Below are 113,273 nucleotides of genomic sequence, written 5' to 3' on the forward strand. Positions count from 1 at the left end.
GGGCTTCGCGACCTTCTTCGGCGCCCTCGGCCTGCTCTGTGTGCTGCTGGCCTTCATCGCCCCGCTGCGCCGCGTCCTGCGCCCCGTGGTCCGCTTCCTCGACCTCCTCATCGTCCCGGTCAGCGCCAACCTCGCCTACGCCGTCTTCCTCTTCCTGCTGGCCGCCGCGACCGCCGCCCGCAAGAAGATCGCCTGGTGGCTGGTCGTCGTCTACCTCGGCCTGCTCGTCCTGACGGACGTCCTCGGCGTGGTCCTCGGCCTGTACGCCGAGTCCCTCCCGTCCCTGATCGTCTGCGCCCTCCTGCTGGTCCTTCTGATCGTCGCCCGCAGGCAGTTCTACGCCGCCTCCCGCCGCGCGGCCGTACGACGGGCCCTCGCCGTCCTGTTCGCCGGACTCGCCGTCGCGATCCTGGCCGGCTGGGGACTGGTCTCCCTGTTCCCCGGCACGCTCCCCGAGAGCCAGCACCTGGGCTGGGCCGCCGACCGGGTCTGCGGAGGCCTGGTCTCCGGCCGCTCCTTCGACGGCCGTACGCCCCGAGCCGTGTCCTTCCTGCTCGGCCTGTTCGGCGCGCTCGCCCTCCTCAACTCGGCCACCGTCCTCTTCCGCTCCCAACGCCTCGAAGCGGCCCTGCACGGCGACGAGGAGGACCGCATCCGCGCCCTCCTGAAGGCCTACGGCGGTCAGGACTCCCTCGGCTACTTCGCCACCCGGCGCGACAAGGCCGTCGTGTTCTCACCGAGCGGCAAGGCCGCCGTCACCTACCGCGTCGAGGCGGGCGTCTGTCTCGCCAGCGGCGACCCGGTCGGCGACCGCGAGGCCTGGCCGCACGCGATCGCCGCCTGGCTCGACCTGGCCCGCCGCCACGCCTGGGCCCCCGCCGTGATGGGCGCCTCCGAGGACGGGGCAAGGGCCTTCGCCCGGGCCGGACTCGGAGCACTGCAACTCGGCGACGAGGCGATCCTGCACGTCGCCGACTTCGACCTCGCGGGACGTGACATGCGTGTCACCCGCCAGGCCGTGGGCCGCGTCCGGCGCGCCGGTGCCACCTGCCGCATCCGCCGCCACGCCACCCTCACCGACGCGGAGATGGAGGAGGTCGTCGACCGCGCCGACGCCTGGCGCGACACCGAGACCGAGCGTGGCTTCTCCATGGCCCTGGACCGCCTCGGCGACCCGGCCGACGGCGACTGCCTCCTCGTAGAAGCCCTCGGCGAGGACGGCAAGTTGCTCGCGCTGCTCTCCCTCGTCCCCTGGGGCGGCGACGGTGTCTCCCTCGACCTGATGCGCCGCGACCGCACCGCCCCCAACGGCGTCATGGAGTTCATGGTCGCCGAACTCTGCGCCACCGCACCGAAGTTGGGCGTCCACCGGATCTCCCTCAACTTCGCCGTGTTCCGCTCGGCCTTCGAGGAGGGTGCCCGCATCGGCGCGGGCCCGGTGCTCCGCCTGTGGCGCCGGCTCCTGCTGTTCTTCTCCAAGTGGTGGCAACTGGAGGCCCTTTACCGCTCCAACGCCAAGTACCACCCCGAGTGGTACCCCCGTTTCATCTGCTACGGCGAGACCGCCTCCCTGGCCCGGATCAGCCTCGCCTCCGGCATCGCCGAGGGCTTCGTCTCCGTACCGTCGCTGCGACAACTCTGGGGAAAGGGGCACCCGAAGAGCGGACAGCGCCCCGCGACCACCGCGGGGCTGCCGTCCCTGTCGGCGCTCGGCCTCGACGGAGGGGACGAGGCCGGGACCGACGGCCCGGACAGCGGCCTGCCCGAACAGGTCCGCGTCCGGCACCGCACCCTCGACCGCCTGATCGCCACCGGCACCGACCCCTACCCGGTCGGCGTCCCGCAACGCACCCACACCCTCGCCGAGCTCCGCGCGGGGGACCAAGTCACCGTCGCCGGGCGGGTGATGAGGGTGCGCGACCTCGGCGGCATCGTCTTCCTCACCCTGCGCGACTGGTCCGGCGACCACCAACTCGCCCTCACCCGCGCCGAGTCGGGCCCCGACCTCGACCGCTTCACCGCCGACACCGACATCGGCGACCACATCACCGCCACCGGCCGCGCGGGCACCAGCGACAAGGGCGAACCCACCGTCTTCGTCACCTCCTGGCAGCTCACCGGCAAGTGCCTGCGCCCCCTGCCCGACAAACGCCGTGGCCTCACCGACCCCGAGGCCAAGGTCCGCATGCGCTACCTCGACCTGGTCGCCAGCCCCGCCGCCCGCGACGTGGTCCGGGCCCGCTCCACCGCCGTACAGGCCCTGCGCCAGGGCCTGTTGGAGCGCGGCTACCTGGAGGTCGAGACCCCGATGCTCCAGCAGATCCACGGCGGCGCCAACGCCCGCCCCTTCACCACCCACATCAACGCCTACGACCTCGACCTCTATCTGCGCATCGCCCCCGAGCTGTACCTCAAGCGCCTCTGCGTCGGCGGCCTGGAGAAGGTCTTCGAGATGGGCCGCACCTTCCGCAACGAGGGCGTCTCCTACAAGCACAACCCCGAGTTCACGATGCTGGAGGCCTACCAGGCGTACGCCGACTACGACGTGATGCTCGACCTCGCCCGCGAACTCGTCCAGGGCGCGGCCACCGCCGCCTTCGGCTCGCCCGTCGCCCGCAAGGACGGCGAGGAGTACGACATCTCGGGGCGGTGGCCGGTCAAGACCGTCTACGGCGCGATCTCCGAGGCGCTCGGCGAGGAGATCGACGCCGACACCGAACTCGCCCGCCTGCACCTGCTGTGCGACCGCGCGGGCGTGCCGTACGGCGCAGACGACGGCCGCGGGGACGTCGTACTGGAGATGTACGAGCGGCTGGTGGAGGAGCCGACCCGGCTGCCCACCTTCTACAAGGACTTCCCGACCGACGTCTCCCCGCTCACCCGCCAGCACCGCACCGACCCGCGGCTCGCCGAACGCTGGGACCTGGTCGCCTTCGGCACCGAACTCGGCACCGCCTACTCCGAACTCACCGACCCCGTCGAACAGCGCCGCCGCCTCACCGCCCAGTCGCTGCTCGCCGCCGGGGGAGACCCCGAGGCGATGGAGCTCGACGAGGACTTCCTCGACGCCCTCGAATACGCGATGCCGCCCACCGGGGGCCTCGGCATCGGCGTGGACCGACTCGTCATGTTCCTCACGGGGCTGACGATCCGTGAGACGCTGCCGTTCCCCCTCGTCCGGCGCCGCTGAGCGCCCGAACGCTGGGCCGGGCGGGTGTTTTCCTGCCGCCGCACCGGTGTCGACGTGGGGCGGCGGTCTCCTGCCGGGCGACTGATGAGTCATGAAGAAGGATCAGTCGCTCACGCGCCGACGGGCCCTGCTCGCCGGCGCCGCCGCCGTCGGGGCGGCCGGCACCGCCGGTCTGCTGTACTCCGGACTCTCGGACGACGCCCCCGTCCGGGCCGCCGCCCCCGCCGCCGGGCCCCCACCGCGCCTCGCGCGCAAGCCCTCCTCCTACCGCCTCCAGCCCGTGGCAGGCTACGGCGCGCCCCACACCACCCTCGCCCACGTCCCGGTACGGCACGAACCGTTCCTGCGCATGTCCGGACGCGGCAACACCATGGTGCTCACCTTCGACGACGGACCCGACCCCCACTACACCCCGCACATCCTGGACACCCTCGCCGAGTACGACGTCCGCGCCACGTTCTTCGTGTGCGGCGAGATGGCCGACTGGAACCGCGACATCCTGGCCCGGATGGCCGACGAGGGCCACGTCGTCGGCAACCACACCTGGTCGCACCCCCTGCTGACCAAGCTGACCCGCGGTCAGATCCGCTCCGAGATGGAACGCACCAGCGATGTCATCGAGGACGCCTACGGGGAACGCCCCCAGTGGTTCCGCGCGCCCTACGGCGCCTGGAACCGGGCCGCCTTCCAGCTCGGCTCCGAGCTCGGCATGGAACCCCTCGCCTGGACCGTCGACACCCTCGACTGGGACACACCCGGTGTCCGCCACATCGTCGACGCGGTCGAGGACGGCGCCGCCCCCGGCGTCGTGGTGCTCTCGCACGACGCCGGGGGCGACCGTTCCCAGAGTGTGCGGGCGCTGCGCGAGTATCTGCCGCACCTGCTCGACTCCGGCTACCACATGACACTGCCGCGCCGCCGGACCACCTGACGGATTGACGGGCCTTCGCCCGCCCGGCCGGGGAATCGCTCAGCGGACCTCGACCAGGCGGGCGAAGACGACGACATTCCCGTCGTAGCCGTTCTGCTTGGAGAAACCGCCGCCGCACGTGATGACGCGCAGTTCCGGAGTTCCCTTGGAGGCGTAGACGCGGTCGCCGGGGAAGTTGCTCTTCTCGAAGACCTCGATGCCGTAGATCTCGAATACGGCCGTCTTTCCGTCCTTGCGCTCGACCTCGACGCGATTTCCCTTCTTGAGGGCCCCGAGTCCGTAGAACACGGCGGGGCCCATTTTGTTGTCGACATGGCCGACGACCACCGCCGTGCCCTTCTCGCCGGGCGAGACGGCACCGGTGAACCAGCCCGCCAGGTTCGGGTCCTCCGGCGGCGGCGCGCCGACCCATCCGTCCGCGTCCAGGCCCACCGGCATGACCGGGGCGTCGACGCGGATCGCGGGAATCCTGACCCGGTCGGCGACGGAGAACGGGAGCGGGGCCGGGGCCTTTCCGAAGGTGCCGACGCCGGCACGGCTGTCGGCGGCCGCCGCCGAAGCCGGCTGCGGCGGCCCCACATCGAACTCTCCCGAACCATTCCGAATGAGCGCGAGACCGGTCAGCAGAACAAGCGCTATCACTCCCCACGGGGCGCGCTTCTTCTGCCGCTCCTCCTCTTCGGCAAGCTCGGACAGCTCGGACGCAGACATTCGCCATCCCCTCTCGACGCGGCCGTCGCCACGTCAATCGCGCATACGAGAACGCTAAGTCCCGAATGCGGAACCGGCGACGGGGCAGGCGCGAACGGGTGGCCCGGTCATCCTTATGTGCGCCATATGAGGAGAGGGCGGCAGGAATTTTCTGACGGTCCGTGACCTGCGGCAATATCCGATTGTCCGGTTCTCCCTCGGCGTGTCCTCTCACCAGGACGGACCATTCCCGAAATGCGGGCGCGTGCAAGGCATCTGAGGGTGCGTCTGGGAGGCGTTTTCTCGCCGATCGACCGGGGACGGGTCCCGGGGCGCCTTCCGCGGAGGATGACATGCGTACAACTCGTGCCCTGGCTGCCGCCGGTGCCGCGGTGGCCGTCCTGGGGCTCGCCGCCCCGGCGGCCCTCGCGGACGGCATGGGGGAGAGCCCCAGCAACATCGTCGCCCTGCCCAGCGTGATCGCCCGCGGCGGCCAGCTGACCGTCACGGTCGACGGCTGCTTCACCGGCGCCACCGCCAACTCGCCCGGCTTCGAACGCCCCGCGAACCTGTCCTCGCTCGTCGGCGGGGCCGGCCAGACCGCCAGCGGAACGGCGCGGATCAGCCGAAACGCCGGTCCCGGCCCGTACAGCATCACCGTGCGCTGCCGGAACGGCTCCGTGCTGACCCGGGACTCCGCCTACACCGTCATCGGCGGTGTCCGCGGCGGCCTCGGTGGCAGCAGCGCCAACGGGGCGACCCCGACCGACATGGCGATCGGCGGCGGCCTGGTCGCCGCGGCCGTCGTCGGTGGCGGCGTGTTCTGGATGCGCCGCCGCAGCGAGCGCGCCATCTGACCTCCTCCCCCTTCGGAGGTCGAAGCGCACGCAACAGGCCTTCGCCCCGGACCCTTTCGGGTTCCGGGGCGAAGGCCTGTGCGGGTGATGGTGTGTCAGGCGCCGTCCTCCCCGGTACGGCGACGGGAGAAGTGGTACGCCGCTCCGACCGAGCCCGCGATGAGGGCCGCGCCGATACCGAGCTCCTTGAGGTCGAAGCCGGCGATGCTGCCGCCCTCACCGGCCCGTACCCCTCGGGGCATCTGCTGCGCCGGCTGGAGCGGCTGGATGTTGTTGCCGTTGTTGTTCGCGCGGCCGGAGGCGATGGTCAGACCCGTGGAGCCGCTCTCGCCGTTGCACGTGAACGTCACCTGGTACACCGCTCCCGGCCTGGCGTCCCAGTCGACCATCGCGGTCGCCGAGGACTGGCCCGGCGAGATCCTGACGGTGTCGAAGACTCCGGAGGAGACCGTGACGGAGCCCTTGCAGCCGCCGCTGTCGCGGTCGACCTGCAGGGTCACCTGGCCGCCCGCCGCGATCGTCGAGGGCAGGACGCTGAAGCCGAACGGCGTGATGTTGTGGTTGCCGTCGCCCTTCGCGACGGCGGCCGGCGCCGCGAGGGCGAGGGCGCTGATGCCCAGCAGTGCGGCCGAGGCGACGCGTATCGCGCGCATGGTGGTTCCTCCGGGTCCCCGAGGAGCAGCCGCGGACCTTTTCCGCTGGCGCCGTAAATGCACCTCGATGTCCGAAACGCTAGGAACATGTGTGCGCTCCCGCGATCCCAGTCGCGCGAATGGGGCAACCGTGTGGGCCGCACAGGGGATGCCGTTCCTGCGACCGGGGGACAGCCGCGGCGTGGCGGCCGTCCCCCGGCGAGTGACCCGCCGGCCGGTCCCGGTGAGGGGCCGTCAGTCCTTGATGTGCGGGAAGAGGTTCAGGAACGGCTGCGCCGAGGCCGTGATGCCCCGGCTGTAGGGCGCGTCGAAGTCCCAGATCAGGAACAGCAGGAAGGCGATCAGCGCCGAGAACAGCCCGGCGAGGACCAGCTCCCGCGGCGTACGCCGGATCTGCAGCGCGAAGACCATGCCGATGGTGATCACCGCCCCGGCCAGCAGCCCGAACCACACCACCGCCGGCATCGTCGCCCCGGTGGAGTCCGCGCGGGCGCTGCGGGCCAGGTCGGCCGCGGCGACCTGCTCGACGAGCGGCTGGTAGGCCTGCGCCTGGAAGTCCGTCTTCGGCTGGTAGTCCGTGACGTCCGCACGGATTCGCTGGAGGAGGTCGGTGCCGCGCTGGGTGAGCTTCTGGTGGTCCGCCATCGTCTTCCACTCGGTGTTGACGACCTGTGAGACGTAGGCGTCGACATCCGCCCGGATGCGGTCGCGCTCGGCCGGCGGATAGAGCCGGACCCGCTCCGAGATCTCGTGCAGCGCCTGCGCCTCCGCCTGCACATGGTCCTGGGCGGCGCTGCGGGCCTCCCAGACACCGGCGATCGCCAGACCCAGGACGATGGCGTACACCACGCCGATCCACATCGTCATGTACTCGATGACGTCCGGGGTCTCGCTGGGGTCCTCGTCCTCGGACGCCGCGCGTTCGCGCAGGAAGGTGACGATGACGACGACGACACAGGCCGCCGCCATCGCGAGGGCGAGAACAAGCCATTCCGACAAGGGATTCCTCCGGGGATCAGCGCGGACGCAGCGCGGCGATGGCGACCACCGCGGGCAGGGTGATGAGCAGGACGTAGACGACCGGCGGCGTCCGGCCGGTGGCGGGCCGCGGGCGCGGCTGGGCGTGGTACTTCGGATAACTCACCGGGGTCGCCGCGGGATGCGGGGCGGGCCTCGGCTTCGGAGTCGGTTTCGGCGGCGGGGTCGGTGTGGGTGTGGGCGTCGGGGCGGGCCTGGGCAGCGGAGCCGCGGGTGCCGGGCGGGGCGCCGGAGCGGGTGGCGGAGGCGTGGGTTTCGGTGTGGGCCGGGGCTTCGGGGTCGGCGTCGGCCTGGGGGTCGGAGTCGGGGTGGGTGTCGGCTTCGGAGGGGGCGGCGGCGGGGTGGGCGTCGGGGAGGGGCAGGGCGGTGGGGGCGGTTTCGGGGTCGGCTTCTGGCAGGCCGGGGGCGTCGGCCAGGAGCCGCTGCCGGCCACCGCCACCGCCTGCGTGCCGTCCGGCCCGGTGGAGGCGTACGCGCACGCGTCGGCCGCCGCCGGGCCCGCCGGTGCGCCCGTCAGCAGCCAGGTGAGCGTCACCAGGGTCAACACCCTTGCGGCAAGGGCGGTTCGGGTCGGTTCGGGTCCATGCACGACGGAGATCATGAGGCCTCGCGGGGTCGCGCGCGGGGGAGCGCGAGGGGATTGCCCCGAAGGAGTGGAAGGCGCGGTGCGACGGTTTGACGATCCGACTGTCGGAGGTGGCCGGATGCGTACGCACATACGACGCGGCCGCTGTGTCACAGGTGTCGGAAAGAAATTTGTGCGGCCGTTGAACACTTCCGTGGTCCCCACCCGTACCTAGGACCGTGCGGCGGCACAGACGGGCGCTGCAACATCCAGGTGATTATGGGGAGTTGACGATGAAGACCTCCTGGCGGAGCGCCTCACTCGCGGCGACGGCCGTGTCCGTCATGGCGTTGACGGCGGCGTGCGGTTCGGAAAATGTGACCACACCTTCCTCTGCGGCACAGAACGTCGGTGCCACGGCGGCGGCCGGAGGTTATGGCAGCGTGGGGGCCGCCACGTCGAGCCCCAGCGCGGCGAGCAACGGCTACGGAGCCGACGGCCAGCAGGCCGCGGCGGCCGAGCCCGCGGGCCAGCTGACCGTTGCCAACAACCCCGATCTCGGCAAGGTGTTGAGCGACGGAGCGGGTCTCACCCTCTACCGTTTCGACGCCGACACGGCCAATCCCCCCAAGTCGAACTGCGACGGCGACTGCGCCACCACATGGCCGCCGGTTCCCGCCGACGACGCCACCGCCGGCGCCGGTATCGACAAGTCCCTCATCGGCGAGGTGACCCGCTCCGACGGCACCAAGCAGCTGACCATCGGCGGCTGGCCCGCCTACCGTTACGCCAAGGACGTCAACGCCGGTGACGTCAACGGCCAGGGCGTGGGCGGCAAGTGGTACGCGCTCGCCCCCGACGGCAAGAAGGCGACCCTCGCCTCGCTGCCCGGCCTCTCCGTCCGCAAGGACGCCAAGCTCGGCGACATCGTCGTCGACAAGAACGGCCACACGGTCTACCGCTTCCTCAAGGACAAGGCATGGCCCAAGTCCGTCTCGAACTGCGTCGGTGCCTGCGCGGAGAAGTGGCCGGCCGTCGGGATCGTCTCGGCGAACGACACCAAGGGCGTCGAGAAGAAGGGCCTCATGGGCTTCACCCGGTCCGACGGCGCCAAGCAGATGACCGTCGACTGCTGGCCGATCTACACCTTCTCCGGTGACACGGCCGCCGGACAGACCAACGGTCAGGGCGTGGGCGGCACTTGGTACGCCGTCTCCCCTGAAGGAAAAGCGGTCGGCGCGCCCGCGGCGTAGCGAGAACCTCCCCAGGGTTGATCGCCCCCGCCCACTCGGCAACGGATACGCGGAAGGGAGGGACGCGGGCAAGCGACAAGAGTGCCGAACACAGCAGCGCGTACGACCACAGGTCCGCCCCCTCCGCACCGCACGGAGGGGGCGGGCCGCTTTGGCATTTCACCCGCAGCAAATTCCGGCATTCTCCGCGCCTCTCCGCATGTCCCCGCACGTCAATTCGGCACGTGCCGCAGGCAGTGACCGGGAACGGACGGTCAATTTCCGTTTCCGCTCGCTCCTTTGGCGGGCGATCAGTAGCCTCAGCTCGAACACCGGATCGCCTACGCCTTGGAGAGATACATGGAGCGTCCCGCCTGGGCACCACGAAGCATCGACATCTCGGTGCCGAGCGTTTCGCGTATCTACGACTACTACCTGGGCGGTTCGCACAACTTCGAGGTCGACCGGGAGGCGGCCCGCAAGGCCATGGAGTTCCTCCCGGGACTTCCCAAGATCATGCAGGCGAACCGGGCGTTCATGCGTCGCGCCGTACGCTTCGCGGCGGCCGAGGGCATCACCCAGTTCCTCGACATCGGCTCCGGAATTCCCACCTTCGGAAACGTCCACGAGGTGGCCCAGGAGGCCAGCCCGGGCGCCCATGTCATGTACGTCGACCACGACCCGGTGGCGGTCGCCCACAGCCAGGCGGTCCTCGCCGGCAACGCGACCGCGGACGTCGTCGCGGCCGACCTCCGCAAGCCCCAGGAGATCCTGGCGAGCGCCGAGGTTCAGCGCCTGATCGACGTGAATCGGCCAGTGGCCCTCCTTCTCGTTGCCATACTGCACTTCGTGGAAGACGCGGACGACCCGTACGGAGCGGTGGCACAGCTGCGCGACGCACTCGCGCCCGGCAGCCTGCTGATCCTCACGCATGCCTCGTACGAGGGAATCCCGTTGCCACCGGAGCGGGCGGAGGGCGCGGTGGACGTGTACAAGGACATCCGCAATCCGCTGATCATGCGCTCGCGCGAGGAGATCGCGCGGTTCTTCGAGGGGTACGACATGGTGGAACCCGGACTGGTGCCGATGCCGGACTGGCGGCCCGACACCGCACCGGAGGACGAGGATCCGTATTCCTTCTCCGGATTCGCCGGCGTAGGACGCACGGCGTGATCGCGGAGCCGGACGGGCCGGAGGACAGACTGCGCAGGTTCGCGACCATCTGGAGCCGGGCGGTGTTCCCGGCGACCTCGACCTCGCTGACCCGCCCGGAGTTCGAGGAGCGACTCCTGCCGCTGGCACGGCGGTTGAGCGAGGCGCTGGGCGCCAGGAACCTCGACGCCGAGGAGGGCAAGGCGGTCGGCGCCGCCCTCGTCGCCGCGCACTGCACCGACCCGGACGCCCTCAGCCGGACCCTGGAGTGCGTCGACGCCTACCTGGTGCTCTACTGCGGCGGCGACGGCCCCCAGGAGGACCTGCGGATCCGCTCGGCCCGCCTCCAGCACGCGATGGCCGCCGGCTTCGCCCAGGAGCTGCGCGAACGCACCCTCGCCGAGCAGGAGGCCATCTCGGTGGCCGCCCTCCAGGCCCAGGGCGTCGTCGCCCAGGCCCTGCACGCGACGGAGGCCCGCTTCCGCGCGGTCTTCGAGGGCGCGGCCATAGGAATCGGCATGGCCGACCTCGAAGGCAACATCCTCCAGGTCAACGGCGCGCTGCTGCGCATGTTCGGGATCTCCGACCAGACCATGGGCGGACGCAACGTCCGCGAGTGGACCCACCCGGACGACGCGCCCCAGACCTGGACCCTCTACGACGAACTCGTCCGCGGCGAGCGCGAGCACTACCACGTCGAGAAGGCGTTCTACCGGCCTGACGGAACGGTCCTGTGGACCAACCTCACCGTCTCCCTGCTGCGCGACGCCGACGGCAATCCGCAGTACCAGCTCGCCCTCATGGAGGACACCACCGAGCGCCGGCTGCTGAACCTGCGGCTGCGCTACGAGGCGACCCACGACGCCCTCACGGGCCTCCCCAACCGCACCCTGTTCTTCGAACGCCTGGAGAAGGCGCTCGGCGCGGGCGACAACCAGCGGTTCGGGCTGTGCTACCTCGACCTCGACGGCTTCAAGACCATCAACGACAGCCTCGGCCACGCGGCTGGCGACCGGCTGCTCGTCGAGGTCGCCGACCGGCTGCAGTCCTGCGCGACCGCGCCCGGCGAGATGGTCGCCCGGCTCGGCGGCGACGAGTTCGTGGCGCTGACCACCGGCCCCGACACCGAGCGCGAGGTCGACGAACTCGCCGGCCGCATCATGAACGCGCTGATCACCCCGGTCAGCATCGACGGCCGTGACCTCACCGTGCGCGGCTCGATCGGCATCGTCGAGGGCCCGGCCGGCGAACGCGGCCCGGCGGAGGTGCTGCGCAGCGCCGACATCACGATGTACCGGGCCAAGTCGGCGGGCGGCAACCGCTTCGAACTCGCCGACCCGGAGGCCGACGCCCGCGCCATCACGCGCCACGGTCTGACCACGGCACTCCCGGCGGCCCTGGACCGCAACGAGTTCTTCATCGAGTACCAGCCGCTGGTCCACCTCGGCGACGGCAGCGTGCGCGGCGCCGAGGCCCTGGTCCGCTGGCTGCACCCGCAGCACGGCGTGCTCGGCCCCGACCGGTTCATCCCGCTCGCCGAACACACGGGCCTGATCGTGCCGTTGGGCCGCTGGGTCCTCGACCAGTCCGTCCGCCAGGCCAAGCAGTGGCAGGAACGACACGGCGGCAACGACGCCACCGGCCCGCTGCGCATCAACGTCAACCTCTCGCCCTGCCAGCTCAGCCACCCCGGCCTGGTGCAGGACACCGTCGACATCCTGGAACGCGCGGGCGTCAGCCCCGACGCCCTCTGCCTGGAGGTCACCGAGTCCGCGCTCATCGGCGCCGACGACGACCTCCTCAAGCCGCTGCGGCGCCTCGCCGAGATGGGTGTCGACATCGCCCTCGACGACTTCGGCACCGGCTACTCCAACCTCGCCAACCTCCGCCGCCTGCCGGTGAGCATCCTCAAGCTGGACCGCTCCTTCACCCAGGGCATGCAGCAGTTCCCGGCCGACCCCGTCGACCTCAAGATCGTCGAGGGCATCGTCTCCCTCGCCCACAGCCTGAACCTCGCGGTGACGGTCGAGGGCGTCGAAACGGGCGCGCAGGCCGAGCAGTTGCGGATACTCGGCTGCGACACGGCCCAGGGCTGGTACTACGCCCGCCCCGGCCCGCCGGAGCGGCTGCACGAGCTGGCGCTGATGGACGCGACGGGCTGAGCGACCGCTGCCTCAGGGCAGCGGGATCGACCGCAGGCTGCGATGAGTGCCCGCCTGCACGACGACATGGTCCGGGTCCCCGCCCGGCACGGCGAGCCTGGGGTATTCCCCGCCCCTCGCCTGTGAGTACCGCGGGGACAGGTGCGGCGCGGCGTCGCCGGTCCCCTTCGGACCGGCGCGCAGGTCGATCGAGACCACCCGGTCCCTGACGGCGGCGTCGTTGCGGGGGGTGAAGGTGAGGAACCGGTCACCCGCCAACTCCCCCTCCTCCGTGGTGTCGTCGTAGCTCCACAGCCTCTTGGGGTGGACGAGGTCGTACGCGTTCCAGGAACCGGTGCTGGAGTCCTCCGCGTTGGCCTCGTACAGCACGAGCACACCGTCGGACGAGATCACCCCGCGCTCGGGTTTGTCTCCCGTGTCCTCGGCCGTCTTCAGCGGCCGGAGCGTGTCCGGGTCGAGGCGCTGGAGCGGCGGAAAGGTGTCCTCCGCGGAGTACGGGCTGCCGGTGCACACGAGGTAGTGGCCGCCGGTGATGAGGTAGTCGCACTCGACGCCCTGGGGACTGGTCGCCACGGTGTTGCCGGTACGCGCGTCGCGCGCGGTGACCTCGGTGCCGTCGGTGGTGTAGACACGGCCCCCGAAGACGGCCATGTCCCCGTACGGATCCGCCGCGACGCTGTGGTGCCACAGCGATGTGCCGTCGGACGCCCGGAAGGCGACCAGGGTGATGACCTTCGTGCCCGCCGTCGGGGTCTCAAGAACGTAGACGGTCCCGTCCGCCACCCTGATGACCACCGGGAAGGCGGAGCCGTCGGTCAGTGGACGCGTCCAAGCCGCCTTGCCCGTGCGCAGATTCGCCGCGCGCAGCGTCTTGCCGGAACTGGTCACGGCCCGCTCGGTGGCCGAGTCGACGACCAGATCCGCGTCCTTGCCGCGCCCGGCAGGTGGAACGGTCCAGGTGACCTCGCCGGTGCTCCTTGACCGCCCGACCAAACCGCCGGAACCGGTGCGGCACACGACCTGGTGAGCCGTCGCCTCGCAACGGCCCTCCGCCGCGGAGTAGTTGGCGGTCCACGCGTTCCACCCCGTGCCGGCGGCGGTCGGCGAGGCGCTGGGCGTTCCGGATGCCGAGACCGTCGTCCGGTGCGACTCACCGGAAGGCGTGCCTCCCGAACCCGAGCAGCCCGCGAGTATCAGCCCGACCAGCGGCACACCGGCCAGCCATGTTCTTCGCATCTCTGGTTCCCCCCTCGTACGCGAAAGGTTCATCGTACGGACGATCAGTGCTCCAGCAGCATCCGCTGCAACTCCCTGGCCGCCCGCGGCGGCGCCACATCGCTGCGATGCGCGAGCGCGATCGTCCGGTGCAGCCCGGGCCGGGCCAGCGGGGTCACCCGCAGCCCCCGCCCGGACTTCGTCGCGACCATGCGCGGCACCACGGCCACGCCGAGCCCCGCCCGCACGAAGCCGAGGACCGCATCCATCTCGCCGCCCTCCACCGCGAAGTCGGGTTCGAAGCCCTCGGCGCGGCACGCGGCGACGGTCAGTTCGCGCAGGTCGTAGCCGTGCCGGAACATCACCAGGCGCTCACCCTCCAGGTCGGCGATGCGGACGGTACGGCCGCGGCCGGGTACCGGCGCCTCCGGTGACGACACGACGACCAGGTCCTCGCGCAGCAGCTCCACCGTGGTCAGCGCCGGTGACGGGGTGGGCAGCGGCAGGACCACTAGGGCCAAGTCCAGGGCGCCGCGCGCGAGTTCCCGTACGAGGTCGTGCGAACCGCCCTCCTCGATCAGCAGCCGGATGCCCGGATAACGGTCGTGGAAGGCCCGCAGCACGTCCGGCAGCAGCCCCGTGCACAGGCTCGGGGTCGCGCCCAGGCGGACCCGGCCGCTGCGCAGCTGGACCAGTTCGAGGACCTCGTGCCGGGCCGTGTCCGCGTCGGCCAGGATGCGGCGCGCGAGCGGCAGCAGCGCCTCGCCCGCGTCCGTGAGCGTGATATTGCCCCGCGCCCGCAGGAACAGATCCGCGCCCAACTCCCGCTCCAGCGCCTTGATCTGCTGGGACAGCGAGGGCTGCGCGACATGGACGAGATCGGCGGCCCGGGTGAAGTGCCGGGTCTCGGCGACGGCCACGAAGTACTGGAGCTGCTGGAACTGCATGCAGCGATGATAGCCGTAGCCTATGGAATCCAGGCGGATCATGTCTTGGACCGATCGACCTTCCGGGACCTAACGTCCGTAGACATGGCTCTGGCAACGCGGACGGACCGACGGCCGTCGATGGCGCGCACGGTGTGGGACAGCTCCGTCGGCAAGAAGACAGTGATGGCCGTCAGCGGCCTGATCATGCTGCTGTACCTGGTCGTCCACATGATCGGGAACCTGAAGATCTTCTTCGGCGCGGGCGAGTTCAACCACTACGCCCACTGGCTGCGCACCGTCGGCGAGCCCTTCATGCACTACGAGTGGACGCTCTGGCTGATCCGGATCGTCCTGGTGGTCGCCGCCATCGCGCACGCCGTCTCCGCGTACCAGCTCAGCCGCCGCGACATCAGGGCGCGTCCCAGCAAGTACGTGCACAAGAAACCCCGGGCGACCTACGCGACCCGCACCATGCGCTGGGGCGGGATCATCCTCGGCCTGTTCATCGTCTGGCACATCCTCGACCTGACGACCGGCACCGTGCACTCCGGCGGCTTCCAGGAGGGTCACCCGTACCAGAACGTCGTGGACACCTTCTCCACCTGGTACGGCGACACGATCTACATCGTCGCGATGCTCGCCCTCGGCCTGCACGTCCGGCACGGCTTCTGGAGCGCCGCCCAGACCCTCGGCGCCGGCAGCCGCAGCCGCGACCGCGCCCTGAAGACCGTCGCCAATGTCCTCGCGCTGCTGCTCACGGCCGGCTTCATCGCCGTCCCCGTGGGCGTCATGACCGGAGTGGTGAGCTGAAATGACCTCTGAATACGCGGACTTCACGACCGGCGAACCCGTCACCGACACCAAGGCACCCACCGGCCCCATCAACGAGCGCTGGGACACCCGCCGTTTCGAGGCCAAACTCGTCAACCCCGCCAACCGGCGCAAACACACGGTGATCGTCGTCGGCACCGGCCTCGCGGGCGGTTCGGCGGGCGCCACACTCGCCGAACAGGGCTACCACGTCGTCCAGTTCTGCTACCAGGACTCCCCGCGCCGCGCCCACTCCATCGCCGCCCAGGGCGGCATCAACGCGGCGAAGAACTACCGCAACGACGGCGACTCCGTCCACCGCCTCTTCTACGACACCGTCAAGGGCGGCGACTTCAGGGCGCGGGAGTCCAACGTGCACCGCCTGGCGCAGATTTCGGTGGAGATCATCGACCAGTGCGTGGCGCAGGGCGTGCCCTTCGCCCGCGAGTACGGCGGCCTCCTCGACACCCGCTCCTTCGGCGGCGTCCAGGTGTCGCGCACCTTCTACGCCCGAGGCCAGACAGGGCAGCAACTCCTGCTCGGCGCCTACCAGGCGCTGTCCCGGCAGATCGCCGCCGGCAACATCGAGATGCACCCGCGCACCGAGATGCTCGACCTGATCGTCATCGACGGCAAGGCGCGCGGAATCGTGGCGCGCGACCTCATCAGCGGCCGTATCGACACCTACTTCGCGGACGCCGTCGTCCTCGCCAGCGGCGGCTACGGCAACGTCTTCTATCTGTCGACGAACGCCATGAACTCCAACGCCACCGCCGTCTGGCGGGCGCACCGGCGCGGCGCGCTCTTCGCCAACCCGTGCTTCACACAGATCCACCCCACCTGCATCCCGCGCACCGGCGAGCACCAGTCCAAACTCACGCTGATGAGCGAGTCGCTGCGCAACGACGGCCGGATCTGGGTGCCGAAGGCCAAGGGCGACCAGCGTCCGCCCAATCAGATCCCCGAGGACGAGCGCGACTACTACCTGGAGCGCATCTACCCGTCCTTCGGCAACCTCGTGCCGCGCGACATCGCCTCCCGCGCCGCGAAGAACGTGTGCGACGAGGGCAGGGGCGTCGGTCCCGGCGGACAGGGTGTCTACCTCGACTTCGCCGACGCCATCGAGCGGATGGGCCGCAAGGCCGTCGAGGAGAAGTACGGCAACCTCTTCGACATGTACGCCCGGATCACCGCCGAGGACCCGTACACGGTCCCCATGCGGATCTATCCCGCCGTGCACTACACGATGGGCGGTCTCTGGGTCGACTACGACCTCCAGACCACCATCCCGGGCCTGTTCGCGATCGGCGAGGCCAACTTCTCCGACCACGGCGCGAACCGCCTGGGCGCCTCCGCGCTGATGCAGGGCCTCGCCGACGGCTACTTCGTGCTCCCGGCGACCATCAACGACTACCTGGCCCGCCACCCCGGACACGAGGAGATCGGCGTCCAACACCCCGCCGTACAGGAGGTGTTGGCCGAGACCGAGGACCGCATCAACCTGCTCCTGGCAGTGGACGGCGACCGTACCCCGGACTCCTTCCACCGTGAACTCGGCGAACTCATGTGGGAGTTCTGCGGGATGGCCCGCACCGACAGCGGACTGCGCAAGGCGCTGGAACGCATCCCGCAGATCCGCGAGGAGTTCTGGCGGCGGATCAAGGTCCCGGGCACCGGCGAGGAGTTCAACCAGTCGCTGGAGAAGGCGAACCGTGTCGTCGACTACCTCGAACTCGCCGAGCTGATGTGCCTCGACGCGCTCAACCGCGCCGAGTCCTGCGGCGGCCACTTCCGCGAGGAGTCGCAGACCCCGGACGGCGAAGCGGCGCGCAGGGACGAGGAGTTCGGCTACGCGGCCGCCTGGGAGTTCACCGGCACCGGATCGTCTCCCGTGCTGCACAAGGAAGACCTGGTCTTCGAGTACGTCCACCCCACTCAGCGGAGCTACGCATGAAGCTCACCCTGCGCGTCTGGCGGCAACGCAACGCAGACGCCGAAGGCGCCATGTCCACGTACCAAGTGGACGGAATCTCCAGCGACATGTCGTTCCTGGAGATGCTCGACACCCTCAACGAGGAACTCATCCTCAAGGGTGAGGACCCGGTCGCCTTCGACCACGACTGCCGCGAGGGCATCTGCGGCGCGTGCAGCCTGGTCATCAACGGCGACGCGCACGGCCCCGAGCGCACCACCACCTGCCAACTCCACATGCGGTCCTTCCAGGACGGCGACACGATCGACATCGAGCCGTGGCGCGCCTCGGCCTTCCCGGTCGTCAAGGACCTCGTGGTGGACCGCTCGGCCTTCGACCGGATCATCCAGGCGGGCGGCTACATCACCGCGCCGACCGGCGCGGCCCCCGAGGCCCACGCCGCACCGGTGCCGAAGCCGGACGCCGACTTCGCCTTCGAGCACGCGGAGTGCATCGGCTGCGGGGCGTGCGTGGCCGCCTGCCCCAACGGCGCCGCGATGCTGTTCACCTCCGCCAAGGTCAACCACCTCAACGTCCTCCCGCAGGGCGCGCCCGAGCGCGAGACGCGGGTGCTGGACATGGTGGCGCAGATGGACGAGGAAGGCTTCGGCGGCTGCACGCTGGCCGGCGAGTGCGCGACCGCCTGCCCGAAGGGCATCCCGCTGGTGTCCATCACAGGGATGAACAAGGAATGGCTGCGGGCGACGCGCAAGGTGGCCAAGCGCTAGACGTCCCAGCTCACCGAACGTTCGCCGGCAGGGTGCGGACGGGCGGAGCCGGAGTGGTGCTCGCTTCCGGCTCCGCCAAGCACCCCTGGCATTCAACAACCCCACATCGTCTCTCTCTTCGCGGGTCACGCCACGGACAGTCGGCGTCGGCACAACAGGTAAGGCGGCACCGCTCGCCGCCGAGCCGCCCCGGCCCGTGACCAGGAGAGAGCCATGACCGGCGTTTCCACCCTCGACCGTCCCTCGCAGCCCGCCGCGCCGACCCGCTACACCGTCACGCTCGCCCGCGACGAGGACGATGTGCGTGCCGCGCAGCGGCTGCGGCACGACGTCTTCGCCGAGGAGATGGGCGCCCACCTGGCCAGCCCGCAGCCCGGTCTGGACGTCGACGCCTTCGACGCCTACTGCGACCACCTGCTCGTCCGCGACACGGTCACCGGCCAGGTGGTCGGCACCTACCGGCTGCTGCCGCCGGAGCGCGCCGCGGTCGCCGGACGGCTCTACTCGGAGAGCGAGTTCGACCTCGCCCCCCTCGACTCGATCCGCCCGGGCCTCGTCGAGGTCGGCCGCTCCTGCGTCCACCCCGACCACCGCGACGGCACGGTCATCGGCCTCATCTGGGCCGGCATAGCCCGCTACATGGTCGACCGAGGCCACGAATGGCTGGCAGGCTGCTGCTCGATCCCGCTCGCCGACGGCGGCGCCCTCGCCGCCGGCACCTGGGACCGGGTCAGCGCCAAGCACCTCGCCCCCGAGGAGTTCCGGGTCCGCCCGCTGCTCCCCTGGAGCCCGGACGGCGTCACCCGCCCCACCGACCGCGTCGAACTCCCGCCGCTGCTGCGCGGATACGTCCGCCTCGGCGCCTGGGTCTGCGGCGAGCCCGCCCACGACCCGGACTTCGGGGTCGCCGACCTGTACGTGCTGCTGTCGATGCGCCGGGTCAACCCGCGCTATCTGCGGCACTTCCTCTCGCTCGTCCCGGCCTGATGAGCGTCTGGCTGCCCAGCGCGCCCTGCACCCCCAGGACGTGCATCGGGCCGACGGGGTCCGTCACGGCCGTACCGCGCGCCGTGCTGCGATTCGTGGCCGTACTGGTCGTGGTGGCCGCCGGGGCCGCCCTCACCCCCATCGGCGGGCGCATCCCGGCCCGCGCGGTGCGCTGGTGGTGCCGGACGATCGTCCGGGCCGCCGGCATCCGGCTCCGTATCACCGGCAGCACGACGCCCACCGGCGGACTGCTGCTGGTCGCCAACCACATCTCGTGGCTGGACATCCCGCTGATGGCCGCCGTACGCCCGGCCCGCATGCTGGCCAAGGCCGAGATCCGGCACTGGCCCGTCGCGGGGACACTCACTGCGGGCAGCGGCGCCCTGTTCATCGACCGTGACCGGCTGCGGGCCCTGCCCGAGACGGTCGCCGCCATCGCGGGCGCCCTGCGTGCCGGCGGAGCGGTCGCCGTCTTCCCCGAGGGCAGCACCTGGTGCGGCCTGGCCCAGGGGCACTTCCGGCGGGCCGTCTTCCAGGCCGCGCTGGACGCCGGCGTACCCGTCCAGCCGGTCGGCCTGCACTACCTGACCGACGGCGGTACGGCCAGCACCGCGCCCGCCTTCGTCGGCAGCGACTCGCTGCTCACCTCGGTGTGGCGGGTGGTGTCGACCCGCGGACTGGTCGCCGACGTCGAGGTGGGGGCGACCATAGCGCCCGGCAGCCACCCCGACCGCCGTTCCCTCGCCCACGCCGCGCAGACCGGGGTCTCGGGCCGGGCCCACCACCCGGACCACTGCACCTCGGTGGCGCGGACACCCGTGAAAATTCGCAGGACGACGCGGAGGCGTCCTGCTAGCGTCGCGGCCATGAGGATCATCAGGCACACCGGCACCGCGACCGCGCGAGCGACCAGCTCGCCGGCCGCCGACGCCTGACCTCACTCACCTCTCCCGGCGGCCGGAAACGGACCGCCGGGACGTGTCGTTTCCAGCCTCTTCGCAGGTCTCCCCGCGGTTCCTTTCCGGTCCCCACCCGACCCGAAGGACCCACCGCCGTGAACACCGAAGACACCGTCCGCACGTTCCTGGACTTCTACCGAGAGCGCGGACACGAGCCGATCACCGGCAGCACCCTCCTGCCACCGCCGTCCGACCCGGTCCTCTTCACCACCTCCGGCATGCACCCGCTCACGCCGTACCTCCAGGGCCGCCCCCATCCACAGGGCCGACGCCTGGTCAACGTCCAGCGCTGTCTGCGCACCACCGACCTCGACGAGGTCGGCGACCCCACCCACCTCACCGTGTTCGAGATGCTCGGCTCCTGGTCGCTGGGCGACTACGACCATCCGCAGAGCCTGCGCTGGGGGTACGAGCTGCTGCGGGACGGCTTCGGCATCCCGAGCGAGAAGCTGTACGTCACCGTCTTCGACACCGACCTCGAATCCCTCGACACCTGGCGGGAGTTGGGCCTCCCCGTGGAGCCGACCCAGGACGAGAACTGGTGGTCCAACGGACCGACCGGCCCCTGCGGCCCCGACTCCGAGATCTTCTTCTGGACCGGCGACGGCCCGCCGGAGGGGCGCCCGACCACCGACTCGCGCTGGGTCGAGATCTGGAACCACGTGCACATGCGGTACGAACGTCGCGAGGACGGCGAACTCGTGCCGCTCCGGCAGGTCAACGTCGACACGGGCATGGGGCTGGAACGGTTCGTCTCCGTCCTCCAAGGCCGCCGGTCGGTCTATGAGACGGATCTGTTCGAACCGTGGATGCGGCTGGTTCCACCGCTCTGGGATCTGGACGAGCCCTCGGTGCGGGTGGTCTGCGACCATCTGCGGTCGAGCGTCGTGGTCCTCGGCGACGGGGTGCGGCCGTCCAACACCGGGCGGGGGTATGTCCTACGGCGGCTGGTGCGGCGGTTGCTCACGGTTTTGCGGCGCGATGATCCCTCGCGCACGCTGGGTGATCTGCCGGGGGAGCTGGTCGAGCACACGCTCGACCATTTTCGGCAGTCGCTCGGGGGCGGTGTCGTGCGGGGCGTGTTGATGGATGAGGAGCGGCGGTTCGGTCTGCTGCTGGAGCGGGGACGGCGGGTGTTGTCGCGGCCGGAGTTTCGGAGGCCGCTGAGCGAGGAGGACTTTCGGTATCTGCACGACACTCATGGGTTGCCGCGTGATTTGGTGAACGGATTGAAGGGGCAGTAGTTCGGCTGCGGGTGCGTGGGGGCTGGTCGCGCAGTTCTCCGCGCCCCTGAAGACAAGGGTGATTATGCGAGGGCGTTTGCCAGATAGGGAGCCGTAGTGCTCCCCGGCGCCCCCGCCACATCTCTCGGTCGGCCCGTTGCCGCGATCCGGCCGTCGTCCAAGTCGATCACCCAGTCCGCGCCCGCCACCACCGCCATGTCGTGTTCGACCACGACCACGGTGTGGCCGGCGTCGACCAGTCCGTGGAGTTGGCGTAGCAGGACCTCGACGTCGGCCGGGTGGAGGCCGGTGGTCGGTTCGTCGAGGAGGTAGAGGGTGTGGGCGTGTCGGACGCGCTGCAACTCGCCGGCCAGTTTGATGCGTTGGGCCTCGCCGCCGGAGAGCTCGGTGGCGGGCTGGCCCAGCCGGAGGTAGCCGAGGCCGACATCAAGGAGTGTGGTGAGGCTGCGGGTCACGGCAGGGGTGTCCGTGTCCGCGAAGAAGTCCGCCGCGGCCTCCACCGTCAGGTCGAGGACCTGCGCGATGTTCCGTTCCCGGTACGTGACTTGGAGTGTCTCGGGGTTGTAGCGGGCACCGCCGCAGTCCGGGCAGGATGCGTAGGTGCTGGGGAGGAAGAGGAGTTCGACGCTGACGAAGCCCTCGCCCTGGCAGGTCTCGCAGCGGCCGCCCGGCACGTTGAAGGAGAACCGGCCTACGCCGTAACCCCGTTGCCGTGCCTCGTCGGTGGCCGCGAACACCTTGCGGACGACGTCGAAGAGGCCGGTGTAGGTGGCGAGATTGGAGCGTGGGGTGCGGCCGATCGGTTTCTGATCGACCGACACCAGGCGTCCCACGCCCGGCAGTTCCTCGCTGATCTCGCCGATCAGGGTCGACTTCCCGGAGCCCGAGACACCGGTGACCGCGGTGAACACGCCCAACGGGAACTCCGCGGTCACGTCCCGCAGGTTGTGCCGGGTGACCGGGCCGACCTTCAACTCGCCCCGGGGGGAACGGACTTCGCGGGACGGTACGGGGGAGCGGTCGAAGAGGAAGCGGGCGGTCGCCGACTCCTTCACCTTCGCCAGGTCGGCCACCGGTCCGCTGTGCAGTACCCGACCGCCGTGCTCGCCGGCCAGCGGGCCCACGTCCACCAGCCAGTCGGCGGCGCGCATGACGTCGAGGTGGTGCTCCACGACGAACACCGAGTTGCCCGCGGCCTTCAGCCGGTCCAGCACCGTGAGCAGGGCCTCGGTGTCGGCGGGGTGCAGTCCGGCCGACGGTTCGTCGAGGACGTAGACGACACCGAAGAGACCGGAGCGCAACTGCGTTGCCAGGCGCAGGCGTTGGAGTTCGCCGGGGGAGAGGGTGGGGGTCACGCGGTCCAGGCTGAGGTGGCCGAGGCCGAGTTCGAGGACGGGGGTGATGCGGGAGGTGAGATCCTCGGTGAGGACTCGGGCCGCCTCCGAGGTGCCGCCCAGGGCGCCCGCCAACTCCGCCAGCGGGAGCGCGGCCAGGTCGGCGATCGTACGGCCCGCGACGGTCACCGCCAGGGACTCCGCGCGCAGTCTGCTGCCTCCGCAGACCGGGCAGGGGGCGCTGGTCAGGAAGCGCTCCGCCTTGGCCCGTAGGGTCGGGCTCTTCGTGTCCGCGAAGGTCTTCATGACGTAGCGGCGGGCGCTCATGTACGTGCCCTGGTACGGGCGTTGGATACGGTCGGCGTCCCGGACCGGATGGACCGTGACCACCGGCTGCTCGTCCGTGAACAGGATCCACTCCCGCTGTTCGGCGGGGAGTTCGCGCCACGGCACGTCCACGTCGTGGCCGAGGGTGTCCAGGATGTCGCGCAGGTTCTTGCCCTGCCAGGCGCCCGGCCAAGCGGCGATCGCGCCCTCGCGGATCGAGAGGGAGGGGTCCGGGACCAGGGACTCCTCGGTCGTGCGGTGCACCCGGCCGAGGCCGTGGCACTCGGGGCACGCGCCCGCCGCCGTATTGGGGGAGAAGGCGTCCGAGTCGAGGCGTTCGGCGCCGGGCGGGTAGTCGCCGGCGCGGGAGAACAGCATCCGGAGGGAGTTGGAGAGGTTGGTGACCGTGCCCACCGAGGAGCGGGAGGTGGGGGTCGAGCGGCGCTGCTGGAGCGAGACGGCGGGCGGAAGACCGGTGATCTCGCCGACCTTAGGGGCGCCGACCTGGTGGATCAGCCTGCGGGCGTACGGCGCGACCGACTCGAAGTAGCGGCGCTGGGCCTCGGCGTAGATCGTGCCGAAGGCGAGGGACGACTTCCCGGAACCGGAGACGCCCGTGAACACGGCCAGCACGTCCCGTGGGATGTCGACGTCGACGCCCTGGAGGTTGTGCTCGCGGGCGCCGCGGACGCGGACATAGGGGTCGTGGGGGCTGTGCATGACCCGGCGAGTCTATGCGACCCCGCCCTGTGACGCCCGCTGACCTGCGGGGGTGCGGTGGTGCCCGGGCTGTGCCACGTTGGAAGGCACGGATGCCAGTCGCCGCACGGAAGGTCCGTGGTCATGAGCACTCCCGGATTCGGTTTCGGACGCAGCCCCTTCGAGGATTTCGACGAGCTGATGTCCCGGTATTTCGGCGGCTCGGGCCCGGCGGCCCCCTCGCGCCGGGCGCAGCGCGTCGACATCGGCAGCCTGCTGTCCGAGCGGGCCCGGGAACTGGTGGCGCAGGCGCGGGACATCGCGGCCGTGGAGGGCAGCGAGGAACTCGACGCCCGGCATCTGCTGGCCGCCGCCACCGAGCAGGACTCCACCCGGCGGCTGCTCACCGAGGCGGGCGCCGACCCCGACCGGATCCGGGAGCGGCTCGCCGCCGGGGCCGAGGGCGGCCCGAAGACCGAACCCGCCACGCTCACCCCGGCCGCCAAGCGCGCCCTGCTCGACGCCTACCGGATCTCCCGCGCCGAGAACTCCTCGTACATCGGCCCCGAGCACCTGCTGCGGGCCCTGGCCGCCAACCCCGAGTCGGCCGCGGGACAGGCACTCGCGGGCAGTGGCTGGGCGGATGCCGGGCCGGCCACCGGGGCCGAGCCCGAGCGGAAGCGGCCGAGCAGCACGCCGACCGTCGACGAGTACGGGCGTGATCTCACCGAGGACGCCCGCGCCGGACGGCTCGACCCGGTGATCGGGCGGGACGAGGAGGTCGAGCAGACCATCGAGGTGCTCTCCCGGCGCAGCAAGAACAACCCCGTCCTCATCGGCGACCCCGGCGTCGGCAAGACCGCCGTCGTCGAGGGCATCGCCCAGCGGATCGTCGCCGGGGACGTGCCGAAGACCCTGGAGGGCAAGCGGCTCGTCTCGCTCGACCTGGCCGGGATGGTCGCCGGCACCAAGTACCGGGGCGAGTTCGAGGAGCGGCTGAAGAAACTCCTCGACGAGGTGAGCGAGCACGGCGACGAACTGGTCCTGTTCCTCGACGAGTTGCACACCGTCGTCGGTGCGGGCGGCGGTGGCGACGGCGCCCTCGACGCCGGGAACATGCTCAAACCCGCCCTGGCACGCGGCCAGTTGCACCTCATCGGCGCCACCACCGTCGACGAGTACCGCAGGTACATCGAGAAGGACTCCGCGCTGGAGCGGCGCTTCGCGCCCCTCCTCGTGGGCGAGCCGACCGTCGACGACACCATCGAGATCCTGCGCGGACTGCGCGACCGCTACGAGGCCCACCACCAGGTCCGGATCACCGACGAGGCGGTCGTCGCGGCGGCCGAACTCTCCGACCGCTACATCACGGCCCGCTTCCTCCCCGACAAGGCCATCGACCTGATGGACCAGGCCGCGGCCCGGGTACGGCTGCGCGCGAAGACCCCGCAGTCCGACACCCGCGAGACCGAGGACCGGCTCGCCGCCCTGAACCGGGAGAAGGACCAGGCCGTCGCCGACGAGGAGTACGAGCGGGCCAGGGAACTCCGCGACCGGATCAAGGAGACCGAGGCCGAGCTGAAGGCGGGCGGCGACTTCACCGAGGAACAGGTGCCCAGGGTCACCGCCGAGGACATCGCGGGGGTCGTCTCCCGCACCACCGGCATCCCCGTCGCCCAGCTCACCGAGGAGGAGCGCGCCCGGCTGCTGAAACTGGAGGAGCACCTCCACGAAAGGGTCGTCGGGCAGGACGAGGCCATCACCGCCGTCGCCCGCGCGGTCCGCCGCGCCCGGGCCGGCATGAGCGACCCGAACCGGCCCATCGGCAGCTTCCTCTTCCTCGGCCCCACCGGAGTCGGCAAGACCGAACTCGCCCGCGCCCTCGCCGCCGCCCTCTTCGGCGACGAGAGCCGCATGATCCGCCTCGACATGAGCGAGTTCCAGGAACGGCACACCGTCTCCCGCCTGGTCGGCGCCCCGCCCGGATACGTCGGCCACGAGGAAGCCGGCCAGCTCACCGAGGCCGTCCGCAGGCAGCCGTACGCCGTGCTGCTGCTCGACGAGGTCGAGAAGGCGCACCCCGACGTCTTCAACACGCTGCTGCAACTCCTCGACGACGGGCGGCTGACCGACTCGCAGGGCCGTACGGTCGACTTCAAGAACACCGTGGTGATCATGACGTCGAACATCGGCGCCGACCGCATCCTCGCCGCGGGCGTCGACGACTACGCCAAGGTCCGGGAGTCGGTCATGCCCGTCCTGAACCAGCACTTCCGGCCCGAGTTCCTCAACCGCATCGACGAGATCATCGTCTTCCGCGGCCTCGAACGCGCCCAACTCCGCGAGGTCGTCGACCTGTTGCTGGAACACACCCGGCGCCAGCTGCACGCCCAGGACGTCACCCTGGAAGTGACCGACGCGGCGGCGGATCTGCTCGCCGACCTCGGATATCAGCCCGACTTCGGCGCCCGCCCGCTGCGCCGCACCATCCAGCGCGAGATCGACGACCGGCTCGCCGATCTGCTCCTCGCCGGTGAACTCGGCGCGGGCGACCGGGCGTTGGTCGACGCGGCCGACGGCACGATCGAGGTAGGGGCACGCCAGGCGGCCGATCACTAGTCGCGCCGTATTCGCATCCCTTCGGGAGACAGGTATGAGCAGTTATCGAGTCGCGCAAGTCGGCGTCGCGGGCGGCGGGTTCGAGGTGGTCGAGCGTGAGGTGCGGCAGCCGGGCCCCGGCCATGTGCGGATCGCCGTGGAGGCCTGCGGGATCTGCCACAGCGACACCTTCTTCGTCAACGCCGGGGTGCCCGGCGTGAGCTTCCCGCTCGTCACCGGGCACGAGATCGCCGGGCGGATCGACGCGCTAGGCGAGGGCACCTCGGACCGGGGCTGGCGGGTCGGCGACCGGGTGGCGGTCGGCTGGTTCGGCGGCAGCTGCGGCTACTGCACCCCTTGCCGGCAGGGCGACTTCATCGTCTGCGAGAACCTGAAGGTGCCCGGCTGGGCCTACGACGGCGGCTTCGCCGAGATGACGGTCGCGCCGGTCGACGCGCTCGCCAGGATTCCCGAGGGCCTGTCGGCGACCGCCGCCGCGCCCATGGGCTGCGCGGGCGTGACCACCTTCAACGGGCTGCGGCGCAGTGCGGCGGGGCCGGGCGACCTGGTGGCCGTACTCGGGCTCGGCGGTCTCGGTCACCTGGGGGTGCAGTACGCGGTCGCGATGGGGTTCGAGACCGTGGCGATCGCGCGCGGTGCCGAAAAGGCGGACTTCGCCAAGCAGTTGGGCGCGCACCACTACGTCGACAGCACGGCGGACACCGAAGTCGCCGAGGCGCTGCGGGAGTTGGGCGGTGCGAAGGTGGTGCTGGCCACGGCGGGCAACGCCGAGGCCGCCGCGGCGACCGTGGAGGGGCTGAGGCCCCGTGGTGAGCTGGTGGTCATCGGGGCGGACAACGCGCCGTTGGAGATCAGCCCGCTCCAACTCCTCATGAGCGCCAAGGTGGTTCGGGGCCATCCGTCCGGCACCGCCCAGGACGTGCAGGACACGCTGGCCTTCAGCGCCCTGCACGGGATCCACCCGATGGTGGAGACCGTACCGCTGGAGCAGGCCGGCGAGGCCTATGAGCGGATGCTGTCCGGCGCGGCCCGCTTCCGGATGGTGCTCACCCCCTGAGTGAGGCCAGCCGCCGGTAGGAGTCCAGCAGGGCTTCGCGGTCGTAGGTGCTGGTGGTGACGAGAACTTCGTCGGCGCCGGTCTCCTTCAGCACCGTCTCCAGCTCGTGGGCCACCTGTTCCTCGGTGCCCGCGAGCTGTCCGGTGAGCCCGGCCTCGTAGAAGCCGAACTCCTTGTCGGACATGGCCAGTTGCTCCACCCGCTCGGCGGGCGGGAGCGGCGGGAAGGTGCCGTGGGTGCGCGAGTACGCCATCGACCAGGCCTCCGGCACGAGGAGCCGGCGGGCCGCCTCGGGGGTGGCGGCCACGGCGATCGTGCCCGAGACGACGACGTACGGCTCGGCGGCCCAGGGGGAGGGGCGGAAGCGGTCGCGGTAGTGGTCGATCCCGCGGCGCATCTTGTCCCGGTTGCGCAGGTCGCCGATCACCATCGGCAGCCCGGCGCGGGCCGCGATGTCGGCGCCCTCGCCCATCGCGAGCACGAACGGCGGGACGCTCAGGCCCTCCGAGGGCCGCGCGTGCGCGCCGGTCGGCGAGGTGCCCCGGAACCAGCCGAGGAGTTCGTCGAGTTGTCCGGCGAAGTCGTCGGCGTCGTCCTTGTCGCGGTCCAAAGCCTTGCGCACGCCGTCGGTGAAGCCGACCGAGCGGCCGAGGCCCATGTCGATCCGGCCGGGGAAGAGTGACTCCAGCACCCCGAACTGCTCGGCCACGACCAGAGGTTGGTGATTGGGCAGCATCACCCCGCCCGTCCCGACCCGGATGGACCGGGTGGCCGAGGCGACGGCGGCGGCCAGCACGGTCGGCGCGGAACCGGCGACCCCGGGCACACCGTGGTGCTCCGACACCCAGAACCGGTGATACCCCAGCCCCTCGACCTCCCGCGCCAGCCGCACGGTGTCGCGCAGCGCCTCCGCGGGCGGGTGCCCCTCGCGGGTGCGGGAACGGTCCAACACGGAGAACGGGGTCGAGGCGATCAAGGAGCTCACATGGAGTTCAACGCCCGGCGGCCCCCGGCATTCCCCGGGCCGGCCGGACCGCTCACCGCCGAGACCGTACGCGCGCGTCCCGTGGCGGGTCGATGAACTGCAACTCCAGCGTCACGGGCGGCTCCGCGAGCCCCGGCCCGCCCGCCGCCGCCCACTCCAGCACGTCCTCCGTGCAGTCGTCGTCCATCGCGAACCCGACCCAGGTCGGCCGCCCGCCGGCCCGGCGCCCCGCGGCCGACGGCTGGACCACGATCACATTGGCCTGGTCGCACGGGCCGAGACAGTCCGTCGTACGCACCGCGAAACCGTGCTCTGCGGCCCCGGCCCGCAGCCGTTCCAACTGCCAGGCGTGGTCGGTGCCCGGGTGCTTGCGCGGGTCGCCGCAGCAGCAGCCCCGGCAGACGACCAGAGTGCAGGGCCGTTCACGCGCGGCGCCTATGAGGAACGTACGGGGAGCGGGAGTTGCGGCAGACATACGAGAAGCATGAGGCCAGGGCCTCGGGCGGCCGCCGCCGGGGTGCGGCGGCTGTCTAAAGTGGCCCGGTGACAGCTGACAGCAGGCGGCCCCTCGCCGTGTTCGACCTCGACAACACCCTCGCCGATACGGCGCACCGGCAGCGGTTCCTGGAGAACAAGCCGCGCGACTGGGACGGCTTCTTCGGCGCCGCGCCACAGGACCCGCCGTTGGCGGAGGGCGTCGCGCTCGCGCTGGAGTGTGCCGAGGAGTGCGAGGTCGTGTATCTGACCGGGCGGCCCGAGCGCTGCCGGCGCGACACGCTCGAGTGGCTCGCCGCGCAGGGGCTGCCCGAGGGGCGGGTCTTCATGCGGCGCAACGACGACCGTCGGCCCGCTCGCCGCACCAAGCTGGAGATCCTCGAGCGGCTCGCCCGGGACCGGGACATCAGGGTTCTCGTGGACGACGACGAGCTGGTCTGCGACGACGCCGAGCGGGCCGGGTTCAGGGTCGTACGAGCCCGTTGGACCGTTCCATCCGCCGCGCTGGAGGCGGCGCAGGAGGGGGAGGGCCGGACCTGAGAGGACGGTGGTGCCTGCTCCGACCTCCTCTCGCCTTGACGCATTCCCATATCGGCATACGATAGCTGTCATGGCACGAGCAGCGACGACGTCGGACGTCTTCAACGCGATCGCCGAGCCGCAGCGCCGGGAGATCCTGGCGCTGCTGCGGGCGGGCGAGCGGCCGGTGACCGAGTTGGCGCACGAGCTGGGGATGAGCCAGCCGGGTGCGTCCAAGCATCTGCGGGTGCTCCGGGAGGTAGGCCTGGTGCGGGTCCGCGAGGCGGGCAAGCAGCGGCTGTACGGTCTGGACGCCCGCGGGCTGCGGCCCGTCCACGAGTGGGCCGGCGGATTCGAGCGGTTCTGGAACGAGAGTTTCGACCGGCTGGACACCTATGTGCAGGACCTCAAGCAGGCACGGCAGGAGGACTGACCGATGGCAGGGACAAGGCAGGAAACGGGGGCGGAGTCGGCTACGGCCGAGCGGGAGATCGTGATCTCCCGGGTCATCGACGCCCCGCGGGAGCTGGTGTTCGAGGCGTTCACCGAGGTCAGGCATCTGTCGCGGTGGTGGGGGCCGGACGGGTTCACCACCACCACGCGGTCCTTCGAGTTCCGTGAGGGCGGGGAGTGGGTCTTCGTGCTGCACGGGCCGGACGGGACCGACTACTCGGAGTGGATCCGCTGGACGCGGATCGTCCCGCCGGAGCGGATCGAGCTGCTGCACGGCGAGACCCGCGACGACCCGAACGCCTTCGAGTCGGTCCTGACCCTCGCGGCGGACGGCGCGGCGACCCGGATGGTCATGCGCACGCTGTTCCCGACCAAGGAAATGCGCGACGAGGCGGCCGAGAAGTACCACGCGATCGAGGGCGGCGAGCAGACCCTTGGCAACCTGGCGGCCTACGTCACCGACCTCGCGCGGAAGGCGGTGGAGGGCTGATGGCCGGCAAGGTGTTCTTCAGCGTGTCGATGTCGCTGGACGGCTTCGTCGCGCCCGAGTCCGTGCCCGACGAGCTCACGCTCTTCGCGCCCGAGCGACGGGACGACCCGGACGTCCAGCGCTGGCTGGGGCAGTGGACCGAGCTGCAGCAGTGGGTGTTCCCGCTGCGGTTCTTCCGGGAGAACCTCAAGATGGGCGAGGGCGGCGAGGAAGGCCTCGACAACGACATGGCGCGGGAGACGTTCGAGCGGACCGGCGCGAGCGTCATGGGCAGGCGCATGTTCGACCTCGGCGAGCGGTCCTGGCCGGAGGAGGCTCCCTTCCACACCCCGGTCTTCGTGGTGACGCACAGCAAGCGCGACCCGTGGGAGCGGCCCGGCGGCACCACGTTCCACTTCGTCGACGACGGCATCGAGCACGCCCTCGACCAGGCCCGCGAGGCCGCCGGCGACCGCGACGTCCGCATCGCGGGCGGCGGCACGACGATCCTGGAGTACCTGAACGCGGGCCTGGTCGACGAGTTCTCGATCACGCTGTCCCCGGTGCTCTTCGGCACCGGCACCCGGCTGTTCGACGGCGTGGACGCGTCCAGGATCGCGCTGGAACCGGTCCGCTCGCAGCCGTCTTCGCGGGTGACGCACCTGACCTACGCGGTGCGCCGACGGTAGCTCCGGCCGTCAGTCCTCGTCCTCGATGCGGAAGCCGACCTTCAGGCCGACCTGGTAGTGCTCGATCTGCCCGTTCTCGATCTGGCCCCTGACCTGCGTCACCTCGAACCAGTCGAGGCTGCGCAGGGTCTGGGCGGCGCGGGCGACGCCGTTGCGGATGGCCTGGTCGATGCCCTCGTGAGAGGTGCCGACGATCTCGGTGACCCGGTACGTGTGGTTGGACATGCGGGTACTCCTCTCGGCCGTGACGGGCGCGTCACGCGTCACTCCACCGTGCCCCAAGGTGCGGCGGTACGCGAGACGGCCCGTCACCCGATGTCAGCGCACCACGCTCAGTGACAGCGCGAAGCGGCCCTCCCGGTCGGTCCACCAGTGGGCCAACTCCAGTCCCGCAGTGGAGAGTTCGGTCCGCACGCCCTCCTTGCGGAACTTCGCCGAGATCTCGGTGCGCAGTTCCTCGCCGGCCGCGAAGTCGACGGCGAGATCGAGCGCCGGGATCTTCACGGTCTGGTCCGTGCGGGACCGCAGCCGCATCTCGATCCACTCGTTCTCGGCGTCCCAGAGGGCCACGTGGTCGAAGGCGCCGGCGTCGAAGTCGGCGCCCAGCTCGCGGTCGACCACGGTCAGGACGTTCTTGTTGAACGCGGCCGTCACCCCGGCCGCGTCGTCGTACGCCCGGACCAGGACCTGTTCGTCCTTGACCAGGTCCGTGCCCAGCAGCAGCGCGTCGCCGGGTGAGAGCAACGCGCGGAGACCGGCGAAGAACGTGGCGCGTTCGGCCGGCAGCAGGTTGCCGATCGTGCCGCCCAGGAACGCCAGCAGGCGCGGTCCCGGTGTCTCCGGGAGCGTGATCGCGCCGGTGAAGTCGGCGATCAGGGCGTGTACGTCCAGGCCCGGCCGTTCCGCGACGATGGCGTGCCCGGCCTGCGTGAGCGCGCTCTCGCTCACGTCGACGGGGACGTACAGGGCCAGGTCGGTGAAGGCGTCGAGGAGGTGACGCGTCTTGTCCGAGGAGCCGGAGCCCAGCTCGACGAGTGTCCGCGCGCCGGTCGCGGCGGCGATCTCGCCGGCCCGGTCGATGAGGATCTCCCGTTCCGCGCGGGTCGGGTAGTACTCGGGCAACTCGGTGATCTGCTCGAAGAGTTCGCTGCCGTGGGCGTCGTAGAACCACTTCGGCGGCAGGGTCTTCGGGGTGCGGGTCAGGCCGTGCAGGACGTCGGCGCGCAGGGCCGCGTCGGTGGCGTCCTCGGGCAGGGTGCGGGTGAGAAGGAACGGGCTCACGTACGGGGCTCCTTCGATGGTGCGAGGTCTTTCAGGGGGGTGAGGAGGACCTCGGCGCGGGTCGCGGTGAGCAGAGTGCGGTCGGGGACCTCCTGCCAGTGCGGGTCGTCGTCGTAGGGCTCGGAGGCCACGACCGTGCGGCGGCCGGGCTCCGAGAGGTACCAGAGGGTGTCGCCCCAGGCCGTCGCGGCGATCGAATCGCCGTTGGTGACAAGGAGGTTGAGGCGCGAGCCGGGGGCGGCATGGGCCACCTCCAGCACCGTGTCGGCCAGCGCCTGGCCCTCCTCGTCGCCCGCCCGCAGTCGGCCGAGGACCAGCGCCCACACGAGCGCCGAGTCGCAGCGGGCCTCGAGGGACAACAGGTCGACCGGGGGCAGGCGTTGGGCGAGCGCGGCGAGCGTCTGGGGCCAGCCGGTGACGGCGCCGTTGTGGCTGAACAGCCAGGGGCCCGCGGCGAACGGAGCCGCCGCGGCCTCCCCGTCCGCGCCCGCGAACGTCGCGTCCCGTACGGCGGCCAGCAGCGCCCCCGTACGGACCACGCGGGCCAGGTCGGCGAAGGACTGGTCGCCCCAGATGGGCACGGCCCGCCGGTAGCGGCCCGGCACCGGGTCGCCCTCGGCGTACCAACCCACCCCGAAACCATCGGCGTTGACCGTCCCGTGCTGCTGCCGGCGCGGTTCCCAGGACTGGCGGTACAGGCTGTGCTCCGGGTCCACGAGGAGCCGGCCGAGCGGCTCCTCGGGTCCCAGGTACGCCAGATGACGGCACATCAGACGGCTCCCGAGCGGGCGGTGCGGAACCCGGAGAAGATCTGCCGCCGGATCGGATAGTCCCAGTTGCGGAACGTGCCCCGGCAGGCCACCTCGTCCACGGCGAACGAACCGCCGCGCAGCACCTTGTACTCGGGGCCGAAGAACACCTCCGAGTACTCCTTGTACGGGAACGCCCTGAACCCGGGGTAGGGCAGGAAGTCGCTCGACGTCCACTCCCACACGTCACCGATCAACTGGCGTACGCCCAGCGGTGATTCGCCCGCCGGATAGCTGCCCGCGGGTGCCGGGCGCAGGTGGCGCTGGCCGAGGTTGGCGTGTTCCGGGGCCGGGTCTGCGTCGCCCCACGGATAGCGCATCGAGCGGTCGGACGTCGGGTCGTGGCGGGCCGCCTTCTCCCACTCCGCCTCGGTGGGCAGCCGGCGTCCGGCCCAGCGGGCGTACGCGTCGGCCTCGTACCAGCACACGTGCACCACCGGCTCGTCGAGCGGCACGGCCTCCGTGACACCGAACCGGCGGCGCAGCCACTGGCCCGCCTCCCGGCGCCAGAACAGGGGTGCCACAAGGGAGTTGCGGCGGACGTGTGCCCAGCCCTCCTTCGTCCACCAGCGCGGATCGTCGTAGCCGCCGTCCTCGATGAACGCCAGATACGCGCCGTTCGTCACCGGGGTCGTGTCGATGTAGAAGGGGGCCACCTCGCGCCGGTGCGCGGGCTTCTCGTTGTCGAGGGCCCACGGCTCGGTGGAGGTGCCCATGGTGAACGGGCCGCCGGGGACGAGGACTTCGGACGGACCGGTGAACAGCGGTACCGGTTCCGGGTCCGGAGCCGTCAACGCCTGAGGCCCTGTACGGAGTTGATGGGTGATCAACATTGTTTCGTCGTGCTGCTGTTCGTGCTGGGCGACCATCCCGAAGGCGAAGCCCGCCTCCGTCAGCCGCGACCCGCGGAACGCCGAGTCGGCGAGTACGTCCGTCACCCGGCCGCGCACCTCGGCCGCGTACTGCCGGGCCTCCGCGGGCGGCAGCAGCGGCAGCGAGGGGCGTTCGGAACGCGGGTGCTCGAACGCGTCGTAGAGGCCGTCGATCTCGGGGCGCATCGCGTCCCGGCCGCCGACGGCGCGGAGCAGCCACAGCTCCTCCTGGTTGCCGATGTGCGCGAGGTCCCAGACCAGCGGGGACATCAACGGCGAGACCTGCGCGGTGAGTTCGGGCTCGTCCACACAGCTCGTCAGGAGCGTGGTGCGGTCCCGGGCCGTGGTGAGGGTGGTCAGCGCCCGTTCCCTGAGCGCCTCGATATCGATGTCATCAACGGTGGTGTCGGCGTCGGTCATGTGCGGATGTCCTTCCCGTGCGGGCGGCTGTCCGTGCCACGCACGCGGTCGAGCAGATCGTCGGCGGGGCAGCGGCCCCGGATGACATAGCGGTCGAAGTACGCGCGGACGGCGTCCACGACCCCGGCGCTCGCGCCCAGCCGGGGCAGCGCCTCCAGTGCCGTCGCGAAGCAGACGAGCGCCACCTCGTGCAGCTCCGGGTCGGACAGGCCGTAGCGGGCCGCGTCGATCCACAGCGGATTGTGCGGCGCGGGCAGCCCCAGGGACCGTTCGGCCAGCGGCTTCACGGCCCGGTACGCGGTCTCGGCGGCCTCCGGGTCGTCGAACAGCGCCGTCGTCACGGCCAGCGGCACGATCCAGCCGTCGTCCCCGGGCTGCGCGTCGATCATGCGCAGTTCGAGATGGCCACGGGGTCTGACCGGCGGGAACAGGGTGGTGAGGTGATAGTCGAGGTCGTCACGGGTCGGGGGCGTCGAGGACCGGGTCCACTCCCGGAACGTGAGCCCCTCGGGCACGTCCCACGGGCCGTCCTCGCGCCGGACGCACATCACCGGCGAGTCGAGGACGTGCTCCGCCCAGGCGCCGCGCGGCTCCGCGTCCAGCGGGGGCGCGCCGGCCCGCCCGGGGCCGATCTCCATCCAGATCAGCTGCCGGGAGGAACGCCAGCCCGTGGGGCTGCGGCCGACCAGCGGGGAGTTGGCGAACGCGGCCACCAGCACCGCGCCCAGCTGGTGCGCCAGCCACCAGCGCCGCCCGTGGCCGAGCGGCCCCGGCTCCTCGTAGCCGGCGTCCAGACACACCTGCACGGACGCCGAGCTGCACATCATGCGGCGGCCGGCGGGGCCCGTGCGGTCGAGGCAGCGCTCCATCGCGTCGTAGCGCGGCTCGTGCAGGAACCGGCGCGGCGGGTGCCAGGGATCGTGGCCGACGCCGACCAGCCCCAGGTTGTCGCGGGCCAGCACCGCGCGGACGGTGTCGAGGTCTTCGGAGACGGTACCGATGCACTCCATCAGGGAGGCGGCGGGCGACGAGCTCAGTTCCAGCTGGCCGCCGGGCTCGACGGTGAGCGCCGACCTCAGGTGCACGGTCCTCAACGCGGCATAGGCCGCTTCGAGTCGTTCGGGTGTCACGGGGAGCTGCGGGAGACGCAGCTCGTGGACGAGCCATTCCACTTCGACCCCGAGGGTTCGGGGCGGACCGGTCTTGAAGCAGATGCCCCTGACCAGGGCCTCCACCTCGGGTTCGGTGACCGCGGTACGGGGCTCCGTACAGTCGCTACAGTCACTTGCCGTATCGGACATGTCGGGATCCTCCTGAGATTCCACCATGCCACCGGCCCGGTTTCGGTTGGGCCCGGGCCGGCACACTCGTACCACCCAAGACCCTCACGGCTAGTCGCACAAGGGTGCGTATTGCCACGTTCGGGATCGGTAATCTCCGGTTCGCCGGCCGTTCGCGGAGCCCGGAAACTCCGTTGCACCGCACGACCAGCATCGCTCAGGATGCTGGTATGAGCACGACGGGGGAGAACACGGGGGAGATCGCGGGGCGCGCTCTCATGGCGTACACGGGGGTTATGCCATGAGCGCGCGCCTGCGCGGCATCGCGCAGCAGACCGAGCAGATCGTGGCGGCCGGGGGCTACCGCGCGGCGGACGGGCGCGAGGTGTCCATCGCCGACGCGATCGAGGCGGCCCGGGCGGGCACCGGCCTGCACGGACCGGAGCCGGTGCGCATACCGGCGTTCTCTCCGGCGGACACGTTCATCGAGGTCACGGGCGAGAGCAGCCTGGAGGCCGCCCGCCGGATCACCGGCCCGGTCGCCGTCCTGAACTTCGCCTCGGCCCGCAATCCCGGCGGCGGCTTCCTCAACGGCGCGCAGGCCCAGGAGGAGGCCCTGTGCCGTGCCTCCGCGCTGTACACCTGCCTGCTGGAGGCCCGAGGTTTCTACGACCACCACCGCGCCCACCGCGACCCGTTCTACACGGACCGGGTCATCCACTCACCGGCCGTACCCGTCTTCCGCGACGACAAGGGCCGCCTCCTGGACGAGCCGTACACCGCGGGCTTCCTGACCGCCGCCGCGCCGAACGCGGGGGTCGTGCTGCGCACGGCACCGGAGCGCGCCGCCGAGCTGCCGGGCGCCGTCGCCGTACGGGCGGAGCGGGTGCTGGAGACGGCCGTGGCGCACGGCTACCGGCGGCTGGTCCTGGGGGCCTGGGGCTGCGGGGTGTTCCAGAACGACCCGGCGCAGGTCGCGGGCGCCTTCCACGCGCTGCTCGGGCCGGGCGGACGGTTCGCCGCGGCCTTCGAGCACGTGGTGTTCGGCGTCCTGGACCGCACACCGGGTGCCACGGTCCGGGACGCCTTCGTACGGGCCTTTCCGGAGCCTCAGCTCCAGAAGTAGCGGCTCAGGTGCAGTCGGGGCTGCTCAGGTCCAGCCGTAGCGCTCGTGCAGCCGGTGGCGCACGAGGTTGAACCGCATCTGGTCGATGGCGCACGCCTCCCGGCGCATGCCGTCCTCGTGCAGGCGCAGGACGCGGTCCACGTCGACCCAGGAGTCGCGGCCCGACTTGTCCCACGGCCCGTTGCCGATCGCGACCCACTCGCGGTCGGCGTCGTGCCGCTTGCTGGAGAGCTGGACGGCGAGCAGGGTCCCGCCGGGCTCGCGGGCCACGACGAGTACCGGGCGGTCCTTGCCCCGGCCGTCGTTCTCCTCGAACGGCACCCAGGTCCAGACGATCTCACCGGGGTCGGGGTCCCCGTCGTGCGCGGGGGAGTACTCGGTACGCACCTTGCCGACCTCGCGCGGGTCGGCCTCGGTGGTGGCGGAGGGGCCGAAGCGGCCCGGGACGTTCTCATCGGTAAACGCGGTCACGGGGGGCACCTTAGAGGGTGTCCCCCGCGACCCGTGCGTCAGCCTCCCGTTGACGTCACTTCTCGTCCGTCTCCACCGGCACCCTCTGCGACGGCGGTTGCACACTCCCGTTGAGGGCCGAAGTCCCGTTCGGGGCCTGCCCGTTCTCGTTCATCGAGGCCAGCAGCTGGCGGGCCAGACCGAGTCCGGCACCGCCCATGGTGAGCGCCTTGGCGAGCATCTCCGCCATGCCGTCGGCCCCGTTGAGGACCACCATGTTGTCGACGCTGCCGAACGCGGACGCGCCGGCCCGGACGATCTCCGGCCAGTTCTCGGCGAGTTGCTGCGCGACCACCGCTTCCTGGTTCTCGGCGAGGGCCGCGGCCCGCGCCTTGATGGCCTCCGCCTCGGCGAGACCCTGGGCGCGGGTCGCCTCGGCGGCGGCCAGACCCTTCGCCTGGGCGGCTGCGGCCTCGGCCTCACCGGTGGCCCGGGTGGCCGTCGCGGCGGCGGCACCTCGTGCCTGGGTCGCCTCGGCCTCGGCGTTCGCGGCCGTCTTGATCCGGCTCGCCTCGGCCAGGGCCGCCAACTCGGTCTCCTTCGCCTTGGCCTGCGCGGCGGAGATCCGCGCGTCACGCTCGGCCTCGGCACGGGCCCGGGTCTCGTAGGCCTGGGCGTCCGCGGGCTTGCGGACGTCCGCCTGGAGCTGCTGTTCCCGGCGCAGCGCGTCGAGTTCGGCGATCCGGGTCTCCTGGACGACGACGTCCTGCCGGGCGGCGGCGTCCGCGAGCGGTCCGGCCTGCCGGGCCTTCGCCGCCGCCTTGTCCCGCTCGGCCTGGTAGCCGGCCTGGAGGATCTCGCTGTCCCGGGTGGCCTCCGACATCCGTGCCGCGGCCTTCTGCTCGGCCTCGGTGGCAAGGCGGTTGGCCTCGGCCTGCGCGATGCGCGCGTCCCGCTGCACGGCCGCCGCGTGCGGCATCGCGAGGTTCTTGATGTACCCGGTCGGGTCCTCGATCTCGTGGATCTGCAGCGAGTCCACGATCAGACCCAGCTTCTCCATCTCCGTACCGCACGCGGCACGGGTCTGGCCCGTCAGCTTCTCCCGGTCGCGGATCATGTCCTCGACCGTCAACCCGCCCACGATGGACCGGAGATGACCGGCGAACACGTTGTGCACCCGCTCCGACATCATCTTCTGCTGGTCGAGGAAACGGCGGCCCGCGTTGGCGATCGACACGAAGTCGTCGCCCACCTTGAAGATGACCACGCCCCGCACCTTGAGCGGAATGCCCTGGGTGGTCACGCAATCCACGTGCAGTTCGGTCTCGTTGAGGTCCAGCGAGATCTTGCGCACCGCCTGCACACCCGGCAGCACCAGCGTGCCGCGCCCCGTGACGATGCGGAACCCCATGCCCTCTTCGAGGCCTTCGGTACGGTGTTTCGAGCCGGAGATGATGAGTGCCTCGTTGGGCTCGGCGACCCGCCACATCGACTTGAACAGACCGATCAGTACGAGGACGGCGACAACCGCCACCCCCGCTACGACGCCGATGACCATCGGCATACGCCCCCTTTTGATGGTGCCCTTTCGGCACCGAACGAAGGGAGTGTGCGCCTGTGCGACACCGGGGTACAGACGCTGACGGATCCTTGTTGCAATCTTGACGCATACGCCCCTGAAACGCTCTCACCTGCGAAGGAGGCGGCTCAACTGTCGTATGCCTGCGTGACGTAGACCGTCCTCGGCGGCAGGTAGTCCACCACCATCACCACGGTCCCCCGCTCGATCCGGTCCGTGCCGGTGGCGGCGTACGCGAGGAAGTGCTCGGCGCCGCCGCGCACCCGGACGATCACCTCGCCGACGAGCCCGGGTCCGACCGTCCCGGTGACCCGCCCCATCAGCCCGACCATCGACGCATCGTCCATGGTCACAGGGTACGGGCCGAACGGTCCTGTGCCGCCGGGGAATCCGCACCGACCGGCTCCGGCCACCGCTCGTGCCAGCGCAGCTCCGCCTCCAGCTGGGCGGCCAGCGACAGCAGCAGCGGTTCGCTGTTCGCGGGGCCCAACAGCTGGGCGCCGACCGGGAGTCCGTCCGCGACGAACCCGGCGGGGACATTGACGCCGGGCCAGCCGAGGACGTTCCACGGCCAGGCGTAGGGACAGGCGGCGATCATCGCGCGGTCGGTGGCCAGTCCGTCCAGGTCGAGCATCGCGCCAATGAGGGGCGGGGGAGCGGCAGTTGTCGGCGCGAGCACCAGGTCGTACCTGCCGAAGAACGCGCCGAACCGGTCGTGCAGGGTCGCCTCCGCGCGCCGCGCCGCCCGCAGCGGGGCCCCGCCGAGCAGCCGGCCCAGGCGGGCGGCCTCCAGGGTGCGGCGGTCGAGGAGCCCGGGGTGCGGTGCCTCGTGGACCCGCTCGGCGAGACCGACGGTGGCGCGGGGGAGGAAGGTCAGCCCGATCTGGCCGTAGGGCGGATCATCCTCTACGACCGTGTGGCCCAACCGGGCCAGTCTCTCGGCGAGTTCGAGGACCCGGGCCCGTACGTCCGGGCGCAGTCGGGCGGGCAGCGCGGTGAACGGCGGCTTCAGGGAGAGGGCGATGCGCAGTCGCCCGGGGGCGCGCCCCACGGCCTCGGCCATCCGCAGCGCGGGCGGCCGGTGCGGGTCCTGGGCGTGATTGCCGCTCGCCGCGTCCAGGAGCAGGGCCGCGTCCGCGACCGTACGGGCGAGGGTGCCGTTGACCGTGATGCCCTGGAAGGACTCGCCGCGCGGCCAGGTCGAGATGCGTCCGCGCTGCGGTTTGACGCCGATGAGGTGGGTCCAGGAGGCGGGGATGCGCACCGACCCGGCACCGTCCGAGCCGAGCGCGGCCGGGACCAGGCCCGCCGCGACGGCCGCCGCCGAGCCGCCGGACGAACCCCCGGGCGTATGACGGGAGTTCCAGGGATTGCGGGTCGCGCCGAACGCGGGCCCCTCGGTGAACGGCCACTGCCCGAGCTCGCAGGTGTTCGTCTTCCCGACGATCACGGCACCGGCCGCCCGCAGCCGCCGTACCGCCTCCCCGTCCTCGGCCGCCGGTGGGAACTTGCCCCGGCAGCCGAACGCGGTCGGTTCGCCCGCCACGTCCGTGTCGTCCTTGACGGCGACCGGCACACCGAGCAGCAACGTGCGGGCTCCGGCGGCCAGTTCACGGTCCGCCGCGTCGGCCTCGGCCAGCGCGGCCTCCCGCCGTACGATCCGAAAGGCGTTCAGGGAGGCCTGAGTTGCCTCGATCCGGGCCAGTGCCCGCTCGGTCAGGGTGCGTGACGTCACCTCGCCGGCGGCCAGCGCGCGGGCGGACTCGGCGAGGCCGGGGGAGCGGTCGGGCGTCATGGCGGCACCTCCGTGGCGCGTGGTCTACCGAACGGTAACGGCCGGGAGCCCGGTGTGGTGCGGATGCCGCAACATCCCGCGTGGCGTGGACGGTTGACCGTTCGCCACAGGCTTCCCACAGAGATCTTCCAGCACTGCGCAAACCATTGACGTGTTCCTGACCCACCCCTACCTTCTGACCGAATTCACGAACCGCGTTCGACATGACGAACGTCCGAGTCTCCGGGAGAGCCGCCCGTGACCACACGTCCCCCCACGCCGTCCCGCCGCGCCCTGCTGCGCGCGATGGCCGCCCTGCCCGTCTCGGCACTCGTCCTGGGCGAGGCCCCCGGACTGCTCGGCACGGCCCTGGCCGCCGCCCCCGCCGCCGGCTACGCCACCCGCTACACGATCGTCCCGTTCCTCAACAGCGACGACGGCACCGTCAACGTCTACCAGTCCGACGACGCCACCGACTTCCGCCTCGTCCAGGCCTCCGCCTACACCCCGCCCAGCAACCGCATCCGCGACGCCAGCGTGTTCAAGCACACCGACGGCTACTACTACCTGACGTACACCACCCACACCTGGGAGGACGTCAGCACCACCATCGGCTTCGCCCGCAGCACCGACCGCGTCAACTGGACCTTCCTGTACGACTACACGGTCCCGATCACCAACCTGTCCCGCGCCTGGGCCCCCGAGTGGTTCGTCGACGGCGACGGCAGTGTCAACGTCATCGTGTCCTGCTCGACCACCGACGACGAGTGGATCTTCACGCCGTACCGGCTGAAGGCGACCAACTCTGCGCTCACCGCCTGGAGTTCACCGGTCGCGCTGTCCGGTATCGGCTCCAACCACATCGACACGTACATCGTGCGCATCGGCTCGACCTACCACGCCTTCACCAAGAACGAGACGGCGAAGTACATCGAGTACGCCACCGCCTCCAGCCTCACCGGCCCGTACACGATCTCGAAGACCGGCGACTGGGCCGGCTGGGGCAGCTACCGCGAAGGCCCCTCGGTCGTCCAGCTCGACAACGGCGGCTGGCGGATCTTCTTCGACGGCTACGGCGACGGCAACTACTACTACAGCGACAGTTACGACACCTTCGCCACCTGGTCCGCGCCGACCGCGCTCACCACCCTCTCCGGCACGGCACGCCACTTCACGGTCATCAAGGAGACGGTGTCCGGCGGTCCGAGCCTCGCGACCGGGGTCACCCGCTCCTTCCAGTCCGCCAACTACACCACCCGCTACTGGCAGGAGGTGTCCTCGCTGCTCAACCTGCCGGTGGTGACCAGCGCCAGCACCACCGCGCTGAAGCAGGCCTCCACGTTCACCGTCGTCGCGGGCCTCGCCGACGCGACCGGCTTCTCCTTCCGGGACAGCGCGGGCAACTACCTGCGCCACTACGACTTCCGGGGCCGGTTCGACGCCAACGACGGCACGACGACGTTCGCGAAGGACGCCACGTTCTACGCCCGGACCGGTGCCACCACCGGCTCGCTCCGCTTCGAGTCGTACAACTATCCCGGCTACTACCTGCGCCACTACAACTACCAACTCCGGGTGGACCCGACCGACGGCACGGACCTCTTCCGTACCGACAGCTCGTTCGTGCCGGTGACGGCCTGGGCCTGAACCGAGGCGGTGTTCAGTCGGTGAGGCCCAGTGCCCCTGCCGCCTGGATCGCCAGCCAGACCTCGGCCAGCGCGCCCGTCGACGTGAGGTCTCGGTGGGTGAGGGTGCCGAAGCGGCGCAGCCGGTAGGCGAGGGTGTTCGGATGGATGTGCAGGGCCGCCGCGGCCGAGTCGGTGCGGCGGTCCCGCTCCATCCAGGTACGGGCCGAGACCAGCAGCTGCGAGTCGTGGGCCTCGTCGTAGCGCAGCACCTCGCCGAGCACGTGCTCGACCAGTGCCGTCAGGACGGCCGGGTCGTCGGGCAGCCAGCGGCCGGTCGCGTCGTCGCCGTAGCGGACGACGGGACGGCCCGACTCCATGGCCTTCGAGACCGCCCACAGCGCCTCGCGCTGGGCGACCCGCAGCGCGGCGCCGGGGAGGAAGGGGCGGCTCATTCCGGCGGCCACGCCCGGTAGTTCACCGATGGCGACGGTCAGCTCCGGCGCGCCCAGGACATAGCGGTCCTCGCCCCGGGTGAGCAGCAGATGAGGGTGGTCCTCCAGACAGCGCAGCAACGCCTCGTCGGTGGTGTGCCGTACGACGACGAGCACGGTGTCGCCGTCGATCGCGTGCCGGGCGAGCCTGCGGCGCGCCGCCTCCGGGTCGAGGACCTCCTGCAACAGCTCGGCCAGGGTCTCCGCGCCCTCGCGGCGCAGCGTCTCGCGTTCGTTGCGGACCATCGCCAGCCGCAGCGCCGCCACGGTGGCGATGTGCTGGGCGACGGCGAGTCCCGCGGGCTGGGCGCCCTGCCGCTCGTAGGCGACGAGGAAGCCCGCCGGGCCGCCGGGCGCGGGCACCGGGAGGACGAATCCGCCGGGGACGGTCGGCGGGGCGTCGACGGAGGCCGGCAGGACGGCGGGATCCGGAACCGGGACGCCGGGCAGCAGCGGGCGGCCCTGGGGCGTGCACAGATAGACGTCGTAGCCCGACAGGTCTTCGAGGCGGCGCAGCAGCGTCGGCGTGTCCAGGTCCTCCGCGACCAGCCAGCGCAACGCGCCGAAGACCTGGAGCTGCGCGCCCAGCCGGTGCCGGGCGTCCTCCTGGACGGCGGCCGCGACCTCCTGGGACACCGCGATGAACGGGACTGCGAGCGGTACTTCCAGCACCGGGAAGCCCCGCTCCTCCGCCGCCCGGAAGAACGCCTCGTGCAGCGGCGGCATGTGCAGCTGCGCGGAGAGGGCGAGCGCGGACACCCCGGCGTCGTCCAGCCGCTCCAGATAGGCGCGCTGTCCGGCCGCCGTACGCGGCACCGCGAGACCCGTCGTCATGATCACCTCGGCGCCCAGCAGCCAGGGCGTCGGATCGGTGAGTTCGCTGGCGTGCGCCCAGGACACGGACCTGCCGAGCCCGCCGCGACCGGCTTTCACGGAGAGCTGGAGCGCGGGGAAGGCGAGCAGATCCTCGACGGTCACTTTGTTTCCGGCCACAAAAGGAAGCGTACTGCTCCGTGACCGACACAATTGTCGCCGGTCGTGCGCGGGCCACAGACTGTGGAACCGGCCCCCCGCATGAACGGAAGGTGGAGCGCCAGTGACGACCTCGATCACCGAAATCGAGACCTACGGCGTCGAACGGATCCCGGACGAGGACCGCACGGCCCGCCCGATCGACCTGTTCCGGCTCGCCTTCGGCGGCGCCAACACCTTCGCCACCTGTGTGCTGGGCGCCTTCCCGATCCTCTTCGGCCTCTCCTTCTGGCAGGGCCTCGCCGCGACCGTCCTCGGCCTGGTCGCCGGTGCGCTGCTGCTGGCGCCGATGGCCCTGTTCGGCCCCACCAACGGCACGAACAACGCCGTCTCCTCCTCCGCCCACCTGGGCGTGCACGGCCGGGTCGTCGGCTCCTTCCTGTCGCTGCTCACCGCCGTCGCGTTCTTCTCGATCTCCGTGTGGTCCTCGGGTGACGCGCTCGTCGGCGGCGCGCACCGTCTCGTCGACGTTCCCGAGTCGGACGTCAGCTACGGCATCGCGTACGCCGTCTTCGCCGGGCTGGTCCTGGCCGTCTGCGTCTACGGCTTCAAGTTCATGCTGCTGGTCAACAAGATCGCCGTGCTGGCCGCGTCGGCCCTCTTCGTGCTCGGCGCCTTCGCCTTCGCCGGCGACTTCGACCCCGGCTACGCGGGCACCTTCGCCTCCACCGCCGACCCGCTGTTCTGGCCGTCGTTCATCGGCGCCGCCCTGATCGTGCTCTCCAACCCCGTCTCGTTCGGCGCGTTCCTCGGCGACTGGTCCCGCTACATCCCGGCCGGGGCCCCGCGCCGCCGGGTGATGGGGGCCGCGTTCCTCGCCCAGCTCGCCACCCTGCTGCCGTTCCTCTTCGGCCTGGCCACCGCGTCGATCATCGCCTCGAAGGCCGCCAAGTACGTCGACCCGGCCGCCCCGAACTACGTCGGCGGACTCCTCGCCATCTCGCCCGGCTGGTACTTCCTGCCGCTCTGCCTGATCGCCCTGATCGGCGGCCTCTCCACCGGCACGACGTCCCTCTACGGCACGGGCCTCGACTTCTCCAGCGTCTTCACGCGCTTCAGCCGCGTCCAGGCCACCTTCTTCATCGGCGCCCTGTCGATCGCGTTCATCTTCGTCGGCCGCTTCGCGCTGAACCTCACGCAGTCCATCTCCACCTTCGCCACGCTGATCATCACCTGCACCGCGCCCTGGATGATCGTCATGACCCTCGGCTACGTCACCCGGCGCGGCTGGTACGACCCGGACGCGCTCCAGGTCTTCAACCGCCGTCAGCGCGGCGGCCGTTACTGGTTCACGCACGGCTGGAACTGGCGCGGCATGTCCACCTGGCTGGTCTCCGCCGTCGTGGCCCTCCTCTTCACCAACCTCCCCGGCCAGTTCGTCGGCCCGCTCGGCGACCTCGCGGGCGGCACCGACATCTCACTGCCGGTCGGCCTCGCCCTCGCGGTCGTCCTCTACCTGGCCCTGCTCACCGTGTTCCCGGAGCCGCGCGAGGTGTACGGACCGGCCGGTCCCCGCTTCGTCCGGGCCTCGGACGCTCCCGTGCCGCCGATCACGGGCGGCACCGACGAGACCGTGACCGAGCCCGCCGTCACCCCTTTCGCAAGGAGCTGAGCATGAGCACCACCACCGTCCAGGAAGTCCGGGCCGCCGCCGACGCGCTCGTCGCCGCCTTCGCCGAGGGCCGCCTCGACGACTACTTCGGCGCCTTCGCCCCGGACGCGAGTTTCGTCTTCCACACCACCCCGCAACGGCTCGGCTCCACCGCCGAATACCGCGCGCTGTGGCAGCGGTGGGTGGACGAGGACGGCTTCCGCGTCCTCGGCTGCACCTCCTCCGCCCAGCTGATCCAGTCCTTCGGAGACACCGCCGTCTTCAGCCACGACGTGGAGACCCGGATCGCCACCGACTCGGGCGAGGAGACCGTCCAGGAGCGGGAGACCATCGTCTTCGCCCGCGGCGACGGCGGCGGCTGGGTCGCCGTACACGAGCATCTGTCCGCCCGCAGCGCCGCCTGACCAGGAGAGACGTCCATGAGCACCACCTTCCGGAACTACATCGACGGTGCGTTCTCGGACGCCTCCGACGGCCGCACCCTCGATGTCGTGGACCCCACCACCGGTGACGTCTACGCGAGCTCCCTGCTCTCCGGCGCGGCCGACGTCGACGCGGCGATGGCCGCCGCCGCTGCCGCGTTCCCCGGCTGGCGCGACACCACCCCGTCCGTACGGCAGCGCGCGCTGTTGAAGATCGCCGACGCGATGGAGGCGCGGGCCGACGAACTGGTCGCCGTCGAGAGCCGCGACACCGGCAAGCCGCTGCACCTTACCCGCAGCGAGGAACTCGCCCCCGCCATCGACCAGATCCGCTTCTTCGCGGGCGCGGCGCGGATGCTGGAGGGGCGGAGCGCCGGCGAGTACATGGAGGGCATGACCTCGATCATCCGGCGCGAGCCCGTCGGTGTGTGCGCACAGGTCGCGCCCTGGAACTACCCGCTGCTGATGGCCGTGTGGAAGTTCGCGCCCGCGCTGGCCGCCGGCAACACGGTGGTTCTCAAGCCCTCGGACACCACCCCCGCCTCCACCGTCCTGCTGGCCGAGATCATCGGCTCGATCGTTCCCAAGGGCGTCTTCAACGTGGTCTGCGGCGACCGCGACACCGGCCGGCTGATGGTCGAACACCCCACCCCCGCGATGGCCTCCATCACCGGCTCCGTACGCGCCGGCATCCAGGTCGCCGAGTCCGCGGCGAAGGACGTCAAGCGCGTCCACCTGGAACTCGGCGGCAAGGCCCCGGCCGTGGTCTTCGAGGACGCCGACCTGGACAAGGCGGTCGAGGACCTGGTCGTCGGCGGCTTCTTCAACGCGGGCCAGGACTGTACGGCCGCGACCCGGGTCCTGGTCCACGAGTCGGTCCACGACGAGTTCGTGGCCGCGCTCGCCAAGGCGGCGGCGGAGACGAAGACGGGCCTGCCGGACGACGAGGACGTGCTCTACGGCCCCCTCAACAACGCGGGCCAGCTCGCCCAGGTCAGCGGCTTCGTCGAGCGCCTCCCCGAACACGCCCGGATCGAGACGGGCGGCCACCGGGTCGGCGACAAGGGCTACTTCTACGCCCCGACCGTCGTCTCCGGCCTCCGCCAGGACGACGAGATCGTCCAGAACGAGGTCTTCGGCCCGGTCATGACCGTCCAGTCCTTCACCGACGAGGCCGAGGCCGTCCGCTACGCCAACGGCGTCGACTACGCGCTGGCCTCCTCGGTGTGGACCCAGGACCACGCGCGGGCCATGCGGATGTCGAAGAACCTCGACTTCGGCTGCGTCTGGATCAACACCCACATGGCACTCGTCGCCGAGATGCCGCACGGCGGCTTCAAGAAGTCCGGCTACGGCAAGGACCTTTCGGCCTACGGCTTCGAGGACTACACCCGGATCAAGCACGTCATGACATCACTCTGACCTGAGCGTGGCGAGGCGCTGCCAACGGGCTTCCCGCGCAGGGTCGATGGCGCTGCGCCACACCAGCGTCCCGCCGATCAGCCCGGGCTCGTCGCGGGGTGCGAGCGCCGGGGCTTCGAGCGCGTCGGCGGTCTCCTCCAGGTAGGTCACCAGCGTGTCGCGCTCGTCGTCGGTGTGGTCGTCGTAGCGCGACCACCGCCCGAGGAAACCGGTCTCCGTATCCAGGTAGAGCCCCGAGACACGGTCGGCGGGACTGTCCGCGGCGACCGGAATCCAGCCGGGCCGCCACACGGTGATCCGCTCCCCCTCGGGACGACCGGCGTTCGCCGTGTCCAGGTGGGCCTGTGCCTCCGTCTTCAGCCGGTATACGGCGGCCACCGCGTCCAGGGGCAGCAGCGCCCGGTTGCCCGGCAGACAGCCCCGCCCGTCGGACCCGTCGTCGCCCGCGCTCAGCAGCCACAGGACGGTCAACTCGACCGGTATCCGCACCCCGAGCTCGCTCTCCAGCGCGGCTACGGCGGCCAGGTCGGCGCCGGTGCGGAGCGCCGCGTAGGAGTCGGGCGCGTTGTCCCGGAGCCAGTGCGTGATCCGGCGCCAGGCATCCGCGACCTCCCGCACGGTGACCGCGGTGACATCGGGATGGACGGGCAACTCCCGTTCCTGCTCCGCCTCTTGCGCGTCGTCTGGCTCGGCGGCAGGGGCCAGGGCGACGTACCGGATCTCGATCCGGTCGGGCTCGTGGAGGTAGCCGACGGCCAGTGCGGGACAGTCCTCGAACAGCTCGCCGTCGACCAACACCGTACGGATGCCGGGCAGTTGCGAGGGCACCCCCATCTCCGGGTCGTCGGCGAGCTGCCCCGCCACGGCTTTCAGCGCGTAGGGAGCACCGGCCCCGAACCGGGCGGCGGCGTCCCGTACGAGCGCGGGTATCTCGACGTCCACGGCCTGGGGCTCCTTGCGGTCGGGGAAGAGCGATGCGCCCCACACCCTAGGTCGCCCACGACACCAGGGCCGCGCGCTCCGCCCAACTCACGCGGAACGCGCGGCCGTTGGCCACCGACCGTGCGGTGCGGGCGCTACGGGCGGTCCGCTCCGGCGCTGGCGTCGCCCACGGTGACCGGCTCCCGGCGTCTGCGGGTCATGTCCTGCGGGGTCGCCCGCAGTGCGAGGGCGCGGGGGTAGATCGCCTGGAGGAGCGGGCCCGTCATGGCGGTGGTCAGTACCGCCATGACCACCATCAGCGAGTACAACCGCTCGTCCAGGATGCCGAGTTGGCGGCCGACGCTCAGGATGATGAGTTCGGTGAGACCTCGGGTGTTCATCAGGACGGCCAGGGCAGAGGAGATGCGCCGGTCCAACCCGTTGGCGTAGGCGCCCGCGTACGCGCCGGCGAGCTTGCCGCCCACCGCCACCAGCAGGATCAGCGCCAACTGTCCGAGGTCGGACCAGCCGAGCCGGGACAGGTCCACCTGGAGACCGGCGACCAGGAAGAACACCGGGAGCAGCAGCACGTTGTTCACCAGCCCGACCCGTTCGCTCAGATCGGCCCGGAGCCGCTCCGATCCCGAGCGCGGGACGACCGCCCCGAACAGGAACGCCCCGAAGATGAAGTGCAGCCCCATCCACTCGGTGGCGGCCCCCGACACCAACAGCCCGGCGAACGCCGTGGCCAGCAGCACCGCGGTCGGCTGCGCGACCACCCCCGGCCGCTTCAACAGCCGCCCCAGCAGCCACCGTACGGGGTAGAACATCAGCAGCAGATACGGCAGGAACAGCAGCGCCCGTTCGGGGTTGCCGCCCGGTGCGACGATGGCCACCACCACGGCCAGCAGCGACCAGGCCAGTACGTCGGCGAGGGCGGCGCAGCACAGCGCCAGTGCGCCCAGCGGGGTGTGGTCCAGGTTCCGGTCGGTGAGGATCCGGGCCAGCACCGGGAACGCGGTGATGGACATGGCGGCGCCCATGAAGAGGACGAAGCCCGGATGGTTGGGGCTGGGATGGTCGTGCAGGAGGTACGTGCCGAGTGCCATGCCCAGGCCGCACGGGAGCAGCAGTGAGGCCAGCGAGACGGAGGCGGCGATACGGCCCGTGCCGCGCACCATGCCGCGGTCGAACTCCAGGCCCACCAGGAACATGAAGACGGCGACCCCGACATCGGCGAGCGCGGTCAGGAACGGCCGGATGTCGGTCGGCAGCAGCGCGTGCGAAACGGCGCCGTCGAAGAGGGTCGGGCCGAGCAGGATGCCGGCCAGGATCTCGCCGACGACCGGGGGCTGGCCGAGTCTGCGCGCGAGGGCGCCGAACACGGCTGCCGCGACGATGACGACGGCGAGGCCGGCCAGTAAGGCGGATGCTTGGGAGGAGGTCATGGCGCGATGGACTCCTTGTGCCGGGGGTGGCGCGACGCGGGCGTCCTCGTTTGGCCCGGACGAAATCGTGCCACCTCGGACCGAAGCGACGGCGCCAGTCCTCCTACGACATCGGTACTGCGTTAGTGCTGAATCCGTAGATTGCGGATTTCGTGAGCGACACCTCGCTCTTCCTCCTCGAAAACCCTGTGCAATTCCCGGACCGGCATAGGGAAGTGGTCGCCGATTGGGTCAGTGCGATTGTTCGCGGGCGCGGCTCCGCGTCTCCCTGAGATGGCAGTCGACGGACCGGGCCATGATCAGCCCGCTCTTCGGATCGTCGGCCGCCACGCTGAAGCGGCGGATCAAGGAGACCGCGTCCAGCGCGACGCCCTCGCGGGCGAGGACGAAGACCAGGGCGAGGAAGGCGGAGCGGGCGTTGCCGTCGTCGAAGGGATGGAAGAAGCACACGTCGAGACAGGCGCGGGCGGCACGCGCCGTCAGCGGAAGGGGTCGTTCGTCGTCCCGCGCGCTCTCGGCCAGGCAGGCGTCGAGGAGTCGACGGGTGTCGGGGCCGATGCCGTAGCGCTCCCGGCCGCCCTTGGCGAAGGCGGGCAGGGTGCGGAACGACGGGGGTCGCGGTGTGCCGAGGACGTGCCGCTGCCAGCCGCGCAGCAGCTCGAAGTCGAGCGCGGCACCGCGCTCCGCGTCGGCCCGCACCAGTTCCAGAGCGGCGAGCAGTCCCTCCCCGCGCGCGGTGTCCACGGCGCTGTCGAAGGTACGTACGCTCTCCGCGGCACCGTCCCGCGACGGGACCACCGGCTCGTCCCCACCGCCGTCCGGCACGTCCTCCCACGCCGTGGCCGCACGCACCGCGAGCCAGCTCCGCAGATGGTCGGGCAGGGGGGCGGGTGGCCCTACGACGTCCTCGGGCCGCAGGGATTCCGCGATCCGTTCCGCTATGTCGTCGAGCAGGACCCGGTCGGGTGCGGTCCAGCTCTGGAACCGTCCGCCGACGGCCTGCGTGACCAGCCGCTGGGCCGCCTCGGGGTCGACGTGCCGGCCGGCGAGGAACCAGGTGAGGACCTGATCGCAGTGCCCGTACCAGCCGCTGCCGGCGCCGGTGCGGTCGGTCACGTGCAGGATCAGGTTCCGGGCGGTGGACTCCCACAGGATCCGCTGGTCCGCCAATGCGGACAGGTCCAGCGGATATGCCTCGAACCAACCCGCCAGCTGCTCAAGCCAGTTCCGCCACTCGCACAGCCCGGCGACCACCCGGTCCAGGGTCGCCTCCGGGGTGTCCACCGAGTGCGAAGGGCAGCACCAGCTCCCGACCGGCCCGCCGTCGAAGTCGCCCTCGTCGTGCGCCCACCGCCAGCCCACGGCCCAGCGGCCGTAGTGCTCGGCGAGGGCGTGCGACATGGCGTCGGCCCAGGGCCTGGCCACGGTCCAGTTCCAGTCGCGCAGGGCGGGATCGCCGTAGGGGAGGTCCGGGCGGGCCGGTACCCGGCGGGCCGGTCCGAGGGAGCGGACCACCCGCGCCGCGGACCCGCTGTCGAAGGGATGACGGGCCGGGTCCACCTCGTCCCAGCTCAGGTCCCTCGGGTTCAGGTCGGTCGGCATCGCGCAAGCCTGCACATCCGCCCGGCGCGCGTTCAACCGAATTACCGCCGGGCGCGGCCCGTCAACGCGGCGTCGCCGACGGCTCGTTGGGGAGGGCGGCCCGCGGCGGCCGGTCGGCGGTCGCGCGCAGGGTGGGTTCGTTGCGCAGCCGTACGAAGGTGATGGCCAGGGCGACGGCCTGTACGGCGGCGCAGCACAGGACGGCCGTGCCGAGGTGGGCCGGCGGGGTGAGGGCGACGAGGATGCCGGCCACCGGGAACGGCAGCAGCAGGAGCAGCATGGTCAGGGAGAGCGTGGTGCCGAAGGCCGTGGCCGGGATGACCAGGGAGCGCAGGGTGCGCAGTACGACGGTGAGGCCGCCGTCGCCCGCCATGAACAGCGCGACGAGGACGGTGTAGGCGGCGTAGGACGGGGCCTGAGGGAGAGCCAGGCAGGCCGCCGACGCGAAGGTCGCGCACACCACCCCCACGCCCCACAGGTCGAGCCGGCTCAGCGCCAGCCGACAGCAGGTGACCGCCAGCAGGGTCGCCGCCGCGGCGGCGGACCACAGGGTGCCGACGTCGGCGGAGGAGCGCCCGAAGTTCTCCACCACGATCACGGGGCTGGCCGACTGGAGCAGACCGAGCGCGAGATTGGAGCAGGCCAGACCCGCCACCAGCCAGCGCAGCGCGGGCAGTCTGCGCAGCATGCGCAGCCCGGTCCGCAGACCTCCCGGAGTCCGCTCGCCGTCCGGCCGCGCGGAACGCAGGGGGGTCGGCGGGGTCTGCAGACCGAGCACGGCGGCCAGCAGGGACAGCGCGGTCAGACACCCGAGCATCCAGCCCGGCCCCACCAGCAGCAGGAAGCCCGCGAGCAGGGGGCCGACCAGCATGGCGGTCTGGTCGATGCCGATGAGGACCGACTGCACTCCGTGCGGCCGGTGTTGGGCCCGCCGGGTGACGATCGCGCCCACCGCCTCATTGGCGACGAAGCTGAACTGGGTGAGCGTGCCGGTCACCGCGGCCAGCACCAGCACGGTCACCGTCTCGGCCGTACCGCGCGGGAGCACGGCCAGCGTGACCGCCGCCCCGGCCAGCACCAGGGCCCGCAGCAGCGAGGCCAGGAAACAGACGATGGCCGCGCCGCGCCGGTCCACCACATTGCCGGCCAGCACGAACGCGGCGATCCGGGGCGTCCACTCCAGCGCGAACGCCAGGCCCGTGAGTGACGGGGACCGGGTGATCGTCAGGACGAGGAGCGGCATGGCGTACGTCGACATCGAGAACGCCAGGGCGTCACTGGTGCGGGGTGCGTAGATCCGTCGAAAGAGACTGCCGGACGGAACGGCTGCATGGCGACCGGCGGGCGGCCGGTCCTCGTGCAGGGTCATGGCCACGGAGCGGAGGGCTTTCGGTGAGGCGTATCACGGAGGGGGAAACGGGCGGCCCCCACCTACGGCGAAAGGAATTCGCGGAGGGCGGGGGACAGGGTAAAACGCCTACCAGCAACGGCAGTTGAGGCGTGAAATATATCGCAGCTCAGGGGTTCGGCATATCCCGTGCGCACATCTCCGCATGTTCTGGGCAAGGGATTCGCGGCATTCCCGATGCCGATATCGGAAGTGTCCGCAGATTCGTGGCCCAGGGACCGAAAGGGAAGCCGTCGTGTTCGTGATTTCGTGGCTCCGCGGGCCTGGGGGAATCCGGAGCGGGAGCACCTGTCAATGAGGTGATGAAATCTAGGCGTACGGGTCTGTGAGCTGGGAAGACGTCCTGCTTTCTGGCCCTGGACAGTGGTGATGTCACCTGTCAATATGGACACGTGGATGAGTTCGTGTTTGTGAGCGGCCGGCTGTGTCTCGACCTGGCGGGGACCAGGCTGTGGCGCCGCAGTCTCCGTACCGAACTGCTGGGCTCTCCGGACGACTTGCGGCGCTGGATCGGCGCGGCGGGACTCGTGGACGATCCCGGTGTCGTGGACTCCCGGGCGCTGGAGCGGGTCCGTCGGCTGCGCGAGGCCGCCTACACGCTGGTCCGCAACTGGCCGTTGGGCGACAGCCCGGACAGTGCCGTCGAGGAAGCTCGCGCGGAGGTGAACGAAGCGGCTCGGCTTCCGACGCCCAGGCATCAACTCGACGGGTCGGGGCGGGTGTTGCGCACCGGTGGCGTGGACGAGGTGCTCGGCGCGGTCGGCCGGGACGCCGTGGACCTGGTGGGCTCGCCCCAGTTCTCGCGGATGAAGGAGTGCGCCAACGACGAGTGCACGCGCCTGTTCGTGGACCTGTCCCGCTCCGGCGCCCGGCGCTGGTGCGGGATGGCGGAGTGCGGCAACAGGCACAAGGCCGCCAGCTACCGGCAGCGGAAGAAGGAGCGGTCCGGGGTCTGACCCGGTGCGCGGTCGTTCTCGTGCGGCGCGTCAGTCGAGTGCGAGGGCGCGGGTGAGGCCGGTCAGGATGTCCTCCAACACGCCGTGGGACGTGGCGAAGTTGAGCCGTAGGAAGCCGTCGGCTCCGGGTCCGAAAGGGCTGCCGCCGTCGAGCAGTACTCCACCGCTCTCCAAGACCCGTTCCACGGGCGGTTGTTCGAGCCGCAGCGGGCGGGCGTCGATCCAGGCCAGGTAGGTCGCCTCCGGCAAGTGGTGGCGCAGGTGCGGCAGTCGGGTGCGCAGCGCCTGCCGCACCCGGCGGCGGTTGCGGTCCAGGACGGTCAGCAGGTCGCGCTGCCATGCGTCGCCGTCCCGCCACGCGGCCTCGGTCGCGACCACACCGAGCGGGGACACCGTGCCGTACAGGTCCGGGGGTTGGGCGTCGCGCAGCGCGAGGAGCCGGTCCGGGCCGTAGTGCGTGACGGCGCAGCGGATCGCGGCGAGGTTGAACGACTTGGTCGCGGACGTCAGCGTCACGGTCCTGCGGGCCGCGTCGGGGGAGAGGCTCGCGAACGGGATGTGCCGGTGCGGGGCGTGGACCAGTTCGGCGTGGATCTCGTCGCTGACGACCAGCAGGTCGTGCCGCCGGGCGATGGCGGCGGTCTCCTCCAGCTCGGCGCGGGTCAGGACCCGGCCCGTCGGATTGTGCGGGTTCACCAGCACCAGGACCTTGCAGCCCGACCGTTTGACGGCGGCGTCCAGGGCGGCGAAGTCCATGCGCCACCCCTCGTCCGTGTCCTCCATCGGGACAGGCACGGCGACGCGTCCCATGGTCGTCAACGTGGCAAGGAACGGCGGGTAGTTGGGGGTCTGGATCGCGACCGCGTCGCCCGGGGCCGTCGCCAGGTGGAGGACGAGCTGGAGGCACTGGATCAGGTCGGTCTGCTCGCGTACCCGGTCCGCGTGCGCCGGCCAGCCGTAGCGGTCGGCCATCCGGCGGGCGAAGGCGGTGCGCAGCGGGCTGCCGTCGGGCCAGTCCGGGTAGCCGAGGTCGCGCCGCTCGACGGCGGCGCGCAGTGCGTCGGTCACGGCCGGTGGAACCGGGAAGTCCATGTCGGCGACCCAGGCGGGCAGTACGTCCGGCGCCGGTCGGTGCCACTTCACACTGGAGCGGGCGCGCAGCCGGTCCCGGTCCAGGTCGTCGAAGCCGGGCAGCAGCCGAAGAGTCTCCGTGCTCATGAGGAAGCTCCCTGCTTCAGCAGATCGCGGGTGATCTGTATCTGGCCGTGGTGCTGGGCGAGTTCTTCGAGGACGTGCAGTTGCACACCCGCCACGCTCAGCGGGCGGTCCGGTCCCTCGAAGTCGGCGGGCGGTGTGTTGCGCGGCACCGACGCGGGAGTGACCGGAGCGAGGTCGGCCGCCAACTGCTCGTACAGCGCGTCGACTTGCCTGCGCAGGTCACCCAGGCGACCCGTGGCCGTGAACTCGGCGGCGCGGTCACGGCCGACCTCGCGCCCCGCGACGACGTGACCGGTCCAGTAGTCGGCGACCGCCACACAGTGGTACGCGATCGCGTAGACGGAGTTCGCGCCGGGCAGCGGCGGGCGGGTGTTCCCCAGGCCGTCGCCCAACTCCTCCAGCACGCCGAGCATGCCGTCGAGGGCGCGCCGCAGGAAGTACAGGTACTCGTTCTGATCGTGCACGGCAGGGATTCCTCATCGGTGGGCCATGTCACCGCTCTGTGTGGTGACGTCGCCAGCGTGATGTACGGCCGTGTCACCTGTCAATGAGGTGACTGCTGCGAGATGTGTGCAGGCGGGGGTGGGGTGGGTGGACGTCGATGTGCGGGAACGTGAGAGGTGCTCACCGCATTGACTGGTGACTTATGCGCTCGTTCAGAGGCGGAAGCCTTCGGCGCGATGCCCATGGCCCCGCGGTCGGCCCACGCGGTCATCTCCTCGACAAGGGGTGCCGCGGTAGCGCCCGGCTCGGCGCCGAGGAAGGGGCCGAGCGCGGCGCGAGCTCCACCGGACGTGCCCGGCGTGGCGGTGTGGCCCGAGAGCGGCGCGCCCGGGATGAGCCGGTGGAGGTGCGGTCGGCGCATCGCCCAGGACCGGTGGGCGAGGGCGAGGCGGTGCAGCCAGGCCCTGGGCTCGGCCGGCGTGCTCGGGGCGGCGCCCGTGTCGGCGATGGCGTGGGCGATGTCGAGGTAGGCGTCCGTGACCAGGGCGTCGACCAGTGCGTCCCGGCTACGGGGTGCTCGCCCTCGCGGGCGGCGGCAGTTACCTCGTGGCGGCCGCCCTGGAACCTCGCCGCCACGCCAAGGCCCCGCTCGCCAGGGCCAGTTGAGACGCCACCTGCGGACGGCGGGCCACCGGTACACGCCGATGGCCGCCGCTCCACGTCCCGCTAGTAGGTGTGCCCGGCCTTCTTGACCTTGCGGGAGACCGTGAACCGGTCCACCTCCGCGCCGGTCGCGGCCAGTGCCCGGACCGTGAGGGTCGTCGTACGGCCCGGGGTGGCGGGGGCGACGTCGACGCGGATGAAGGAGTAGCCGGTGTATCGGACCCGGGACCAGTCGACGTTCTCGGTGACCTTGCCGTCCTTGCCCGTCCAGTACGTCGGCACCGAGTCGATCGCGTCCTCGTGCCCCTCGTAGCTGTCGGCCACCGGGAAGCTGTACACGCTCTCGCCGCCCGCGCCCGCCGTCACGTACACCACGCCGCCATGGGCCGGTTCGTGGGTGCCGCCGATCGGCAGGGCGCGTACGGCCTTGTCCTGGACGACCGGGTCGGTGCGCTCGTAGACGTGGTTGTGGCCGTTGACCACCAGGTCCACCTGGTGCTTCTCGTACAGCGGCACCCACTGCTCGCGCACTCCGCCCTCGGAGGCGTGCGAGCTGGTGGTGGAGAAGGCGCAGTGGTGGTGGAAGACGACGACGAAGTCGACGTCCGTACGGGCCCGCAGCTCACCGAGCCGCTTGTCGAGCCAGGCGGTCTGCCTGCCGCCGGTGTAGCCGATGTTGGCGGGGATCTCGTACGACACGTCGTTGGCGTCGACCGAGACCACGCCCACGTTGCCGTGGACGAAGGAGTAGACACCGGGAGCTGACGTGGCGTCAAAACCGTTCCCGGGCAGGGTGAATCGGGCCTCGTTGCCGCCGTACCCGTTGGGGGAGTACCAGGACTCCATGTCGTGGTTGCCGAACGCCACCATCCACGGCACCCGGCTGGAGAGCGGCTCGATCTGCGCCAGGAACGAATCCCACTGGCGGGCATCGTAGTTGCCCGCGTCGCCGGGCAGCCCGTGGCCGGTCTCCTCCGCGTAGCAGATGTCGCCCGCGTGGAGGTGGAACGCCGGACTCTGCGCCTGGACAAGGGCGTTGAGGCCGATCGAGGTGTAACTCGGGTTCTGGTCACCGAAGGCGGTGAACGTGAACGGCCGGGTGCTGTGTGTGCGGGGCGCGGTGGTGAAGGAGTAGATGGTGTGCGCGGCGCCCGGGTCGGCGGGGTCGAAGCCGTCGTGGCCGACGCCGTAGTAGTACGTCGTGTCGGGGCTCAGGTTGTCCAGGGCCGCGTGCACGTAGTACTGGTCGATGTCGGCGCTCTTGCCGATCCCGGCCGGTGTGAACAGGTCGCGCACCTCAGCGGGTATGCGGTGGCTCAGGTCGAGGGGACTTCTGCCGATCCGCAGGAACGGCTTGCTCACCGGCAGGGGCACCTGCCACGACACGCGCATCTGGGTCCGGGGATCGGCGCCGTAGGCCAGATGCCGGCCGAACGGCGCCACCAGCGAACCGTGCACGGTGTACGTGGTCGACGTCGGCACCAGCGTGGGCGTCGCCGCGGCCGCGACACCCCCGCCGCCCGCGAGGGCGACACCGGTGGCGGCGACCGCGCCACCGCGCAGCAGACCGCGCCGGGAGAAGGCGCGGCGGAGGTACTCGTGTTGCTCGGGCATGCTCAGGGTGTCGGCGAGCCGGTCGGGGAGGCCCATGCGAGGAGTGTTCATGGGCGCGACGCTGGCAGCGCCGGTTGAACGACCGATTGCCGCCTGCCCATGGACTGGCCATATCCCGCCCATCGCCTGGCTTGTTTGCTATGCCTGGGATGTCCCGAGCGGTCGGGTGAAGTGGCGGCCGCCGGCCAGGATGGGCAGCGGCAGGGGGTGATGCTGCGTGCGCGAGCCAGGACTGGTCGTGTCCGGCGCATTGCTTGGCTTGTCCGCTACGCCTCGGATGTTGTCGGCGGCCGGGTGGCGGGTGAAGTGGCGGGCGCCGGCCAGGGTGGCCAGAGGCAGGGGGCTGATGCTGCGTGCGCGAGCCAGGGCTGGCCGTGTCCGGCCCATTGCCTGGCTTGTCTCCTGCGCCTCGGTTGTCCCGAGCGGTCGGGTGAAGTGCCCGGGCGCCGCCAAGATGGGCATCGCCAGGGAGCTGGTGCTGCGTGTGCGAGTCAGGGCTGGCCGTGTCCGGCGCATTGCCTGGCTTGTCCGCTACGCCTCGGATGTCGCAGGCGGCCGGGTGAAGTGCCGCGCCCCGGCCAGGACGAGCAGCGTCAGGGCGGCCGGAGCCGCGTACGCGAGCCGGAACTCGCCCGTGGAACCGAGCAGTCCGCTCACCGCGCCACCAGTGAGGACGCCCGCGTAGTTGAAGAGGTTCAGCCGGGCCAGGACCGTTTCCGAGGCGGCCGGGCGCAGCCGCGCGGCGGAGGCCAGACAGAGCGGGGCAAGCACCGACGCCCCCAGGCCCACCACCCCGGCCGCGAGCACGGCGAACGGCCAGCTCGGCGCCATGGCCATGCCCGCCAGCGCACCCGCCACCACCAGGGCGGCCGTACGGACGACGGCGACCGTCCCGACCCGCTGCACCAGCCGGTCCACGCTCGCGCGGCCGACGACCGTGCCGGCCTGGTACGCCGCGTACGCCATCGGCGCGACCGTGAGCGACGCGGCGAGGGTCCCCCGCAGATAGACCGCCGACCAGGCGGAGACCGTCGAGTCCACGACGTAGACGACGAGCAGGACCAGACCGAAGGGGAGCAGCCGCAGCCACAGCCGGCGCCCCAACGGCGGTTGCGTCGACGGCACTTGGGCGGAAGGGAGGACGTGTGTGCGCAGACAGCAGGCGACGAGCAGCAGGATGCCCGCCTGCACGGCCAGGCCGTCGCCCACGGGCAGGTCGAGCCGGGCCGACCCGGCGGTGAGCAGGGCCGCGAGCACACCGCCTACGCTCCACGCCGTGTAGAAGGAGCCGAACAGGCTGCGTCCGTAGGCGTGTTCGATCGCGGCGGCCCGGGTGTTGATCGCGACGTCGAGGCCGCCCACCGCGAGACCGAAGAGGACGTACGCGCAGATGACGGTCTGCGGGCCGGGCGCCTCTCCGATCAGGGTGAGCGCGACGGCGGCCGTGAGCAGGGCGCCGCGCACCGTGGCGACCGGACCGGCGACGCGGACCGCGGCCAGCCCGAGAAAGCTGCCGAACCCGGCCGCCAGGGCGACCGCGACCAGCGTGGCGGTCGTCAGGAGCGGGGACAGCCCCTGGTGCTCGGTGACCGCGGGGACGGTCGTGTACACGGCGGCGACGGACACACCCTGAGCGGCGAACGCGAGCGTCGCCACCCTTCTGGCGGCGGGGTGCTCGACCCGCGCCCGGCCTGGAGCGCTGACTGACATGCAGGGACCGTAGTCAGGCGGTGCGCGACGGACGCAGGACGCCGGGGGCCGTTGAGGGGACTCCGGCGGCCAAACAAAGCGACCGGTGTGGTCCGGGTGCTTACGGTGGTCGCCCACGAGGAGGTGAGTGCGATGTTCCCCGACCCCGCCCCGGCGGACCCGCACGGGACCAGCCGCAGCACATCGGCGACGATCCAGCCGAACATCCTGCGCTATCTCGTCACCGTCGCCGACGAACGCGGCATCGACCTGCGGCCCCTGCTGAGCCAGGTCGGTCTGGACGAGACGCTCATGCGGTCCGCCGCGCTACGGGTGTCGTACCGGCAGGGCAGCGCGGTGATCCGGCGCGCCGTGGAGCTCACCGGGGACGAGCGGCTGGGCCTGAAGGTCGGCGCGGCGCAGCACCTCACCGCGTGGGGTCTGCTCGGCTTCGCGCTGCTGGCCGCCGACACCCTGCGCCACGCCATCGAGACCGGTGTGACGTACCAGAACATCTCCGGCGCGATGACCGTGTGGTCGACCGGCGTGGACGAGGACGGCGCCTTCGTGCTGCGCGCCGACCTCCCCGATCCCGCCGTCGACCCGAGCGTGGCCTCCTTCCTCGTCGAGGAGGGGCTCGCCTCCGTGGTCACCCTGTCCCGACTGGCCATCGGCCCGGACTTCGCCCCGCGCGTGGTGGAGTTCTCCGCCCCGCCACCCCGTCAACACGCCCTGTACGACGCCGTGTTCGGCTGCCCGGTCCGCTTCCGCGCCCCGGCCGACCGCATCGTCATCGACCCCGCCTGGGCCCGCGCCCCGATGCCCGGCCGGGACCCGGTGACATACGCCTCGACCCTGGAGACGCTCGACGCCCAACTCGCCTCCCGCACCGGGCAACAGGACCTCCTCGAAGTGCTGGAGGTGTCCGTGGCGCAGAGCCTCCCGGTGATCCCGTCCTTCGGTGAACAGGCACGACGGCACGCGACCAGCGAGCGGACCCTGCGCCGCCGGCTGGCCGACTGCGGCACCACCTACGAGGCACTGGCCGAAGGCGTGCGCCGGGAACGCGTCGAACAGCTGCTGCTGCGCCCGGAGTCGACCCTGCGTGACATCGCCCACCGGGCGGGCTTCTCCGACGAACGCGCCCTGCGCCGCGCGGTACGCCGCTGGCACGGCACCTCCCCGGTCCAGCTGCGGGAGCGGCTGCTCCAGGCGGCGGCGCACCGCGCATGACCGGTCAACGGGTGCGGATCCAGACCGACTTCTCCCGCGTCCACTGGTCGAAGGCGTTCGTCGACTTCTCCGCGCCGCCGAACCCGGACTGCTTCCAGCCGCCGAACGGGGTGGTGATGTCCCCTTCGCTGTAGGAGTTGACGGAGACCACCCCTGCTTCGACGCCACGGGCCAGCCGCAGCGCGGTGTCGAGATCGCGGGTCCAGACGGAGGCGGCGAGCCCGTACTCGGTCGCGTTCGCCATCCGGACCGCCTCCTCCTCGGAGGCGAAGGTCTCGACGGTGACCACGGGACCGAACAACTCCCTTGTGAGTACGGCGCTTTCGGCGGGAGCGCGGGTGATCACGGTGGGCGGGTAGTAGGAGCCGCGCGCGGGGAGACCGTGGGGGAGTCCCGCCGTGTGGATCTGGGCCCCGGCCGCGCGGGCGGCGTCGACGGCCCCCGCGACCCGGTCGAAGGCGGCGCGGTCGATGAGCGGCCCCTGCTGGGTCCGCGGGTCGGCCGGATCGCCGACGACAAGGTCCCGCGCCGCCGCCGTGAACCGCTCCACGACCTCCTCGGCGATGCTCCGGTGCACCAACACCCTTGAACCGGCAGTGCAGTTCTGCCCCATCGTCAGGAACGCGGCCTCGATCATGTCGCCGATCAGCTCGTCGCCGTAGGAGAGCGCGTCGGCCATCAGTACCTGAGGGCTCTTGCCGCCCATCTCCAGGGAGACGCGTTTGAAGTTGCTGTCGGCGGCGGCCCTGAGGACGCGGCGGCCGGTGGCGGTGGAGCCGGTGAAGGAGAGGGCCCGGACGAGGGGGTCGTGGGCGAGGGCGGCGCCGGCCCCCGCGCCGTAGCCGGGCAGTACCGTGAGCACGCCGTCGGGCAGGCCGGCCTCGGTGGCGAGGGCGGCGAGGTGGAGGGCCGAGCGCGGGGTGGCCTCGGCGGGCTTGACGAGGAGGCAGTTGCCGGCGACCAGGGCGGGGCCGACCTTCCAACTGGCCATCGCCAGCGGGTAGTTCCACGGCAGGATCGCCGCGCCGACACCGACGGGCTCGCGGGTGACGAGACCGAGCGCGGTGGACCCGCCGGGCGCGACCCGGCCGAAGACCTTGTCGGCCGCCTCTGCGAACCAGCGGATCGCCTCGATCGCCCCCGGCACATCTCCCGTACGGCACTCCGTGATCGGCTTGCCCGCGTCCTCGCTGTCGAGCCGGGCGAGAAGTTCGGCGTCCCGTTCCATCAGGTCGGCCAGCCGCAGCAGTACGGCACTCCGCTCGCGGACCGGCAGCCGCGACCACACCCCTGATTCGTAGGTGAGTTGGGCCTGCTGGGCGGCCTTGGTGACGTCGTCGGCGCTCGCGGCGGGCAGGGTGGTGAGCGGCTCGCCGGTGGACGGGTTGACTACGGTCAGCGTCTCGTTCCTGGTCATGCCTCCTCCACCAACTCCCAGCGCCCGTCGGTCTGTCGGGCCAGTCCGCGACTGCGGAGCTCCTCCAGATAGCGGGCCATGCCGCGGTCGCCGCGCCTGCGGAACAGGGGGAAGATCCTGGGCAGCAGGTTCGGTACGAGCATCGCGCACCGGACCAGACGCGACTCGCCCGACCGGGGGTAGGCCTCCAGGCGTGGCCTGTCCAGCAGGCTGACCACGGCCGCGACGACGTTCGCGGGCTGCTGCGGCCGGTCCTGGAACTGCATCGAGTTGCCGCCGTCCACGGCCTCCTGGCGCAGCATCCGGGTGTCGGTCGCCGAGGGCAGCACCGACCCCGCCAGGATGCCCCTGGCGCGCAGATCCAGGCCGATGGCGAGCATCGCGCCGCGCAGCCCGAACTTGGACGCCGTGTAGATCGGGGTCTCGCCCAGCGGGAAGATCCCGCCCAGGGAGACCGTGGTGACCACCCGGGCGTCCCGCGAGGCCTTCAGCAGGGGGATCGCGATCCGGGTGGCGACCAGTGGGGAGGTCAGATTGAGGGTGATCTCCTGCTCGATGCTCTCGACGCTGCGCGCGTCGAAGCGCTCCGAGCTGGTCATGCCCACGTTGTTCACCAGCACGTCGAGCCGGCCGTGGACCTCGGCGACCCGCTCGAACAGCCCCTCCAGCTGGGCGCGTCGGGTCAGATCGCAGCCGATGCCCGAGTGCCCGGCACCGGGCAGCGCGGCGGCCACCTGCTCGGCGCGGACCCCGTCGATGTCGACGACGACACAGCGCGCGCCGCCCGCCGCGAAACGGTGGCACAACGCACTGCCGATACCGCCCGCGCCGCCCGTGACCAGCATGACCTTGTCGGTGAAGTCGAACCGCCTCATGCCGCCGTCCCCACCTTTCGCGGGGACCGCACCGGCGGTGCCTGGCCCTCGGTGCGCCAGCCCAGCTGCCGGGCCACCCTGCCGAGGTACTTCACGAACGCCCCGCTGTCGACGTATCCGGTGTGCCGGGGCGAGGCGACGAACTTCAGCCCGCCGGACAGATCCGGCCGGTCGGCGCGGATCATCTGCGTGAACCGCTCGGCGTTGGACAGTCCGTGACGCGCGTCGTGCAGATACCCGGCGATCAACTGCGCCTGCATGTCGAAGAGTTGGTACGCCCCGGCGTTGGTCTCGACGAACCCGATGCCGAACAGGCCCCGGTGCTCGCGCGAGAACGACGACAGATACAGGTCGGGATGCTGTTCGTCGCCGAAGTACCGCTGTGCGACCGGGACTTTGTGGACGAAGCCGGTGGCCAACAGGATCAGGTCGAAGTCGTCGTGTGTGCCGTCCGTGAAGTGCACGGTGCTGCCCTCGGCGCGGGCGATGCCGGGCCGGGCGGTGATGTCGCCGTGCTGGAGGTGATGGATCAGCATCGAGTTGATGGCCGGGTGCGTCTCGAACAGCTTGTGGTCCGGCTTCTGCAGGCCCAGCCGCGTCGGATCGCCGTTGACGATCCGCAGCAGACCGCCGAAGAGCCGCTGCGCCAGCCACATCGGCAGATGCGGACCGCTGTTGGCGATGGTGTCCACCGGCCGCCCGAACAGATGCTTGGGGATGAACCAGTAACCGCGCCGCATGCTGATCACCGCACGGTCGGCCGCCCGGGCCGCGTCGCACGCGATGTCACAGCCGGAGTTCCCGGCGCCCACGACCAGCACCCGCCTGCCGCGCAACTCCTCGGCGCTGCGATAGCCGACGGTGTGCCGGACCTCACCTGCGAACTCCCCAGGAATGTCAGGGATGTTGGGATGCCACTGCGAGCCCGTGCACACCACGACCTGCGCGTGCAGGCTCTCCCGCCCGTCGGTCCGGACGACCGTCCAGGTGCCGTCCGCGTTCTTCTCGACGCTCTCGACCCCGACGCCGAACTCGATCCGGTCCGTCAGCCCGTAGGCGTCGGCGAAGGACCGCAGGTACGACAGGATCTGCCGGTGCGGCGGATAGTCCGCGAAGTGATCGGGCATGGGGAAGCCGCTGAAGCCCGACAGGGTCCGGCTGGAGATGAAGTGCGCCGACTCGTACATCGGCCCGCCCGGATTCTCGATGTCCCAGATCCCGCCGAGCCCGGTGTGCCGCTCCAGATGCGTGTACGGCAGCTTCCGCTCCATGAGCGCCCTGGCGACCGCCAGTCCGGCGGGCCCCGCCCCGATCACACACGTGTCCAACTGGCTTTCCGTCACGAGCCTGCCTCCTCGGTCGTCCCGTTTCACGGGTGGTGGAGGAAACGTATGCACCCGCTGTCCTGCGGGAACTGACCCGCGCGGCCAGGGACGGGACCTCGGCGGCCGCGCCGCGGCCGCCGGCGTCCAGCCGGACGCGGACCGACTTGTTCGGACGACTCAGTCGCTATGCTGCTGCCATGGCTCACGTGTCCGCGGCCGAGCGCCGCCCCCAGCTGATCAAAGCGGCCATCGACCTCATGACGAGGGAAGGGGTCGCGGCCGGCAGCACCCGGGCCATCGCCGCCGAGCTGGGGGTCGCCCAGGCCACCGTGCACTACACCTTCGGAACGAAGGAAGGGCTGTACCGCGCGGTCATGGACCAGCTCACGCAGGATCTGGTGGCCCAGGTCGAGCGGGCGGCGCCGGCCGACGGCGGTTTCGAGGAGACGGCGAGCGTGCTGGCCGCCGCGCTGTGGCGGACGGTGCGGGAGCAGCCCGCTAGCCATCAACTCCTGGCGGAACTGACCATGTTCGCGCTCCGCACGCCCGCTCTGAAGGAGTCCCTCGAAACCCACTACCGGGGGTGGACCGAGGTGACCGCGCGACTGATCACGGAGGCGGCCGAGCGCACCGGCCAACCCCTCGCCCAGCCCGTGGACACCATCGCGCGCTTCTTCCTCGCCGGTTTCGACGGGCTCACCCAGCAGCACCTCGCGCTCCCCGACGAGGAGGCCGAACACACCTGCCTCCAGGCCTTCGTGTCCGCCGTGGTGGCGATGGCCGGAGGCCGGCTGGAGCTGGTGGCGGTACCCAGGCCGCGCTGAGCCGACGCGGCGGACAAAGGGCGCTCTCGCATCGTGCGAGGGCGCCCTGACCTGTATCTACGGCCCCTCGAAGGTGTCATGGTCCATAGACTTGGTCACTTGACTTGAGCAGGTGATAAAGTCGGCCCACCGCCTACCGTTCGAGGGAGTTCGTCATGGCCGTCCTGCTGCACCGGCTGGGCCACAGCGCCTACCGGCACCGCAAACTCGTCCTGGGTGTCTGGCTCTTCGTGCTGGCCGCGCTCATCACCTGCGTCGGCGTCTTCGGCGGCAAGCTCGACGACCGCTTCTCGGTGCCGGGCACCGAGTCGCAGCGGGCCTTGGACAGCCTGAGCAAGACCCTTCCCGAAGCCTCGGGCGCGAGCGCCCAGATCGTCTTCACGGCGCCCGCGGGGCACCGGATCACAGAGGCGCCCTATACGGCGGCCATCGCCCGGGCCGTGACCGACGCCAGGAAGGCGCCCCAGGTCGGCGAGGTCGTCGCCCCCCGGACCTCCGGCGCCGTCTCGGCCGACCGGACGACGGCGATCGTCCAGGTCCAGTACCCCGTGCAGAACGCGGAGGTGCGGACCTCGTCCGTGGACGCGATCAAGAACGCGGCCCGCGCGGCGGAGCGGGACGGGCTGCGGACCTCGGTGGGCGGTTCCGTCTTCAACAGCAACGGAGTCCACATCGGGCCGTCCGAGATCATCGGCGTGGCCGTGGCGCTGCTCGTGCTCGTGGTCACCTTCGGTTCGCTGCTCGCCGCCGGCATGGCACTGCTGCCCGCGCTGATCGGTGTGGCGGCAGGACTGACCGGGCTGCTCGCCCTCGCGCCCGCGGTCAGCATCTCCTCCACGGCCGTCACGCTCGCCCTGATGCTGGGACTGGCCGTCGGCATCGACTACGTCCTGTTCATCCTCTCGCGCCACCGACAGCAACTCGCCCGCGGCATCGACCCGAAGGAATCCGTCGCCCTGGCCGTCGGCACGGCCGGAAGCGCCGTGGTCTTCGCCGGCACGACCGTGATCATCGCGCTCGCCGCGCTGAGCGTCATCGGCATCCCGTTCCTGACCACCATGGGTCTCGGCGCCGCGGGCGCGGTCCTCGTCGCCGTACTGGCCGCGATCACCCTCGTCCCCGCCGTCGCGGGATTCGCCGGTACGCGACTCGCCCCCAAGCCCGGCACCCGCGCCGCCCGGCGGGCCGCCGACGCCGAGGGAAACACCGGCCGTACCGCCCTGGGCACCCGCTGGACGAAGTGGGTCATCGCAAAGCCGCTGCTGACCGTGCTCGCCGTCGCGGGCATCCTGGTCACCCTCATGCTGCCCGCCGCCGACCTGCGCCTCGCCCTCCCCGACAACGGCTCCGCGCCCCGGGCCTCCACCCAGCGCACGGCCTACGACACGATCAGCGCCGAGTTCGGTCCCGGCTTCAACGGCCCGCTGCTCGTCCTGGCCGAGACCAACGACCGTACGGCCGGGGCGAGTTCACGGGCCGGTGCCCAAGTGGCCGCGAAACTGCGGACCTTGCGAGACGTCAAAGCCGTCCTGCCGCCCCAGTCCACCGACGACCCGACGCAGAGCGTCATCACCGTGCTCCCCGCCTCCGGACCCGACAGCGCCCGCACCGGCCAACTGGTCCGCGAGATCCGGGACTTCGCACCCGGCCTCCGTGCCACCACCGGCGCGTCGATCGCGGTCACCGGCACCACCGCCGTCAACATCGACGTCTCCAACCGGCTCAGCGACTCCCTGCTGCCCTTCGTCGCCATCGTCGTCGGCCTCAGCCTGCTCCTGCTGATGATCGTCTTCCGGTCGCTGGTCGTCCCCGTCAAGGCCGCCGTCGGTTTCCTCCTGTCGGTGGGCGCCTCGCTCGGTCTGGTCGTCGCCGTCTTCCAGTGGGGCTGGCTGGCCGACGTCCTCGACGTGCCGCACAGCGGTCCCGTCGTCAGCTTCCTGCCGATCATCCTCATCGGCGTGCTGTTCGGGCTGGCTATGGACTACGAGGTGTTCCTCGTGTCCGGGATGCGCGAGGAGTGGGCCCACACCGGCCGGGCCCGCCAGTCGGTCGTCGACGGCGCACGGCACAGTGTGCGGGTCGTCACCGCCGCCGCCCTGATCATGTTCACCGTCTTCGCCGGGTTCTTCCCCCTGGACGACTCCCTCATCAAGCCCATCGCGTTCGCCCTCGCCGTCGGAGTGGCGATCGACGCCTTCGCCGTCCGGATGACGCTCGTACCGGCGGTCCTCGCGCTCGCCGGCCGGGGCGCCTGGTGGCTGCCCGGCTGGCTGGACCGGATGCTGCCCGACCTCGATGTCGAGGGAAGCAGCCTCCGGAAGCCGGAACCGGCGGAGCACAGGGAACCCGAGCCCGCGGTTGCGGGTGGGGCGGGTGGGAACTCCGGGTCGTGACGGGCCGTTGCCCAAATACCGGGCCTTGGCGCGGAGTTGAAGAAGATTTCACCCGAGTCCCAGGGCTCGCCCGAGTCGCCGAGTTCGTCCCACCGCACCCCCACCCCACTCGTCCCCGGAGGCCCGAACGATGACCCGGAACCACCCCCACCCCAGCCGGCGCGCCGCCTTACTCGGCGGCGCCGCTCTGACCGCCCTCGCCGTCACGACCGGCACCGCGAGCGCCAACGCATCAACTGCCCAGGCGAGTTGGCCGACGGAGTTCCCGCTGCCCAACGGCTGGCTCCCCGAGGGCATCGCGATCGGCAGCAGGCCGTACGCCTACATGGGCTCCCGCGCCAACGGCGCGATCTACCGCACCGACCTGCGCACCGGCGAGGGCAAGGTCCTCTCCGAGGGCGCCACCGGCCTGGTCTCCGTCGGGCTGAAGCTCGACCACGACGGCCTGTTGTACGTCGCCGGCAGCACCGGAGCCGCACGAGTCGTGGACTCCCGCACCGGCGAGATCCTGACGACCTATCAACTCGCGCCCGCCACCGGCCACTTCATCAACGACGTCACCCTGCTCGGCGACCGCGCCTGGTTCACGGACTCCCTCGACGCCGTGCTCTACGGCGTCCCCCGCGGCCGTACGGGCGAGGTCACCGCCCTGCCGCTCACCGGCGACTGGGTGCAGACACCCGGGGTGAACAACGCCAACGGCATCGTCGGCACCCCGGACGGCCACGGCCTCATCGTCGTCAGCAGCACCCCCGGCAAGCTCTACCGGGTGTCCCTCAGGACCGGCGCAGCCACCGAGATCGTCCTGAGCGGGGCGTCCGACGTGGTCAACGGCGACGGTCTGTTCCGGATCGGCCGGACGCTGTACGTCGTCCAGAACCGCCTGAACCGGATCAGCGTGTTCGACCTCGACGCCCAGGTCACCACAGCGACCCTGCGCAGCACGATCACCGACCCGCGCTTCGACGTCCCCACGACCGCCGCCCGCTTCGGCAACCGGCTCTATCTGGTCAACGCCCGCTTCACCAGCCCGCAGACGCCCGACACGACGTTCACCGCCGTCGCCGTGCCGATCTGACGCGACAGCGGGCGGGGCTCCCTCCGCAGCTCTTCGCGAAGGGAGCCCCGCCCGTAGGTGAATCCGCGCGTCAGCGGTTCGGCGTCGACTCAACTGCCGCCGTGACAGCCGCCGTTGCCGCGCCGGCGGTGTTCGTGCCGGCGACCGGAGCCGCCGTAGGAGCAGCCGTCTGTCGCGGGCGGAGCAGCAACACGCAGACCAGTGCCGCGAGGAGCGTCAGCGACCCGGCCACCACCAGGCACAGCCGCATGCCGTCCAGGAACGAGTCGCCGAGTGCGCCGAGCGCCCGCCCGGTGTTCACGCCGAGGTTCATGTGCGCGACGGCGCCCAGACCACCGGCGTCGGCCGTCGCCACGATGCTGTGCTGCGTCGCGCCCGTCACCCCGGCGTCGGTCAGATGCCCGGGCAGGGTGTCGAGCGCCTTGGTGGTGAGCAGGGCACCCAGGACGGCCGGGCCGAGCGCGCCGCCGACCTGCCGGAACGCGTTGTTGCCGGCCGCCGCCATCCCCGCCTGCTGATACGGCACGGAGGCCACGGCGGTCGCCGTCATCGGCGTCAGGACGGTCCCCATGCCAAGACCCAGCAGCGCCAGCCGCCACGCGATGGAGGCGAACGAGGTTCCGGCGTCGACGTTGGTCAGCGAGAACAGCGCGCCGGAGATGACCAGCAGACCGCCGGTGATCAGGACGCGCGGGGCGACCCGGTGCATGAGCCGGCCGACCGGCTGGCCGACCACGAGCGCCGCCGCGGTGACCATGAGCAGCCGCCAGGCCGCCCCCAGCGTGTCGAGCTGCTGCACCAGGCCGAAGTACAGGCTGAGCAGGAAGAAGAAGCCGATCAGCGCCAGGAAGGTGATCATCGCGACCAGGGTGGTGGCGGTGAACGCGGGGCTGCGGAACAGCGTCAGATCCAGCATCGGGCTCTCGCTGCGCCGCTCCGCGAACACGAAGGCGACTCCACCGGCCACCGCCGTGAACAGGGCGACCATGACCTTGACGTCCGTGAAGGATCCGGCGCCGCCCTCGATCACGCCGTAGACGAGCGCGGTGATGGAGAGGGTCGCCGTCAGCTGGCCGGGCCAGTCCAGCTTCCGGCCGTGCGGGGCGCGGGAGTCGGGGAGCAGCCGGGCGGCGAAACCCGTCGCGATCAGCGGGACGGGGACGGACAGCAGATAGATCCAGCGCCACGAGGTGTGGTCGAGGATGACGCCCGCTATCAGCGGGCCGACGGCCAGCGCGGCCATGAGGGCGGTCGCCCACAGGCCGATGAACTTGCCGCGCTCGCGGTGGTCGGGCACGGCATGGCTGATCAGCGCGAGGGTGGTGGGCAGCAGGGTCGCCGCGCCGAGACCGGCCAGCGCCTGACCGATCCACAGCACCTGCACCGACTGCGCGCACAGCGCCACGGCGGCACCGGCGGCGGCGAACAGCAGGCCCGCCTGGAACACCTTCTTGCGCCCGTGCACATCGCCGAAGACACCGGCGGTGAGGATGAACGCGGCCATGGGCAGGACGAACGCGTCCTGGACCCAGGACAGTTGGGCGGTCGACGCGTTCAGCGCCGACTGGATCGCGGGCAGGCTCACGGCGACCGTGGTCACCGGCAAGTAGGCGACGAAGACGCCGAGGCAGGCCATGACGAGGGTGGCCGCCCGTCGGTCGGCCGTCCCGCTCGCCGGGGTCGTGACGTTCACGGAGAACTCTCCTTCTTGACTGCGGTGCCCTCGAACGGGCACGCGTCCCAGGATCGGCTCCGGCATCGACAATCACCAACGTGCGACCGGGAAGCGACCGGAAACCTCCATTTCGACCCCGAAGGGTGTCAGACTTTCCCCATGACAGACGTCGTCGACGGAAAAATCCTCCGCGCCCTGCAGTGCGCGCCACGCGCCTCGTTCCGGCTGATCGGGGAGGTGGCCGGGGTCTCGGAGCAGACCGCGGCCCGGCGTTTCCACGCGCTGCGGCGGGCCGGGGTGATGCGGGTGGTCGGTCTGGTCGATCCGGCCGTTCACGGCGACGCGCGCTGGGTGGCCAGGATCCGCTGCCGCCCCGACCGGGTCGGCCCGCTCGCCGACGCGCTCGCCCGACGGCCCGACATCGCCTACGCGGGACTCGCGTCCGGCGGTTCGGAGATCATCTGCGTCATCACCGCACCGGTCCACGTGCCGCGCGACGACGTCCTGCTCCGCCAACTGCCCAAGTCGGCATCGGTGCTGGACGTCAGCATCGACCTGCTCATCCATCCCTTCGGCACGACGGGCAGAAGCGACTGGACGGGCTACGGCGGCCACCTCACACCGGAACAGGTCCAACTCCTCGCCGGTGACCGGCCGTTGGAGCCCACCGGCCCGCCCGTACGCCTCACCGACGAGGACACCCCGCTCCTCGACGCCCTCGCGGAGGACGGCCGCGCCACCCACACCCAGCTCGCCGATCTCACCGGCTGGTCCACGGCCCGCGTGGCCCGTCGCCTGGACGCGCTGGAGACCTCGGGCGCTCTTGTCTACGACGTCGAACTGCTCTCCGCCCGCCTGGGGTTCGCCCTCAATGCCACCCTGTGGCTGCGCGTCGCCCCGGCCCGTCTCGAACGCGTCGGCGAGGAACTCGCGGACCACGCCGAGGTCGCCTTCGCCGCCGCCATCAGCGGCGACTCCAACGTGATGGCCATCGTCGTCTGCCGCGACACGGAGGACCTGTACCGCTATCTGACCACCAAGGTCGCCGCGGTGCCGGGCATCGACGGCTACGGCGTGAGCATCCGCGTCCACACCCTGAAGCAGGCCACCTCGCTCATCGCGCGCGGGCGGCTGGTGCCCCCGGCGTTCGCGTAGGACGGCCGGAGCGCACCGGGCCGGATCACCCGCGGCGGCGGGTGATCCGGTCGACGGAATCGAGGTGCTACGGCGGGTCAGCGCTTGGTGTAGATGAAGCCGACCTTGTCCAGCTCGTCGCCGGAGCGACCGTGGAAGCCGGCGATCTGCCAGCCGGACGGGGCGGTGCGAGTCACGCAGTCCGAGGTGGTGGTGCCACCGGCCAGGGTGTTGCCCAGGTTGGTGGTGAACTTGGCGTAGAAGATCCGCGTGGTGTCGTTGTACTTGCTCTCGCACAGGTACGCCGACGTCACGTACTCGCCGCTGCCCAGCGTCAGCGAGGACGCGGTGCCGCCGGTCCCGCCGTGGGTGAGCGTGGTGCCGTTGGCGAGGGTGATGCCGACCTGGTCGACGCGGGAGCCGGAACGCAGCGAGATCTTGGTGGCGCGGGCGGCGGCCGGGACGCTGTCGATGTCCTGGTAGTAGTCGCCGTGCGGGCCGCCGAACTGGTCGCTGAGCTGGAAGTCCGCGTTCTGCGACCAGGTGAAGCCGACCGTGATCGGGTCGTGGTCGGAGAGCATCAGCCCGTCCGAGGTCAGGAACTTGGCGTGCTCGTTGTTGTACGAGGTCGCGTTGAGCGTGACCAGCTTGCTGCTGCGGTAGAGGACCTTGTCCACGACCTCGCAGGTGTTGGGCACGGTCGCCCCGGTCTGGTCGCACACCAGCGCGTCGCTGCCCTTGACCGGTGCGACGCCGCCGCGGATCAGCTTGACCCAGGCGTCGGTGAGTCCGTTGTTCGACGCGAACTCCGCGATGGTGTCGGCGGCACGGGTGTAGCGGGTGTTCGTGTCACCCATCACCACGACGGCGTTGCCCGCCGAGTGGGTGCTGATGAACGAGGTCAGCTGGCTGAGATTGTCGGCGCGGGAGGCCTCGTCGCCGTCGTTCGTACCGGCGTTGGTGTGCAGGTTGTAGAAGTCGACGTACACGCCCTCGGAGAGGCGCTCACGCATGAACGTGAAGCCCTTGGGAGTGAGGCAGTCGCCCGAGTCGATCTGGCAGGAGTTCCAGTGGACGCGCTCGAAGTCGTCGCCGTCCCAGGCGTAGTTGGAGACGGTGTTGAGCCCGCTGCCGATGCCCGCGCCGCCGCTGGTCGCGGTGCGGTAGGGGTGGGTGTCGGTGGAGTACAGGTAGGCGTGGTAGTTGAAGTCCTCCTGCACGTTCACGATGTCGTACGGGGCGATGCGCGTGCCGATCGCGGTGGTGCTCGTGTCGCGCGGGGTCGAGGCGCTGGACAGCGACTCGGGCAGCCCGGCGACGTTGTAGCTGAGCACGCTGAAGCTGCCCGAGGTCGCGGCGGCGGCCGGAGTGGCGGCAGCCACCGTGAGCCCGCCCAGGGCCGCGGCAGCGGTCGCCAGACAGGCGAGAAGTCTGCGCATGGGGAAGTGCCTCCTGCGGAGTGACAGAGGGGGAGGGTGGTGCGGCGGTCATGTCGAAATGTAGCGACAAGCGCTTGCTGTGGCTCCCCTCCGGCCGCACTGAATCTGGAATTCCGCGTGACGTCGAGATGGCCAAGTCCCCTTGTATGCCCGTTTGTTGACGGTGCGGGGGGATAGCGTCCAGGGGCGCCGGTCGGCAGCAACCGCTCAACCGGCGCGGGCCCCCGCTGCTACGGGCGCGCCAAATGCCGCATCGTCAGCGCCAGTTGCAGCCGCAGCCGCCCCTGCGGAGTGCGTACCGGCCAGCCCAGCAGGGACTCCGCGTGGGTCAACCGGTCCTGGAGCGTGGAGTGGTGGACGTTGATCTCGGTGGCCGCCGCGCGCAGGCTCGGGGTGGCGGCGACGGCGTTCAGAGTGGCCAGCAGCCAGGGCGCGTTCGCCGCCGCAGCTTCCAGGTCGTGGACGTCGGGCGGCGGTTCGGCGCCCGGCGCGACCAGGTCGGCGAGGAGCACGATGCCGCCGAGCGCGTCGGCGTACACGATCCGCTCGCCCGGGTCCTGTGCGGTCCCGTCGGCGGTGAAGCGGAGGGCGGTGCGGGCGGCGGCCCAGGAGCGGGGCAGGTCCAGCACGGGGACGGCGGGCCCGATGCCCAGCCGTCCGGCGGGCAGTTCGGTGTCCGTCGGGAGCGGCTGCGGGTGCGCCGGAGCCGGCTGCGGGCCGCCGTCCGGGTGCGGGGCGACCGACACGGGCCGCCCGCCGCCGCACGTACCGGTGTCGCGCGGCGCCACGACGACCCGGGGCGGCCGGTCCAGCGGGGCGACGACACGGGCCCGGGTCGCGGGGTCGGCCACGTCCAGACCGAGGCGGCGGGCCGCGTGCAGCCGGGCCTGCTCCGGGGCCGTGGCGTCGAGCAGCGTCTCCACCAGCTCCGGATCGTCGGCGGGCACCCGGCCCCGCGTGCGGTCGAGCACCAGCCGTACAACGCCGGCCGCCCGCTCCAGGATCACCGCGTCGACGACACTGGGCGCCGCCTCCGCCGTACGTTCCAGCCACAGCGCCGAGGCCCCGCCCGGTGTCAGCGCGAAGGACGGCCAGGAGGGATCCGGCGGCGACTCGCTGTCCCTGCGGGTGCCGTCCGCCTCGACCCGCACCCGGACCCGCCGCTCGGCGTCGACCAGCCGTGCGGGGCACCCGGCCAGCACCGCCGCCCCGCGCACCAGCGCCTCGAGACCGGCCCGCGACTCGGCGAGCCGATCGAAGTACCCGATGACCTGGACGGCGGCACCGGCGTCCGGATCCAGCGCGGTCAGGCGCCCGGCCAGCTCTTTCATATCCCCATGGTGCGTCATGGAACGGGTGTGCAGGAGCCCGCGGACAAGGTTCCGTCGAGGGAGAGCGCGGGGGGCGAGGGGGAGTGCGGAGGCGACGCGTGGAATGCCCCCGGACTCCGAGGAACGCGGACCACCGGCGCCGACCGGGACGACCCGTCTCCGTGCGTGCGCCTACAGCAGCCTCCGATCGCCCCCCGCCCGCGGCCTCGTACGGCAGCCGCCCGAACGCCCTATGACCCCAACAGCCGCCGCAGCCAGGCCAGATGGGCGGCCCGGGCCGCCTGCGACAGCGCCGCTTGCGGGGCGAAGCCGTCGAAGCCGTGGAAGCCGCCGGGCCAGACGTGGAGTTCGGCGACGCCGCCCGCCTGCCAGAGGCGGGACGCGTAGGTGACGACTTCGTCGCGGAAGGTCTCCGCCGAGCCGACGTCGAGGAAGGCCGGGGGCAGGCCGGTGAGGTCCTCCGCGCGGGCCGGTGCGGCGTACGGGGACACGTCGGGGCCGCCGCGGCGGTCGCCGAGGAGCGCGGTCCAGCCGGTCTCGTTGGCCGTGCGGTCCCAGACGCCGACGCCGGCCATCTGGTGCGCGGAGGGGGTGTCGTTGCGGTCGTCGAGCATGGGGCACAGCAGCAACTGGCCGATCGGGCGCGGGCCGCCGCGGTCCCGGGTGAGCAGGGCCAGCGCGGCACACAGGCCGCCGCCCGCGCTCGCGCCCATGACGATGATCCGCTCCGGGTCGCCGCCGATCTCCTTCGCGTGCTCCGCCGTCCACAGCAGACCGGCGTACACGTCCTCGATCGGCGCGGGGTGCGGGTGTTCGGGCGCCAGCCGGTACTCCACCGACACCACCACCGCGTCGAGCTCCCGCGCGTACTCCAGCGCCCCGGTCACCCCGACCCGCCTGTCGCCGAGCACCATGCCGCCGCCGTGCACGTGATAGATGACGGGCAGCGGCCCGGTCGTCGCGGGCGCGGTCGGGCGGCCGATCAGCAGCGTGACGGCGGGCTCGCCCACCGGACCCGCCACCTCCCGGTCCTCGATGTCGAAGGCCCCGTCCAGGGTCAGATCCATCTGCATCGACTGCAGGATCATCGGACCGCGGCGGATCTCCTCGATGTCTTCCGGCGACATCCCGGGCGAGATGAACTCCTTGATCAACTCCAGCGCTGCGGCGAGTTCGGGGTCGAACGGGGGCGGGACGGACGTCATGCGCTTCTCCTGACGCTGGGCGCGGCGGCTCGTACGGCCATACTCCGCGCGCCTACCCCCGATCCGCCCACCGCCGTCCGGCGGAACCTCCCCGCCGGACGGCGGGTGCCCGGCCGTACGGTCCGCCGCACAGCGCTTGACTTCGAGAACGCTCGAAGACCTACCGTCACGAAGGACGGTGAAGGTCCGGGCGAACTGTGGAACGGAGTCGGACATGCGGGTCGGTGTGCACATCAACCGGTTCAACCATCCCGGAGGGCCCGCGGCGATCGGGCCCGAGCTGGCCGCCGCGGGCGCCGCGGCCGAGGCGGCGGGCGTCAGCTGGCTGTCGGTGATGGACCACTACTTCCAGATGGAGTTCAACGGCGGCGCCGAGGACCCCATGCTGGAGGCCTACACGACACTGGGCTTCCTGGCCGGGCACACCTCCACGGTCCGGCTCGGCGCGCTGGTGACCGGTGTGACGTACCGGAATCCGGGGCTGCTCGCGAAGATCGCCACCACGCTCGACGTGCTCTCCGGCGGCCGGGCCACGCTCGGCATCGGGGCCGCCTGGTACGACCGTGAGCACCACGGTCTCGGCGTGTCGTATCCGCCGGTCGCGGAGCGGTTCGAGCGGCTGGAGGAGACCCTGCGGATCTGCCTCCAGATGTGGGACCCGGAGGCCAACGGCCCCTTCGAGGGCGAGCACTACCGGCTCGCCGAGACCCTGTGCGTGCCCGCGCCGGTCAGCAGCCCGCACCCCGAGATCATGATCGGCGGCAGCGGCGAGAAGAAGACCCTGCGGCTGGTCGCGCAGTACGCCGACGCCTGCAACCTGATCGTGTCGACGCCGGACGAGCTGCGGCACAAGCTCGAGGTGCTGCGCGGGCACTGCGACCGGCTGGGGCGCGACTACGACCGCATCCGCAAGACGATCGTGCACACGGGCGAGTCGGTCACCACGGGCGACCTCGACGCCTTCCTGCGGGAGATCGACGGATTCACCAAGCTCGGCGTCGACACGGTGATCCTGGGCCCGCGGAGCGGGGAACCGGCCGAGTGGATCGAGCGCTTCGCGGCCCCGGCGGTGCCGCGCCTGGCCGAGCTGGACTGAGACGGGAAGCGCGAAGGGGCCGGAGCCGTGCGGGCTCCGGCCCCTTCGACGCGGGGTGCCGTGGATCAGGCGGCGACGGTCTCGCCGGCGTGGCCGTGCAGACGGGTCAGGACCTCGGTCAGCTGGGCGGCGACCTCGGCGTCGTCGGCCGGGTGGGTCTCGGCGAAGCGGACCACGGAGCCGGGGATGGAGAGCTTGATCTCCTCGATCACCTTGCCGCCGGCGATGCCCACCGACTTACGGGTCTCGTCCTGCGCCCACACGCCGCCGAACTGGCCGAAGGCGGTGCCGACGACGGCGACCGGCTTGCCGCCGAAGGTGCTGGCGCCGTACGGGCGGGACAGCCAGTCGATGGCGTTCTTCAGGACGGCCGGGATGGTGCCGTTGTACTCGGGGGAGAAGAACAGGAACGCGTCGGTGGCCCGGGCGGCCTCGCGCAGCTTGGCGGCGGCGGCCGGGAGCTTGTCCTCGACGTCGATGTCCTCGTTGTAGAACGGGATGTCGGCGAGGCCTTCGAAGATCTCGATGTCGGCGCCCTCGGGCGCGAACTTCACGGCGGCCTCGGCGAGCTGGCGGTTGTGCGAGCCGGCACGCAGGCTGCCGACGAGCGCGAGGATACGAACAGACATGGGGGACTCCAAGGGGGGTGAAACATTGCCGTTACGATCCGGACCGAGGTCCGTTTAAAGTTGTAGCAGGCTAAGCGGACCACGGTCCAGTTTCATTCCCGGTGCTTTACGCTGTCTTCATGTCCAGCGCCCTGCCGCCCTTCCCGAAGCCCGAGGAGTCCATAAGCGAGCCCCAGTTGCTGGAGGTCCGCTCCTTCGGCGACGAGCCGTGCCTGCGCGCCGACGCGGCCCGCAACCGGGCCAAGCTGCTGGAGGCCGCCGCCCGCCTGATCGCGGAGCACGGTGTGGCCGGCGTCACCATGGAGGCGGTGGCCACCGCGGCCGAGGTCGGCAAAGGGACCGTCTTCCGCCGCTTCGGCGACCGCACCGGCCTGCTGATGGCCCTGCTGGACCACTCGGCGAAGACGCTCCAGGCCGATTTCATGGGCGGACCGCCGCCGCTGGGCCCCGGGGCACCCCCGGTCGAGCGGCTGCGGGCGTTCGGCGTGGCGGTCCTCTACCGCTCGGCGGAGCAGCTGGACCTGCAACTGGCCGCACAGCCGGACCCGGCCCGCCGGTTCTCCCACACCGCGCTCCGGGCGCTGCACACCCACGTCACCATGCTGCTCCGGCAGATCCTGCCCGACGCCGACTGCGAACTGCTCTCCCAGCCCCTCATGGCCTATCTCGACCCCGCCCTGATCAACCATCTGACCAGGCAGTGCGGGATGCCCATGGAGCGTCTCGAGGCCGGCTGGATCGACCTCGTCGCCCGCCTGACGGCCACGCCCCCGCCCTGCTGAGCCCGCCTCAGGCGTGGCCGGCGAACATGTCGAGGATGCCCTGCGGGGCGTCGGCCCGGAACATCAGCTCGCCGTTGGCCGCCGAGTCCGCCGCCGACTCCTCGCCGCGCGGGAACAGCTTCTCCTCGTAGGCGGCGAGCGCGGCCTCGGTGTCGCCCGGGTGCGCGGCCAGCGCGCGGCCCAGGTCGGCCCCGTCGAGCATCGCGAGGTTGGCGCCGACGCCCGCGAACGGGGACATCAGATGGGCCGCGTCGCCCAGCAGCGTGACCCCGGGCACCCGGTCCCAGCGGTGCCCGATCGGCAGCGCGTGGATCCGCCGCGGGGTCAGCGGCCCGTCCGCGTCGCCGAGCAGCGCCCGCAGACTCTTGTCCCAGTCGGCGAAGTGCCCGAGCGTGTACGTCTTCGCCGCCTCGGTGTCCGTGAAGTCGACGCCGTCGAACTCGTCCTCGGGGACGGTGAGCGCCACATAGATGTGCAGGCTCCCGTCGGTCTCGCGGTGGCCCAGGAAGCCCTTGCCCGCGCCGAGCGCCATCAGCATGCCGCCGCCGACCACTTCGGCGCTCACCGGGTGCCGTAGGTCGGCGTCGGGCAGGTCCACCTCCACGAACGAGATGCCGGTGTACGCGGGCCGCGCGTCCGAGAGCAGGGGCCGCACCCGGGACCAGGCGCCGTCCGCACCGATCAGCAGATCGGTGGTGAAGGTGGTGCCGTCCGCGAGCGTCACCTCGTGCCGGCCGCCGTCCAGCGGGCGGGCGCCGGTGACCTTCGCGCCCCACCGGACGGTGCCCTCGGGCAGGGAGTTCAGCAGCAGGTCGCGCAGTTGGCCGCGGTCGATCTCGGGGCGCCCGCTGGTGCCGTCGTCGGGATCGTCCAGCAGGACCGTGGCCGCCTTGTCGAGAACGCGGGTGGCCTCGCCGCCCGGGTGGACCAGCGCGCGGAACTCCTCGTACAGGCCGGCCGCGCGCAGTGCCGGCTGCCCCGAGTCCTCGTGGATGTCGAGCATGCCGCCCTGGGTGCGCGCGGCGGGGGAGGCGTCGAGGTCGAAGACGGCGGCCTCGACGCCGTTGACGTGCAGGACCCGGGCGAGCGTGAGCCCGCCGAGTCCGCCGCCGATGATCGCGAGGGGGTGGTGGGGGGTGGTCATGGTGAACCTCCTTGAAAGGGGCGGGAGTTGAGGTGTCAGTCGGGTACGGCGGTCCGCTCGATGCCGGTGATGAGCGCCTGGAACATCCAGGACAGCCGGGCCTCGGGCGCTCCCGCGAGCAGCTCCGTGGAGCGGGCCGCGATGTGCGGGTGGGTCCGGTCGGAGACACTGCGCAGGGCCTCGGTCAGGGCGTCCCAGTCGTCCCGGGCGGTGTCCTCGGCCGAGTGCTCGGCGGCCGTCGCGGTGGCCTGCTGGAGCAGCAGGTCCACACCCCACGCGGCCTGGGCGGGCGGGACGTCTCCCTCGTCGAGCAGGGCGAGCAGGGTCTCGATCAGGTTCAGGTAGTGCGGGCCGCTGGGCCAGGCCGTCAGTGCCGAACGGGCCAGGCTCGGGTGCTGGAGGAGCATCGCGGTGTAGGCGGTGAGGGCCTGTTCCAGTCGCTCGCGCCAGCTGCCCTCGGCGGGGACCGGCCCGATCGTGCCGAGCAGTTCGTCCAGGACCGCCGCGTGCAGCTCCGCGGTGTTGCGGACGTACACGTACAACGAGGCCGGACCGGTGTCGAGCTCCTGGGCCAGGCGCCGCATGGTGACCTTCTGCAGACCTTCGGCGCGCAGTACGGCCACCGCGGCGGCGACGATGCCTTCCCTGCTCAGGGCGGGTTTCGCCGGGCGTTCGCGGCGGCTGCGCGGGGTGTCGGGGCGAGCTGTCATGCCTCCACCGTAACGAACATGTTCGCTCCGAACAAGTTCGTGACGAACATGTTCGTAAAACCCCGGACCATGTCGCTGTCGTGACGACCGTTGCCCCGCCGCGCTGCCCTGCCCCGGCTTCTGCCAAGATGCCGTACGTCATGGTGCAGATACCGAAAACGCCCGCAGCCCCGTCGCCCGCACCGCGCTCGGTCCCCACGAGCGCCGATGTGGCCCGCCTGGCCGGCGTCTCACGCGCGACCGTCTCCTACGTCCTCAACAACACCAGCGCCGTACGGATCAGCGAGCCCACCCGCCGCCGCGTCCACGAGGCCGCCAAGGAACTGGGGTACGTCCCGCACGCGGCGGCCCGCAGCCTGCGCGCCGGACACAGCCGGATGGTGCTGATGCCGGCGCCGCCCATGCAAGTGGGGCTCCTCTACAGCCAGTTCATCAACGAACTCCAGTGGGCGCTCAGCCGCCTCGACTACACGGTCGTGCAGCACGGCTCCGTCGGTCTGCGCGGCGACGAGGCCGCCCGCGCCTGGGCCGAACTCCGCCCGGTCGCCGTCCTGGTGCCCGGCGCCGGACTCGGCCCGCAGGGCGTCGCGGTCCTCAAGCGCTCCGGGGCGCGCGCCGTCCTCACGCTCGGCCCCGAGCCGATCGAGGGCGCACACGTCATGCTCCTGGACCACGAGGGCGTCGGCCACTGCGCGGGCGAGCACCTCTACGGCCGCGGCCGGCGCCGGATCGGCGTGGTCGTGCCCGAGGAGCCGGGCATGGGGATCTTCTCCCGGCCCCGCCTCGAAGGAGTGCGCCGCGCCCTGTTCGGCACGGACGCCACGGTGACCGAACTCCCGCTCTCCTACAGCGAGGAGAGCGCCGCCAGGACCGCCGCCCAGTGGCGCGACCTCGGTCTCGACGCGGTGTTCGCGTACAACGACGAGTACGCGATGCTGCTGATGCGCGCCCTCCAGGACGAGGGCATCCGCATCCCCGAGGACACCGCCGTGGTCGGTGCCGACGACCTGATGATCGGCCGGCTGCTGCGACCGCGCCTGAGCACCGTCCACATCCAGCTCCCGTCCGGCCGCGACCTCGCCGAACTGGTCGACAACGCGGTGCGCGACCCCGGCTCGGTGCCGGCCGTGCACGAACTGCTCGGCGCCAAGGTGGTGCACCGCGACTCCAGCTGAGCCGGATCCATCGAACGCGGGCCGGGGCGAACCCGCCGTACGCGACTAGAATGTTGCGTGCTCAACCAGACGGGGGGTGCGTTCGATCCCGGATGCGGTCCAGACGTCTGCGCCGGATCACCGCATCCCGTCACGCGCACGCCCCGGGACTCCACCTACCCGCGCGGGTCCCGCTGTTGACGGATCGGAGAGCCGCCATGCCCCTGCTCGACCCCAAGATCTGGCAGTCCCGCCCGCTGTCGGGCCCCGAGTACCCGGTCACCGAGCCCGCCACAGGCGACCAGCTCGCCACCGTCACGCTCGCCGCGGCCGAGGACATCCGCCCCGCCGCACAAGCGGCCGGAGCCGCGCAGACCGAGTGGGCGCGCGTCCCGCACTTCGTCCGTGCCGGAGTGCTGCGCAGGGCCGGCGACCTGTTCGCCGCGCACGCCGAGGAGCTGCGCGAATGGCTGGTCCGGGAGTCCGGGTCGATCCCCGGCAAGGCGGACTTCGAACTGCACGTCGCCGCCCAGGAGTGCTACGAGGCCGCCGCGCTCGCCTCCCGCCCCGCCGGCCAGGTCCTTCCGTCGGAGGCGCCGAGGCTGTCGTACACCCGGCGTATCCCGGTCGGGGTCGTCGGCGTGATCGCGCCGTTCAACGCCCCGCTGATCCTCTCCATCCGCTCGGTCGCCCCGGCGCTCGCGCTCGGCAACGCGGTCGTCCTCAAGCCGGACCCGCGCACGGCGGTCTGCGGGGGACTCGCCCTCGCGGCGGTCTTCGCGGAGGCGGGCCTGCCCGACGAACTCCTCCAAGTCCTGCCCGGCGGCGCCGAGGTGGGGGCCGCACTGGTCGCCGACCCGCAGGTGCCCGTCATCTCCTTCACCGGCTCAACTGCCGCAGGGCGCGCGGTCGGTGAGGCGGCGGGGCGTCATCTCAAGCGCGCACACCTGGAGTTGGGCGGGAACTCGGCGCTTGTCGTGCTGGCGGACGCGGACCTGGACGCGGTGATCTCCACGGCGGCCTGGGGTTCGTTCTTCCACCAGGGCCAGATCTGCATGACGACCGGGCGGCATCTCGTCCACGAGTCGCTCTACGAGGAGTACGTCGAACGCCTCGCAGCCAAGGCCGAGTCGCTGGCCGTGGGCGACCCGCACCGTGCGCAGGTCCACCTCGGACCGATCATCGACGGCGCCCAACTGGCCAAGATCCACGGCCTAGTCGAGGCCAGTACGGCGAGCGGCGCCAGGCTCGCGGCGGGCGGCACGCACGAGGACCTCTTCTACCGGCCGACCGTCCTCGCGGGCGTCGAGGACGACACCCCGGCGTACGCGGAGGAGGTCTTCGGCCCGGTGGCGCCGGTACGGTCCTTCGCCACCCCCGAGGAGGCGGCGGCGCTGGCCGCGACCGGACCGTACGGTCTGTCGCTCGGCATCGTCACGCGCGACGCGGCCCGGGGCCTGGACCTGGCGGAACGCATCCCCACCGGGATCGTCCACATCAACGACCAGACCGTCAACGACGAGGCCGTGGCGCCCTTCGGCGGGGTCGCCGCGTCCGGCACCGGCGCCCGCTTCGGCGGCGAGGCCAATATCGAGGCCTTCACCGACGTGCGCTGGACGACGGTGCGTGGAGACGTGGCGTCGTACCCGTTCTGAGAGGGCTGCCTACTTACCGTTCTGCTCGGCCTGCGCCTGCTGCTCGGCGACCGACTTGCGGACCTCGTCCATGTCGAGCTTGCGGGCCTGGCCGATGACGTCCGTCAGGGCGGCCTCCGGCAGCGCGCCGGGCTGGGCGAACACGGCGACACGGTCACGGACGATCATCAGCGTGGGGATCGACTGGATGCCGAAGGCCGCGGCCAGCTCGGGCTGGGCCTCGGTGTCGATCTTGCCGAAGACGAGGTCGGGGTTGTCCTCGGCCGCCTTCTCGTAGACCGGGGCGAACTGACGGCACGGCCCGCACCAGGACGCCCAGAAGTCGATCAGGACGAAGTCGTTGTCCGTGACCGTCTGGTCGAAGTTCTCCTTGGTGAGCTCCACGGTGCTGCTGCTCATGACGTGATTCCCTACTTCCTCGATGTGGGGGCGAAGCCGTCCCGGACAACACGGTCGTCCGGGCCCGTATTCCGCGCCCCTACCCGTGTGGCCTCAGCGCACACCACCCAGCAGACTGGCCCCATGACGGAAACGGAATCCATCGAGTACGACGTCGTGGTGGTCGGGGCCGGGCCCGTGGGGGAGAACGTCGCCGACCGCACCCGTGCGGCCGGTCTCTCCACCGCGATCGTGGAGAGCGAACTCATCGGCGGCGAGTGCTCGTACTGGGCCTGCATGCCCAGCAAGGCCCTGCTGCGCCCGGTGATAGCCCGCGCCGACGCCCGCCGCGTGCCCGGCCTCGGCCACCTCGTCCAGGGCCCCCTCGACACCGCCGCGGTCCTCGCCCACCGCGACTACGAGGCCTCGGGCTGGAAGGACGACGGCCAGGTCCGCTGGCTCGACGGCATCGGCGCCGACCTCTACCGCGGCCACGGCCGCCTGGACGGCCCCCGCCGGGTGACGGTCACCGGCCCCGACGGCGCACGGCACGTCCTCACCGCCCGGCACGCCGTCGCGGTCTGCACCGGCACCCGCGCCCTCCTCCCCGACCTGCCCGCGCTCGCCGACGTCCGGCCCTGGACCAGCCGCGAGGCCACCAGCGCCAAGGCCGCGCCCGGCCGGCTGATCGTGGTCGGCGGCGGGGTCGTCGCCGTGGAGATGGCGACGGCCTGGCAGGCATTGGGCTCGCGCGTCACCCTCCTCGTACGCGGCAAGGGCCTGCTGCCCCGTATGGAGCCCTTCGCCGGCGAACTGGTCGCCGACGCGCTCACCGAGGCCGGCGTCGACCTGCGCACGGGCACCTCCGTCACCTCGGTGACCAGGGAGAACGGCACGGTCGTGGCCGTCACCGACAGTGGCGACCGCATCGAGGCCGACGAGATCCTCTTCGCCACCGGACGCGTCCCGCACACCGACGACATCGGCCTCGACACGATCGGTCTGGAACCGGGCTCCTGGCTGCCCGTGGACGACTCCCTGCGCGTCCAGGACAGCGACTGGCTGTACGCCGTCGGCGACGTCAACCACCGCGCCCTCCTCACCCACCAGGGCAAGTACCAGGCGCGCATCGCGGGCGCCGCGATCGCCGCCCGCGCCTCCGGCGTCCCGATCCTGGAGACCGATCCCTGGGGCGCCCACGCGGCCACCGCCGACCACGACGCCGTACCCCAGGTCGTCTTCACCGACCCGGAGGCGGCGGCCGTGGGCCTCTCCCTCGCCGAGGCGGAAGCGGCCGGCCACCGCGTCCGCGCGGTCGACGTCGAGTTCTCCTCGGTCGCGGGCGCAGGCCTCTACGCCGACGGCTACCGCGGCCGCGCCCGCATGATCGTCGACCTCGACGACGAGACCCTGCGCGGCGTCACCTTCGTGGGCCCCGGCGTCGGCGAACTGATCCACTCCGCGACCATCGCGGTGGCCGGCCAGGTCCCGATCAACCGCCTGTGGCACGCGGTCCCGTCGTACCCGACGATCAGCGAGGTGTGGCTCCGCCTTCTGGAGGCCTACCGGGGCTGAACACCCCTGATGTCCTACGGCAGTTGAAAGCCGAGCGCAGCCGACGCCTCGACCGGTGTCGGCTGCGCCCAGCGCTCCGCCATGGCCTCGTTGGACGACAGCGACCGCAGCTCGGCCCGGTCCAGGTAGAGCAGGCCGTCGAGATGATCCGTCTCGTGCTGCACGATCCGCGCGGGCCACCCGGTGAACACCTCGTCCACCGCCCGCCCGTGCTCGTCCTGCCCGGTCAGCCGCACCGACGCGTGCCGCGCCACCACCGCCTGCCAGCCCGGGACGCTCAGGCACCCCTCGAAGAACGCGGCCCGGCCGTCGCCGACCGGCTCGTACGCCGGATTGACCAGCACCCGGAACGGCTGCGGCACCCGCCCGCGCACCAACCGCACCTCGTCCGGCACCGGTGCCGGGTCCTCGATCACCGCGATCCGCAGCTCCACCCCGACCTGCGGGGCCGCGACGCCCACGCCCGGCGCCGCGTGCATGGTCACGCGGAGCGCCTCGACGAACCGCGCCAGCAGCGCGGGCTCCAACTGGCCGTCGAACGGCTCGGTTCCATGCCTGAGCACCGGGTCGCCGGCCGAGACGATGGGCAACGGACCGCCGGCGGCGAGGAGTTCCTCCACCCGCTCGGCCAGGGGCGCGCGATCACTGGGAAGTGCCATCGCGCCAGGATGCCATGGTCCCCACCGCGGCCCGAACGTGACGCACGCCACTCGAAGCCGCGGGAACTCGGCGCCCTCACCCGCCGACTACTGGACCACTACGGCTACGCCACACCCCCGCCCGCCTCCCTCGCCCCCTGCCACCCGGAGAAGCCCGCCCATGTCCACCGCTCCCTCGACCGCCCCGGCCGAGGTCCCGCAGGAGCCCGCCCCGGCACCGTCCCCCAGCCGCTGGGCCCCGCTCCGCCCCCTGATCCTGCGCCTGCACTTCTACGCCGGAGTGCTCGTCGCCCCGTTCCTGCTCGTCGCCGCGACCACAGGGTTCCTGTACGCCGGTGCCTTCCAGGCCGAACGGATCGTGTACGCCCATGAGTTGACCGTCCCCGTCGGCGACCGTGAGCTGCCGATATCGGAGCAGGTGGCCGCCGCCCGCAAGGCACACCCCGAGGGCACGGTCTCGGCGGTCCGGCCCTCCCCGGAGGCCGGCGCCACCACCCGCGTCATGCTCTCCGGCGTCGAGGGCGTCCGCTCCGACCACACCGTCGCGGTGTTCGTCGACCCGTACACCGGGAAGGTCCGCGGCGCGCTGGAACAGTACGGCTCGACCGGCGTGCTCCCGCTCCGCACCTGGATCGACGACCTCCACCGCAATCTCAACCTCGGCGAAACCGGCCGCCTGTACAGCGAGTTCGCCGCGAGCTGGCTGTGGGTCATCTCGGCCGGCGGCCTGGTGCTGTGGTTCTCCCGCCGCCGCGCCCTGCGCAAGGTGCGCGGCACCAGTGGTCGGCGCCGCACCCTCGGCCTGCACGGCACGGTGGGCGTCTGGGCCGCCGCCGGGTTCATCTTCCTGTCGGCGACCGGACTGACCTGGTCGACGTACGCGGGCGCCAACATCGACGAACTCCGCACCTCCCTGGGCCAGTCCACGCCCTCGGTGTCCGCCGCGGCGAGCGGTGAGCACGCGGGCCACGGCGGCTCCACCGCGACCGGCGACGCCGAGCACGGGGTGGGCCTCGACAAGATCCTCGCCGCCGCGCGGGCCGAGGGGCTGGGCAATCCCGTCGAGATCGTCCCGCCCGCCGACGCGAACTCGACGTACGTCGTCAAACAGGTCCAGCGCAGCTGGCCCGAGAAGCAGGACGCGGTCGCCGTCGACCCCACCACCGGCAAGGTGACCGACGAACTCCGCTTCGCCGACTACCCGTTGCTCGCCAAACTGACCCGCTGGGGCATCGACCTGCACACCGGTGTCCTGTTCGGTCTGGCCAACCAGATAGCCCTGATGCTGCTCGCCGGCTCCCTGATCCTGCTGATCGTGTGGGGCTACCGCATGTGGTGGCAGCGCGGCCGGGGTTCCTCCTTCGGCCGCCCGATTCCGCGCGGCGCCTGGGCCCAGCTGTCCCCGCTGGTCCTCGTCCCGTGCCTGGCGGTGATCGCCGTACTCGGCTATTTCGTCCCGCTGTTGGGCATCCCGCTGGCCGCGTTCATCGCGGTGGACGTGGTGCTGGGCGAGGTGGCCCACCGCAAGGGCCGCCGGACGTACGCGAGTTGACGGCACATGCGAAGGGGCCCGGTTCCGTCACGGAACCGGGCCCCTTCGTGCGTCTCAGACCTGCTCGAAGTCACCCGCGAGCGCAGAGGCGATCCGCAGATGCGAACCCGCCTCCTCGTGCCGGCCCTGCCGCTCCAGCGTGCGGCCCAGCATCAGCCGCGCGTAGTGCTCGACCGGGTCACGCTCCACCAGGACCCGCAACTCGGTCTCGGCGCGCCGCAGTTGGGCCGAGTGGTAGTAGGCGCGCGCCAGCAGCAGACGCGGTCCGGTCTGCTCCGGCACCTCCTCGACCAACCCGCCCAGCACCCGGGCCGCGGCGGCGTAGTCCTTGGCGTCGAAGAACATCTGCGCGCGCTCCCAACGCTCCGCCGGTGTTCCGTGGTCGTAGTACGTCATGTCCACTTGACCTCCTTCGACGCCCTCAACGGATCATGTTGGTTGAATATTCCACTACTCCGCTACGGCGGCCAGCTCGGCGTTGGCCCGCTCGGTGATCAGGGTCAGCACCCGGCCGGTGGTCGCGAGGTCCTCCTCGGGGATGTCGCCCCAGATCCTGGCGCTCGCCGCGCTCGTCTCCTTCGTGATCCGCTCGTACAGCTCCCGGCCGGCGTCCGTGATCCGCACGTCGGACGCGTCCGTCCCGAGCAGCCCGGCCGTGATCAGTTCGTCGATGGTGCCCTGCACGGAGTCCGCGTCGACCTTCAGGGCCGCCACGGTGTCCGCGGCGAGCTGCCCGCGGTCGACGGGTCCGGCGGCGAGGGCGACCGGCCGCAGGACGATCTGCTGCTGGAAGCCGAGGCCGTGACGGGTGAGGACGCTCTCCAGGACGGCGCGGGCGGCGTAGTGGGCCAGACCGAGCATGCGGGCGTTGGCGGGGGTCGTGGTGGCGGTGGTCATGACTGCTCCTTCTCGTGCTCACTCGCGGGATTGAGGGGGGTGTCGAGCAGGATCGCCAGGTCCCGGCCGAACTCCCGGGTCCGTTCGCTGCTGAGACCGCCGAGCGGCTCCAGCAGCTGCTGGAGGAGACCGTGGACGACCTTGATCGCCTGCCTGGTCACCTCACGGCCCTCGTCCGTGAGGGCCAGTTGGACGGCGCGCGGATCACGGGGGTCCCGGGTGCGCTCGACGAGGCCCGCCGACTCCAGGGCGCGGGCCAACTTCGACACATAGAGGGCTTCGAGTCCGGTGTGGTCGGCGAGGTGCCGCTGGCTCGGGCGCAGCCCGGAGCGCTGCATGCCGTACAGCGACGCCACCAGGGAGTACTGCGCATGGGTCAGTCCCAGGGGTGCCACCGCGCGGTCGACCGCCACGCGCCACTTCATCGACAGTCGCCAGACCAGGAAACCGGGCGTCGCGCCCTCGGATGCCGTACTCATGACCGATACAGTACATGGCTACTATGTCCATGGCTACTATTTTCCGGGCGGAGCGCCGACGGTGAGGGAGCGGCTCCGGGGGACGGACCGGCGGTCGACGGACTGACGGAACCGCCTCGACGGGACTAGGTTGTCGCCATGAGCAATCTTGATCGCGAAGCGGTTCCGGCCCTGTGCGGCGGCCGCGGTTTCGTGGTGGCGGAGCCCGTCCGTGAACTCCTCAGCCCTCGCAAGGTCCAGCTCGGCGAGTCCACCGAAGTCCGCCGGCTGCTGCCCAACCTGGGCCGCCGTATGGTCGGCGCCTGGTGCTTCGTCGATCACTACGGCCCCGACGACATCGCCGACGAGCCCGGCATGCAGGTGCCGCCACACCCCCACATGGGTCTGCAGACCGTCAGCTGGCTGCACGAGGGCGAGGTGCTGCACCGCGACTCGACCGGCAGTGTCGCGACGATCCGCCCGCGCGAACTGGGCCTCATGACCTCGGGCCGCGCGATCAGCCATGCCGAGCAGAGCCCCAAGTCGCACGCCCGCTTCCTGCACGGCGCACAGCTGTGGGTCGCCCTCCCCGACAGCGACCGCCATGTCGAGCCGCACTTCGAGCACCACGCCGAGCTGCCGGTCGTCACGGCGCCGGGCCTGCGCGCCACGATCGTCCTCGGCGACGTCGACGGCGCGACCTCGCCCGGTACGACGTACACCCCGATCGTCGGCGCGGACCTGGCCCTCGCGGCCGGCGCGGACGTACGCCTGCCGCTGGAACCGGACTTCGAGTACGCCGTCCTGGCCATGTCCGGCGAGGCCCACGTCGACGGCGTCCCCGTCCTCCCGGGCTCGATGCTCTACCTCGGCTGCGGCCGCACCGAACTCCCGCTGCGCGCCGCGTCGGACGCGGGCCTGATGCTGCTGGGGGGCGAGCCGTTCGAGGAGGAGCTGATCATGTTCTGGAACTGGATCGGCCGCACCCAGGAGGAGATCGAGCAGGCCCGCGAGGACTGGATGACGGGCTCGCGGTTCGGTGAGGTGAAGGGGTACGACGGCGCGCCGCTGCCGGCTCCCGAGCTGCCCCCGCTGGCCTTGAAGCCGCGGGGGAGGGTGCGCTGACCCGGTGGGATGCGCCCGCAGCTCACACCCGCTTCGCGCAGTAGCTCGCCAGCTCGGCGAGGTAGGTCTCCTTGACGGCGTCGGGCAGCCAGGCCGCGTCGAACGCGTTGCGCTGTAGTTGTACGAGTTCTGCCGGGGTGAGCGGAGTGACTGCCTGCACCGCGAGAAGGTTCTCGGTGACGTAGCCGTTCATGTAGGCCGGGTCGTCGGAGCTGATGGTGACCCGCAGCCCGCCGTCAAGCATCCTGCGGACGACGGCCAGTCCGTCGGAGCCGCGCACATAGCTGTTGGAGACCGGGCAGACGGTCAGGCCCAAGCCGCGGGCCTTGATCTCGTTCTGCAGGTCCTCGCTCTCCAGACAGTTCACGCCGTGGTCGATCCGGTCCACCCCGATGACATCCAGGCACTGGCGGATGTGGTCGAGGGAGTTCTTCTGGTCCAGGTCGCAGTGCATCGTCAGCTGATAGCCCTCCGCTCGTGCCCGCGCGAAGACGGCGGCGAACTTGGCCGGGGGGTTGTCCCGTTCGTCCGAGTCCAGCCCGACCCCGATGATCCACTCCCGGTGGGGAAGGGACTCCATCAGCGTGGCCATGGCGTACTCGGCGGAGAAGTCCCGCATGAAGCACATGATGAGCTGTGCCCGTACGTCGAGCAGCCGGCGCGCGTCCATCAGGGCCCGGCGCAGACCTCGGATCACCGTGCCGAATTCGACGCCCCGGGAGGTATGCGCCTGCGGGTCGAAGAAGATCTCCGCATAGCGGATGTTCTGCTCCTTCGCCTTGTTCAGGTACGCCCACGCCAGATCGTAGAAGTCGGCCTCGGTCAACAGGACCGACATTCCCTCGTAGTAACAGGCGAGGAACGACGGCAGGTCGTGGAACACGTAGCCGGCCCGCATCTCGTCCGCGTCGGCGTACGGCAGCGGGACGTTGTTCCGGGCGGCGAGGGCGAACTTCAGCTCCGGTTCCAGCGTGCCCTCGATGTGCACGTGCAACTCGCACTTGGGCAGCTGCGAGATGAACTCAGTCAGGTCTGTCACGAGTCCGAATATCCGTCATGCAGCTCCTGCCCATTGTTTTCGTGATGTGTAGTTTGCGTAAGATTTCCTGCGGATGGTCACAACCGGGGCACGGAATCCGTAGGTAACAAATGCGGAATGAGGGGGCAATCTCCGTGCGTCACGCTCGCCCTGGTCGTCCGGCGAAAGGAAGTCGGCACTGAGCGGGGAGGGAAACGCGATGAGCCTTGTCCGCGAGTGCTGCGTGGATCTCCGGTGCCGTGTCCATCAGTCGGCCTGGACGCGCGGACGCGTGGCGCACGGTTCACATCCGGCGTCCGAGAGTTCGCACGCCTGACCGCGCACCGGTGACCACGCCCGGCCTCGCGGTTCAGCAGTGTCGCTCCGACCGGCTTCCGGCCGGGGTTTCCCCATTCACGCTCCTGACGCCGTCGTCCCGGCACATGGCACCCACGGGTGGCCGCCGGGCCGTTCCGGCCGCGTCACGCAGAAGGACCTTCGTATGACCACTGCTCCCTCCCGGCCCGCCCTGCCCCGGGACTGCACCTTCGACGCCGACGACTGGGAGATCCTCGCCCGGCACTGGTACCCGGTCGCCCTGTCGAGCGAGATCGGCGACGCTCCGACCGCCGTGCGTCTGCTCGACGAGACCCTGGTGGCCTATCGGGTGGGCGGCAGCGTGGTCGTGGCCCACGACATCTGCCCGCACCGGGGGGTGCCGCTCAGCCTCGGCGGCGGCGACGGGAGCGGTATCACCTGCGCTTATCACGGGCTGCGCTTCGGTGCGGGCGGGCGATGCGTGCGGGTGCCGGCGCATCCCGAGTCGAAGATCCCGTCCCGGCTCAACTTGCGGACCTACCCCGTCGTGGAGCGGTACGGCCTCGTGTGGACCTGTCTGCGACCGGCTCCCGGCGCGGACCCGGTGATCCCGGCCATGGCCCACTGGGACGACGAGGGCTTCCAGCGGATCAACTGCCCCTGGATCGACATCGCCGCCTTCGCCGGCCGCCAGGTCGAGGGCTTCCTGGACGTCGCCCACTTCGGCTTCGTCCACCTCGACTCCTTCGGCGACCCCGACAACGTGGAGGTCCCCGACTACATGCCGGTCCGCCACCAGTACGGCCACTCCGTCGACTACTGGAGCACCGTCGGCAACTACCCGCACGGCACCAAGGAGGCCCCGCCCGGCTTCCGGTGGCTGCGCCGCTTCGACGTGCATCTGCCGTTCACGGCCACGCTCGTCGTGCACTTCCCCGACGGCGGACTGCTCGACATCATGAACGCCGCGTCCCCCGTCTCCGCCCGCCGGACCCGCATGTTCGCGCCCATCGCCCGCAACTTCGACACCGACCAACCCGTCCAGGGCGTATACGACTTCAACCGCACGGTCTTCGAGGAGGACCGCGCCGTCGTCGAGGTCCAGAGACCCGAGAACCTCCCCCTCGACCCGAGACTCGAAGTGCACATCCCCGCCGACCGCAGTTCCATCGCCTACCGCCGCGGCCTGCGCGACCTCGGCCTGAGCCACTTCTTCACCGCGTAGGGGCCGCCGTGAAGACCCTCGACGTCATCGTCCACGCGATCTCGCCCGCCGGCACCACCGGCACCAGCCGCAGCTACGAACTCCGGGCAGCGGCCGGAAGCACCCTGTCGTCCTTCGAGGCCGGCGCCCACAACGACGTACATCTCGGGCCCTCCCTCGTCCGCCGGTACTCCCTGTGCAACTCCCCGCAGGACAAAGGCCGTTACCTGATCCGCGTACGGCGCGACGATGCCGGCCGGGGTGGTTCCCGCGCTCTGCACCGCGACCTCACCGTGGGCGGGCGGCTGCGGATCTCACCCCCGCGCAACCACTTCCCGCTCGTGGCCGCCGAGCGTCACGTACTCGTCGCGGGCGGCATCGTCACGCCCCTGCTGTCGACGGCCGAAGCCCCGGCCGCGCGGGGAGCGTCGTTCGTCCTGCACCACTACACCTCCGGCGCGGCCGGGGCCCCGCTGCTGGAACGGCTCCGGACCTCCGCCTTCGCCGAACGGACGGGGATCCACCACAGCGACCAGGGAGACAGTGTCCGCGCGGGGCTGCCCGCCGAACCCCTGGTCCCGGAAGCGGACACGGCCGTCCACGTCTGCGGGCCCGACGGTTCCATGACCCACGTCGTGACGGAGGCGACAGCCGCGGGCCGGCAGCCCGGCCAACTGCACACCGAACGCTTCGCCCCGGCGGCTCCGCCGGCCGCCGGGGACGAAGGCGCCACCGAGTTCACCGTACGGATCGCGAGGACCGGCATCGGCTACCCCGTTCCTGCCGACTGCACCATCGCCGACGGCCTCACCGCCCCTGGCGTCGAGGTCGAGCTCTCCTGCGAACAGGGCATCTGCGACGCCTGCCCGACCCCCGGCCTGGACGGCGAACCCGACCACCGCGACGAGGTCCAGACCCCGGACGAGCGCGCGGCGGGCGACCGGATCACCATCTGCTGCTCCCGCGCCCGCACCCCCGAACTCCTCCTCGGCCTCTGACCCGGGGTCCCCGACCCCAGGCCGCCGTCCGACCGGAGACCGGCCCGGCACCGTCCGGGCCTCGCCCCATCGATGCTCCCCAGATCCGCCATGAGCCGGTGCCCACCCGGCCAGTGAAAGGAAACGCGCAATGACCAGCAGCACGAACAATGACGGCAGAGCGCTCGCCGCCACCGACCGCCGTCTCTTCCTCAAGCGGGGACTGCAGCTGGGCGGCGCCGTGCTGCTCGGCGGCCCGTTGCTCGCCGCCTGCGGCGACTCCGACTCGTCGTCCTCGGGCTCCTCATCTGCCTCCGGTTCCAAGAGCTTCGGTGAACTGACGCTGCGGCTGTCCTGGATCAAGAACGTCGAGTTCGCGGGCAGTTACATCGCGGACAGCAAGGGCTACTACACGGCCGAGGGCTTCTCGAAGGCCACGCTGATCGGTGGCGGTCCGACCGCGACACCGATGGAGACGGACGTCGTCACCAAGAAGGCGCTCGTCGCGATCAGCGGCCCCGACATCACCGGCGCGGCCATCGCCAAGGGCGCGCCGCTGAAGATCATTGGCGCGCAGTACCAGAAGAACCCGTTCTGCATCATGTCGATGACCAAGGACCCGATCACCAAGCCGGAGGACATGTACGGCAAGAAGATCGGCGTCCAGGCGAGCAACGAGTCCATCTGGGCGGCGTACATGAAGGCGACCGGCCTCGACGCGTCGAAGATCACGAAGGTGCCGGTGCAGTTCGACCCGCTGCCCCTGACCCAGGGCACCGTCGACGGCTGGTTCTCCTTCGTGACCAATGAGCCGAACACGCTGCGTCTGAAGGGCTTCAAGGTCTCGACGATGCTGCTCGCCGACACCGGCTACCCGCTGGTCTCGGAGACGTACTGCGTCCGCCAGGACACCATCGACAAGCAGCGCGACCTGCTCAAGGCGTTCCTGCGCGCGGAGATCAAGGGCTGGAAGGCGAGCATCGCCGACCCGGCGCTCGGCGCCAGGCTCGCGGCCGAGACCTACGGCAAGGGGCTCGGGCTGACGACCGCGGAACAGACCCTGGAGTCCAAGGACCAGAACGACCTGCTGGTGAGCGCGGACACCAAGAAGAACGGCCTGTTCACGGTCACGCAGACGCTGATCGAGGAGAACATCAAGACGCTGAAGTACGGCGGCGTGGAGATGACCGCCGCCAAGCTCTTCGACCTCTCGCTCCTGGACGAGGTCTACAAGGAAGACCCCAGCCTGATCTGAGGCCCCCGCCGGTACCGGTGCGGCCCCGTCGGCCCGCCGGTACCGGTTCTCCCCTACCCGCACCGCACCCAGAGGTCACCTGATGAGTACCGCAGCAGCAGTTCCCGAAGCGTCCGACGACTCCGGAGGACCGGCCGACGCCGGCACCGGGCTGTCCCTGCGCGGGCTGAGCAAGGAGTTCGCGCTCGGCCGGCGCCGTGTTCCCGCGCTGGCCGGCGTCGATCTGGACACCGCCGAGGGCCAGTTCCTCTCGCTGCTCGGGCCGTCGGGCTGCGGCAAGTCGACCGTGCTGCGGATCCTCGCCGGGCTCGACAGCCCCACCTCCGGTACGGCGCTCGTCCACGGCGAGGCTCCGGAGGCGGCCCGCAAACGCCACCACCTGGGCATAGCCTTCCAGGACGCCGCCCTGCTGCCCTGGCGCTCGGTCGCAGCCAACATCCGGCTCCCGCTGGAGATCAGCGGCATCAAGCCCGACCCGGCGGCGATCGCCGACCTCATCGAGCTGGTCGGCCTCGAAGGCTTCGAGAAGGCCCGCCCCGCCCAGCTCTCCGGCGGCATGCGGCAGCGCGTGGCGATCGCCCGCTCCCTCGTCGTAGACCCCAAGGTGCTGCTGCTGGACGAGCCGTTCGGCGCACTGGACGACATGACCCGGCAGCGGCTGAACCTCGAACTCCAGCGCATCTGGCAGGCCCGCGCGGTGACCACCCTGCTGGTCACCCACTCCATCAACGAGGCCGTGCTGCTCAGTGACACCGTCGCCGTCATGTCCCCGAGGCCCGGCCGGATCGTGGAGGTCGTCACCATCGACCTGCCCCGGCCGCGCACCCCGGAGATGATGCGCTCGCCCGAATTCCACGCGTACGCCGACCAGTTGTCGGAACTCCTGTTCGGCCGCGCCGAGACCCCCGCCGAGCCCGAGCCGGAGGCGTCATGAGTACGAGGCGTTCCGCCTGGGCCGGCGGGGCGATCGGCATCGCCGCCCTGATCGGCGCGTGGTCACTGCTGTCCACCACGCTCGTCGGCCCGGGGGACGGAGTACCCACCCCCTGGGCGGTCGTGGCGAGCGTGTTCGACGACGGCTGGTCCTTCTACGGCCCGCATGTCACGCAGACCGTGGGCGAGGCCCTGACCGGGTACCTGCTCGGCAACGGGCTGGCGCTGGGCCTGGCGGTGCTGGTGCTGCTGGTGCCCGTCCTGGAGCGGGTGATCACGCAGATCGCGGTGGCCTCGTACTGCCTGCCGATCGTGGCGATCGGCCCGATCCTGTCCCTCGTCCTGGACGGGGACAAGCCGATGGCGGCGATGGCCGGGCTCTCGGTCTTCTTCACCACCCTCATCGGCGCACTGCTCGGTCTGCGCTCGGCCGACCCGGTCACCCTCGACCTGGTACGCGCCTACGGCGGCGGCCGCTGGCAGCAGATGCTGCGGGTCCGGCTGATCGCCGCGCTGCCCAGCACGCTGGCCGCGCTGAAGATCGCCGGTCCGGCGGCGCTGCTCGGCGCGATCATCGGCGAGTACCTCGGCCGCGTCGACAGCGGCCTCGGCATCGCCATGACCATCGCACAGCAACAACTCGACGTGCCCCGCACCTGGGGCATCGCCCTGGTCTCGGGCGCGGTGGCGGGCGTCGCGTACGGCGCGGTCGGGCTCGTCGCCCGCTACGCCCTGCCGTGGTCGCGTACGACGACAGTGGAAGGCGGAGGCGCATGAGCACCGCGACAGAGACGGCGAGGGTCCCCGTGCTGCGCTTCGCGACGGGCGTGCTGCGCCCCCTGCTGAACGTGGTCGTGACGATGACGGCCGTCGTCGTCCTGTGGATCGTCTTCCTTCAGGTCTACGACCTGGACCCGCTGGTGGCCAAATCACCGGTCGACATCTTCCACTACCTGTTCACGGGCGCGGACGCGGGTGCCCACCGCTCCCTGGTCGCCTCCGGCCTGGGCCGCACCCTGCTCGACGCAGGCCTCGGCTTCGTGGCCGGGCTGGTGGCGGCGGTGGGCGTGGCGGTCGTCTTCGTCCTTCTCCGGAGCGTCGAGCAGGCCCTGCTCCCGATGGCGGTCGTCGTACGCTCGGTACCCCTGGTGGCGATGACCCCGCTCATCACCCTCGTCTTCGGCCGCGGTCTGATGGCCACGACCGTCATCAGCGGCCTGGTCGTCTTCTTCCCCGCCCTGGTCACCATGACATTCGGCCTGCGCTCGGCCTCCCGCCAGGCGGCCGATCTGTGCCGCGCGTACGGCGCCGGGAGCTGGACCGTCGCCCGCAAGGTCATGCTGCCCAGCGCGGTCCCGGCGTTCTTCGCCAGCGCCCGGGTCGGCGTGCCCGGCGCGCTGATCGGCGCGATGCTCGCCGAATGGCTCTCCACCGGCCAGGGCCTCGGCTACGCCATGCTCAAGGACTCCTCGACCTTCGACTACGACCATCTCTGGGCCTCGGTCGCCGTCCTCACCGCGGTGTCCGCGCTCGCGTACAACATCATCGCGGCCGTCGAGACCGTCGCCCTGGCCCGCTTCGCGCCCGACATCCGCCCAGGTACGTGACCCCGACTGTCTCGCTGAACGCAACCATTTCGAGTCGGGCGGCCCCCAGATCTCGTGTCTCACACTTCGAGGTGTCGAGCAACGCCGTGTGAATGAGCGGAAGACCCTCCCGGACGGGAGTGCCGATGCCGTCGTCACCGCCCCGCCGTACAACTCCGGCCCTGCGGACGGCGGGCCGGCCCCGGAGCGGCACGACCCCGTGGATCAAGCCCGCCGACCGGCCTCACAAGGGCGGTGCCGAGTACAGCCACGACAGGGGGGAGACGGCCTGTGACGCGACACGGCCCCTGCCCGGGCGGTCCACGTCGACCCCGACGTGTGGGTCCGCCGCGGTCCGTCTCCCGTGGCTACGCGACCGTCCGGCCGATGAAACAGCCGCCGAGGAGGCTCCCGACGAGGACGATGATCCAGAGGTCCGTGAGGCGGCCCAGCCGGACGGCCGCGATCAGCACGGCGCCGACCGTGACCGCGGTGCTCGGCCTCAACTCCCCGGCACCGTCGGCTTCGCCGGCTCCGGCAGCCACTCCTCCGCCGGGGCGTGCAGCGCGAGGCGCCCGTCCTCCACCGGCGCCAGGACCGCCGCCGCCGTGACCGGCTTGCTGACCGACGCGATCCGGAAGATCGAGTCCGGAAGATCGAGTCCCGGGCCATCGGCGCGGTGCCTTCCAGGTCGGCGGAGCCGACGGCCACCACCTCGACGTCGTCGCCGCGGGCCACCAGACCCACCGCCCCCGGAACGGTGCCGTCGTCGACGCGTTGCCGCAGGGTGTCGCGGACAGAGCTCATCGGTCGGGAATCTCGCGAGTGGCAGGGCATCGCTCCGGGCGGAACCTGCCCGGGTCTGATCCCGGTGCGGGTAGGGCGTCGTCCACCCGGAGCGACAGTCGGGTACTCCGCAGGCGCGCGTGCGACCGCTCCTGGAAGTCGAACGGGTCACTCACTCACGGCGGGCTCAGCTGAAGACGAAGGGCCCGGGCGACTGGGCGGCGCTCGACGTACAGGTGACGGAGATGCCGAAGATGACCATCTTCAGTGAGCCGTTGTAGAAGTCCAGGTGATCGCCGACGGCCACGGTGCCGGGCAGCGGACCGACGGTGACCGCGCCGCCCGCGGGTATGGCCGGGTTCACGGTGCCGCTGAACACCCGGTTGGCGCCTGTGGAGTTGGTCATGGTGAGCGTGGAACTGATGGAGTTCGCCGACAGGGCGAGCGGCGTGGTGATGGCGGTGGAGTTGAGGGTGATGGTGGCCGAAGTGCTGCTGACCTGGGTCGCGGTCAGCGTGGCCGCGCCACCGCCGAAGATGCCGCAGGAGGCGGTGATGGTGGCGGTGGCCGGGGTGACGGCGGCGGACGCGGAGGGCGCGAAGGCCAGCGTCGTGGCGGCGACGACCGCAGCTGTGAGTGCCGCACCCGTGGTTAATCGCTTCATGGGGATCGTGTTCCCTTCCCGTTGACGGGAGTGCCATGTTGTGGGACGGCGACCCCGGGCCGGGTGGGTGCGGGCACACTGCGGGGGATCGAATCTGACGGTCCGTCGGACCGTACGACCCCCATTGATACGCGGGCAACACAGAACGACCTAGTTGAAATTCGGTCGTCTGTGGCCTTGCGGCTTACGGGGAGCTTGCATGGCGGAAATCCCTCCGTAACGCCAGCCGTGTCTACTCATATGCAACATAGATTCATGACAGTGGACATCCTGGAGGGATCCATGGCGACCGCCACCCCCGATCTCGCCGAACTGGTCCGCGCCGACGGCATCGAGTTCGTCCTGGCCGTCTTCGTCGACCTCACCGGCAAGCCGTGCGCCAAGCTGGTCCCGGCCCAGGCCGTGGAGGAGCTCCGGGACGCGGGCGTCGGCTTCGCCGGATACGCGGCCGGCGCGCTCGGCCAGCAGCCCAGCGACCCCGACGTCATCGCGCGCCCGGACGCCACCTCGTACACCCCTCTCCCCTTCGTCAAACCCGGTCTCGCGCTGGTCCACTGCGATCCGCACGTCGAGGGAGAGCCCTGGCCATACGCCCCACGCGTCATCCTGCGCCGACTGATCGAGCGGGCCGCCGGGCAGGGGCTGTCCCTCTCCGTGGGCGCCGAGGTCGAGTACTTCCTCGTCAACCGGGACGAGCACGGCGTGCTCACCGTGGCCGACAGTCGCGACACCGCCGCCCAACCCTGCTACGACGCACGCGGGTTGACCCGGATGTACGACCACCTCACCGCGGTCTCCAAGGCCATGAACTCCCTCGGCTGGGGCAACTACGCCAACGACCACGAGGACGGCAACGGCCAGTTCGAGCAGAACTTCCTGCACGCCGACGCCCTCACCACCGCCGACCGGGTCATCACCATGCGGTACCTGGTGTCGGTACTGGCCGAACAGCGGGGTATGACCGCCACGTTCATGCCGAAGCCGTTCACCGACCGCACCGGCACCGGCATGCACCTGCACATGTCGCTCTGGCGGGGCGACGACCCAGCGTTCCCCGACGCCACCGACGGGCGGGGCCTCGGCCTCTCCCCGCTCGCCTACTCCTTCGTCGCCGGGATCGTCGAGCACGCGCGGGCCCTCCAGGCCGTCATTGCGCCGACGGTCAACTCCTACAAGCGCACCGGCGCGGTCTCCACCCGCTCGGGCGCCACCTGGTCACCGCGTACGGCGGGTTACGGCGGCAACGACCGCACGCACTTCGTGCGCGTCCCCGACGGCAACCGCATCGAACTGCGCGGCGGCGACGGCGCCGCCAACCCCTACCTCGCGGCGGCAGCGGCCCTGGCCGCCGGACTCGACGGCATCGAGCGCGGCCTCGACCCCGGCGAGCCGGGCGCGACCGGCAAGGGCCCCGAACTCCCGCCGACCCTCCTGCACGCCGTCGAGGCACTCCAGGCGGACGACGTGGTCAGCGGTGCGCTGGACGCTGCCGGCACCGGGGTGAGCCGGTACTTCGCCGACCTCAAGCGCGAGGAGTTCTTCGACTGGCACGCCACGGTCGGCCCCTGGGAGCTCGACCGCTATCTGACCGCCTTCTGACCACCTTCCGCTTTCGCCTCCATCTGAAGGGACTTGAGATGTGCGGAATCGTGGGGCTCCATCTGCGTGAGCCCGCACTCGAACCACGCCTCGGAGAGCTGCTCACCGCGATGCTGGGCCAGGTCGTCGAACGCGGACCCGACTCGGCCGGTGTCGCGGTCTACGGCGACCCGCGCCTGTCCCCGCCGGGACGCGCCGCCGTCTCCCTGCTGGGCGTGACGCCGGCCGACGCGGAGGCCGCGCTGCCGGGCACGACGGCCGTCGCGGCCGATGTCACCACGGTCGTCCACGCGGACCTTTCCGTCGCCGCCCTGCTCGCGGCCGTCGCGGACGCGCTGCCGCGCGCGACCGTCATCGGCTCCGGCACCGACATGGCCGTACTCAAGGGCACGGGAAATCCGGTGGAGTTGGCCGAATCCTTCGGGCTCGCGAACGTCACCGGCTGGCAGGGCGTCGGGCACACCCGGATGGCCACCGAGTCGGCGGTCACCCCCGAGGGCGCGCACCCCTTCTCCGTCGGACCCGGTCAATGCCTGGTCCACAACGGGTCGTTCGCCAACCACGCCACCATCCGACGCGAACTCCGCGCCCAGGGAGTGGAGTTCGACAGCGAGAACGACTCCGAGGTCGGCGCCCGCTTCGTCGCGCACCAACTCTCCGAAGGTGCCGACCCGGAGAAGGCACTGCGGCTGCTGTGCGAGCGCTTCGACGGCTTCTACACCCTGCTGGTGTCCACGAGTGACTCCTTCGCCATCGTCCGTGACGCCATCGCCTGCAAGCCCGCCCTCGTCGCCGAGACCGACGCCTGGGTGGCGATGGCCTCCGAGTACCGCGCCCTGGACGTCCTGCCGGGCATCGAGAACGCCCGCATCTTCGAACCCGAACCGGAAGAGGTGTACGTATGGCGACGCTGATCGACCTGGCCGAGACTCCGGTACGGGAGCTCAACCAGGCCCTGCACACACCCTCGACCGCGACCTGGCGGATTCTCAACCCGCGGGGCGCGCACGCCGTGGCCTGCGGCATCCGTGAGGACCTCGCCGTAGAGGTGGAGGGTCACGTCGGCTACTACTGCGCGGGCATGAACCAGCACGCCACCGTCACCGTCCACGGCAACGCGGGCACCGGCGTCGCCGAGAACATGATGTCCGGCACCGTGCGCGTGCGCGGCAACGCCTCCCAGTCCGCCGGAGCCACCGCACACGGCGGCCTCCTGGTGATCGACGGCGATGCCGCCGCGCGGTGCGGCATCTCCATGAAGGGCGTGGACATCGTCGTGGGCGGAAACGTCGGCCACATGAGCGCGTTCATGGGACAGGCCGGGCGACTGGTGGTCTGCGGTGACGCGGGCGACGCCCTGGGGGACTCCCTCTACGAGGCGCGGATCTACGTCCGCGGGACGGTCAAGTCCCTCGGCGCCGACTGCGTGGAGAAGGAGATGCGGCCCGAACACCACGCGGAGCTCGCCGAGTTGCTCAAGGCGGCGGAGCGGGACGAGGACCCCGCCGACTTCCGCCGCTACGGATCGGCCCGCGAGCTGTACCACTTCGACGTCGACAACACGGCAGCGTACTGAGGGAGTTCGAAACCATGGAACCCGCATCCCACGGCCTGCGCGAGTCCGCGACCTTCGACCGCGCCACCATCCACGCGATCCAGCGTGCCGCCGAGACCGGTATCTACGACATCCGCGGCTGGGGCGCCAAGCGCCGACTGCCCCATTTCGACGACCTGTTGCTGCTCGGCGCCTCCATGTCCCGCTATCCCCTGGAGGGTTACCGCGAACGCTGCGACACGGACGTCGTCCTCGGCAGCCGGCACGCCAAGAACCCCCTGCGGCTGGCCACCCCCGTCACGATCGCCGGCATGAGCTTCGGCGCCCTCTCCGCCCAGGCCAAGGAGGCGCTCGGCCGCGGCGCCAGCGAGGTCGGCACCTCCACCACCACCGGCGACGGCGGAATGACCCCTGAGGAGCGCGGCCACTCCAAGCACCTCGTCTACCAGTACCTGCCGTCCCGCTACGGCATGAACCCCGACGACCTGCGCGCCGCCGACGCCATCGAGGTGGTTCTAGGGCAGGGCGCCAAGCCGGGCGGCGGTGGCATGCTCCTCGGTCAGAAGATCACCGAACGCGTCGCCGGCATGCGGACGTTGCCGGTCGGCATCGACCAGCGCAGCGCCTGCCGCCACCCCGACTGGACCGGCCCCGACGACCTCGCCATCAAGATCCTCGAACTGCGCGAGATCACCGACTGGGAGAAGCCGATCTATGTGAAGGTCGGCGCGACCCGGACGTACTACGACGTGAAGCTCGCCGTCCACGCGGGCGCCGACGTCGTGGTCGTCGACGGCATGCAGGGCGGCACGGCCGCGACTCAGGACGTCTTCATCGAGCACGTCGGCATCCCCACCCTCGCCGCTCTGCCCCAAGCCGTGCGGGCGCTGCAGGAGTTGGGCGTCCACCGAGAGGTCCAGCTCATCGTGTCCGGCGGGATCCGGGGCGGCGCCGACATGGCCAAGGCCCTCGCCCTGGGCGCGGACGCGGTCGCCATCGGCACGGCGGCTCTGATCGCCCTCGGAGACAACCACCCGAAGTACGACGCCGAATACCGCCAACTGGGCTCGGCGGCAGGCTACTTCGACGACTACCAGGACGGTCGCGACCCGGCCGGCATCTCCACCCAGGACGAGGAACTCGCCGCCCGCCTCGACCCCGTGGAAGCCGGTCACCGACTCGCGAACTACCTCCGCGTGATGACCCTGGAGGCCCAGACCCTCGCCCGCGCCTGCGGCAAGGCCCACCTCCACCACCTGGAGCCCGAGGACCTGGTCGCCCTCACCATCGAGTCGGCCGCCATGGCCCGCGTCCCCCTCGCCGGCACCGACTGGATCCCCGGAGCCGTACGGTGATCGCCGTCGTCGGCGCAGGCCTGATGGGCGCGGCCACCGCCTGGCAGCTCGCCCGGCAGGGCCACGAGGTCACGCTCGTCGAGGCGTACGACATCGGCCACAGGCACGGCAGCTCCCACGGCAGTTCACGCATCTTCCGGCGCGCGTACGCCGACCCCTTCTACGTCGGCCTGACGGGGAAGGCGTACGAGGAGTGGCGGGAGCTGGAGCACGACAGCTCAACTCCCTTGCTGCGGACCACCGGTGGCCTCGACCTGGGCGAGGGGCGCGACCCGGAGGGCCTGGCCGTGACACTGGGAGCGGCCGGAGTGCCGTACGAACTCCTCGGCGCGGAAGCCGCCTCGGAGCGCTGGCCGCAGATCCGCTTCGAGGGGCCGGCGCTGTATCACCCGGACGCGGGTGTCATCGACGCCGACGAGACCGTCGCGACCTGCGTGCGGCGGGCGATCGACCATGGCGCGGACGCGTGGATCGGGGTGCGCGTCACGGGCATCGACGTACAGACGAAGGTGTGGCTGCGCACCGACGACGGGCGTGAGCTGATCGCCGACACGGTGGTGGTCGCGGCCGGGGCGTGGCTGCCCGAGCTCGAACTGCCCGTCGCGCTGCCGCCGTTGAGGGTCACCCAGCAGCAGGTGTTCCACTTCCGGCAGCGCGAGCCGTCCGACGCCTGGCCGATCCTGGTCTTCAAAGACGAGGCGATGCAGACGTACGGCCTGCCCTCCGGAGGTGACGGCGGTCCGCGCGCCGCGATGAAGGTCGCCGAACACGACCGCGGCACCCCCACCACGGCCACCACCCGCACCGGCATCGTCGACCCCGCCTCGCGCGCTCGCGTCAGCGGCTTCGTCCACGACCGGCTCCCGGGACTCGACCCCGTACCGGTCGCCGAGACGACCTGTCTCTACACGGCCACCCCGGACGAGGACTTCGTCCTGGACCGCCACGGCAGCCTCGTCATCGTCTCCCCGTGCTCCGGACACGGCGCGAAGTTCGCGCCGCTCATCGGCGCGATGGCGGCCGACCTCGCCACCGGCCGCACCGAGTCCCACCCCCGCTTCCGCCTGGAACGCACGGCATAGGATGCGCCGGTGACCGAGCACGCCGAACACCCCGAACCCGCAGCGGACTCCGACGACCAGGCCCTGGAGCGCGTCATCGCGATCCGGGCCCGCGAGTACCGGCAGGCGGCCGGGCTGTCGGTCGGCGAGATGGCGCAGCGGGTCGGTATCTCCAAAGCGATGCTGTCGAAGATCGAGAACGCCCAGACCGCGTGCAGTCTCACCACGCTCTCCCGGCTCGCGCGCGGTCTCGACGTCCCGGTCACCGCGCTGTTCCGAGGCCTGGACGACGAACGCGAGGCCGTCTTCGTCCCGGCCGGACACGGCGCCCGTATCGTCCGGCGGGGCACCCGCGTCGGCCACGACTACGCCCAGCTCGGCTCCCTCAGGGGCGCCCACAAGCGCATGGACGCCCTGCTGGTCACCCTCACCGAGTCCAGCGAGGTCTTCCCCCTCTTCCAGCACGCCGGCACGGAGATCATCTACATGCTGGAAGGCGTCATGGTCTACGGCCACGGGAAATCCAGCTACACCCTGCGCCCCGGTGACGCCCTCCAGTTCGACGGCGAGGGTCCCCACGGTCCGGAGCGGCTGGTCGAGTTGCCGATCCGCTTCCTGACGGTGACGGCCTTCGGCGGCGGCGCCCCGCACTGAAACCCGGCCTTAATCAGCCACACAGGTGTCCTGTAACGCACCCAAGGTCTACTGCGGTGAAACGTTGTTTCCTCCCGCTGGGCCTCTCTGTGGAGCGTGCGCATGGACACCGGAAGTACGGCTTGGATGCTCGCGAGCACGGCACTCGTCTGTCTGATGGTGCCGGGCCTCGCGCTCTTCTACGGCGGCATGGTCGCCGCCAAGAGCGTCCTGAACATGATCATGATGACCTTCGGCTCCGTCGCCCTGGTCGGCTGCATCTGGGTCGTCTACGGCTTCTCGGCCTCGTTCGGCGACTCGATCGGCGGGGCCGGGATCCTCGGTGACGTCACCGAGTACTTCGGCATGAGCGGCGTGATGACGGACGACCCGAAGGCCGTCATCCCGCTCTCGGTCTTCGCCGCCTTCCAGGCGCTCTTCGCGGCTCTCACCGCCGCCCTGATCTGTGGTGCCATCTCGGACCGCATCAAGTTCGGCGCCTGGATGGCCTTCACCGGCATCTGGGTGACGGTGGTGTATCTGCCGGTCGCCCACTGGGTGTTCGCCTTCGACGGCAAGGGTGTCACCGGCGGCTGGATCGTCAACAAGCTCGGCGCGATCGACTTCGCCGGCGGTACGGCGGTCCACATCAACTCCGGTGCGGCGGCCCTCGCCGTGATCCTGGTCCTCGGCAAGCGCATCGGCTGGAAGAAGGAGGGCGGCGCGGAACGGCCCCACAACCTCCCTCTCGTGATGCTCGGCGCCGGCCTGCTCTGGTTCGGCTGGTTCGGCTTCAACGGCGGCTCCGCGCTGACGTCGAGCAACACGGCCTCCGTCGTCGTACTGAACACCTTCACCGCCACCTGCTCCGCGATGCTCGGCTGGCTCCTCGTCGAGAAACTCCGCGACGGCCACTCCACCAGCCTCGGTGCCGCGTCCGGCGCGATCGCGGGCCTGGTCGCCATCACCCCGTCCTGCGGCGCGGTCTCCCCGCTCGGCGCGCTCGCCCTCGGTGCGATCGGCGGCGCGGTCTGCGCCCTCGCCGTCGGCCTGAAGTACAAGTTCGGCTACGACGACTCCCTCGACGTCGTCGGCATCCACCTCGTCGGCGGTATCACCGGCACCCTGCTGGTCGGCGTCCTCGGCACCGCGGACGCCCCGAACGGCGTCGACGGACTCCTCTACGGCGGCGGCCTCTCCCTTCTCGGCAAGCAGGCGGTCGGCGCCTTCGCCGTACTGGCGTACTCCTTCTGCCTGACCTGGGTCATCGCCAAGGCCCTCGACAAGACCATGGGCCTCCGCGTCCGCCCCGAGGTCGAACAGGAAGGCGTCGACGTCCACCTGCACGCCGAGAGCGCCTACGACCTCACCCACCCGCAGACGCTGGAGCCGACACCCGCCCCGGCCGTCGCCGGTTAGGGAACCGACAGGTCGCCGGTGTGCCGTGTCGTCGTCGAGAGGGCGAGGGATTTCCGTCGCCCTCCAGTCCCGAGACGCGCCTGGGCAAAGGTCCAGAATCCGGTCCCGTTGTATCCGGTGTCGAACAGTTCCCCGAAACCGTAGTCGTCACCGCTGGCGAAGCAGGCGTTCTCCAGCCGGCTGAACCTGTCTCCCGTTTGGCCGCCGTACGCCTGAACAGCCCGCACTGTGCGGCTACGGATGGGACAGCGAGGAAGAAATCGGCACCGTGAAAAGGAGATTGTGGCGCACCCGGCAGGACACGCGTGGATCGGCCGCGTCCAGGAAGAGGGCGTACGACGGCGCGCCGCTGCCGGCCCCCGAGCTGCCCCCGCCGGCGTTGAAGCCGCGGGGGCGGGTGCGCTGACGAGGGCTACGGCGCGGCGGTCGCCTGCGGTGAGCGGAGTACCAGCAGGGTGATCTCGCTCGGGGCGAAGACGCGGAACGGCGGGCCCCAGAAGCCGGTGCCGCGGCTCGTGTAGAGGAGCGTGCGGGTGCCGTGGCGGCTGAGGCCGGCCAGGGCGGGCTGGTCGAGGCGGACCAGGTGGTGGAAGGGCCAGATCTGGCCGCCGTGGGTGTGGCCGGAGAGCTGGAGGTCGATGCCGGCGGCTGCCGCCTTGTCGACGAACTTGGGCTGGTGGGCCAGGAGCAGGACGGGCAGGTCGGGGTCGGCGCCGTCCAGGGCTCCGGCGAGGTGGGCGCGGTGGCCCGCCAGGCCGGAGGACTCGGCGGTGACGTCGTCCACCCCGGCGACCACGAGGGTGTCGCCGCCGCGTTCGAGCAGCAGATGGCGGTTGCGCAGCGGCTCCCAGCCCAGCTCGCCCATCAGGTCGACCCAGCCCTGGGCCTCGCTGTAGTACTCGTGGTTGCCGGTGACGTAGACCCGCGCCTTGGTCGCTTGCACGGTGCCGAGCGGGACGGCCTGGGCGCGGCGGCGTTCGGCCGTGCCGTCCGCGATGTCGCCGGTGTGGCAGACCACGTCGGCCTCCAGCGTGTTCACGGTCTCGCACACCCGCTCCGACCAGCGGGCGCGGTCCAGCGGGCCGTAGTGGGTGTCGGTGATGAGGACGACCCGGGTGCCGTCCAACCCGGCGCCCAGCCGGGGGAGTCGGACGTCGAGGCGGCGCACCCGGGGCACGCGCCGGGCCTCGGCGTATCCCCAGGCGAGCAGTACGGCGGTGGTGCCGAGAACGGCCCAGGCGACGATGCGGGCCCGGTCCTGGCTCTCGCCGACGCCCGCCAGGGTCAGGGCGAGCCGCAGCAGGACACCGAGCAGGACGGACCAGGTGAACAGGACCCAGCTGCCGCCGAGCAGCGTGTCACCGAGGATCGCCACCCGGTCCTGCTGGCGTCGGCCGTGGCCGCGCACCATCGCGAGCGGCATCCCGACCAGACCGAGGACGAACAGGGCGGTGCCGGCGATCGTGACGGGCAGCGGCCAGTGCTGCCCGGTGTACAGGAGCACTCCGCAGGGCACGGCCCACAGCAGGACCGGTGCGATCAGGGGGAGGTAGCGCATCAGGCGGAGCAGTGGGTTCCGCCGTGGAGCGTGCGTCTCGCTGTCGGCGGGGAGGGTTTCGCTGGTGTCGGTCACCCGTCCACTTTAGGTAGGGCCACCGCCACCGGACACGCCCAGGGTGATGTCGTCGGCGTAGTAGTCGCCCTGCGCGTACCAGCCGTGGACGTAGATCGTCGCGCTGGTCTGGGACGGGCCCGTGGTGAAGGAGACGGTCAGGGGGCTGTAGCCGGCGGGGGACGTGGTCCAGGTGGAGGTTCCGCCGTTCACGCCCAGATAGACGTAGGAGCCGCGGACCCAGCCGCTGAGTGAGTAGGTGGTGTTCGGCCGTACGGCGACGGTCTGGTCGCACTGCGCGGTGTCGCGCGAACTCACGCTCCCCTCAAGGGCTTTGGAGCCCGAGTGGACGGGGGAGGAGACGATCGAGCCCGGGTCGCCGGCGCAGTTCCACGGTGAGACGGCGCCCGACTCGAAGCCCGGGTTGGCCAGCGCGTCGGAAAACCCAACTGCGCTGGGGGCGGCCGACGTTGGGGCAGCGGACGTCGGAGCGGTCGACGCGCTCGCCGAAGGCGCGGGCGAGGTGGTGGCTTTGGTGGAGCCGGGGATCAGCAGGGAGCAGCCGAAGCCGGCGACCGCCGCCGCGGCGACCGCGATCAGCACGGCCGCCCGGCGCTGACCGGGCCCCAGACGCGGGCGGGCGTCGCTGCTTGGGACAGGCGGGAGTTCCGCCGTCTCGCCGTCGGGCGGGGTCTGCGGGACGGGCGCGGTCTCGGTCACCCGGCCGCGATAGTGCTCGTCCTGGCGTATGTCGTCGAGGAGTTGGGCCAGCGCGGCGGTGCTGCGCGGGCGCAGCACGCGAATGGGCTCCGGCGCGGTGCGGTCGTCCGCCGAGTCGGACGCGGGCGGTGTGGGCACGGCGCTCTCCTTAGGTCACATCCCGTGGCAGAGACCGGAGTTGTCCCTGCGGATGGATACGCAGCGCCCGCTGCGGAGGTTCAGCCGGGATCCCTCACCGCCGCCGCGCGGGCCGCGCCCACCAGCGCGGCGTCCCCCGCAGGGCCGGCGGGTTTCATCGCGCGCGGGGGTCGGACCCCGGCCGCACTCTCTGCACGTGAGTCGTCCGGTGGCCAGCCCCCGGTCGCGAGGCCGGCGGACAGCGCGGGCGCCACGAGATCCCAGGAGCGGGCCATGGAGCCCCCGACGACCAGGGCGGTCGCGCCGAAGTCCAGCAGGCGCGGGCCCAGCACGGCGCCCAGGCCGGTGAAGACGTCGGCCAGCACCCGCAGGGCCCTTTCCTCTCCGGCCCTGGCCCGGTCGGCGATGTCGTGCACATCGGCGGCGGGGTCGCCGTAGCGGGCGAGGATCGCCCGGCGGGAGACGGTGTCCTCCAGCGGGCGGCCGTCGATCTCGGTGAGGTCCATCCGCCCCTCGGGCGGTACGCCGGGACCGTGCTCGCAGATACGGCCGTCGGCGAGAAACGCCGAGCCGACACCGGTGCCGAGCGTGATGCCCACGGCGCGGCGGTGCCCCCGGACGGTACCCGTGGACCACTCGCCGGTCAGGAAGGCGTGGGCGTCGTTGAGGAACACGACGTCGCCGGGGCGCTGCCGCAGCCCGTGCAGGAGTGCCGCCCGGACGTCCGTCCCGTACAGCGCGTCGAACTTGCCCACGCCCTTGAAGAGGGCGACCCCTCTCGCGTAGTCGAACGGCCCGGGCACCGCCACGCCCCACCGCGCACCGGGCGGCGCCGACAGCCCGTCGGCGCAGCACCGTACGACGTCGAGGATGTCCTCGGCGGCGCCGTCCGCGTCGAGCGGCTTGCGCGTACGGCCGGTGACGCGACCGGCGCGCAGGTCGACGAGCGCGGCGGTGACATGGGTGCCGCCGATCTCCAGGACCGGGATCAACGGACCAGCGCCTTCACGACACGCACCGGGCCCGTACCGGCCGCCCGCAGGGTGTAGCGGCCGACGGCTGCCGGTACGGTCAGGGTTTCCGCGTAGGCCAGTTCGTGCCGGTCTCCGGCCGCCGTGAGCACGGTGACGCCATCGCCCTCCACCACGTTCAGGATGTGGAACCGGCCCTGTGTGTCGTCGACGGCCTCGGCCCCGGCGTCGAGCACGAAGCGCCTGACCTCGTAGAACATCTCGGCCAGATCGCCGATGACCTCCTCCCGCCAGCCGGTGCCCTCGCGCAGGGTGCGCGGCTGTTGGACCAGGTCACGGACGACGGCCTCGCCGCGCCGGCCGGTCTCCAGGTTGGCGAACCCGTGCTCGTAGGGGAGGGGACGCGGGTTGCCGTCGGCGCCGGGGCGCAGCCAGTCGTAGAACCGCAGGCTGTAGAGGTAGGGGGTGGCGCTGATCTCCAGGACGAGGTTGCCGGCGCCGCTTGCGTGCGGGGTGCCCGCCGGGATCATGAACAACTGGCCCTGCTCGGCGGGGAAGGACAGGACGTGGTCCTCGGGGTCCATGGGGACTCCGTCGGTGATCGCCCGCTCCACCTCCTTGCGGAAGCCGTCGATGTCGGCGTCCTCGCGCAGGCCGAGGTACACCTTGGTGTCGGTGCTGCCGAGGGTCAGGTAGTACGTCTCGTGCTGGGTGTAGTCCCAGCCGAAACGCTCGCGCATGTACGACTCCTTGGGGTGGCAGTGCACGGAGAGGCTGCCGCCGCCGACGGTGTCCAGGTAGTCGAAGCGGATCGGGAAGGACGTGCCGAAACGGGCGTGCACCTCCGCCCCCAGCACGCTCAACGGCTCCAGCACGCACAGCAGTTGGAACGGCACTTCGGCCTGGGCCTCCGGTCCGGTGCCGATGAGGATGCCCGCCTCGGGCGCGATCAGCTCGTAACCGAGCGCGGTGTTGCGGGAGCCGGGGTTGAAGCCCAGCTCGCGCTGCGCCCAATGGCCGCCCCAGGGTGTGGAGTTGAAGTACGGGCGGGTGCGGACGGGCCGGCGGGCCAGGGTGGCGAAGGTGGCGCGCAGGCCCGCGCCGGCGAGCCACGCCGGGTGGTCGGGGTGCTGCATGTCGAGCCAGGCGTCGAGGCGGCGGGCGACTGCGTCGCGGTGCCGGTCGAGCATCGGCCAGTCGACGTAGAACAGCCGCCTGAAGTCGGGCTTCTCGTCCGGCAGGCCGAGGTTGGCGCCCGCCTCGCCCGCGCCGACGGCGGCCTCCGCGTAGCGCTTGGGCACATCGGCGTACCAGAGCACGTCGTGCTCCACGAGGGCGGCGCCGGGGCCGTAGACCAGGAGGAGCCCCTCCGCCGGTGGTGCGGATACCGGGAGGGTCTCGAAGAGGTCGTCGAGAGGGTTGTCGGCGAGCTTGCGGAAGTAGGGGTCCTCGGCGTCCGCCGGTCGCTCGGTGCGGCCTCTGACGAGTGCCGGCGGTGCGTAGTGGGTCCGGATGTCGAGCAGGGTGACGGGGGTCCCGCGCTCGGTCAGCTCGTGTGCGAGGCGGTCGGCGAGGAGGGACCAGTCGACGGACGGAGGCCCCTCGACGGCCACCACCGCGGAGCCGTAGGGGAGTTGGGAGGCCACGGCCTGCCAGCCCTTGTGGAAGGCGGCCTGCGGGGCGGGGGCGTAGCGCGGATCGAGCCGGTACACGGAGTCTCCTTCGGGGGCCGGAGCGGCGGTCATTCCTTGCTCGATCCGGCGAGCATCCCGGACACCAGCGTGCGCTGGGAGAAGAGGAAGAGCACCAGCACGGGGAGGATGGCGATGACGATGGCCAGGGCGAGTTCGGGGATGGTGATGTTCAGTCCGGCACCGGCGACGGGGTTGAACGACGGTGTGGAGGTGAGGAGTTGGTTCAGGCCCACCTGGACGGGGAACTGCTCGCTGTTCGGCAGCACGAGGTAGGGCAGGAAGAAGTTGTTCCAGTTGCCGACGAAGCTGAAGAACGCGACCAGTCCGATCACCGGCTTGGCGAGCGGGAGCGCGATGCGGGAGAAGAGCTGCCACTCCGTGCAGCCGTCGATGCGCGCGGCGGACAGCAGGTCCCTGGGGAGGCTGCTCCCGAAGTAGATGTAGACCAGGTACACGCCGAACGGATAGAAGGAGAAGGGGAGGATCAACGACCAGACGGTGCCGATGAGATGGAAGCGGTTGAGCTCCAGGAAGATCGGCAGCACCAGGGTGGCCTGCGGCATGATCATGGTGACCAGGGTGATCACCAGGAGCGTCTTGCGTCCCCGGAACTTTGTCAGCGCCAGCGCGTAGCCCGCCGGAACACTGACGAGCAGCGTCAGGACGAGTGAACCGCCCGAGTAGATGGCCGAGTTGAGCAGCCACCTCGACATGGCGCCGTCCTGGAAGGCGAACAAGTGCCGCCAGGCCGCGCCTATTTGATGGAAGGAACCGAAGGACAGCGGGTTGTCCCGCACTACTTCGCCCGCGGTCTTCGACGGGGCCAGCAGCAGCCAGATCACCGGCAGCACGAAGAAGACGAGGAGAAAGGCCAGGAGGAGGCCGACCACCAGGAAGGGGAGGCTCCTTGACGGGTGGGCGCGTCGCCTCACGGCCGTCAGGAAGGGAGTCGTCTGTGTCATTTCTCGTCCAACTTGAACAGGTTCGAGCGGGCGACCAGCAGCCCGGCGGCAAGCAGACCCACGGCGAGGAGGACGACCGAGATGGCGGCGGCGCCGTTGAAGTCGCCCTGCTGGAAGGCGTAGACGTAGGCCAGCTGGTTCGGCGACCAGGTGGGGCTCACCCTGCCGAGGCTTGCGGTCTGGAGGAGTTGGGGCTCGACGAACAGCTGGGTGCCCGTCGCGAAGGCCATGATCGTCATGTAGACGATCCACTGCCGGATCATCGGGATCTGGATGTGCCAGGCGGTGCGCCACGGGCCCGCGCCGTCCATGCGGGCCGCTTCCAGCACCTCGTCGGGGATGTTGTTCAACGCCCCGTACATCACGACCATCCAGCCGCCGGCGCCGGTCCAGAAGGCGATCAGCATGAGGATCAGCGGCAGGTTGCCGGGTGCCAGGACGGCGGCGAACGTCTTGAACCCCATGGCGTCGAGCAGCCTCGACACCGGGCTGACGTCGGGGTCCAGCATGAACAGCCAGACCAGCACGCTCGCCACTCCGGCGAGGGCGCCGGGGATGTAGTAGAGGAAGCGGAAGAGCGCCGAGGTGCCCGGACGGACCCGGCTGCGCAGGACCACTGCGGTCAGCACGACCACGACGACCAGGGTCACCAGCCACATGACCAGGTAGATCAGCATGTGGGTGAAGGCCGGGACGAAGCGGTAGTCCTGGACGACCTTCACGAACTGGTTGACCCCGGTGAACTGGCCCCGGTCGTTGGTGAGCGACAGATAGAACGCGTACCCGGTGGGAAAGACGCCGAACGCGAGCAGCAGCACCGCGTACCCGGCGACGAAGAAGTAGCCCGCGCGACCGCGGCCCGTGCGCCGCGGCGTGGTGCCGTGGCGCACGGGGGAGACGGCGACGCGCTCGGTCTCCAGCAAGGTCACTGATCGACCACCTTGTAGCCCTGGGTCTTTGCCTCGCCGGCGATCTCCTGCTGCCAGGCGGGCAGCGTCTCGGTCAGGCTCTTCCCGGCGGTCAGCGCCGGCAGGACGACGCTGGACCAGGCGGTGGAGTCCGAGAACTTGGTGTTCGACCAGCCGGTCCACACCTCGTTCGCGGCCTGCTCGAACGGCCCGCTCACATCGTTGGCGAAGTAGTCCTTGTTGGCCGGGTTCGCCAGCCACGCCTTCGCTGCCTGGGTGTACGCCGGGTAGGTGGGCGCGGTGGCCTGGTTCGCGTCGGAGGTGGTCAGCCAAGTGACCAGATCCGTGGACGACTTGAGGTTGGCGCTGTGCGAGGACACCATCCACACCCCGCCGCCGACGTTGCCCGTGGCGGTCGTGCTCTCGCCCTCCCAGGCGAGCGGGGGAGCGGCGGCGATCTGCTTGGCCGGGGTCTTGAAGCCGGCCTTGAACAGGTACTGGCCGTACCACGAAGGGCCGTACGCCATAAGGACTTTGGAGCCGCTGTTCTTTGCGAAGCCCTGGCTGAAGAAGCCCTGGGTGGCGACGGCCTTGGCGCTGATCAGGTTGTCCAGCAGCGTCGCCATGCGCGTGCACTTCGGGTCCTGCAGGTCCGTGCGCAGGGTGTCCGGCTTCACCAGGTCGAACGCGGGGCACTGGCCCGACCAGAAGTACGACTCATGGGAGTTGGTGTCACCGACCGAGCCGACCAGGTAACCCGGGTGCTCCTTGGCGACCTTCTTGCCGAGGGCCTCGTACTCCTGCCAGGTGGTGGGGACCGTGTAACCCCACTTGTCCATGAGGGACTTGTTGTACCAGAGGAGGACCTGCGCGATGTCGTTGCGCATGCAGTAGGTGTGGCCGTTGAACTGACAGGGCGTCAGAGAGCCCTTGGCGAAGCCGTCGAGGGTGGTCTGCGGTACGAGCTTCTCGTCCAGGGGCGCGGCGAAGGGCCGCGCGCCGGGCTTGGTCGCCTCCGACGCCCAGGTCACGTCCGTCGGA

101 protein-coding genes and 1 pseudogene (2 of these 102 cut by a window edge) are annotated in these 113,273 nt (G+C 71.2%); 49 read left to right on the forward strand and 53 right to left on the reverse strand.

Features of this window, described 5'->3' with window-relative positions; translation table 11 throughout:
• Together lysX and SSP08S_RS14495 are read left to right on the forward strand one after the other, a co-directional pair.
• Positions 1-3,190, forward strand: the 3' portion of a protein-coding gene (gene lysX, locus SSP08S_RS14490) for a bifunctional lysylphosphatidylglycerol synthetase/lysine--tRNA ligase LysX (RefSeq protein ID WP_026178486.1). 89 nt of this gene lie to the left of the window's left edge; the window shows 3,190 of its 3,279 coding nt (coding positions 90-3,279); its start codon lies off the left edge, out of view; the stop codon is at positions 3,188-3,190.
• Positions 3,191-3,281: 91 nt separating this feature from the next.
• Positions 3,282-4,121, forward strand: coding sequence for a polysaccharide deacetylase family protein (locus SSP08S_RS14495; protein ID WP_019068331.1), 840 nt, complete (start codon positions 3,282-3,284; stop codon positions 4,119-4,121).
• A gap of 39 nt (positions 4,122-4,160) precedes the next feature.
• Here SSP08S_RS14495 and SSP08S_RS14500 read toward each other — a convergent pair whose 3' ends face one another.
• Positions 4,161-4,832, reverse strand: a complete 672-nt coding sequence (locus SSP08S_RS14500) for a class F sortase (protein WP_019068332.1) — start codon at positions 4,830-4,832, stop codon at positions 4,161-4,163.
• Between the two features lie 332 nt (positions 4,833-5,164).
• Between SSP08S_RS14500 and SSP08S_RS14505 the strand changes: the two genes are divergently transcribed.
• Positions 5,165-5,668 (forward strand): hypothetical protein, encoded by a 504-nt coding sequence (locus SSP08S_RS14505; protein ID WP_026178487.1) that lies wholly within the window; start codon positions 5,165-5,167, stop codon positions 5,666-5,668.
• Positions 5,669-5,763: 95 nt separating this feature from the next.
• Here SSP08S_RS14505 and SSP08S_RS14510 read toward each other — a convergent pair whose 3' ends face one another.
• The 3 genes from SSP08S_RS14510 to SSP08S_RS59285 all read right to left on the reverse strand — a co-directional run bounded on the left by SSP08S_RS14510 (position 5,764) and on the right by SSP08S_RS59285 (position 7,948).
• Positions 5,764-6,321: a hypothetical protein gene (locus tag SSP08S_RS14510; RefSeq protein WP_019068334.1), complete on the reverse strand. Its 558-nt coding sequence runs from the start codon at positions 6,319-6,321 to the stop codon at positions 5,764-5,766.
• Between the two features lie 234 nt (positions 6,322-6,555).
• Positions 6,556-7,320 (reverse strand): bestrophin-like domain, encoded by a 765-nt coding sequence (locus tag SSP08S_RS14515; RefSeq protein WP_174479385.1) that lies wholly within the window; start codon positions 7,318-7,320, stop codon positions 6,556-6,558.
• 16 nt (positions 7,321-7,336) lie between these two features.
• Complete coding sequence (locus SSP08S_RS59285) at positions 7,337-7,948, reverse strand: hypothetical protein (protein WP_176573188.1); 612 nt, start codon at positions 7,946-7,948, stop codon at positions 7,337-7,339.
• A gap of 269 nt (positions 7,949-8,217) precedes the next feature.
• Between SSP08S_RS59285 and SSP08S_RS14525 the strand changes: the two genes are divergently transcribed.
• From SSP08S_RS14525 to SSP08S_RS14535, 3 genes are all read left to right on the forward strand, one after another.
• On the forward strand, positions 8,218-9,177 hold the full coding sequence (locus tag SSP08S_RS14525) for an SCO0930 family lipoprotein (RefSeq protein WP_026178488.1): 960 nt from the start codon (positions 8,218-8,220) through the stop codon (positions 9,175-9,177).
• A gap of 339 nt (positions 9,178-9,516) precedes the next feature.
• Entirely contained in the window at positions 9,517-10,329 is an 813-nt protein-coding gene (locus SSP08S_RS14530; RefSeq protein ID WP_019068339.1) for an SAM-dependent methyltransferase, read from the forward strand.
• Positions 10,326-12,470, forward strand: a complete 2,145-nt coding sequence (locus tag SSP08S_RS14535; RefSeq protein WP_019068340.1) for a putative bifunctional diguanylate cyclase/phosphodiesterase — start codon at positions 10,326-10,328, stop codon at positions 12,468-12,470. The genes SSP08S_RS14530 and SSP08S_RS14535 overlap by 4 nt, the downstream gene beginning before the upstream one ends.
• A 12-nt stretch (positions 12,471-12,482) precedes the next feature.
• Here SSP08S_RS14535 and SSP08S_RS14540 read toward each other — a convergent pair whose 3' ends face one another.
• Together SSP08S_RS14540 and SSP08S_RS14545 are read right to left on the reverse strand one after the other, a co-directional pair.
• Positions 12,483-13,706, reverse strand: a complete 1,224-nt coding sequence (locus SSP08S_RS14540) for an outer membrane protein assembly factor BamB family protein (RefSeq protein WP_026178489.1) — start codon at positions 13,704-13,706, stop codon at positions 12,483-12,485.
• Positions 13,707-13,750: 44 nt separating this feature from the next.
• Positions 13,751-14,632, reverse strand: a complete 882-nt coding sequence (locus tag SSP08S_RS14545) for a LysR family transcriptional regulator (RefSeq protein WP_019068342.1) — start codon at positions 14,630-14,632, stop codon at positions 13,751-13,753.
• A gap of 120 nt (positions 14,633-14,752) precedes the next feature.
• Between SSP08S_RS14545 and SSP08S_RS14550 the strand changes: the two genes are divergently transcribed.
• The 6 genes from SSP08S_RS14550 (at position 14,753) to SSP08S_RS14575 (ending at position 21,314) form a co-directional block, all read left to right on the forward strand.
• On the forward strand, positions 14,753-15,424 hold the full coding sequence (locus SSP08S_RS14550; protein WP_019068343.1) for a succinate dehydrogenase: 672 nt from the start codon (positions 14,753-14,755) through the stop codon (positions 15,422-15,424).
• A gap of 1 nt (position 15,425) precedes the next feature.
• Positions 15,426-17,378, forward strand: a complete 1,953-nt coding sequence (locus tag SSP08S_RS14555) for a fumarate reductase/succinate dehydrogenase flavoprotein subunit (protein WP_019068344.1) — start codon at positions 15,426-15,428, stop codon at positions 17,376-17,378.
• Positions 17,375-18,124 (forward strand): succinate dehydrogenase/fumarate reductase iron-sulfur subunit, encoded by a 750-nt coding sequence (locus SSP08S_RS14560; RefSeq protein ID WP_019068345.1) that lies wholly within the window; start codon positions 17,375-17,377, stop codon positions 18,122-18,124. The genes SSP08S_RS14555 and SSP08S_RS14560 overlap by 4 nt, the downstream gene beginning before the upstream one ends.
• Before the next feature lie 213 nt (positions 18,125-18,337).
• Positions 18,338-19,111, forward strand: coding sequence for a GNAT family N-acetyltransferase (locus tag SSP08S_RS14565; protein ID WP_019068346.1), 774 nt, complete (start codon positions 18,338-18,340; stop codon positions 19,109-19,111).
• Positions 19,111-20,046 (forward strand): lysophospholipid acyltransferase family protein, encoded by a 936-nt coding sequence (locus SSP08S_RS55320; protein ID WP_019068347.1) that lies wholly within the window; start codon positions 19,111-19,113, stop codon positions 20,044-20,046. Before SSP08S_RS14565 ends, SSP08S_RS55320 begins: the two co-directional genes overlap by 1 nt.
• A 119-nt stretch (positions 20,047-20,165) precedes the next feature.
• Entirely contained in the window at positions 20,166-21,314 is a 1,149-nt protein-coding gene (locus SSP08S_RS14575) for an alanine--tRNA ligase-related protein (RefSeq protein ID WP_019068348.1), read from the forward strand.
• A 62-nt stretch (positions 21,315-21,376) separates the two neighbouring features.
• On the opposite strand, the gene SSP08S_RS14580 is transcribed toward SSP08S_RS14575, so the two are convergent.
• Positions 21,377-23,695, reverse strand: a complete 2,319-nt coding sequence (locus SSP08S_RS14580) for an ATP-binding cassette domain-containing protein (RefSeq protein WP_019068349.1) — start codon at positions 23,693-23,695, stop codon at positions 21,377-21,379.
• A gap of 123 nt (positions 23,696-23,818) precedes the next feature.
• On the opposite strand from SSP08S_RS14580, the gene SSP08S_RS14585 reads away from it, so the two are divergent.
• Both SSP08S_RS14585 and SSP08S_RS14590 read left to right on the forward strand, forming a co-directional pair.
• Entirely contained in the window at positions 23,819-26,293 is a 2,475-nt protein-coding gene (locus SSP08S_RS14585; RefSeq protein WP_019068350.1) for an ATP-dependent Clp protease ATP-binding subunit, read from the forward strand.
• A gap of 34 nt (positions 26,294-26,327) precedes the next feature.
• Entirely contained in the window at positions 26,328-27,350 is a 1,023-nt protein-coding gene (locus SSP08S_RS14590) for an alcohol dehydrogenase catalytic domain-containing protein (RefSeq protein WP_019068351.1), read from the forward strand.
• Here the strand turns inward: SSP08S_RS14590 and SSP08S_RS14595 are convergent.
• Both SSP08S_RS14595 and SSP08S_RS14600 read right to left on the reverse strand, forming a co-directional pair.
• A complete protein-coding gene (locus SSP08S_RS14595; RefSeq protein WP_019068352.1) occupies positions 27,340-28,335 on the reverse strand; it encodes an LLM class flavin-dependent oxidoreductase in 996 nt (331 codons plus the stop codon). The two genes, SSP08S_RS14590 and SSP08S_RS14595, sit on opposite strands and share 11 nt — an antisense overlap.
• 52 nt (positions 28,336-28,387) lie before the next feature.
• Positions 28,388-28,810 (reverse strand): hypothetical protein, encoded by a 423-nt coding sequence (locus tag SSP08S_RS14600; protein WP_043259453.1) that lies wholly within the window; start codon positions 28,808-28,810, stop codon positions 28,388-28,390.
• A gap of 68 nt (positions 28,811-28,878) precedes the next feature.
• Here SSP08S_RS14600 and SSP08S_RS14605 point away from each other — a divergent pair, with 68 nt between their 5' ends.
• From SSP08S_RS14605 to SSP08S_RS14620, 4 genes are all read left to right on the forward strand, one after another.
• Positions 28,879-29,370 carry a phosphatase domain-containing protein gene (locus tag SSP08S_RS14605; protein ID WP_026178491.1) on the forward strand — a complete coding sequence of 164 codons (492 nt, stop codon included), beginning with the start codon at positions 28,879-28,881 and terminating at the stop codon, positions 29,368-29,370.
• Positions 29,371-29,440: 70 nt separating this feature from the next.
• Positions 29,441-29,782 carry an ArsR/SmtB family transcription factor gene (locus SSP08S_RS14610; RefSeq protein ID WP_019068355.1) on the forward strand — a complete coding sequence of 114 codons (342 nt, stop codon included), beginning with the start codon at positions 29,441-29,443 and terminating at the stop codon, positions 29,780-29,782.
• A 3-nt stretch (positions 29,783-29,785) separates the two neighbouring features.
• Positions 29,786-30,292 carry an SRPBCC family protein gene (locus SSP08S_RS14615; protein WP_019068356.1) on the forward strand — a complete coding sequence of 169 codons (507 nt, stop codon included), beginning with the start codon at positions 29,786-29,788 and terminating at the stop codon, positions 30,290-30,292.
• Positions 30,292-30,960 (forward strand): dihydrofolate reductase family protein, encoded by a 669-nt coding sequence (locus SSP08S_RS14620; RefSeq protein WP_019068357.1) that lies wholly within the window; start codon positions 30,292-30,294, stop codon positions 30,958-30,960. The genes SSP08S_RS14615 and SSP08S_RS14620 overlap by 1 nt, the downstream gene beginning before the upstream one ends.
• A 9-nt stretch (positions 30,961-30,969) precedes the next feature.
• Here SSP08S_RS14620 and SSP08S_RS14625 read toward each other — a convergent pair whose 3' ends face one another.
• The 5 genes from SSP08S_RS14625 to egtA all read right to left on the reverse strand — a co-directional run bounded on the left by SSP08S_RS14625 (position 30,970) and on the right by egtA (position 35,643).
• The gene (locus tag SSP08S_RS14625; protein WP_019068358.1) at positions 30,970-31,185 is read right to left on the reverse strand and encodes a dodecin; all 216 of its coding nucleotides are present in this window, start codon (positions 31,183-31,185) and stop codon (positions 30,970-30,972) included.
• A gap of 93 nt (positions 31,186-31,278) precedes the next feature.
• The gene (gene egtD, locus SSP08S_RS14630) at positions 31,279-32,241 is read right to left on the reverse strand and encodes an L-histidine N(alpha)-methyltransferase (RefSeq protein WP_019068359.1); all 963 of its coding nucleotides are present in this window, start codon (positions 32,239-32,241) and stop codon (positions 31,279-31,281) included.
• Entirely contained in the window at positions 32,238-33,011 is a 774-nt protein-coding gene (egtC, locus tag SSP08S_RS14635; protein WP_019068360.1) for an ergothioneine biosynthesis protein EgtC, read from the reverse strand. The genes egtD and egtC overlap by 4 nt, the downstream gene beginning before the upstream one ends.
• Complete coding sequence (egtB, locus tag SSP08S_RS14640) at positions 33,011-34,342, reverse strand: ergothioneine biosynthesis protein EgtB (RefSeq protein WP_019068361.1); 1,332 nt, start codon at positions 34,340-34,342, stop codon at positions 33,011-33,013. The genes egtC and egtB overlap by 1 nt, the downstream gene beginning before the upstream one ends.
• On the reverse strand, positions 34,339-35,643 hold the full coding sequence (gene egtA / locus SSP08S_RS14645) for an ergothioneine biosynthesis glutamate--cysteine ligase EgtA (RefSeq protein ID WP_019068362.1): 1,305 nt from the start codon (positions 35,641-35,643) through the stop codon (positions 34,339-34,341). Before egtA ends, egtB begins: the two co-directional genes overlap by 4 nt.
• A gap of 280 nt (positions 35,644-35,923) precedes the next feature.
• Here egtA and SSP08S_RS14655 point away from each other — a divergent pair, with 280 nt between their 5' ends.
• Complete coding sequence (locus SSP08S_RS14655) at positions 35,924-36,748, forward strand: TIGR02452 family protein (RefSeq protein ID WP_019068364.1); 825 nt, start codon at positions 35,924-35,926, stop codon at positions 36,746-36,748.
• Positions 36,749-36,772: 24 nt separating this feature from the next.
• Here SSP08S_RS14655 and SSP08S_RS14660 read toward each other — a convergent pair whose 3' ends face one another.
• The 4 genes from SSP08S_RS14660 to SSP08S_RS14675 all read right to left on the reverse strand — a co-directional run bounded on the left by SSP08S_RS14660 (position 36,773) and on the right by SSP08S_RS14675 (position 40,572).
• The gene (locus SSP08S_RS14660) at positions 36,773-37,219 is read right to left on the reverse strand and encodes a type II toxin-antitoxin system PemK/MazF family toxin (protein ID WP_019068365.1); all 447 of its coding nucleotides are present in this window, start codon (positions 37,217-37,219) and stop codon (positions 36,773-36,775) included.
• A gap of 55 nt (positions 37,220-37,274) precedes the next feature.
• Positions 37,275-38,762, reverse strand: coding sequence for an SPFH domain-containing protein (locus SSP08S_RS14665; protein ID WP_019068366.1), 1,488 nt, complete (start codon positions 38,760-38,762; stop codon positions 37,275-37,277).
• Positions 38,763-38,905: 143 nt separating this feature from the next.
• Entirely contained in the window at positions 38,906-39,124 is a 219-nt protein-coding gene (locus SSP08S_RS14670) for an NfeD C-terminal domain-containing protein (RefSeq protein WP_245607882.1), read from the reverse strand.
• 2 nt (positions 39,125-39,126) lie between these two features.
• Positions 39,127-40,572, reverse strand: coding sequence for an amidase (locus SSP08S_RS14675; protein WP_019068368.1), 1,446 nt, complete (start codon positions 40,570-40,572; stop codon positions 39,127-39,129).
• A 237-nt stretch (positions 40,573-40,809) separates the two neighbouring features.
• Here SSP08S_RS14675 and SSP08S_RS14680 point away from each other — a divergent pair, with 237 nt between their 5' ends.
• Complete coding sequence (locus tag SSP08S_RS14680) at positions 40,810-42,198, forward strand: glycoside hydrolase family 43 protein (RefSeq protein ID WP_019068369.1); 1,389 nt, start codon at positions 40,810-40,812, stop codon at positions 42,196-42,198.
• 13 nt (positions 42,199-42,211) lie between these two features.
• Here the strand turns inward: SSP08S_RS14680 and SSP08S_RS14685 are convergent, their stop codons facing one another.
• Positions 42,212-43,663: a PucR family transcriptional regulator gene (locus SSP08S_RS14685; RefSeq protein WP_026178492.1), complete on the reverse strand. Its 1,452-nt coding sequence runs from the start codon at positions 43,661-43,663 to the stop codon at positions 42,212-42,214.
• Between the two features lie 103 nt (positions 43,664-43,766).
• Between SSP08S_RS14685 and SSP08S_RS14690 the strand changes: the two genes are divergently transcribed.
• Genes SSP08S_RS14690 through SSP08S_RS14700 form a run of 3 tightly spaced genes read left to right on the forward strand, consistent with a single transcriptional unit; the run spans position 43,767 to position 47,158 of the window.
• Complete coding sequence (locus tag SSP08S_RS14690) at positions 43,767-45,314, forward strand: purine-cytosine permease family protein (protein ID WP_019068371.1); 1,548 nt, start codon at positions 43,767-43,769, stop codon at positions 45,312-45,314.
• Positions 45,315-45,316: 2 nt separating this feature from the next.
• Positions 45,317-45,718, forward strand: a complete 402-nt coding sequence (locus SSP08S_RS14695) for a nuclear transport factor 2 family protein (protein WP_019068372.1) — start codon at positions 45,317-45,319, stop codon at positions 45,716-45,718.
• Positions 45,719-45,733: 15 nt separating this feature from the next.
• Positions 45,734-47,158: a gamma-aminobutyraldehyde dehydrogenase gene (locus SSP08S_RS14700; protein ID WP_019068373.1), complete on the forward strand. Its 1,425-nt coding sequence runs from the start codon at positions 45,734-45,736 to the stop codon at positions 47,156-47,158.
• On the opposite strand, the gene SSP08S_RS14705 is transcribed toward SSP08S_RS14700, so the two are convergent.
• The 4 genes from SSP08S_RS14705 to SSP08S_RS14720 form a co-directional block, all read right to left on the reverse strand.
• Positions 47,150-48,100 (reverse strand): SMI1/KNR4 family protein, encoded by a 951-nt coding sequence (locus SSP08S_RS14705; protein WP_102133344.1) that lies wholly within the window; start codon positions 48,098-48,100, stop codon positions 47,150-47,152. The two genes, SSP08S_RS14700 and SSP08S_RS14705, sit on opposite strands and share 9 nt — an antisense overlap.
• Positions 48,101-48,234: 134 nt before the next feature.
• Positions 48,235-49,527: a cation:proton antiporter gene (locus SSP08S_RS14710; RefSeq protein ID WP_019068375.1), complete on the reverse strand. Its 1,293-nt coding sequence runs from the start codon at positions 49,525-49,527 to the stop codon at positions 48,235-48,237.
• A 231-nt stretch (positions 49,528-49,758) separates the two neighbouring features.
• Complete coding sequence (locus tag SSP08S_RS14715; RefSeq protein WP_019068376.1) at positions 49,759-51,129, reverse strand: Fic family protein; 1,371 nt, start codon at positions 51,127-51,129, stop codon at positions 49,759-49,761.
• Between the two features lie 61 nt (positions 51,130-51,190).
• On the reverse strand, positions 51,191-52,498 hold the full coding sequence (locus SSP08S_RS14720) for an MFS transporter (protein ID WP_019068377.1): 1,308 nt from the start codon (positions 52,496-52,498) through the stop codon (positions 51,191-51,193).
• A gap of 431 nt (positions 52,499-52,929) precedes the next feature.
• Between SSP08S_RS14720 and SSP08S_RS14725 the strand changes: the two genes are divergently transcribed.
• Entirely contained in the window at positions 52,930-53,493 is a 564-nt protein-coding gene (locus tag SSP08S_RS14725; protein WP_019068378.1) for a CGNR zinc finger domain-containing protein, read from the forward strand.
• 30 nt (positions 53,494-53,523) lie between these two features.
• On the opposite strand, the gene SSP08S_RS14730 is transcribed toward SSP08S_RS14725, so the two are convergent.
• The 4 genes from SSP08S_RS14730 to SSP08S_RS14750 all read right to left on the reverse strand — a co-directional run bounded on the left by SSP08S_RS14730 (position 53,524) and on the right by SSP08S_RS14750 (position 59,142).
• Positions 53,524-54,711 (reverse strand): MalY/PatB family protein, encoded by a 1,188-nt coding sequence (locus SSP08S_RS14730; RefSeq protein ID WP_019068379.1) that lies wholly within the window; start codon positions 54,709-54,711, stop codon positions 53,524-53,526.
• Positions 54,708-55,175 (reverse strand): DinB family protein, encoded by a 468-nt coding sequence (locus SSP08S_RS14735; protein WP_019068380.1) that lies wholly within the window; start codon positions 55,173-55,175, stop codon positions 54,708-54,710. Before SSP08S_RS14735 ends, SSP08S_RS14730 begins: the two co-directional genes overlap by 4 nt.
• Before the next feature lie 706 nt (positions 55,176-55,881).
• Entirely contained in the window at positions 55,882-57,468 is a 1,587-nt protein-coding gene (locus SSP08S_RS14745) for a purple acid phosphatase family protein (protein ID WP_019068382.1), read from the reverse strand.
• A gap of 495 nt (positions 57,469-57,963) precedes the next feature.
• The gene (locus tag SSP08S_RS14750) at positions 57,964-59,142 is read right to left on the reverse strand and encodes an MFS transporter (RefSeq protein WP_078532425.1); all 1,179 of its coding nucleotides are present in this window, start codon (positions 59,140-59,142) and stop codon (positions 57,964-57,966) included.
• Positions 59,143-59,274: 132 nt separating this feature from the next.
• Between SSP08S_RS14750 and SSP08S_RS14755 the strand changes: the two genes are divergently transcribed.
• Positions 59,275-60,354: an AraC family transcriptional regulator gene (locus SSP08S_RS14755; protein ID WP_019068384.1), complete on the forward strand. Its 1,080-nt coding sequence runs from the start codon at positions 59,275-59,277 to the stop codon at positions 60,352-60,354.
• Positions 60,355-60,358: 4 nt separating this feature from the next.
• Here SSP08S_RS14755 and SSP08S_RS55325 read toward each other — a convergent pair whose 3' ends face one another.
• Genes SSP08S_RS55325 through SSP08S_RS14770 form a run of 3 tightly spaced genes read right to left on the reverse strand, consistent with a single transcriptional unit; the run spans position 60,359 to position 63,989 of the window.
• Entirely contained in the window at positions 60,359-61,771 is a 1,413-nt protein-coding gene (locus SSP08S_RS55325; protein ID WP_019068385.1) for an aldehyde dehydrogenase family protein, read from the reverse strand.
• Positions 61,768-62,646, reverse strand: coding sequence for an SDR family NAD(P)-dependent oxidoreductase (locus tag SSP08S_RS14765; protein WP_019068386.1), 879 nt, complete (start codon positions 62,644-62,646; stop codon positions 61,768-61,770). Before SSP08S_RS14765 ends, SSP08S_RS55325 begins: the two co-directional genes overlap by 4 nt.
• Positions 62,643-63,989 (reverse strand): flavin-containing monooxygenase, encoded by a 1,347-nt coding sequence (locus SSP08S_RS14770; protein ID WP_019068387.1) that lies wholly within the window; start codon positions 63,987-63,989, stop codon positions 62,643-62,645. The genes SSP08S_RS14765 and SSP08S_RS14770 overlap by 4 nt, the downstream gene beginning before the upstream one ends.
• 179 nt (positions 63,990-64,168) lie before the next feature.
• Between SSP08S_RS14770 and SSP08S_RS14775 the strand changes: the two genes are divergently transcribed.
• From SSP08S_RS14775 to SSP08S_RS14785, 3 genes are all read left to right on the forward strand, one after another.
• Complete coding sequence (locus tag SSP08S_RS14775; RefSeq protein WP_019068388.1) at positions 64,169-64,795, forward strand: TetR/AcrR family transcriptional regulator; 627 nt, start codon at positions 64,169-64,171, stop codon at positions 64,793-64,795.
• A 155-nt stretch (positions 64,796-64,950) separates the two neighbouring features.
• Entirely contained in the window at positions 64,951-67,188 is a 2,238-nt protein-coding gene (locus SSP08S_RS14780) for an MMPL family transporter (RefSeq protein WP_019068389.1), read from the forward strand.
• A gap of 130 nt (positions 67,189-67,318) precedes the next feature.
• Complete coding sequence (locus SSP08S_RS14785; RefSeq protein WP_019068390.1) at positions 67,319-68,266, forward strand: superoxide dismutase; 948 nt, start codon at positions 67,319-67,321, stop codon at positions 68,264-68,266.
• Between the two features lie 70 nt (positions 68,267-68,336).
• Here SSP08S_RS14785 and SSP08S_RS14790 read toward each other — a convergent pair whose 3' ends face one another.
• A complete protein-coding gene (locus tag SSP08S_RS14790) occupies positions 68,337-69,959 on the reverse strand; it encodes an MFS transporter (RefSeq protein WP_019068391.1) in 1,623 nt (540 codons plus the stop codon).
• A gap of 141 nt (positions 69,960-70,100) precedes the next feature.
• Here SSP08S_RS14790 and SSP08S_RS14795 point away from each other — a divergent pair, with 141 nt between their 5' ends.
• Complete coding sequence (locus SSP08S_RS14795; protein ID WP_019068392.1) at positions 70,101-71,096, forward strand: Lrp/AsnC family transcriptional regulator; 996 nt, start codon at positions 70,101-70,103, stop codon at positions 71,094-71,096.
• A 77-nt stretch (positions 71,097-71,173) separates the two neighbouring features.
• Here the strand turns inward: SSP08S_RS14795 and SSP08S_RS14800 are convergent, their stop codons facing one another.
• The 3 genes from SSP08S_RS14800 to SSP08S_RS14810 form a co-directional block, all read right to left on the reverse strand.
• Positions 71,174-72,514, reverse strand: coding sequence for a jacalin-like lectin (locus SSP08S_RS14800; protein ID WP_019068393.1), 1,341 nt, complete (start codon positions 72,512-72,514; stop codon positions 71,174-71,176).
• 230 nt (positions 72,515-72,744) lie between these two features.
• A complete protein-coding gene (locus tag SSP08S_RS14805; protein WP_019068394.1) occupies positions 72,745-73,845 on the reverse strand; it encodes a helix-turn-helix domain-containing protein in 1,101 nt (366 codons plus the stop codon).
• A 230-nt stretch (positions 73,846-74,075) separates the two neighbouring features.
• Complete coding sequence (locus SSP08S_RS14810; protein ID WP_019068395.1) at positions 74,076-75,050, reverse strand: alpha/beta hydrolase fold domain-containing protein; 975 nt, start codon at positions 75,048-75,050, stop codon at positions 74,076-74,078.
• 214 nt (positions 75,051-75,264) lie between these two features.
• Here SSP08S_RS14810 and SSP08S_RS14815 point away from each other — a divergent pair, with 214 nt between their 5' ends.
• On the forward strand, positions 75,265-76,146 hold the full coding sequence (locus tag SSP08S_RS14815) for an LLM class F420-dependent oxidoreductase (RefSeq protein WP_019068396.1): 882 nt from the start codon (positions 75,265-75,267) through the stop codon (positions 76,144-76,146).
• A 65-nt stretch (positions 76,147-76,211) separates the two neighbouring features.
• On the opposite strand, the gene SSP08S_RS14820 is transcribed toward SSP08S_RS14815, so the two are convergent.
• Complete coding sequence (locus tag SSP08S_RS14820; RefSeq protein ID WP_019068397.1) at positions 76,212-76,775, reverse strand: NADPH-dependent FMN reductase; 564 nt, start codon at positions 76,773-76,775, stop codon at positions 76,212-76,214.
• Between the two features lie 101 nt (positions 76,776-76,876).
• Here SSP08S_RS14820 and SSP08S_RS14825 point away from each other — a divergent pair, with 101 nt between their 5' ends.
• On the forward strand, positions 76,877-77,557 hold the full coding sequence (locus SSP08S_RS14825) for a TetR/AcrR family transcriptional regulator (protein WP_026178495.1): 681 nt from the start codon (positions 76,877-76,879) through the stop codon (positions 77,555-77,557).
• 7 nt (positions 77,558-77,564) lie between these two features.
• Here the strand turns inward: SSP08S_RS14825 and SSP08S_RS14830 are convergent, their stop codons facing one another.
• A complete protein-coding gene (locus SSP08S_RS14830) occupies positions 77,565-78,701 on the reverse strand; it encodes an FAD-dependent oxidoreductase (RefSeq protein ID WP_019068399.1) in 1,137 nt (378 codons plus the stop codon).
• 35 nt (positions 78,702-78,736) lie between these two features.
• Positions 78,737-79,411 carry a TetR/AcrR family transcriptional regulator gene (locus SSP08S_RS14835; RefSeq protein WP_019068400.1) on the reverse strand — a complete coding sequence of 225 codons (675 nt, stop codon included), beginning with the start codon at positions 79,409-79,411 and terminating at the stop codon, positions 78,737-78,739.
• Positions 79,412-79,551: 140 nt separating this feature from the next.
• On the opposite strand from SSP08S_RS14835, the gene SSP08S_RS14840 reads away from it, so the two are divergent.
• Both SSP08S_RS14840 and SSP08S_RS14845 read left to right on the forward strand, forming a co-directional pair.
• Positions 79,552-80,586 (forward strand): LacI family DNA-binding transcriptional regulator, encoded by a 1,035-nt coding sequence (locus SSP08S_RS14840; protein ID WP_026178496.1) that lies wholly within the window; start codon positions 79,552-79,554, stop codon positions 80,584-80,586.
• A gap of 197 nt (positions 80,587-80,783) precedes the next feature.
• A complete protein-coding gene (locus SSP08S_RS14845; RefSeq protein WP_019068402.1) occupies positions 80,784-82,220 on the forward strand; it encodes a benzaldehyde dehydrogenase in 1,437 nt (478 codons plus the stop codon).
• A gap of 9 nt (positions 82,221-82,229) precedes the next feature.
• On the opposite strand, the gene trxA is transcribed toward SSP08S_RS14845, so the two are convergent.
• Positions 82,230-82,619 carry a thioredoxin gene (gene trxA, locus SSP08S_RS14850; protein WP_019068403.1) on the reverse strand — a complete coding sequence of 130 codons (390 nt, stop codon included), beginning with the start codon at positions 82,617-82,619 and terminating at the stop codon, positions 82,230-82,232.
• Positions 82,620-82,742: 123 nt separating this feature from the next.
• On the opposite strand from trxA, the gene SSP08S_RS14855 reads away from it, so the two are divergent.
• On the forward strand, positions 82,743-84,173 hold the full coding sequence (locus SSP08S_RS14855; protein ID WP_019068404.1) for a dihydrolipoyl dehydrogenase family protein: 1,431 nt from the start codon (positions 82,743-82,745) through the stop codon (positions 84,171-84,173).
• Positions 84,174-84,187: 14 nt separating this feature from the next.
• On the opposite strand, the gene SSP08S_RS14860 is transcribed toward SSP08S_RS14855, so the two are convergent.
• Entirely contained in the window at positions 84,188-84,832 is a 645-nt protein-coding gene (locus SSP08S_RS14860) for a peptide deformylase (protein WP_026178497.1), read from the reverse strand.
• 160 nt (positions 84,833-84,992) lie between these two features.
• Between SSP08S_RS14860 and SSP08S_RS14865 the strand changes: the two genes are divergently transcribed.
• A complete protein-coding gene (locus SSP08S_RS14865) occupies positions 84,993-86,384 on the forward strand; it encodes a PepSY-associated TM helix domain-containing protein (RefSeq protein WP_019068406.1) in 1,392 nt (463 codons plus the stop codon).
• Between the two features lie 54 nt (positions 86,385-86,438).
• Here the strand turns inward: SSP08S_RS14865 and SSP08S_RS14870 are convergent, their stop codons facing one another.
• From SSP08S_RS14870 to SSP08S_RS14880, 3 genes are read right to left on the reverse strand one after another with little or no spacing between them, the layout of a single operon-like run.
• Entirely contained in the window at positions 86,439-86,786 is a 348-nt protein-coding gene (locus SSP08S_RS14870; protein WP_019068407.1) for a tetratricopeptide repeat protein, read from the reverse strand.
• 48 nt (positions 86,787-86,834) lie between these two features.
• Positions 86,835-87,281 carry a MarR family winged helix-turn-helix transcriptional regulator gene (locus tag SSP08S_RS14875; RefSeq protein ID WP_019068408.1) on the reverse strand — a complete coding sequence of 149 codons (447 nt, stop codon included), beginning with the start codon at positions 87,279-87,281 and terminating at the stop codon, positions 86,835-86,837.
• Positions 87,278-87,760, reverse strand: coding sequence for a MarR family winged helix-turn-helix transcriptional regulator (locus tag SSP08S_RS14880; RefSeq protein ID WP_019068409.1), 483 nt, complete (start codon positions 87,758-87,760; stop codon positions 87,278-87,280). Before SSP08S_RS14880 ends, SSP08S_RS14875 begins: the two co-directional genes overlap by 4 nt.
• A 138-nt stretch (positions 87,761-87,898) precedes the next feature.
• Between SSP08S_RS14880 and SSP08S_RS14885 the strand changes: the two genes are divergently transcribed.
• On the forward strand, positions 87,899-88,864 hold the full coding sequence (locus SSP08S_RS14885) for a pirin family protein (RefSeq protein WP_019068410.1): 966 nt from the start codon (positions 87,899-87,901) through the stop codon (positions 88,862-88,864).
• Between the two features lie 22 nt (positions 88,865-88,886).
• Here SSP08S_RS14885 and add read toward each other — a convergent pair whose 3' ends face one another.
• Positions 88,887-89,903 carry an adenosine deaminase gene (gene add, locus SSP08S_RS14890; RefSeq protein ID WP_019068411.1) on the reverse strand — a complete coding sequence of 339 codons (1,017 nt, stop codon included), beginning with the start codon at positions 89,901-89,903 and terminating at the stop codon, positions 88,887-88,889.
• A 481-nt stretch (positions 89,904-90,384) separates the two neighbouring features.
• Here add and SSP08S_RS14895 point away from each other — a divergent pair, with 481 nt between their 5' ends.
• The 6 genes from SSP08S_RS14895 (at position 90,385) to SSP08S_RS14920 (ending at position 96,176) form a co-directional block, all read left to right on the forward strand.
• A complete protein-coding gene (locus tag SSP08S_RS14895) occupies positions 90,385-91,425 on the forward strand; it encodes an aromatic ring-hydroxylating oxygenase subunit alpha (protein ID WP_019068412.1) in 1,041 nt (346 codons plus the stop codon).
• 8 nt (positions 91,426-91,433) lie between these two features.
• The gene (locus SSP08S_RS14900; protein WP_019068413.1) at positions 91,434-92,402 is read left to right on the forward strand and encodes a PDR/VanB family oxidoreductase; all 969 of its coding nucleotides are present in this window, start codon (positions 91,434-91,436) and stop codon (positions 92,400-92,402) included.
• 130 nt (positions 92,403-92,532) lie between these two features.
• Positions 92,533-93,636, forward strand: coding sequence for an ABC transporter substrate-binding protein (locus SSP08S_RS14905; protein ID WP_019068414.1), 1,104 nt, complete (start codon positions 92,533-92,535; stop codon positions 93,634-93,636).
• Between the two features lie 82 nt (positions 93,637-93,718).
• Entirely contained in the window at positions 93,719-94,570 is an 852-nt protein-coding gene (locus SSP08S_RS14910) for an ABC transporter ATP-binding protein (RefSeq protein WP_019068415.1), read from the forward strand.
• Complete coding sequence (locus tag SSP08S_RS14915; protein ID WP_019068416.1) at positions 94,567-95,346, forward strand: ABC transporter permease; 780 nt, start codon at positions 94,567-94,569, stop codon at positions 95,344-95,346. Before SSP08S_RS14910 ends, SSP08S_RS14915 begins: the two co-directional genes overlap by 4 nt.
• On the forward strand, positions 95,343-96,176 hold the full coding sequence (locus SSP08S_RS14920; protein ID WP_019068417.1) for an ABC transporter permease: 834 nt from the start codon (positions 95,343-95,345) through the stop codon (positions 96,174-96,176). The genes SSP08S_RS14915 and SSP08S_RS14920 overlap by 4 nt, the downstream gene beginning before the upstream one ends.
• 347 nt (positions 96,177-96,523) lie before the next feature.
• Here SSP08S_RS14920 and SSP08S_RS61715 read toward each other — a convergent pair whose 3' ends face one another.
• The 3 genes from SSP08S_RS61715 to SSP08S_RS14930 are packed head-to-tail and all read right to left on the reverse strand — an operon-like array spanning position 96,524 to position 97,605.
• Entirely contained in the window at positions 96,524-96,700 is a 177-nt protein-coding gene (locus SSP08S_RS61715) for a hypothetical protein (protein WP_019068418.1), read from the reverse strand.
• Positions 96,658-97,113, reverse strand: coding sequence for a serine hydrolase (locus SSP08S_RS64780; RefSeq protein WP_439654575.1), 456 nt, complete (start codon positions 97,111-97,113; stop codon positions 96,658-96,660). The genes SSP08S_RS61715 and SSP08S_RS64780 overlap by 43 nt, the downstream gene beginning before the upstream one ends.
• Before the next feature lie 15 nt (positions 97,114-97,128).
• Positions 97,129-97,605, reverse strand: a complete 477-nt coding sequence (locus tag SSP08S_RS14930) for a hypothetical protein (RefSeq protein ID WP_019068419.1) — start codon at positions 97,603-97,605, stop codon at positions 97,129-97,131.
• Positions 97,606-97,860: 255 nt separating this feature from the next.
• Here SSP08S_RS14930 and glnT point away from each other — a divergent pair, with 255 nt between their 5' ends.
• The 7 genes from glnT to SSP08S_RS14965 all read left to right on the forward strand — a co-directional run bounded on the left by glnT (position 97,861) and on the right by SSP08S_RS14965 (position 105,227).
• Positions 97,861-99,204 (forward strand): type III glutamate--ammonia ligase, encoded by a 1,344-nt coding sequence (glnT, locus tag SSP08S_RS14935; RefSeq protein WP_026178499.1) that lies wholly within the window; start codon positions 97,861-97,863, stop codon positions 99,202-99,204.
• Positions 99,205-99,242: 38 nt separating this feature from the next.
• Positions 99,243-100,118, forward strand: a complete 876-nt coding sequence (locus tag SSP08S_RS14940) for a class II glutamine amidotransferase (protein WP_019068421.1) — start codon at positions 99,243-99,245, stop codon at positions 100,116-100,118.
• Entirely contained in the window at positions 100,106-100,780 is a 675-nt protein-coding gene (locus tag SSP08S_RS14945) for a GltB/FmdC/FwdC-like GXGXG domain-containing protein (RefSeq protein ID WP_019068422.1), read from the forward strand. The genes SSP08S_RS14940 and SSP08S_RS14945 overlap by 13 nt, the downstream gene beginning before the upstream one ends.
• Positions 100,781-100,794: 14 nt before the next feature.
• On the forward strand, positions 100,795-102,114 hold the full coding sequence (locus SSP08S_RS14950) for an FMN-binding glutamate synthase family protein (RefSeq protein WP_019068423.1): 1,320 nt from the start codon (positions 100,795-100,797) through the stop codon (positions 102,112-102,114).
• Positions 102,111-103,196, forward strand: a complete 1,086-nt coding sequence (locus tag SSP08S_RS14955; protein WP_019068424.1) for an FAD-dependent oxidoreductase — start codon at positions 102,111-102,113, stop codon at positions 103,194-103,196. Before SSP08S_RS14950 ends, SSP08S_RS14955 begins: the two co-directional genes overlap by 4 nt.
• Before the next feature lie 9 nt (positions 103,197-103,205).
• Positions 103,206-103,829: a helix-turn-helix domain-containing protein gene (locus tag SSP08S_RS14960; RefSeq protein WP_019068425.1), complete on the forward strand. Its 624-nt coding sequence runs from the start codon at positions 103,206-103,208 to the stop codon at positions 103,827-103,829.
• A gap of 102 nt (positions 103,830-103,931) precedes the next feature.
• A complete protein-coding gene (locus tag SSP08S_RS14965) occupies positions 103,932-105,227 on the forward strand; it encodes an ammonium transporter (RefSeq protein ID WP_019068426.1) in 1,296 nt (431 codons plus the stop codon).
• Between the two features lie 412 nt (positions 105,228-105,639).
• On the opposite strand, the gene SSP08S_RS14970 is transcribed toward SSP08S_RS14965, so the two are convergent.
• The 7 genes and pseudogenes from SSP08S_RS14970 to SSP08S_RS15000 all read right to left on the reverse strand — a co-directional run.
• Entirely contained in the window at positions 105,640-106,860 is a 1,221-nt protein-coding gene (locus tag SSP08S_RS14970; RefSeq protein ID WP_019068427.1) for a metallophosphoesterase, read from the reverse strand.
• An 18-nt stretch (positions 106,861-106,878) separates the two neighbouring features.
• Positions 106,879-107,394 (reverse strand): annotated as a pseudogene (locus SSP08S_RS14975) (carbohydrate binding domain-containing protein); the annotation flags it as partial.
• 383 nt (positions 107,395-107,777) lie between these two features.
• Positions 107,778-108,689 (reverse strand): ROK family protein, encoded by a 912-nt coding sequence (locus SSP08S_RS14980; RefSeq protein WP_019068429.1) that lies wholly within the window; start codon positions 108,687-108,689, stop codon positions 107,778-107,780.
• The gene (locus tag SSP08S_RS14985; RefSeq protein WP_019068430.1) at positions 108,686-110,380 is read right to left on the reverse strand and encodes a class I mannose-6-phosphate isomerase; all 1,695 of its coding nucleotides are present in this window, start codon (positions 110,378-110,380) and stop codon (positions 108,686-108,688) included. Before SSP08S_RS14985 ends, SSP08S_RS14980 begins: the two co-directional genes overlap by 4 nt.
• 29 nt (positions 110,381-110,409) lie before the next feature.
• Positions 110,410-111,324, reverse strand: coding sequence for a carbohydrate ABC transporter permease (locus SSP08S_RS14990; RefSeq protein ID WP_043259455.1), 915 nt, complete (start codon positions 111,322-111,324; stop codon positions 110,410-110,412).
• Positions 111,321-112,253 (reverse strand): carbohydrate ABC transporter permease, encoded by a 933-nt coding sequence (locus SSP08S_RS14995; protein ID WP_019068432.1) that lies wholly within the window; start codon positions 112,251-112,253, stop codon positions 111,321-111,323. The genes SSP08S_RS14990 and SSP08S_RS14995 overlap by 4 nt, the downstream gene beginning before the upstream one ends.
• Positions 112,250-113,273: the 3' portion of an ABC transporter substrate-binding protein gene (locus tag SSP08S_RS15000; protein ID WP_019068433.1), read on the reverse strand. 362 nt of this gene lie beyond the right edge of the window; the window shows 1,024 of its 1,386 coding nt (coding positions 363-1,386); its start codon lies beyond the right edge, outside the window — the gene reads right to left on this strand; it ends in the stop codon at positions 112,250-112,252. Before SSP08S_RS15000 ends, SSP08S_RS14995 begins: the two co-directional genes overlap by 4 nt.

This window comes from Streptomyces hokutonensis, from assembly GCF_000376565.1.
Lineage (GTDB): Bacteria > Actinomycetota > Actinomycetes > Streptomycetales > Streptomycetaceae > Streptomyces > Streptomyces hokutonensis.

Bases quoted from the DNA above. Each gene is read 5' to 3' on its own strand.
- SSP08S_RS14495 (WP_019068331.1), top strand. From the start codon at position 3,282: ATGAAGAAGGATCAGTCGCTCACGCGCCGACGGGCCCTGCTCGCCGGC.
- SSP08S_RS14500 (WP_019068332.1), bottom strand. From the start codon at position 4,832: ATGTCTGCGTCCGAGCTGTCCGAGCTTGCCGAAGAGGAGGAGCGGCAG.
- SSP08S_RS14505 (WP_026178487.1), top strand. From the start codon at position 5,165: ATGCGTACAACTCGTGCCCTGGCTGCCGCCGGTGCCGCGGTGGCCGTC.
- SSP08S_RS14510 (WP_019068334.1), bottom strand. From the start codon at position 6,321: ATGCGCGCGATACGCGTCGCCTCGGCCGCACTGCTGGGCATCAGCGCC.
- SSP08S_RS14525 (WP_026178488.1), top strand. From the start codon at position 8,218: ATGAAGACCTCCTGGCGGAGCGCCTCACTCGCGGCGACGGCCGTGTCC.
- SSP08S_RS14530 (WP_019068339.1), top strand. From the start codon at position 9,517: ATGGAGCGTCCCGCCTGGGCACCACGAAGCATCGACATCTCGGTGCCG.
- SSP08S_RS14540 (WP_026178489.1), bottom strand. From the start codon at position 13,706: ATGCGAAGAACATGGCTGGCCGGTGTGCCGCTGGTCGGGCTGATACTC.
- SSP08S_RS14545 (WP_019068342.1), bottom strand. From the start codon at position 14,632: ATGCAGTTCCAGCAGCTCCAGTACTTCGTGGCCGTCGCCGAGACCCGG.
- SSP08S_RS14550 (WP_019068343.1), top strand. From the start codon at position 14,753: ATGGCGCGCACGGTGTGGGACAGCTCCGTCGGCAAGAAGACAGTGATG.
- SSP08S_RS14555 (WP_019068344.1), top strand. From the start codon at position 15,426: ATGACCTCTGAATACGCGGACTTCACGACCGGCGAACCCGTCACCGAC.
- SSP08S_RS14560 (WP_019068345.1), top strand. From the start codon at position 17,375: ATGAAGCTCACCCTGCGCGTCTGGCGGCAACGCAACGCAGACGCCGAA.
- SSP08S_RS14565 (WP_019068346.1), top strand. From the start codon at position 18,338: ATGACCGGCGTTTCCACCCTCGACCGTCCCTCGCAGCCCGCCGCGCCG.
- SSP08S_RS55320 (WP_019068347.1), top strand. From the start codon at position 19,111: ATGAGCGTCTGGCTGCCCAGCGCGCCCTGCACCCCCAGGACGTGCATC.
- SSP08S_RS14580 (WP_019068349.1), bottom strand. From the start codon at position 23,695: ATGCACAGCCCCCACGACCCCTATGTCCGCGTCCGCGGCGCCCGCGAG.
- SSP08S_RS14585 (WP_019068350.1), top strand. From the start codon at position 23,819: ATGAGCACTCCCGGATTCGGTTTCGGACGCAGCCCCTTCGAGGATTTC.
- SSP08S_RS14590 (WP_019068351.1), top strand. From the start codon at position 26,328: ATGAGCAGTTATCGAGTCGCGCAAGTCGGCGTCGCGGGCGGCGGGTTC.
- SSP08S_RS14600 (WP_043259453.1), bottom strand. From the start codon at position 28,810: ATGTCTGCCGCAACTCCCGCTCCCCGTACGTTCCTCATAGGCGCCGCG.
- SSP08S_RS14610 (WP_019068355.1), top strand. From the start codon at position 29,441: ATGGCACGAGCAGCGACGACGTCGGACGTCTTCAACGCGATCGCCGAG.
- SSP08S_RS14615 (WP_019068356.1), top strand. From the start codon at position 29,786: ATGGCAGGGACAAGGCAGGAAACGGGGGCGGAGTCGGCTACGGCCGAG.
- SSP08S_RS14620 (WP_019068357.1), top strand. From the start codon at position 30,292: ATGGCCGGCAAGGTGTTCTTCAGCGTGTCGATGTCGCTGGACGGCTTC.
- SSP08S_RS14625 (WP_019068358.1), bottom strand. From the start codon at position 31,185: ATGTCCAACCACACGTACCGGGTCACCGAGATCGTCGGCACCTCTCAC.
- egtC (WP_019068360.1), bottom strand. From the start codon at position 33,011: ATGTGCCGTCATCTGGCGTACCTGGGACCCGAGGAGCCGCTCGGCCGG.
- egtB (WP_019068361.1), bottom strand. From the start codon at position 34,342: ATGACCGACGCCGACACCACCGTTGATGACATCGATATCGAGGCGCTC.
- egtA (WP_019068362.1), bottom strand. From the start codon at position 35,643: ATGTCCGATACGGCAAGTGACTGTAGCGACTGTACGGAGCCCCGTACC.
- SSP08S_RS14655 (WP_019068364.1), top strand. From the start codon at position 35,924: ATGAGCGCGCGCCTGCGCGGCATCGCGCAGCAGACCGAGCAGATCGTG.
- SSP08S_RS14665 (WP_019068366.1), bottom strand. From the start codon at position 38,762: ATGCCGATGGTCATCGGCGTCGTAGCGGGGGTGGCGGTTGTCGCCGTC.
- SSP08S_RS14670 (WP_245607882.1), bottom strand. From the start codon at position 39,124: ATGGACGATGCGTCGATGGTCGGGCTGATGGGGCGGGTCACCGGGACG.
- SSP08S_RS14675 (WP_019068368.1), bottom strand. From the start codon at position 40,572: ATGACGCCCGACCGCTCCCCCGGCCTCGCCGAGTCCGCCCGCGCGCTG.
- SSP08S_RS14695 (WP_019068372.1), top strand. From the start codon at position 45,317: ATGAGCACCACCACCGTCCAGGAAGTCCGGGCCGCCGCCGACGCGCTC.
- SSP08S_RS14700 (WP_019068373.1), top strand. From the start codon at position 45,734: ATGAGCACCACCTTCCGGAACTACATCGACGGTGCGTTCTCGGACGCC.
- SSP08S_RS14710 (WP_019068375.1), bottom strand. From the start codon at position 49,527: ATGACCTCCTCCCAAGCATCCGCCTTACTGGCCGGCCTCGCCGTCGTC.
- SSP08S_RS14715 (WP_019068376.1), bottom strand. From the start codon at position 51,129: ATGCCGACCGACCTGAACCCGAGGGACCTGAGCTGGGACGAGGTGGAC.
- SSP08S_RS14720 (WP_019068377.1), bottom strand. From the start codon at position 52,498: ATGACCCTGCACGAGGACCGGCCGCCCGCCGGTCGCCATGCAGCCGTT.
- SSP08S_RS14730 (WP_019068379.1), bottom strand. From the start codon at position 54,711: ATGAGCACGGAGACTCTTCGGCTGCTGCCCGGCTTCGACGACCTGGAC.
- SSP08S_RS14745 (WP_019068382.1), bottom strand. From the start codon at position 57,468: ATGGGCCTCCCCGACCGGCTCGCCGACACCCTGAGCATGCCCGAGCAA.
- SSP08S_RS14750 (WP_078532425.1), bottom strand. From the start codon at position 59,142: ATGTCAGTCAGCGCTCCAGGCCGGGCGCGGGTCGAGCACCCCGCCGCC.
- SSP08S_RS14755 (WP_019068384.1), top strand. From the start codon at position 59,275: ATGTTCCCCGACCCCGCCCCGGCGGACCCGCACGGGACCAGCCGCAGC.
- SSP08S_RS55325 (WP_019068385.1), bottom strand. From the start codon at position 61,771: ATGACCAGGAACGAGACGCTGACCGTAGTCAACCCGTCCACCGGCGAG.
- SSP08S_RS14765 (WP_019068386.1), bottom strand. From the start codon at position 62,646: ATGAGGCGGTTCGACTTCACCGACAAGGTCATGCTGGTCACGGGCGGC.
- SSP08S_RS14775 (WP_019068388.1), top strand. From the start codon at position 64,169: ATGGCTCACGTGTCCGCGGCCGAGCGCCGCCCCCAGCTGATCAAAGCG.
- SSP08S_RS14780 (WP_019068389.1), top strand. From the start codon at position 64,951: ATGGCCGTCCTGCTGCACCGGCTGGGCCACAGCGCCTACCGGCACCGC.
- SSP08S_RS14785 (WP_019068390.1), top strand. From the start codon at position 67,319: ATGACCCGGAACCACCCCCACCCCAGCCGGCGCGCCGCCTTACTCGGC.
- SSP08S_RS14795 (WP_019068392.1), top strand. From the start codon at position 70,101: ATGACAGACGTCGTCGACGGAAAAATCCTCCGCGCCCTGCAGTGCGCG.
- SSP08S_RS14800 (WP_019068393.1), bottom strand. From the start codon at position 72,514: ATGCGCAGACTTCTCGCCTGTCTGGCGACCGCTGCCGCGGCCCTGGGC.
- SSP08S_RS14805 (WP_019068394.1), bottom strand. From the start codon at position 73,845: ATGAAAGAGCTGGCCGGGCGCCTGACCGCGCTGGATCCGGACGCCGGT.
- SSP08S_RS14810 (WP_019068395.1), bottom strand. From the start codon at position 75,050: ATGACGTCCGTCCCGCCCCCGTTCGACCCCGAACTCGCCGCAGCGCTG.
- SSP08S_RS14815 (WP_019068396.1), top strand. From the start codon at position 75,265: ATGCGGGTCGGTGTGCACATCAACCGGTTCAACCATCCCGGAGGGCCC.
- SSP08S_RS14820 (WP_019068397.1), bottom strand. From the start codon at position 76,775: ATGTCTGTTCGTATCCTCGCGCTCGTCGGCAGCCTGCGTGCCGGCTCG.
- SSP08S_RS14830 (WP_019068399.1), bottom strand. From the start codon at position 78,701: ATGACCACCCCCCACCACCCCCTCGCGATCATCGGCGGCGGACTCGGC.
- SSP08S_RS14835 (WP_019068400.1), bottom strand. From the start codon at position 79,411: ATGACAGCTCGCCCCGACACCCCGCGCAGCCGCCGCGAACGCCCGGCG.
- SSP08S_RS14840 (WP_026178496.1), top strand. From the start codon at position 79,552: ATGGTGCAGATACCGAAAACGCCCGCAGCCCCGTCGCCCGCACCGCGC.
- SSP08S_RS14845 (WP_019068402.1), top strand. From the start codon at position 80,784: ATGCCCCTGCTCGACCCCAAGATCTGGCAGTCCCGCCCGCTGTCGGGC.
- trxA (WP_019068403.1), bottom strand. From the start codon at position 82,619: ATGAGCAGCAGCACCGTGGAGCTCACCAAGGAGAACTTCGACCAGACG.
- SSP08S_RS14855 (WP_019068404.1), top strand. From the start codon at position 82,743: ATGACGGAAACGGAATCCATCGAGTACGACGTCGTGGTGGTCGGGGCC.
- SSP08S_RS14860 (WP_026178497.1), bottom strand. From the start codon at position 84,832: ATGGCACTTCCCAGTGATCGCGCGCCCCTGGCCGAGCGGGTGGAGGAA.
- SSP08S_RS14865 (WP_019068406.1), top strand. From the start codon at position 84,993: ATGTCCACCGCTCCCTCGACCGCCCCGGCCGAGGTCCCGCAGGAGCCC.
- SSP08S_RS14875 (WP_019068408.1), bottom strand. From the start codon at position 87,281: ATGACCACCGCCACCACGACCCCCGCCAACGCCCGCATGCTCGGTCTG.
- SSP08S_RS14880 (WP_019068409.1), bottom strand. From the start codon at position 87,760: ATGAGTACGGCATCCGAGGGCGCGACGCCCGGTTTCCTGGTCTGGCGA.
- SSP08S_RS14885 (WP_019068410.1), top strand. From the start codon at position 87,899: ATGAGCAATCTTGATCGCGAAGCGGTTCCGGCCCTGTGCGGCGGCCGC.
- SSP08S_RS14895 (WP_019068412.1), top strand. From the start codon at position 90,385: ATGACCACTGCTCCCTCCCGGCCCGCCCTGCCCCGGGACTGCACCTTC.
- SSP08S_RS14905 (WP_019068414.1), top strand. From the start codon at position 92,533: ATGACCAGCAGCACGAACAATGACGGCAGAGCGCTCGCCGCCACCGAC.
- SSP08S_RS14910 (WP_019068415.1), top strand. From the start codon at position 93,719: ATGAGTACCGCAGCAGCAGTTCCCGAAGCGTCCGACGACTCCGGAGGA.
- SSP08S_RS14915 (WP_019068416.1), top strand. From the start codon at position 94,567: ATGAGTACGAGGCGTTCCGCCTGGGCCGGCGGGGCGATCGGCATCGCC.
- SSP08S_RS14920 (WP_019068417.1), top strand. From the start codon at position 95,343: ATGAGCACCGCGACAGAGACGGCGAGGGTCCCCGTGCTGCGCTTCGCG.
- SSP08S_RS14930 (WP_019068419.1), bottom strand. From the start codon at position 97,605: ATGAAGCGATTAACCACGGGTGCGGCACTCACAGCTGCGGTCGTCGCC.
- glnT (WP_026178499.1), top strand. From the start codon at position 97,861: ATGACAGTGGACATCCTGGAGGGATCCATGGCGACCGCCACCCCCGAT.
- SSP08S_RS14940 (WP_019068421.1), top strand. From the start codon at position 99,243: ATGTGCGGAATCGTGGGGCTCCATCTGCGTGAGCCCGCACTCGAACCA.
- SSP08S_RS14945 (WP_019068422.1), top strand. From the start codon at position 100,106: ATGGCGACGCTGATCGACCTGGCCGAGACTCCGGTACGGGAGCTCAAC.
- SSP08S_RS14950 (WP_019068423.1), top strand. From the start codon at position 100,795: ATGGAACCCGCATCCCACGGCCTGCGCGAGTCCGCGACCTTCGACCGC.
- SSP08S_RS14965 (WP_019068426.1), top strand. From the start codon at position 103,932: ATGGACACCGGAAGTACGGCTTGGATGCTCGCGAGCACGGCACTCGTC.
- SSP08S_RS14990 (WP_043259455.1), bottom strand. From the start codon at position 111,324: ATGACACAGACGACTCCCTTCCTGACGGCCGTGAGGCGACGCGCCCAC.